Annotated in this window: 98 protein-coding genes (1 of these 98 running past the window's edge); 61 read left to right on the top strand and 37 right to left on the bottom strand. The window is 69.4% G+C overall.

The window, feature by feature from the left end; translation table 11 throughout:
- Positions 1-128 precede the first annotated feature (128 nt).
- Positions 129-1,178 (bottom strand): NAD(P)H-dependent amine dehydrogenase family protein, encoded by a 1,050-nt coding sequence (locus tag GT755_RS23165; protein WP_161481765.1) that lies wholly within the window; start codon positions 1,176-1,178, stop codon positions 129-131.
- A gap of 141 nt (positions 1,179-1,319) precedes the next feature.
- On the opposite strand from GT755_RS23165, the gene GT755_RS23170 reads away from it, so the two are divergent.
- Positions 1,320-2,231 (top strand): SDR family oxidoreductase, encoded by a 912-nt coding sequence (locus GT755_RS23170; protein ID WP_161481766.1) that lies wholly within the window; start codon positions 1,320-1,322, stop codon positions 2,229-2,231.
- 65 nt (positions 2,232-2,296) lie between these two features.
- Here GT755_RS23170 and GT755_RS23175 read toward each other — a convergent pair whose 3' ends face one another.
- Both GT755_RS23175 and GT755_RS23180 read right to left on the bottom strand, forming a co-directional pair.
- Complete coding sequence (locus GT755_RS23175) at positions 2,297-6,196, bottom strand: ThuA domain-containing protein (protein ID WP_202610438.1); 3,900 nt, start codon at positions 6,194-6,196, stop codon at positions 2,297-2,299.
- Between the two features lie 160 nt (positions 6,197-6,356).
- A complete protein-coding gene (locus GT755_RS23180; protein ID WP_161481767.1) occupies positions 6,357-7,541 on the bottom strand; it encodes an ROK family protein in 1,185 nt (394 codons plus the stop codon).
- A 102-nt stretch (positions 7,542-7,643) separates the two neighbouring features.
- Between GT755_RS23180 and GT755_RS23185 the strand changes: the two genes are divergently transcribed.
- The 6 genes from GT755_RS23185 to GT755_RS23210 all read left to right on the top strand — a co-directional run bounded on the left by GT755_RS23185 (position 7,644) and on the right by GT755_RS23210 (position 15,471).
- Positions 7,644-9,194, top strand: a complete 1,551-nt coding sequence (locus GT755_RS23185; RefSeq protein WP_161481768.1) for a sugar ABC transporter ATP-binding protein — start codon at positions 7,644-7,646, stop codon at positions 9,192-9,194.
- An 18-nt stretch (positions 9,195-9,212) separates the two neighbouring features.
- A complete protein-coding gene (locus GT755_RS23190) occupies positions 9,213-10,268 on the top strand; it encodes an ABC transporter permease (protein ID WP_161481769.1) in 1,056 nt (351 codons plus the stop codon).
- Between the two features lie 91 nt (positions 10,269-10,359).
- Complete coding sequence (locus tag GT755_RS23195) at positions 10,360-11,427, top strand: substrate-binding domain-containing protein (RefSeq protein ID WP_161481770.1); 1,068 nt, start codon at positions 10,360-10,362, stop codon at positions 11,425-11,427.
- A gap of 20 nt (positions 11,428-11,447) precedes the next feature.
- Entirely contained in the window at positions 11,448-12,587 is a 1,140-nt protein-coding gene (locus tag GT755_RS23200) for a Gfo/Idh/MocA family protein (protein WP_030456484.1), read from the top strand.
- A gap of 177 nt (positions 12,588-12,764) precedes the next feature.
- Positions 12,765-13,769, top strand: a complete 1,005-nt coding sequence (locus GT755_RS23205; RefSeq protein WP_030456485.1) for a sugar phosphate isomerase/epimerase family protein — start codon at positions 12,765-12,767, stop codon at positions 13,767-13,769.
- A 178-nt stretch (positions 13,770-13,947) separates the two neighbouring features.
- Complete coding sequence (locus GT755_RS23210; protein ID WP_161481771.1) at positions 13,948-15,471, top strand: recombinase family protein; 1,524 nt, start codon at positions 13,948-13,950, stop codon at positions 15,469-15,471.
- Between the two features lie 484 nt (positions 15,472-15,955).
- Here the strand turns inward: GT755_RS23210 and GT755_RS23215 are convergent, their stop codons facing one another.
- Positions 15,956-17,869 carry a helitron helicase-like domain-containing protein gene (locus GT755_RS23215; protein ID WP_235967216.1) on the bottom strand — a complete coding sequence of 638 codons (1,914 nt, stop codon included), beginning with the start codon at positions 17,867-17,869 and terminating at the stop codon, positions 15,956-15,958.
- A gap of 1,242 nt (positions 17,870-19,111) precedes the next feature.
- Here GT755_RS23215 and GT755_RS23220 point away from each other — a divergent pair.
- From GT755_RS23220 to GT755_RS23235, 4 genes are read left to right on the top strand one after another with little or no spacing between them, the layout of a single operon-like run.
- On the top strand, positions 19,112-19,708 hold the full coding sequence (locus GT755_RS23220; protein WP_161481772.1) for a hypothetical protein: 597 nt from the start codon (positions 19,112-19,114) through the stop codon (positions 19,706-19,708).
- Positions 19,709-19,727: 19 nt separating this feature from the next.
- A complete protein-coding gene (locus GT755_RS23225) occupies positions 19,728-20,567 on the top strand; it encodes an inositol monophosphatase family protein (protein WP_161481773.1) in 840 nt (279 codons plus the stop codon).
- Positions 20,564-21,547 (top strand): glycosyltransferase family 2 protein, encoded by a 984-nt coding sequence (locus GT755_RS23230; protein WP_161481774.1) that lies wholly within the window; start codon positions 20,564-20,566, stop codon positions 21,545-21,547. The genes GT755_RS23225 and GT755_RS23230 overlap by 4 nt, the downstream gene beginning before the upstream one ends.
- 36 nt (positions 21,548-21,583) lie before the next feature.
- On the top strand, positions 21,584-22,129 hold the full coding sequence (locus GT755_RS23235) for a hypothetical protein (RefSeq protein ID WP_161481775.1): 546 nt from the start codon (positions 21,584-21,586) through the stop codon (positions 22,127-22,129).
- Between the two features lie 505 nt (positions 22,130-22,634).
- Here the strand turns inward: GT755_RS23235 and GT755_RS23240 are convergent.
- The 4 genes from GT755_RS23240 to GT755_RS23255 all read right to left on the bottom strand — a co-directional run bounded on the left by GT755_RS23240 (position 22,635) and on the right by GT755_RS23255 (position 24,652).
- A complete protein-coding gene (locus tag GT755_RS23240; RefSeq protein ID WP_161481776.1) occupies positions 22,635-22,805 on the bottom strand; it encodes a hypothetical protein in 171 nt (56 codons plus the stop codon).
- Between the two features lie 71 nt (positions 22,806-22,876).
- Complete coding sequence (locus GT755_RS23245; protein WP_161481777.1) at positions 22,877-23,188, bottom strand: hypothetical protein; 312 nt, start codon at positions 23,186-23,188, stop codon at positions 22,877-22,879.
- Between the two features lie 116 nt (positions 23,189-23,304).
- Positions 23,305-23,649, bottom strand: a complete 345-nt coding sequence (locus tag GT755_RS23250; RefSeq protein WP_161481778.1) for a hypothetical protein — start codon at positions 23,647-23,649, stop codon at positions 23,305-23,307.
- A 46-nt stretch (positions 23,650-23,695) separates the two neighbouring features.
- A complete protein-coding gene (locus GT755_RS23255; protein ID WP_161481779.1) occupies positions 23,696-24,652 on the bottom strand; it encodes an SAM-dependent methyltransferase in 957 nt (318 codons plus the stop codon).
- Between the two features lie 231 nt (positions 24,653-24,883).
- On the opposite strand from GT755_RS23255, the gene GT755_RS23260 reads away from it, so the two are divergent.
- The gene (locus tag GT755_RS23260) at positions 24,884-26,155 is read left to right on the top strand and encodes a helix-turn-helix domain-containing protein (protein ID WP_161481780.1); all 1,272 of its coding nucleotides are present in this window, start codon (positions 24,884-24,886) and stop codon (positions 26,153-26,155) included.
- A complete protein-coding gene (locus tag GT755_RS23265; RefSeq protein WP_161481781.1) occupies positions 26,152-26,709 on the top strand; it encodes a flavoprotein in 558 nt (185 codons plus the stop codon). Before GT755_RS23260 ends, GT755_RS23265 begins: the two co-directional genes overlap by 4 nt.
- A 398-nt stretch (positions 26,710-27,107) precedes the next feature.
- Here GT755_RS23265 and GT755_RS23270 read toward each other — a convergent pair whose 3' ends face one another.
- Positions 27,108-27,446 (bottom strand): nucleoside/nucleotide kinase family protein, encoded by a 339-nt coding sequence (locus tag GT755_RS23270; RefSeq protein ID WP_161481782.1) that lies wholly within the window; start codon positions 27,444-27,446, stop codon positions 27,108-27,110.
- Between the two features lie 83 nt (positions 27,447-27,529).
- Between GT755_RS23270 and GT755_RS23275 the strand changes: the two genes are divergently transcribed.
- On the top strand, positions 27,530-28,345 hold the full coding sequence (locus GT755_RS23275; RefSeq protein ID WP_328794471.1) for an aldo/keto reductase: 816 nt from the start codon (positions 27,530-27,532) through the stop codon (positions 28,343-28,345).
- Here the strand turns inward: GT755_RS23275 and GT755_RS23280 are convergent.
- Together GT755_RS23280 and GT755_RS23285 are read right to left on the bottom strand one after the other, a co-directional pair.
- Entirely contained in the window at positions 28,342-28,728 is a 387-nt protein-coding gene (locus GT755_RS23280; protein WP_161481784.1) for a nuclear transport factor 2 family protein, read from the bottom strand. The two genes, GT755_RS23275 and GT755_RS23280, sit on opposite strands and share 4 nt — an antisense overlap.
- Before the next feature lie 85 nt (positions 28,729-28,813).
- Positions 28,814-29,224, bottom strand: coding sequence for a hypothetical protein (locus tag GT755_RS23285; RefSeq protein ID WP_161481785.1), 411 nt, complete (start codon positions 29,222-29,224; stop codon positions 28,814-28,816).
- Between the two features lie 108 nt (positions 29,225-29,332).
- On the opposite strand from GT755_RS23285, the gene GT755_RS23290 reads away from it, so the two are divergent.
- Positions 29,333-29,857, top strand: a complete 525-nt coding sequence (locus tag GT755_RS23290; protein ID WP_328794472.1) for a GNAT family N-acetyltransferase — start codon at positions 29,333-29,335, stop codon at positions 29,855-29,857.
- Positions 29,858-29,864: 7 nt separating this feature from the next.
- Here GT755_RS23290 and GT755_RS23295 read toward each other — a convergent pair whose 3' ends face one another.
- Genes GT755_RS23295 through GT755_RS23305 form a run of 3 tightly spaced genes read right to left on the bottom strand, consistent with a single transcriptional unit; the run spans position 29,865 to position 31,615 of the window.
- Positions 29,865-30,947: a Zn-dependent alcohol dehydrogenase gene (locus tag GT755_RS23295; RefSeq protein WP_161481787.1), complete on the bottom strand. Its 1,083-nt coding sequence runs from the start codon at positions 30,945-30,947 to the stop codon at positions 29,865-29,867.
- An 18-nt stretch (positions 30,948-30,965) separates the two neighbouring features.
- Positions 30,966-31,163, bottom strand: a complete 198-nt coding sequence (locus tag GT755_RS23300; protein WP_161481788.1) for a ferredoxin — start codon at positions 31,161-31,163, stop codon at positions 30,966-30,968.
- A complete protein-coding gene (locus GT755_RS23305) occupies positions 31,163-31,615 on the bottom strand; it encodes a pyridoxamine 5'-phosphate oxidase family protein (protein ID WP_161481789.1) in 453 nt (150 codons plus the stop codon). The genes GT755_RS23300 and GT755_RS23305 overlap by 1 nt, the downstream gene beginning before the upstream one ends.
- A 67-nt stretch (positions 31,616-31,682) precedes the next feature.
- On the opposite strand from GT755_RS23305, the gene GT755_RS23310 reads away from it, so the two are divergent.
- Complete coding sequence (locus GT755_RS23310) at positions 31,683-32,297, top strand: class I SAM-dependent methyltransferase (protein WP_161481790.1); 615 nt, start codon at positions 31,683-31,685, stop codon at positions 32,295-32,297.
- Here GT755_RS23310 and GT755_RS23315 read toward each other — a convergent pair.
- The 3 genes from GT755_RS23315 to GT755_RS23325 are packed head-to-tail and all read right to left on the bottom strand — an operon-like array spanning position 32,294 to position 35,291.
- Positions 32,294-33,343, bottom strand: a complete 1,050-nt coding sequence (locus GT755_RS23315) for a prenyltransferase/squalene oxidase repeat-containing protein (protein ID WP_161481791.1) — start codon at positions 33,341-33,343, stop codon at positions 32,294-32,296. The genes GT755_RS23310 and GT755_RS23315 overlap by 4 nt on opposite strands.
- Positions 33,340-34,053, bottom strand: a complete 714-nt coding sequence (locus GT755_RS23320; RefSeq protein ID WP_161481792.1) for a class I SAM-dependent methyltransferase — start codon at positions 34,051-34,053, stop codon at positions 33,340-33,342. The genes GT755_RS23315 and GT755_RS23320 overlap by 4 nt, the downstream gene beginning before the upstream one ends.
- Positions 34,054-34,073: 20 nt before the next feature.
- A complete protein-coding gene (locus tag GT755_RS23325; protein WP_202610478.1) occupies positions 34,074-35,291 on the bottom strand; it encodes a glycosyltransferase family 4 protein in 1,218 nt (405 codons plus the stop codon).
- Between the two features lie 224 nt (positions 35,292-35,515).
- Here GT755_RS23325 and GT755_RS23330 point away from each other — a divergent pair, with 224 nt between their 5' ends.
- The 3 genes from GT755_RS23330 (at position 35,516) to GT755_RS23340 (ending at position 37,480) form a co-directional block, all read left to right on the top strand.
- Complete coding sequence (locus GT755_RS23330; RefSeq protein WP_161482192.1) at positions 35,516-36,508, top strand: GDP-mannose 4,6-dehydratase; 993 nt, start codon at positions 35,516-35,518, stop codon at positions 36,506-36,508.
- 66 nt (positions 36,509-36,574) lie between these two features.
- The gene (locus GT755_RS23335) at positions 36,575-36,994 is read left to right on the top strand and encodes an ester cyclase (protein WP_161481794.1); all 420 of its coding nucleotides are present in this window, start codon (positions 36,575-36,577) and stop codon (positions 36,992-36,994) included.
- 42 nt (positions 36,995-37,036) lie between these two features.
- The gene (locus GT755_RS23340; RefSeq protein WP_161481795.1) at positions 37,037-37,480 is read left to right on the top strand and encodes a hypothetical protein; all 444 of its coding nucleotides are present in this window, start codon (positions 37,037-37,039) and stop codon (positions 37,478-37,480) included.
- Between the two features lie 51 nt (positions 37,481-37,531).
- Here GT755_RS23340 and GT755_RS23345 read toward each other — a convergent pair whose 3' ends face one another.
- Positions 37,532-38,734, bottom strand: a complete 1,203-nt coding sequence (locus tag GT755_RS23345) for a cytochrome P450 (RefSeq protein ID WP_161481796.1) — start codon at positions 38,732-38,734, stop codon at positions 37,532-37,534.
- Positions 38,735-38,950: 216 nt separating this feature from the next.
- On the opposite strand from GT755_RS23345, the gene GT755_RS23350 reads away from it, so the two are divergent.
- The 6 genes from GT755_RS23350 to GT755_RS38670 all read left to right on the top strand — a co-directional run bounded on the left by GT755_RS23350 (position 38,951) and on the right by GT755_RS38670 (position 45,101).
- Entirely contained in the window at positions 38,951-39,760 is an 810-nt protein-coding gene (locus tag GT755_RS23350) for a fumarylacetoacetate hydrolase family protein (protein WP_456319072.1), read from the top strand.
- Complete coding sequence (locus tag GT755_RS23355) at positions 39,757-41,058, top strand: L-fuconate dehydratase (RefSeq protein WP_328794473.1); 1,302 nt, start codon at positions 39,757-39,759, stop codon at positions 41,056-41,058. Before GT755_RS23350 ends, GT755_RS23355 begins: the two co-directional genes overlap by 4 nt.
- Positions 41,055-41,801: an SDR family NAD(P)-dependent oxidoreductase gene (locus GT755_RS23360; RefSeq protein WP_137247324.1), complete on the top strand. Its 747-nt coding sequence runs from the start codon at positions 41,055-41,057 to the stop codon at positions 41,799-41,801. Before GT755_RS23355 ends, GT755_RS23360 begins: the two co-directional genes overlap by 4 nt.
- A gap of 3 nt (positions 41,802-41,804) precedes the next feature.
- On the top strand, positions 41,805-43,061 hold the full coding sequence (locus tag GT755_RS23365; RefSeq protein WP_161481798.1) for an aldo/keto reductase: 1,257 nt from the start codon (positions 41,805-41,807) through the stop codon (positions 43,059-43,061).
- A 2-nt stretch (positions 43,062-43,063) separates the two neighbouring features.
- The gene (locus tag GT755_RS23370) at positions 43,064-43,897 is read left to right on the top strand and encodes an amidohydrolase family protein (protein WP_161481799.1); all 834 of its coding nucleotides are present in this window, start codon (positions 43,064-43,066) and stop codon (positions 43,895-43,897) included.
- A gap of 94 nt (positions 43,898-43,991) precedes the next feature.
- On the top strand, positions 43,992-45,101 hold the full coding sequence (locus tag GT755_RS38670; protein WP_202610439.1) for a C40 family peptidase: 1,110 nt from the start codon (positions 43,992-43,994) through the stop codon (positions 45,099-45,101).
- Positions 45,102-45,322: 221 nt separating this feature from the next.
- On the opposite strand, the gene GT755_RS41255 is transcribed toward GT755_RS38670, so the two are convergent.
- From GT755_RS41255 to GT755_RS23395, 4 genes are all read right to left on the bottom strand, one after another.
- Entirely contained in the window at positions 45,323-45,994 is a 672-nt protein-coding gene (locus tag GT755_RS41255; RefSeq protein WP_030456514.1) for a FadR/GntR family transcriptional regulator, read from the bottom strand.
- Positions 45,995-46,024: 30 nt separating this feature from the next.
- Positions 46,025-47,056: an MBL fold metallo-hydrolase gene (locus tag GT755_RS23385; RefSeq protein WP_161481800.1), complete on the bottom strand. Its 1,032-nt coding sequence runs from the start codon at positions 47,054-47,056 to the stop codon at positions 46,025-46,027.
- Between the two features lie 282 nt (positions 47,057-47,338).
- Positions 47,339-48,454, bottom strand: a complete 1,116-nt coding sequence (locus GT755_RS23390; RefSeq protein ID WP_161481801.1) for a steroid 3-ketoacyl-CoA thiolase — start codon at positions 48,452-48,454, stop codon at positions 47,339-47,341.
- 19 nt (positions 48,455-48,473) lie between these two features.
- Positions 48,474-49,091 carry a TetR family transcriptional regulator gene (locus GT755_RS23395; RefSeq protein ID WP_161481802.1) on the bottom strand — a complete coding sequence of 206 codons (618 nt, stop codon included), beginning with the start codon at positions 49,089-49,091 and terminating at the stop codon, positions 48,474-48,476.
- Positions 49,092-49,187: 96 nt separating this feature from the next.
- On the opposite strand from GT755_RS23395, the gene GT755_RS23400 reads away from it, so the two are divergent.
- From GT755_RS23400 to GT755_RS23410, 3 genes are all read left to right on the top strand, one after another.
- A complete protein-coding gene (locus GT755_RS23400) occupies positions 49,188-50,180 on the top strand; it encodes an acyl-CoA dehydrogenase family protein (RefSeq protein WP_161481803.1) in 993 nt (330 codons plus the stop codon).
- Entirely contained in the window at positions 50,165-51,319 is a 1,155-nt protein-coding gene (locus tag GT755_RS23405) for an acyl-CoA dehydrogenase family protein (RefSeq protein ID WP_161481804.1), read from the top strand. Before GT755_RS23400 ends, GT755_RS23405 begins: the two co-directional genes overlap by 16 nt.
- Before the next feature lie 402 nt (positions 51,320-51,721).
- A complete protein-coding gene (locus tag GT755_RS23410; protein WP_161481805.1) occupies positions 51,722-52,024 on the top strand; it encodes a hotdog domain-containing protein in 303 nt (100 codons plus the stop codon).
- A 56-nt stretch (positions 52,025-52,080) separates the two neighbouring features.
- Here the strand turns inward: GT755_RS23410 and GT755_RS23415 are convergent, their stop codons facing one another.
- On the bottom strand, positions 52,081-53,559 hold the full coding sequence (locus GT755_RS23415; RefSeq protein ID WP_161481806.1) for an RNA polymerase sigma factor: 1,479 nt from the start codon (positions 53,557-53,559) through the stop codon (positions 52,081-52,083).
- A gap of 189 nt (positions 53,560-53,748) precedes the next feature.
- Here GT755_RS23415 and GT755_RS23420 point away from each other — a divergent pair, with 189 nt between their 5' ends.
- Genes GT755_RS23420 through GT755_RS23440 form a run of 5 tightly spaced genes read left to right on the top strand, consistent with a single transcriptional unit; the run spans position 53,749 to position 57,470 of the window.
- Positions 53,749-54,702 (top strand): ABC transporter ATP-binding protein, encoded by a 954-nt coding sequence (locus tag GT755_RS23420; protein WP_161481807.1) that lies wholly within the window; start codon positions 53,749-53,751, stop codon positions 54,700-54,702.
- Complete coding sequence (locus GT755_RS23425) at positions 54,695-55,360, top strand: ABC transporter permease (protein ID WP_161481808.1); 666 nt, start codon at positions 54,695-54,697, stop codon at positions 55,358-55,360. The genes GT755_RS23420 and GT755_RS23425 overlap by 8 nt, the downstream gene beginning before the upstream one ends.
- Positions 55,357-56,019 (top strand): ABC transporter permease, encoded by a 663-nt coding sequence (locus GT755_RS23430; RefSeq protein WP_161481809.1) that lies wholly within the window; start codon positions 55,357-55,359, stop codon positions 56,017-56,019. Before GT755_RS23425 ends, GT755_RS23430 begins: the two co-directional genes overlap by 4 nt.
- 36 nt (positions 56,020-56,055) lie before the next feature.
- Positions 56,056-56,970, top strand: a complete 915-nt coding sequence (locus GT755_RS23435; protein ID WP_285587977.1) for an ABC transporter substrate-binding protein — start codon at positions 56,056-56,058, stop codon at positions 56,968-56,970.
- A complete protein-coding gene (locus GT755_RS23440; RefSeq protein WP_161481811.1) occupies positions 56,970-57,470 on the top strand; it encodes a flavin reductase family protein in 501 nt (166 codons plus the stop codon). Before GT755_RS23435 ends, GT755_RS23440 begins: the two co-directional genes overlap by 1 nt.
- On the opposite strand, the gene sppA is transcribed toward GT755_RS23440, so the two are convergent.
- The 6 genes from sppA to GT755_RS23470 form a co-directional block, all read right to left on the bottom strand.
- Entirely contained in the window at positions 57,467-59,155 is a 1,689-nt protein-coding gene (sppA, locus tag GT755_RS23445) for a signal peptide peptidase SppA (RefSeq protein ID WP_161481812.1), read from the bottom strand. The two genes, GT755_RS23440 and sppA, sit on opposite strands and share 4 nt — an antisense overlap.
- Positions 59,156-59,221: 66 nt before the next feature.
- Positions 59,222-60,820 (bottom strand): glycosyl hydrolase family 18 protein, encoded by a 1,599-nt coding sequence (locus tag GT755_RS23450; protein ID WP_202610441.1) that lies wholly within the window; start codon positions 60,818-60,820, stop codon positions 59,222-59,224.
- A 147-nt stretch (positions 60,821-60,967) separates the two neighbouring features.
- Complete coding sequence (gene glgB / locus GT755_RS23455; RefSeq protein WP_161481813.1) at positions 60,968-63,112, bottom strand: 1,4-alpha-glucan branching protein GlgB; 2,145 nt, start codon at positions 63,110-63,112, stop codon at positions 60,968-60,970.
- 12 nt (positions 63,113-63,124) lie between these two features.
- Positions 63,125-64,474: a maltokinase N-terminal cap-like domain-containing protein gene (locus GT755_RS23460; RefSeq protein ID WP_161481814.1), complete on the bottom strand. Its 1,350-nt coding sequence runs from the start codon at positions 64,472-64,474 to the stop codon at positions 63,125-63,127.
- Between the two features lie 3 nt (positions 64,475-64,477).
- Complete coding sequence (gene treS / locus GT755_RS23465) at positions 64,478-66,211, bottom strand: maltose alpha-D-glucosyltransferase (RefSeq protein ID WP_161481815.1); 1,734 nt, start codon at positions 66,209-66,211, stop codon at positions 64,478-64,480.
- A gap of 33 nt (positions 66,212-66,244) precedes the next feature.
- Positions 66,245-68,326: an alpha-1,4-glucan--maltose-1-phosphate maltosyltransferase gene (locus GT755_RS23470; protein ID WP_161481816.1), complete on the bottom strand. Its 2,082-nt coding sequence runs from the start codon at positions 68,324-68,326 to the stop codon at positions 66,245-66,247.
- 349 nt (positions 68,327-68,675) lie between these two features.
- On the opposite strand from GT755_RS23470, the gene glgP reads away from it, so the two are divergent.
- From glgP to GT755_RS23525, 11 genes are all read left to right on the top strand, one after another.
- Complete coding sequence (glgP, locus tag GT755_RS23475; protein WP_161481817.1) at positions 68,676-71,273, top strand: alpha-glucan family phosphorylase; 2,598 nt, start codon at positions 68,676-68,678, stop codon at positions 71,271-71,273.
- Between the two features lie 107 nt (positions 71,274-71,380).
- A complete protein-coding gene (locus GT755_RS23480; protein WP_161481818.1) occupies positions 71,381-71,581 on the top strand; it encodes a hypothetical protein in 201 nt (66 codons plus the stop codon).
- Positions 71,581-72,423 carry a M55 family metallopeptidase gene (locus tag GT755_RS23485; protein ID WP_161481819.1) on the top strand — a complete coding sequence of 281 codons (843 nt, stop codon included), beginning with the start codon at positions 71,581-71,583 and terminating at the stop codon, positions 72,421-72,423. The genes GT755_RS23480 and GT755_RS23485 overlap by 1 nt, the downstream gene beginning before the upstream one ends.
- Positions 72,420-73,916, top strand: a complete 1,497-nt coding sequence (locus tag GT755_RS23490) for a flavin monoamine oxidase family protein (protein WP_328794474.1) — start codon at positions 72,420-72,422, stop codon at positions 73,914-73,916. Before GT755_RS23485 ends, GT755_RS23490 begins: the two co-directional genes overlap by 4 nt.
- Positions 73,916-74,428, top strand: coding sequence for a YbaK/EbsC family protein (locus GT755_RS23495; protein WP_161481820.1), 513 nt, complete (start codon positions 73,916-73,918; stop codon positions 74,426-74,428). The genes GT755_RS23490 and GT755_RS23495 overlap by 1 nt, the downstream gene beginning before the upstream one ends.
- 106 nt (positions 74,429-74,534) lie before the next feature.
- A complete protein-coding gene (locus tag GT755_RS38675; RefSeq protein ID WP_202610442.1) occupies positions 74,535-76,820 on the top strand; it encodes a serine/threonine-protein kinase in 2,286 nt (761 codons plus the stop codon).
- Complete coding sequence (locus tag GT755_RS23505; RefSeq protein WP_161481821.1) at positions 76,821-78,785, top strand: protein kinase domain-containing protein; 1,965 nt, start codon at positions 76,821-76,823, stop codon at positions 78,783-78,785. It begins immediately after the preceding gene.
- A gap of 53 nt (positions 78,786-78,838) precedes the next feature.
- Positions 78,839-80,065 carry a serine/threonine-protein kinase gene (locus GT755_RS23510; RefSeq protein WP_161481822.1) on the top strand — a complete coding sequence of 409 codons (1,227 nt, stop codon included), beginning with the start codon at positions 78,839-78,841 and terminating at the stop codon, positions 80,063-80,065.
- A 152-nt stretch (positions 80,066-80,217) separates the two neighbouring features.
- Positions 80,218-81,000 (top strand): electron transfer flavoprotein subunit beta/FixA family protein, encoded by a 783-nt coding sequence (locus tag GT755_RS23515; RefSeq protein ID WP_161481823.1) that lies wholly within the window; start codon positions 80,218-80,220, stop codon positions 80,998-81,000.
- Positions 81,001-81,013: 13 nt separating this feature from the next.
- Positions 81,014-81,961 carry an electron transfer flavoprotein subunit alpha/FixB family protein gene (locus tag GT755_RS23520; protein WP_161481824.1) on the top strand — a complete coding sequence of 316 codons (948 nt, stop codon included), beginning with the start codon at positions 81,014-81,016 and terminating at the stop codon, positions 81,959-81,961.
- Positions 81,962-82,277: 316 nt separating this feature from the next.
- Positions 82,278-83,423 (top strand): cysteine desulfurase family protein, encoded by a 1,146-nt coding sequence (locus tag GT755_RS23525; protein ID WP_161481825.1) that lies wholly within the window; start codon positions 82,278-82,280, stop codon positions 83,421-83,423.
- Between the two features lie 134 nt (positions 83,424-83,557).
- On the opposite strand, the gene GT755_RS23530 is transcribed toward GT755_RS23525, so the two are convergent.
- On the bottom strand, positions 83,558-84,565 hold the full coding sequence (locus tag GT755_RS23530) for a DUF695 domain-containing protein (RefSeq protein WP_161481826.1): 1,008 nt from the start codon (positions 84,563-84,565) through the stop codon (positions 83,558-83,560).
- Positions 84,566-84,624: 59 nt separating this feature from the next.
- Between GT755_RS23530 and mnmA the strand changes: the two genes are divergently transcribed.
- Complete coding sequence (gene mnmA / locus GT755_RS23535) at positions 84,625-85,707, top strand: tRNA 2-thiouridine(34) synthase MnmA (protein WP_268903482.1); 1,083 nt, start codon at positions 84,625-84,627, stop codon at positions 85,705-85,707.
- Between the two features lie 212 nt (positions 85,708-85,919).
- On the opposite strand, the gene GT755_RS23540 is transcribed toward mnmA, so the two are convergent.
- Complete coding sequence (locus tag GT755_RS23540) at positions 85,920-86,552, bottom strand: MBL fold metallo-hydrolase (protein ID WP_161481827.1); 633 nt, start codon at positions 86,550-86,552, stop codon at positions 85,920-85,922.
- Between the two features lie 19 nt (positions 86,553-86,571).
- On the opposite strand from GT755_RS23540, the gene GT755_RS23545 reads away from it, so the two are divergent.
- From GT755_RS23545 to ligA, 3 genes are all read left to right on the top strand, one after another.
- On the top strand, positions 86,572-87,573 hold the full coding sequence (locus GT755_RS23545) for a methionine synthase (RefSeq protein WP_161481828.1): 1,002 nt from the start codon (positions 86,572-86,574) through the stop codon (positions 87,571-87,573).
- A gap of 142 nt (positions 87,574-87,715) precedes the next feature.
- Complete coding sequence (locus tag GT755_RS23550) at positions 87,716-88,117, top strand: hypothetical protein (protein WP_161481829.1); 402 nt, start codon at positions 87,716-87,718, stop codon at positions 88,115-88,117.
- Between the two features lie 62 nt (positions 88,118-88,179).
- Complete coding sequence (ligA, locus tag GT755_RS23555; RefSeq protein WP_161481830.1) at positions 88,180-90,372, top strand: NAD-dependent DNA ligase LigA; 2,193 nt, start codon at positions 88,180-88,182, stop codon at positions 90,370-90,372.
- 309 nt (positions 90,373-90,681) lie between these two features.
- Here ligA and GT755_RS23560 read toward each other — a convergent pair whose 3' ends face one another.
- Positions 90,682-92,061 (bottom strand): glycoside hydrolase family 6 protein, encoded by a 1,380-nt coding sequence (locus tag GT755_RS23560; RefSeq protein ID WP_161481831.1) that lies wholly within the window; start codon positions 92,059-92,061, stop codon positions 90,682-90,684.
- A gap of 311 nt (positions 92,062-92,372) precedes the next feature.
- On the opposite strand from GT755_RS23560, the gene GT755_RS23565 reads away from it, so the two are divergent.
- From GT755_RS23565 to GT755_RS41260, 7 genes are all read left to right on the top strand, one after another.
- A complete protein-coding gene (locus GT755_RS23565) occupies positions 92,373-94,466 on the top strand; it encodes a putative bifunctional diguanylate cyclase/phosphodiesterase (protein WP_161481832.1) in 2,094 nt (697 codons plus the stop codon).
- A 76-nt stretch (positions 94,467-94,542) separates the two neighbouring features.
- Positions 94,543-94,842, top strand: coding sequence for an Asp-tRNA(Asn)/Glu-tRNA(Gln) amidotransferase subunit GatC (gene gatC / locus GT755_RS23570; RefSeq protein WP_030456557.1), 300 nt, complete (start codon positions 94,543-94,545; stop codon positions 94,840-94,842).
- Positions 94,839-96,332 carry an Asp-tRNA(Asn)/Glu-tRNA(Gln) amidotransferase subunit GatA gene (gene gatA, locus GT755_RS23575; protein WP_161481833.1) on the top strand — a complete coding sequence of 498 codons (1,494 nt, stop codon included), beginning with the start codon at positions 94,839-94,841 and terminating at the stop codon, positions 96,330-96,332. The genes gatC and gatA overlap by 4 nt, the downstream gene beginning before the upstream one ends.
- A 20-nt stretch (positions 96,333-96,352) precedes the next feature.
- Positions 96,353-97,489 carry an AAA family ATPase gene (locus tag GT755_RS23580; RefSeq protein WP_161481834.1) on the top strand — a complete coding sequence of 379 codons (1,137 nt, stop codon included), beginning with the start codon at positions 96,353-96,355 and terminating at the stop codon, positions 97,487-97,489.
- The gene (locus GT755_RS23585; protein ID WP_161481835.1) at positions 97,489-98,076 is read left to right on the top strand and encodes a DUF4276 family protein; all 588 of its coding nucleotides are present in this window, start codon (positions 97,489-97,491) and stop codon (positions 98,074-98,076) included. The genes GT755_RS23580 and GT755_RS23585 overlap by 1 nt, the downstream gene beginning before the upstream one ends.
- Positions 98,073-99,578 (top strand): Asp-tRNA(Asn)/Glu-tRNA(Gln) amidotransferase subunit GatB, encoded by a 1,506-nt coding sequence (gatB, locus tag GT755_RS23590; protein WP_161481836.1) that lies wholly within the window; start codon positions 98,073-98,075, stop codon positions 99,576-99,578. The genes GT755_RS23585 and gatB overlap by 4 nt, the downstream gene beginning before the upstream one ends.
- Before the next feature lie 623 nt (positions 99,579-100,201).
- Entirely contained in the window at positions 100,202-102,046 is a 1,845-nt protein-coding gene (locus tag GT755_RS41260) for a VanW family protein (RefSeq protein WP_161481837.1), read from the top strand.
- A 47-nt stretch (positions 102,047-102,093) separates the two neighbouring features.
- Here the strand turns inward: GT755_RS41260 and GT755_RS23600 are convergent, their stop codons facing one another.
- Positions 102,094-103,197 carry a PQQ-dependent sugar dehydrogenase gene (locus GT755_RS23600; protein WP_161481838.1) on the bottom strand — a complete coding sequence of 368 codons (1,104 nt, stop codon included), beginning with the start codon at positions 103,195-103,197 and terminating at the stop codon, positions 102,094-102,096.
- A 40-nt stretch (positions 103,198-103,237) separates the two neighbouring features.
- Here GT755_RS23600 and GT755_RS23605 point away from each other — a divergent pair, with 40 nt between their 5' ends.
- From GT755_RS23605 to ilvC, 5 genes are all read left to right on the top strand, one after another.
- Positions 103,238-104,149, top strand: coding sequence for a 2-hydroxyacid dehydrogenase (locus GT755_RS23605; protein ID WP_328794475.1), 912 nt, complete (start codon positions 103,238-103,240; stop codon positions 104,147-104,149).
- Positions 104,150-104,299: 150 nt separating this feature from the next.
- Positions 104,300-106,957: a putative bifunctional diguanylate cyclase/phosphodiesterase gene (locus GT755_RS23610; RefSeq protein ID WP_328794476.1), complete on the top strand. Its 2,658-nt coding sequence runs from the start codon at positions 104,300-104,302 to the stop codon at positions 106,955-106,957.
- Between the two features lie 173 nt (positions 106,958-107,130).
- Positions 107,131-108,921, top strand: coding sequence for an acetolactate synthase large subunit (locus tag GT755_RS23615; RefSeq protein WP_161481839.1), 1,791 nt, complete (start codon positions 107,131-107,133; stop codon positions 108,919-108,921).
- A complete protein-coding gene (gene ilvN / locus GT755_RS23620) occupies positions 108,921-109,445 on the top strand; it encodes an acetolactate synthase small subunit (RefSeq protein WP_030456565.1) in 525 nt (174 codons plus the stop codon). Before GT755_RS23615 ends, ilvN begins: the two co-directional genes overlap by 1 nt.
- Before the next feature lie 32 nt (positions 109,446-109,477).
- Positions 109,478-110,467, top strand: a complete 990-nt coding sequence (gene ilvC / locus GT755_RS23625; protein ID WP_161482200.1) for a ketol-acid reductoisomerase — start codon at positions 109,478-109,480, stop codon at positions 110,465-110,467.
- Positions 110,468-110,737: 270 nt separating this feature from the next.
- Here ilvC and GT755_RS23630 read toward each other — a convergent pair whose 3' ends face one another.
- The 4 genes from GT755_RS23630 to GT755_RS23645 all read right to left on the bottom strand — a co-directional run bounded on the left by GT755_RS23630 (position 110,738) and on the right by GT755_RS23645 (position 114,612).
- Positions 110,738-111,274, bottom strand: coding sequence for a DUF1707 and FHA domain-containing protein (locus tag GT755_RS23630; RefSeq protein ID WP_161481840.1), 537 nt, complete (start codon positions 111,272-111,274; stop codon positions 110,738-110,740).
- Positions 111,275-111,324: 50 nt separating this feature from the next.
- Positions 111,325-112,194, bottom strand: a complete 870-nt coding sequence (locus GT755_RS23635) for a CAP domain-containing protein (RefSeq protein ID WP_161481841.1) — start codon at positions 112,192-112,194, stop codon at positions 111,325-111,327.
- A gap of 162 nt (positions 112,195-112,356) precedes the next feature.
- The gene (locus GT755_RS23640) at positions 112,357-113,682 is read right to left on the bottom strand and encodes an MFS transporter (protein WP_161481842.1); all 1,326 of its coding nucleotides are present in this window, start codon (positions 113,680-113,682) and stop codon (positions 112,357-112,359) included.
- A gap of 45 nt (positions 113,683-113,727) precedes the next feature.
- Positions 113,728-114,612 carry a hypothetical protein gene (locus GT755_RS23645; protein ID WP_161481843.1) on the bottom strand — a complete coding sequence of 295 codons (885 nt, stop codon included), beginning with the start codon at positions 114,610-114,612 and terminating at the stop codon, positions 113,728-113,730.
- A gap of 318 nt (positions 114,613-114,930) precedes the next feature.
- On the opposite strand from GT755_RS23645, the gene serA reads away from it, so the two are divergent.
- Positions 114,931-115,343: the 5' end (the start) of a phosphoglycerate dehydrogenase gene (serA, locus tag GT755_RS23650; protein WP_161481844.1), read on the top strand. It continues 1,177 nt past the right edge of the window; the window shows 413 of its 1,590 coding nt (coding positions 1-413); its start codon is at positions 114,931-114,933; its stop codon lies off the right edge, out of view.

Genomic DNA, 115,343 nt, shown 5'->3' on the forward strand with positions numbered 1-115,343 from the left:
CCGGGCGTTAGCGTGACCCATCAAGACCTCCGTGCGTGGGTGAAGCGGCAAACTCCACTACGCCCGGAGGTCTTCTTCATGATCAATCACCGATCGCCATGTGTCACCAAGATCTCGGCCAAGTACATCTAGGCCAGCCGGGCCGTGCCCCGGCCCGTCACCATCGGAAGGTCGAGGACGGTGCGGATGCCAGGGTCGGCCAGCACCACCGCGCGGATCGTGTTGACCGCGTGGGCGGCGGCCCCCGCCAGCCCGTGGTTGACCTCGTTGAGGTTGACCACGATCGTCGGCCGCCCCTCGATGTGGATCGAGAAGCCCGGCTCGGCCCAGCGCAGCACCTTGTCGGCGTCGGCCTTGTAGACGCACTCGACGGTCATGAAGGGCCGCCCGCGCACGAGGCCCGAGAAGACCCAGCGCGAGGCCGCCACCGTGCCCTGGCGCACCGTGCCCGAGGCGATCTCGAAGTCTTCGGTGGCGAGCTCGAACTCGTCCATCTCCTCGATCTCGTCGAGCTCGACCCCGAGCGCCGCCGAGACGAGCTGCACGCTCTCGGTGAACAGGGCCCGCTGGAAGGCGCGGAACGGGCGCACCGCCGTCACATAGTCTTTGGCCGTGCGGGCGAAGCCGATCAGGTCGGTCACGATGTGGTGGGACGGGTGACCGCGGTAGTCGGAGGTCTCGCGCACGTAGATGTGGTCGAGCCGCGACGACAGGCCCGTGAGCGTGAGGGGCAGCACGTCGCTCACGAAACCGGGGTTGATGCCGGTGCCGTGGAGTGTGGTGCCGCCTTCGCGGCAGGCCTTCTCGATGCGGTCGACGACCCCCGCGCCGTAGGCCATGGGGTAGACGAACCCGGTCGTCGTGATGACGTTCTTGCCCGACGCGAGCAGCTTGCAGATCATGTCGACGTCGTGGTCGTGGTCGCCGCCGAAGAAGGTCGCCGGCAGCGGCATGTGCAGCACGCAGTCGGCGTCGAGCGCCAGGATGGCGTCGACGTCGTCGGTGCAGACGACTCCCGTTTCGGGGAGACCGACGAGCGGACCGGCGTCCATGCCGATCTTGTCGGGGTCGTAGACCAGAACTCCGGCGAGCTCGAACTCGGGACGCTCGACAACACCGCGAAGCGCGTATCCCCCCACGGCGCCGGTGGCCCACTGAACCACGCGGAGAGTGCGCATTGAGCGGCCTCCAGCCCAGGGGTGTGCGACGGCGGCGAAACCATATCAGAAACTCACTCGACCGATCACTGTCCGCTACGTCCCGTTTGGTATCGTGCGCTAGACCAGAATTTTGTTCTCCTTGGAAGGGTGTGGGCGAGAATGCCGGATGATCTCCTCAGGTTCGACGGGCGGGTCGCCGTCGTCACCGGCGCCGGGCACGGCCTCGGCCGGTCGCACGCGCTGCTGCTCGCCGAGCGCGGGGCCAAGGTCGTCGTCAACGACCTCGGCGGCGCGCTCGACGGCACCGGGGCCTCCGCCGGGCCGGCCGCCGAGGTGGCGGAGCTGATCGTCAAGAACGGCGGCGAGGCCGTCGCCAACGGCGACGACGTGGCCACGCCCGAAGGGGCCGAGGCGATCGTCCGGCAGGCGGTCGAGACCTTCGGGCAGCTCGACATCGTGGTCAACAACGCCGGGATCCTGCGCGACCGGTCGCTCGGGAAGATCACCGTCGAGGACTTCGACGCGGTGCTCGCGGTGCACGTGCGCGGGTCGTTCCTGGTCACCAGGGCCGCCTACCCGCACATGAAGGAACGCGGGTACGGCCGAATCGTCAACACCTCCTCGCCCGCCGGGCTGTTCGGCAACTTCGGGCAGGCCAACTACTCCACGGCCAAGATGGGGCTCGTCGGGCTGACCAAGTCGACCGCGATCGAGGGTGCCCGGTCGGGCATCACCGCCAACGCCATCGCCCCCATCGCCTGGACGCGGATGACCGAGTCGCTGCTGCCCGCCGAGTTCGAGGCCAAGTTCGGGCCCGAGACCATCAGCCCGCTGGTGGCCTACCTGGTCCACGAGAGCTGCGCCACGACCGGCGAGGTGTTCTCCGTGGGCGCCGGACGGGTGGCCCGGGTGTTCGTGGCCGAGGGGCCCGGCTGGCACGCCGACGGCGACCTCACCGTCGAGGGCATCGCGGCGAACTGGGAGGCCGTCCTGACCGAGCAGCCCTACCTCCAGCCGACCGAGCTCGGCAAGCAGGCGACCGCCTCGCTGCAGGCGATGCTCAAGCCGTAGAAACCCGGAAGGGCCCGGCGTGGGGGGGAACACGCCGGGCCCTGCGGTGTTTCTGAGGGGTGGTTCTAGCTGCCGTACACCTCGAACTCCCAGAGCGAGTAGCCCCAGGCCGTGCCGCGTGCCGTGCCGTTGATACGGACGTACCGGGCGCTGGAGTTCAGCCCCGTGTGGTCGTCGACGCCGCCGTTCTCACCGGTCACCGTCTTGATCGTCGTCCACGTCGTGCCGTTGGGCGAGGTCTGGATCTGGTAGCCGCTGCCGTAGGCGGCCTCCCAGCTCAGTCTCACCCGGCTGATGGCGTAGGTCTGGCCGAGGTCGACCTGGATCCACTGCGGGTCGGAGAACGCGCTCGACCAGCGGGTGGTGCCGGAGCCGTCGACGGCCATCGCCGGGGTGTAGGCGGCCTCCTGGCTGGAGGCGGTGGCCGTCTTGTTCAGGGCGACGTTGGTGGCGGGCGGCGGGTCGGTGGGGCCGCTGCCGCCGTACACCTCGAACTCCCAGAGCGAGTAGCCCCACGCCGTGGCGCGGGTCGTCCCGGTGATGCGGACGTAACGACCCGTGGCACTCAGGCCCGTGTGGTCGTCGACGCCGCCGTTCTCACCGGTCACGGTCTTGACCGTCGTCCACGTGGAGTTGTTGGTCGAGGTCGCGATCGTGTACGCCGACCCGTAGGCCGCCTCCCAGCTCAGCCGGACCCGGTTGATGGTGTAGGGGGCCCCGAGGTCGACCGTGATCGACTGCGGGTCGGAGAAGGCGCTGGCCCACCGGGTGGTGGCGCTGCCGTCGACCGCGGCCGAACCCGGGTAGGTCGCCGCCTCGGTGCTGGTCACCACGACCGGTTTGTTCAGCGCCAGGTTGTTGCTCGGCGGCGTCACGGTGCCGGTGCCGAAGGTGAAGTCGTCCAGGTCGAACAGGCCGCCGCCGGTCGTGCCCTTGAACACCAGGAAGAGCTGGCCGGTGCTCGTCGGCGGGTTGGTGATCGGGACGGTGACGTCCTGGAAGGTGGCGTAGCCGCCGGTGGCCGGGACCGTGACCGTGGCCACGAGCGGGCCCGTCTGCGAGCCGGTCCGCACCTCCAGCGTGTTGCCGCCCGCCACCGCGCCGACCCGGGCGGTGAACGAGGTCACCCCGCTCAGGTTGTAGGGGGTGAACGCGATCCAGTCGTTGTTGTCGATGTAGCCGACCGCCGCGCCGCCGTGCGGAGCCGCGCCGGTCACCGCCTGCACGCCGCTCTGCGACGAGAAGTGCTCGGCCTGGCGCAGCCTCGGCTGGAGCTGGGCCTGGGTGTGCGTGGTCAGGCCGCCGTTGTCGGTGTACTCGGCGTCGATGACGCCGTAGATGTTCGCGGCGGAGTCGTGCTCACCGTCGGTGGTCGTCTGCAGGACGCCCGAGCAGCCGTTCGCGCTGGTCATCGGGTGGCCGTGCGAGTCGTGGCCGAGGATGAAGCTGACCTTGACCCGCGAGCAGGCGATCGTGCCGTCCTCCGGGTCGGTGACGGTCACCGTGAACGGGATCGCGTCGCCGAAGGAGAACAGGCCGCCGTTGACCGGTGTGTTCACCACGACCGTCGGCGCGGTGTTGCCCACGGTGATCACCGTGCTCGCGGAGGAGGCCTTGTTGGTGCTGTCGCGCACGGTCAATGTGGGGTTGTAGGTGCCGTTTGCTATGTACGTGTACGAAGGGTTCGCCGCCGTCGAGTCGGTCGTGCCGTTGCCGTCGAAGTCCCAGGCCAGCGTGATCGGGTCGCCGTCGGGGTCGACGGTGCCGGCCGAGGAGAAGGCGACCGTCAGCGGCGCGGGGCCGCTCGTCCGGCTGGGGGTGATCACGGCCTTGGGCGCGTGGCCGTCGGCGGCGTACTCGATCCGGTAGAGGGCCGAGTTGCCGTCGCCGTTGAACCAGCCGGTGCCGTAGTCGAGGACGTAGAGCGCGCCGTTCTTGCCGAACTCCATGTCCATGACCTGGGTGCCCGACCACGGGAACGGGTTGATCGTCAGCCACTGCCCGGCCGAGTCGGGCACGATGTTCTTGATCCAGCGGCGGCCGAACTCACCGGCGAAGAAGGTCCCGTCGTAGTAGCGGGGGAACTTCACCGTCGAGGTCGAGGTCGCGTCGTAGCGGTAGACCGGGCCGCCCATCGGCGACAGGCCGCCGCCGGTGAACTCCGGCGGGGTCGAGCCGGTGTAGGGGATCCAGCCGCGCTGCGACGGCGGGAGCGTCGTGATGCCGGTGTTGTTCGGCGAGTTGTTGGTCGGGCCGCCGGCGCAGTTGTACTTCGCGCCCGAGGGGCCCGACGGGAAGGTGTACTCGTTGTACGCGTCGTTGAACGCCGAGCAGTAGGGCCAGCCGTAGAAGCCGGGGCCGGTGATCCGGTCGAAGGAGACCTGGCCGGCCGGGCCGCGGTTCGGGTCGGCGGTGCCGGCGTCGGGACCGTAGTCGCCCAGGTAGACGATGCCGGTCGCCTTGTCGACGCTCATCCGGAACGGGTTGCGGAAGCCCATGGCGTAGATCTCGGGCCTGGTGTTCGCGGTGCCGGGGGCGAACATGTTGCCCGCCGGGATCGTGTACGCCGGGCTGCCGGTGGCCGTCGGCTTGATGCGCAGCACCTTGCCGCGCAGGTCGTTGCTGTTGGCGCTGGTGCGCTGGGCGTCGAACGCCGGGTTGCGGCCGGCCCGCTCGTCGATCGGGGAGAACCCGGCCGAGTCGAACGGGTTGGTGTCGTCACCCGTGGACAGGTAGAGGTTGCCCTGCGCGTCGAAGTCCATGTCGCCGCCCACGTGGCAGCACATGCCACGGCTGGTCGGCACGTCGAGCACGGTGCGCTCGGAGGCGAGGTTGAGCGTGTTGTCGGCGTTCACTGTGAACCGGGACAGGCGGTTCACCCCGTTGAACGGGGCGAGCTGGGCGGCGGTGCCGCTGGCCGGGGCGTCGCCCGCGGGGGTCGACAGCGGCGGCGCGTAGAACAGGTAGATCCACCGGTTGGTGGCGTAGCCGGGGTCGACCGCGACGCCCTGCAGGCCCTCCTCGTCGTGGGTGTAGACGGGGATGGTGGCGGCGATCTTGGTGTTGCCGGCCGCGTCGGTGTAGCGGACCGCGCCGGTGCGGGCGGTGTGGAAGACGCCGCCGTCGGGGGTGACCGACAGGCTCATCGGCTCGCCGACCTCGGCGACGCCCTTGGCCAGCTCGATCTGCTGGAAGTTGCTCGTCACCGTGGCGCCGCAGTCGGCCGCCGCGAAGCCGGCTGCGGTGCGGATGCCGCCGAGCAGGTGGTTGCGGAAGTTGGCGTCGCTGTAGGAGGCGTCGGTGTGCCCCATGCCGGTGTACCAGGAGCGGCCGCCCGCGTAGTCCTGGCACCACGAGATCGGGTGGTCGATGCCCATGCCGCCACCGGAGTAGGTGGTCTCGTCGAGGGTGGCCAGCACGTGGACCTTGCCGCGCGGGTTGGCGCGGTAGCTGTACCACTCGTCGAACCGGCTCCAGCGGTGCGGCAGGTGCGCGGTGGAGGGGTGGACCCGGTCGGAGACCCGCACGGTCGCGGTCTGCTCGGCGGGGTGCTGCTGGAAGTAGGCGCCGACGAGGTTGCCGTACCAGGCCCAGTCGTATTCGGTGTCGGCGGCGGCGTGGACGCCGGCGTAGCCGCCGCCCGCGGCGATGTAGCGCTCGAAGGCGGCCTGCTGGGCGGCGTTGAGGACGTCGCCGGTGGTGGAGAGCCAGATGACCGCCTGGAAGCGGGCCAGGTTGGCGTCGGTGAACTGGGCCGCGTCCTCGGTCGTCTCGACCGTGAAGTTGTTGGCGGCGCCGAGTTGCTGGATGGCGGTGATGCCGGGGCCGATGGAGCCGTGCCGGAAGCCGGCGGTCTTGGAGAAGACCAGGACGCTGAAGTCGGCCGCGTGGGCCGGAGGTGTGGTGACGACCACGCCCGCCAGCACCAATAAGGCGCTTAAGACGACACGGATGAAGGGGCGCACAGGGGCGTTCCTTTCGCAAGGGGGGTGCCGGAACGCGTGCGCCGAACGCGTCAGAGGGGAAGCGCTCTCACCGGTGGGTCAGCGTGCCACCGCTGACCGGATCGAGTGGGACCCGCCCGTAATGTTGCTGCCTTGTCACGAGTCAGTCAAGAGAGCGCTCTCAGGATGAGACGACCAGATCCACCGCTTCCGGGGACAGGACGTGCTCTATGACCATGACGGCCGCGCCGATGATGCCCGCCCGATCACCGAGCTCGGTGGCCCGTATGCTCAGGTGTTGCGTCGCCAGCGGGAGCGATCGGCTGTATATCACCTCTCGCACCCCGGCCAGGATGTGCTCCCCGGCCTCGGCCATGTCTCCACCGATCACTATCACCGACGGATTGAAGAAGTTCACGATCGACGCCAGCACGTCGCCGATCTCGCGTCCGGCCTGCCGCGCGAACTGCACGGCCATCGTGTTGCCCTGCCGCACCAGGTTGACCACGTCGCGGCTGCCGTGGGCCTCGACCCCGGCCGCGTCGAGCTGGTTCGCGATGGCCGCGCCGCTCGCCACCGCTTCGAGACATCCGCTGTTGCCACACCGGCACACAACCTCGTCGCTGGTGGTCACCCTGATGTGCCCGATGTCCCCGGCCGCTCCCTGAGCGCCGCGGTGGAGCCGCCGCTCGGAGATGATGCCGCATCCGATGCCGGTGCCGATCTTGACGAACACCAGATGCTCGACGTCACGCCTGGCCGCCCAGTGTTCGCCCAGCGCCATGATGTTGACGTCGTTGTCGACCAGTACCGGTGCCCCGAGGCGAGATCCCAGCCAGTCAGGCACTGGGAACCCATCCCATCCGGGCATTATCGGCGGGTTGACCGGACGGCCGCTGGAATGGGAGACCGGCCCGGGAAGGCCGACACCCACGCCGCAGAGTGAGCCGCCGGTCTCGACCAGCAGCTCTTTCAGCGTTACCACCAGCCAGCCGAGGACCTCTTCCGGCCCTCGGTCGATCGGCAGGTCGACCCTGCGCTCGGCCAGGACGGTCGAGGCGAGGTCGGTCACCGCCACTCGTGCGTGGGTCGCCCCGAGATCGGCCGCCGCGACGACCCGGGCGCCCCGGTTGAAGGTGAAGGCGGTCGCGGGCCGCCCTCCGGAAGAGATCGCGTCGTCGGCGGGCACGATCCATTGATGCGAGAGCAGCGCGTCGAGCCGCTGCGAAACCGTGGACCTGGCGAGACCCGTGAGCTGCACGAGCTCGGCCCGAGTGCGGGCCTGGCCGTCACGAAGGATCGAGAGCAGTGCTCCCGCTCCGGTGACCGAGCCGCTGGACTCGCTCAGCATCCCCTGAGTCAACATCGCCTCCCTTCACCGCATCCGATGATTCCAGATCTCATTATGACATCAGGACATCCACTTTTGCTTGACCGTCAGCATAAGTCGTCCTTAGCATCCGGAAACATGGAGGACATAAGCCGGGAGCAGTCGGAAACCCCGTCGTTGCTCGCAATGCGGGACATCGTCAAGCAGTTCCCCGGCGTGCGTGCGCTCGACGGCGTGGACCTCGACGTCCGTGCCGGAGAGGTCCACTGTCTATTGGGACAGAACGGGGCCGGGAAGTCGACCCTCATCAAGGTGCTCGCGGGCGCCCACCAGCCGGACTCCGGCGAGGTGCTGATGAACGGCGAACCGGTGAAACTGACGACCCCGACGGCCGCTATGAAGCTGGGCGTCGCGACGATCTATCAGGAGCTCGACCTCGTCGACGGCCTCAGCGTCGCCGAGAACGTGTTCCTCGGGCACGAGCACGCCACGATGGGATTCACCCGCCGGGGCGCCACCAACGCCGCCACCAGGAAGATCCTGGAACGACTCGGGCACGGCGAGATCCGCCCGACGACCGAAGTGGGCCGCCTCTCCCCGGCCGGCAAGCAGGTCGTCTCCATGGCGCGGGCGCTGTCGCACGACGCGCGGATCATCGTCATGGACGAGCCCTCGGCCGCGCTGGCGCACGACGAGGTGAGCAACCTCTTCCGGATCATCCGGGAGGTCACCGCCCAGGGCGTCGCCGTCATCTACATCTCCCACCGCCTGGAGGAGATCCGCGAGATCGGCGACCGGGTCACCGTGCTGAAGGACGGCCGCACCGTCGCGGTCGGTCTGCCCGCGAAGGACACCCCCACGAACAAGGTCGTGTCGCTGATGACCGGCCGCAACGTCGAATACGTGTTCCCGCCGCGCCCTGACGGCGGCTTCGGGGACGAGATCCTCAAGATCGAGAACTGCTCCGTGGCCGGCATGGTCCGCGACGTGACGTTCTCGGTCCGGGCCGGCGAGATCGTCGGCCTGGCGGGCCTGGTCGGCTCCGGCCGCTCGGAGATCATCGAGGCCGTGTACGGCGCCCGGAGGTTCGCCGGCAAGATCACGCTGAACGGCCAGGTCGTCAAGGCCGGGAACACCACCCGGAGCGTCGGGCTCGGCATGGGCCTGGCCCCCGAAGAGCGCAAGGCCCAGGGTCTCCTCCTCGGCCAGAGCGTCGCCCGCAACATCACCATGGCGAGCATGGAGCGTTACTCCACCTTCGGGTGGATCAACCGCAAGAAGGAGGCGGAGGAGGCCGCGCACCTGGTGAAGGCGCTCGACATCCGCCCGCCCGACCCCAACCGGGTCATCAAGACCCTCTCCGGCGGCAACCAGCAGAAGGCGGTCATCGGCCGCTGGCTGGTCGGAGAGGGCCGCAAGCTGCTGCTGCTCGATGAGCCGACCCGCGGTGTCGACGTCGGCGCCCGCGCCGAGATCTACGCCCTCATCCGCAAGCTGGCCGACGAAGGCGTCGGTGTGTTGCTGGTCTCCAGCGAGGTCCCCGAGGTCCTCGGCCTCGCCGACCGCGTGCTGGTGATCCGCGAAGGCCGCATCGTCCGAGAGGCCGGCGCCGGGGAGCTCGATGAGCACACCGTGCTGGACCTCGTCATGGACGCCCATCCCGTGACGTCCGCCCCCTCCCACGACTGATCTGCAGGAGTCCGTTCCATGACAGAGGTGAATCCGCAACAGGTGTCCGCACCCAAGGCGGACGAAACCGGCAAGGCGAAGGCCCACGCGGCCGTCGCCACACCTTCCGGCGGCGGACCGCGACTCGGCCTCGGCGCCATCGGCGAGATCCCCCACATCGGCCTCGTGCTGGCCCTGGTGATCCTGGCCGCCGTCGGTCTCATCACGGTGCCCGACACCTTCGCCACCGGGTCGAACATGGTGTCGATCCTGGCCCTGGCCGCGACCATCGGCGTCATCACCGTCGGCGCGACGTTCGTCATCATCGGCGGCGGCATCGACCTGTCGGTCGGCGCGGTGATGGCCCTGGCCTCGGTCTGGGCCACCACGCTGGCGACCCAGGCCTACGGGCCGTGGGTGATGATGATCTGCGCCATCCTGGTAGGAACCGGCGCCGGACTGCTCAACGGCTTCCTGATCTCGTACGGGCGGATGGTGCCCTTCATCGCCACGCTGGCGATGCTGGTGGCCGCCCGTGGCCTGGCCCAGCGCATGTCCGAGCGGCGCACCCAGCTGGTGCAGCCGGACAACTCGCTGATCGTCGACCTGTCGACCACGCGCATCCTCGGCCTGCCGCTGCTGGTCTACGTCTTCGCCGTGGTCGTCATCATCGGCTGGCTGATCCTCAACCGCACCACCTTCGGCCGCCGCACCTACGCCGTCGGCGGCAACCCCGAGGCCGCCCGGCTGGCCGGCATCAACGTGCGACGCCACACGATGATGCTCTACGCCCTGTCCGGGTTCTGCTGCGGCATCGCCGCGATCATCATCATGGCGCGCACCACGACCGGGTCGTCCACCCACGGCGACCTGTACGAGCTGGACGCGATCGCCGCGGTCATCATCGGCGGCACGCTTCTGACCGGTGGGCGGGGCACGATCGTGGGCGCCATCCTCGGTCTGCTCATCTTCACCGTGATCACCAACCTCTTCATCCTGAATGGGCTGAACACCAGTGACCAGCTCATCGCCAAGGGTCTGATCATCGTGGCCGCCGTTCTCCTTCAGCGGCGCAGCCTCAAAGCAAGTACATAGCTCGTTCTCACCCCCCGCTGGGCCGTGGCACCCCAATCCGCCGCGGCCTGGGTCCCTCACTGCCGGAAATAACTCTCCAAGGGAGAACAACATGACCCAGACCCCGGGTCGCCGCGGATTCCTCCTCGGCGGTGCCGTCATCGGCGCCGGTGCGCTCGTTTCGGCCTGCACCAGCAACGAGCCGGCCGCGGCTCCGGCCGCCACCACGGGCGCAGCCGCCCCCGCCCCGGCCCCGGCCGGCGGGAACGACGCCCCTGGCGACAAGGTCGTCATCGGCTTCTCGGCCCCCGCCGCCGACCACGGCTGGATCGCGGCCATCGCCAAGAACGCCGCCGACGCCGCCAAGCAGTACTCCGATGTCGAGTTCAAGGCCGTCGAGCCGACCAACGACATCAACCAGCAGATCTCCGCCGTCGAGACGCTGATCGCCGCCAAGGTCAACGTCATCGTCATGCTGCCGAACGACGGCGCCCAGCTGAACCAGATCGCCCGCACGGCCACCGACGCCGGCATCCCGGTCGTCAACCTCGACCGCGTGTTCCCGGACAAGCTGTCGTACCGGACCTGGATCGGCGGCGACAACTACGGCATGGGCGTGGCCGCCGGCCACTTCATCGGCAAGCGCCTCAAGGACGCCGGCACCTCCAACCCGGTCATCCTCGAGATCCAGGGCATCGCCACGCTGCCGCTGACCCAGGACCGCAGCAAGGGCTTCGAGGACGCCCTCAAGAGCTACGGCTTCTCGGTGACCGCCAAGCAGGACGCGCAGTTCACCGTCGAGTCGGGCACCGAGGTCGCCGCCAACCTGCTCCAGGCGCACCCGAAGATCGACGCCATCTGGAACCACGACGACGACCAGGGCATCGGCGTGCTGGCCGCCATCAAGGAGGCCAACCGCTCCGAGTTCTTCATGGTCGGCGGCGCCGGTTCGGCCAACGCCATGCGTGACATCCAGGCCGACTCGGGCGTCCTCAAGGCGACGGTCACCTACTCGCCCACCATGGCCGCCTCCGCGATCAAGCTCGCCCGCCTGATCGCGCAGGGCAAGGGCATGAGCGACCTTCTGGAGCACCAGGTCCCGCAGTCCATCACCCTGGCCTCCGAGACCATCACGAAGGAGAACGCCGCCGAGTACCTGCCGCTGGGCTTCGAGTCGTGAAGCCGGTCATCGGGGTTGGCATGGTTGGGTACGCGTTCATGGGACGCGTGCACTCCCAGGCCTGGCGCAGCGTCGGTGCGTTCTTCGACCTGCCGGTCAAGCCGTCCATGGCGGTTCTGTCCGGCCGGTCGCGGGCGAACACCGAGGCGGCCGCCGAGTCCATGGGCTGGGCGTCCGTCGAGACGGACTGGAAGGAACTCGTCAAGCGCGACGACGTGCATTTGGTCGACATCTGCACGCCCGGCGACTCGCACGCCGAGATCGCCATCGCCGCACTTGAGGCGGGCAAGCACGTGCTGTGCGAGAAGCCCCTGGCCAACACCGTCGAGGAGGCGGAGGCCATGGCCGCCGCCGCCCGCGCGGCCGCGGCCCGGGGTGTGCGCAGCATGGTGGCCTTCAACTACCGGCGTGTCCCCGCCGTCGCGCTGGCCCGCCAGCTCGTCGCCGAGGGCCGTCTCGGGACCATCCGTCACGTCCGCGCCCAGTACCTCCAGGACTGGATCGTCGACCCCGAGTTCCCGCTCGTCTGGCGTCTGCAGAAGGACAAGGCCGGATCGGGTGCGCTCGGTGACATCGGCGCGCACATCATCGACACCGCGCAGTTCATCCTCGGAGAGCACCTGACCGGCGTCTCGGCCATCACCGAGACGTTCATCAAGGAGCGGCCCCTCGCCGACGCCTCCGCCGGGCTCTCCGCCCAGGGCGGCGCGGAGATGGGCCAGGTCACCGTGGACGACGCCGCGATCTTCACCGGCCGCTTCGGCGGCGGGGCCATCGCCTCCTTCGAGGCCACGCGCTTCGCCACCGGCCGCAAGAACGCGCTGCGCATCGAGGTCAACGGGTCGCTCGGCAGCATCTCGTTCGACTTCGAGTCGCTCAACGAGTTGTGGTTCCACGACCACACGCTGGCCGCGGAGGAAGGTGGATTCCGGCGGGTGCTCGTCACCGAGGCCGGTCACCCCTACGCGGGCGCGTGGTGGCCCCCGGGCCACGGACTCGGCTACGAGAACACGTTCACCCACGAGGTGAAGGACTTCCTGGAGGCCATCTCGGCCGGGGCGGACCCCACGCCCTCGTTCGACGACGGACTCCAAGTGCAGAAGGTGCTCGACGCGGTCGAGCGCAGCGCCGGCGACGACAGCCGCTGGACGACTGTCTAAGACCACGCACACCTTTTCGGGGGGACCGGGGTTCCCGGCCGCCCGGAACGCGACCGGCACGGTCGCGTGTACGCCGTCGCGCCGAGGCGACGTACACGTGAGTGCCACCCGAGCCGTTTCGCGTTCCGGGCGGAAGGGGCAGACCCCATCCCAGGAGACTGACGGAGACTGACGACGATGACGCGACCGATCACCCTCTTCACCGGCCAGTGGGCCGACCTGCCCTTCGAGGAGGTCTGCCGCCTCGCCTCCGAATGGGGCTACGAAGGCCTCGAGATCGCCACGTGGGGCGACCACCTGGAGATCGACAAGGCCCTGAGCGACCCCGGGTACGTCAAGCGCAAGCTCGAGACCCTGGAGAAGTACAACCTCAAGGTCTGGACGATCTCCAACCACCTGATCAGCCAGGCCATCTGCGACCACCCGATCGACGAGCGGCACAAGGGCATCCTGCCCTCGCGCCTGTGGTCGGACGACGCCGAGCAGGTCCGGCAGAACGCCGCCGAGGAGACCAAGAACACCGCCCGCGTCGCCGCCCTCCTGGGCGCCAACACCGTGGTCGGCTTCACCGGCTCCTCCATCTGGCACACCGTGGCCATGTTCCCGCCGGCCAGCCAGGCCATGATCGACCGCGGGTACGAGGACTTCGCCGAGCGCTTCAACCCCATCCTCGACGTGTTCGAGCAGGAGGGTGTGCGCTTCGCCCACGAGGTCCACCCGAGCGAGATCGCCTACGACTACCACACGACGGTCAAGACCCTGGAGGCGATCAACCACCGGGCGTCCTTCGGCCTCAACTGGGACCCGTCGCACATGGTGTGGCAGCAGCTCGACCCGGCCGGCTTCATCCTCGACTTCGCCGACCGGATCTACCACGTCGACTGCAAGGACGCCAAGGTCCGCATCGGCGACGGCCGCCGCGGCATCCTGTCGTCGCACCTGGCCTGGGCCGACCCCAAGCGCGGCTGGGACTTCGTCTCCACCGGCCGCGGCGACGTGCCGTGGGAGGACTGCTTCCGCGCCCTCAACCACATCGGCTACGACGGCCCCATCTCCATCGAGTGGGAGGACGCCGGCATGGACCGCCTCATGGGCGCGCCCGAGGCCCTGGCGTACATCTCCAAGCTCAACGCGATCACCCCGCCGGCGGCGGCGTTCGACGCCGCTTTCAGCTCCGAGTGATCATCTGAACGAGGCAGGTCTGCGTTTCCGAGGTCAGGAGCGCAGACCTGTCTTTTTGCCGCGCCTCCGGCGCGGCGGCTCGGCCGCCTTCATGTCCGGGCCTTCCCTCGTCGCTCCGGCTCGCTTCGCTCACCTGCGCTCCTCAGTGCTCGGGCCTTCTTAGAGTTACCTTCGATGTATGACCAAGTCATTGCATCCCAGGTCGAAAGGGTTATTAGCCTCTCAGCTTCCCGGTGATGATCTGCCGGGAAGCAGGGAGCTGACCGGCCGGGAGTACCTGCGTGTCAGTGAAGACCGGTCTAAGCGTATGAAGTCGCCGGCGCAGCAGCACGAGGACAACGAACGGGCATGCGCGGCGCATCGGATCACTCTCGGAGAGCCCTACCGCGAAGGCCGCGCGGTATCGGCTTCCCGGTACAGCACCGACGTCCGCGACGACTTCGACCGCCTGATGACCGACCTGCGCAACAGGGAGTTCGGCGCGGACGTCCTGGTGCTGTGGGAGAGCTCCCGTGGATCACGGCGAGTGCTGGAGTGGGTGACCATGCTTGACCTGCTGGAGCGGCAGGGGATCTTCGTGTTCGTCACCACGCACGGCCGTCTCTATGACCCGGCCAATCCGCGTGATCGTCGCGGGCTGATCGATGACGCCAACGACAGCGAGTATGAGTCGGCGAAGATCGCGCAGCGGATCAGGCGGGACATGGCCGCCAACGCCGCAGAAGGCCGCCCGCATGGGCTGTGCCCGGTGGGGTTGCGTCCGGTGTACCACGAGCGGACGGGGAAGCTGATCACGTGGGAGGCCGATCCCGAGACCGCGCCCATGATCGTTGATCTGTTCACGCTGTACCGGCGAGGCCGCAGTGGGCGCAGCATCGCCAAGGAGTTCAAGGAGCGCGGGTACCGTAACAAGCTGGGCAACCCCTACAGCCCTGCGCATCTGCGGGACATGGCGACCAGGGCCGCCTATACGGGTCTGCGCGTTCACCACGGGGAGCTGATCGAGGGCACGTGGGACGCGATCGTTGAGCGTGATCTGTGGTGGGACGTCCAGCGGATCTTGGCCGAGCCAGCGCATCAGTCGACCAAGCCCCGGTTCGGGAGCGTCAAGCACGAATACACGCGCACGATGCGGTGCGCCAAGTGTCTGGGGCCGATCACCACGCTCGACAGCAAGCGCGGTGACTACATGTGCCAGACCGGCGGATGCGCCCGTATCACCAAGGCCCCCGTCGATGCGATCCTTAACGCCGTCATCGAGGACTTCCTAGCGCAAGCGGACTTCACCGCGCGGGTAGCCCGCCGTGTGGACACGCCGCAGGTCCGCGCGCTGGAGATCGCGATAGCGCAGCTGCGGGCCGAACTGGAGGAGGCGGAGAACGCGGTGCCGGCCAACGTGTCCGAGGCCCGGATGTTCGCCCGGATCATCGAGGACATCAAGCCGAAGCTCGCCGACAAGCAGGCCCAGTTGCGCGGGCTGACCACCCCGTCCGAGCTTGCCTCATTGCTGGCATCCGACGACGGCAGCCCTGTCGCCGATGCGGTGACCCGGTGGCGGGATGCTCCGGTGGAGATCCGCCGGAAGATCGCCAAGATCTTGCTCAGCCCGCAGTACCTGGGACAGGTCCGGATCAACCCCCGGACACCCGGCAAGCGCCTGCCCCCTCATGAGCGCCTCACGTGGGTACGCGATGCCGCATAGCTCCGCCTGACGGGCAAGCCCCACGCCAGCAGCGACCGGCCAGGGCTTGCCCGCACAGGGGACGAGCCGTACAGGGGACGAGGAGGTGAGCGCCGCTACCGGTAGCCGAGCAAGGCCGCCAGCCGGTCCACGGCATCATCGCTGAGAGGCCCCGCCGCCGCCACGATCGACCGGGCGTAGGCAGCGATCACAGGATCGTCTGAGGTCATCTCGCCGACGCCCGCGCCGTGCCGCGTCCCCGCCGACGCGGCCTCATGCCCCCGAGCAAGATCACCAGTCGGCGGCGCACCCTGAGGCCGGACGCCGGCACCCGCCCACCCACCCTCCGGCCCGCTGTGGCTGGCCACCGACTCCACCCATTCGACCATCCCCGGCAACGGCTCAAGCACAGACCCAAGCCCTGTCGCCCCTTCGGGACGCTTTGCCGAACGACGGCGACGCCTACCCGCGCCACGAGCCACCGACCCGCCAGCAACCGCCGCACTCATCGGCCACCATCCCCGGCCCCGCCGAGCACATCACCTATGGCCTCGGGCGGCCCATCACCTGACACGTTCTCTAGTGCCGCTTGCTGCCGCGCGATCTCTTGTCGGCCCCGCACCCGCTCAGCCACCAGTCGCAGCAACCGCAAAGCCGGAGACGGCAAATGCGGATCGCTCGACTTCACCCGTTCCCACACCAGGCCGCCCGCGTCGGCGTCGACTTCCGGAAGTCCAAGAGCGGCCACCACCCACGCCCGACGCTCCGCCCGGTACGCCTCCAACGCCTTGCCCGACCACAGCCGGGAGACCAGCACCCGCCGACCGCCATAGCCCGCGTTCTCGCTTCGATGGGCCTTGCCCTTGCACCGGCCCGGCACCAGATGCGCGTGAGCGCCCTTCGGCTGGATCCCATACCGCAGCCAGTTCGCGCACCGCTCAGAGCAGGGTTCCCAGCGCAGCACCTCCATTAGGCGGCCCAGGTGCGCCCGCCGCGCCCGCCGGACCTTCCCCCGCCCTTCCAGCGCCGCACCGCTCAGGCTCTTGGTCAGATACTTGGCCAGGTACCGCGCCCGCGCATCCGCGTCCGGACTGTCCCCGGTCAGCCCTTGAATGTCGAGCTGATCACCGAACCGGACCACATGCGCCGGACTCGCCTCCTGGTCCAGGCCGAGGGCGTCTAACGCCTCTTCCCAGGTGGGAAGGATCTCGCCCGTGTCGGGGTCGACCCAGTTGCCGACCGCCGCAGCATCCGCGCCGCCCGGCTCATCGGCCACCCACACCGGCAGATGATCCCCGTCGTACTTCACCTCATCAAGCGACGGCCACCACACCTGGTGGTAGGTCGCCGCCGCGACCTCTTTGATCGTCGCCCGGGGGATCGCGCCCCGGATCGCCATGTGCACGTGCGGGGCTAACCGCTTCTGCGACTCCACCGCCGCGAAGTACTGGACCTTGAACCCCGCCACCCGGCGAAGGTTCTGCACGAACCGATCCACCAACTTGGCGAAATGCAACGCATCCCGCGCCGCCCGCACATAGTCATAGGTGTCGGCATCGACCGGCACCCCGCCACCCTCACCACTGGTCACCCGCCCGTACGACGGCAGCGTGAGCGTGACGAACATCGACGGCCGGTGAACTTTTCCATCCCGGCCCGCGAACGTCGGCCCGAGCGTCGTATCCGCCATCGGCCGCGCGGGCAGATCAGGCGCATCCTGACGACGACGTGTGGACCGCACCCGCCGCGCGCGTTCGGCCTCCTCCCGCTCCACGCTTGCCGCACCACGAGCCTGACCGATCTCCGTATCCAGGTCGGCCAGCACCGCGCGTAGATCAGCAACGCTCACCCCGTCCGGGGTCTGATCCACGCCCGCCGCCACCGCCGCGTCTAACTGGGTCTGCCACTCCGCCCGCAGCCCGTCCAGGTGCGAGACGAACCCGTCCGCCGACATCTCCGGAAGCCCGCCCGACACCTCCGGACCGGTCTCGTCCGGCGTCGGCACCGCACGCCCAGACCCAGAGCCGGGCGTGCCTTCGGGGTCGGCCTCCAAGTGCCAGCCCTCCCGGCACTGAGCCAGCCGCAACAGACGGTTCGTCCGGGCACACGGCGCGCACCGCGACTCCTGACGCGCCCCGCACGCCACCTCCACCAGCCGGGACACCCCGGTAGCCGGATCGGTCACCCGGAACGGCAACGGACGCAGGCACACCCCCACACCGGCAGCCGCCTGTTCGGCAACCTCCAGAGACAGCAGACCCGCCGCATGCAGGTCCAGCAGCCGCAGGCCCGCACCATGAGGAACGGGATCGATGCCGGATTCCCTAGTCTCGTATTCGCCAGAGCCGTAATCGTCGTGGCTGTATTCGTCGTGTTCGTATTCGTCGTATCCGAAATTTCCGCTGATGATTTCAGGCATACACACTCCAAGGGGTTTCGCCGGTAAACGGCGGCAACATTGACTGACGGTCGCTTGCATTGATTTCACGCATGACAAACCCTCCTCTTCGCATCGATTGAAAAACCGCCGCGCACGCGCAGCCCATGGACACAGCACAAAGACGCAGCCCCATGGACACAGCGCATGCCAGATGCGGCAGGCCGCCAGCAGAGCGGACACCGCATACACACGTGTTCAGCAACGGAATGCAGAGGACATCTGGGTTCGCTAGCGCGCTGCAATCAGTCGCGCGACGGCCGGCAACCTGTGCCTGAAGGCGTCCACTCCCGCCCGGTCAGCCCCGGAACTCTTGGGAGGACGCACCGTCCCCTTCTCGTGATGCCCAAATCGCCTACATCCTGTAGGCGTATCACCTCTCCGCCAGAGCGCAGGCACCATGCCATACACGCCCTGACCGGAACCCACGCCCGCCCGGCACCTTGCCAGGTTCCGGACGCAAATCCCATGGAGCTGACATGATAGACGGACAGCGCCCCGGCATAGTTCCCCACGAAGCGCCATTGATAACCCAGCGGCATAACGCCAGTTGAATGCCATTCAGGGCATCGGTGAACCGTCTCGGGTTGCGCCTGGCAGGCCGTCCCTAAAGGCATCCGCCAGCCGAGACCACATCACCAATCTCTGGTTTGCCGAATTAATCTTATGAGTGTCAAGCGGCGGCGCGCCGCGCCGCCGTACCCGGCCCTCTACCGCCCGCCGCCCGGGCGTGCGGCGTGGGCGCCGGTCCCGCACGGCGGCGGCCCGGGCCCTCCACCGATCAGTGCGATCAACGTACCTACGCGTCCCACCGCCATCAGCGACGCCCCGCCGCCCTTCCCCATCTTCCCGACAAGAGCATCGGCGGGACTGCTTCGACATCGGAATGACAGTCTGAAGCCTCGGCTGGACTGGTTGATGAGCGAACCTCATCGTGACGCTGCCATTACCAGGGGAGATATAGAAGCGGCAACCATAGCGAAGGATCTTGTTCTCCAGTCGATCCAACTATGGGTGCAAAGGACCCGCTCCAGGCGCGCCGCACCCTGATCTTTCGGATAGCAAAGTGATACATGATAACCATGGTTCTATTGACCATATTACGGTGATATGCCCGCTAAGTGCCGATTGATGGTATTGCAATCTTTTATGTTCTAGAAGTGAACTTTGAAACCCATCTTGAACCTATTCATTCTTTCCCGTTATCCATGTAGAGTTTCGGAGATGAACGAGGCTTTAGGCATCTTCGGTGTCGTTACAGGCATTGCGGGTATCGCCCTCACCATCTACTATGCGCGCAAAGCCGAGCGCCTCAATAAGATGAGAAAACGGCTTGAATGGGCAGATATTCAAACCGCAGCAAGTGATCTTGGACAACAAATCAAGAGAGACATAAGTCCGGTTGCAGTGGTCACACCAGGCCTTCCCGGGGCAACTTTCGCTAACCTTATTTCATCCGATTTCGCTATGCAGCCCCCAGTATATGTCGGAAATCGTACATGGAAGGACGATCCTCACAATTTTGTTCCAACAGCCGACTCGTTCGTATTTGATACGAAGAAATGGATTGTCACTATCCCTAAAGCTGTGACAAGGCATGAAAACGGGGTAATCCTGATAATCGACGACTTTGTTATGTCCGGAGATTTCCTAGACTCACTCTGCAGTACTCTCGTTCAGGCTGGAGTTCCCCGCGAGCGCATTCGATCTGCAGCCATCACGGTAACTAAAGTCGCTATCAAGAATCACAAAGCGCCCGATTATTATTGGTGGATAGCCGACAACGATGAATTCTTTTTCCCTTGGGGAAAAGCCAGATAAGTCGGGGTGCCGTATAAAGATGAATCTGGACATGATTGCAAATCGTGTGCGCTCTTTGGCGTTGCATCAAGGAGAGCGCATAGCCGCCAGCGTGACTGCGCCTCATGAATCAGGCGACGTATCGACAAAATCTTCTTTGGGGGACTTGGTCTCCCAACTCGATCGCGATATAGAATCATCGCTGATCAGCCAGCTTCTGGAAATAGCTCCTGAAGCAGCAATTATCGGCGAAGAAGGCGGCGCCAGGGGAGGAAGTTCTCTCAGCTGGGTGATCGATCCAATCGATGGTTCTACGAACGTTGTGCACGGACTCCCACATGCAGCAATATCTATTGCCCTCTGCGACAACCTTGTGCCAACAATGGGTATTGTGCACAATCCGTTTACCCGTCAAACCTTTCAAGGTATCCGAGGAGTAGGCGCTTTTCGATACGATCATGGAACAGTAATGAGCCGCGAGAAATTGCGAGTCTCAGCTAGGACGAATCTTTCGCTGTCCCTTGTCGGCTTCGGGCTTCCCTATGACCGAAATAGAGCTGATCTAATATTTAGTACAGCGCTCCGGACATTCGTACACTGCCAGGACCTCCGGCGTAGAGGGTCGGCATCTCTTGATCTCATATCTGTCGCCGCCGGAGATCTCGACGCTCACTTCGAGTTGGACTTGAGGGTATGGGACATAGCGGCAGCGACTGTGATACTTGAGGAAGCTGGCGGACGACTAACCCAATGGAACGGTCAGCCGATAACCTGGAGATCTTCTGCGGACAAGTTGAGTGTCGTAGCATCAAACTCCATAATTCACGAAGAGCTTCGAGAGATTATCTCTCAACATAATCAGGTAGGAGAGATCCCATGACTTCGCCTACCTATCGATTTGATCCTATTATCTCAGTGATTATTCCCACCTATCGGCAAACCACTCTGCTGCGCAAATGTGTAAGCTCTGTTCTTGAGCAAGAGATCGCGGACATAGAAGTAATCGTGGTGGACAACGGTTCTTCTCTGGACATACCCACAGTGCTTAAATCGTATCGTGGACCACGATTGAGGATCGTACGGCTAAAGAAAAATAGGTTCTTCTGCGCTGCAATCAATGTGGGCATCGCCGAAGCAAGGGGAATGTATGTCGCCACCCTCAATGACGATTGCGCATTATCGGCCGATTGGGCCGGTCACATAATAGACTCTTTTGAAACAGGCCGCGATATAGCTTCGGTTGCGTCTTTGGTGCTCCGCGCCGAGCATCCATCGCTCATCGACTCCGCTGGCAGCCACGTGAATACAGAAGGGCTGGCTACAAATATACTATGGAACGAACCGATACATAAGGCACCTCAAGTCACTGTTGAAGTATTTGCGCCATCAAGTTCGTGCGCAGCATACCGACTTGACGACTTACAACATGCAGGCGGCTTTGACAATCGCTTTATAGCTTACATGGAAGATATCGACGTAGGCTTCCGTCTGCAGTTGCAGGGAAAAAAAATCTTATTCAACCCCCGCTGCCGCGCGTTCCATGTGGGAGCCGCCACTAACAAGAGCCGGCATCGGTCCACATTTCTCATGGAGAGAAATCGCATATTGAACATAACGAAAAACTTCCCCGGAAGCTTAATTTCCAAGAACTGGAACAAGATAGTTCGGGCGAGCCTTCGGCCAGTACCCTTGCATATTACTGGCCCTAAGGAGGCAATCCTGGCAGGCAAATTAGCAGGGACAGCTCGAATTCCAGAACTACTCTTTGAACGGCGAACGATTCAAAAAGGCCGACGAGTTTCAACGGCGCACATAGAGAGACTTATGGCATCCAAAGAGGTCGGTGCTTGCAAATTGTGAACGGATGCCCACCTTGGTCTTATTTAGGAGCCATCAATGCCTTACGGGATCGTCCTCTTGCCGCCGCCGGGTACCGCACAGCGGATTATAGAATTCGCAACCCGTTTACGCGCGTCATCTCCAAGCCTGATGGTGATTAGCGATGAACGCCTCCCTCACCTCTCACTCGCTCATGCCGACTGCTCAAAAAATTCTGCCGAGGCTTGGTGGACGAGAGCCATCGCAATAGTGCCGGAGTATATGCCCATAAAGTTGGCTGGACTAATGTTCGCTCCAGTAGGTGCAGGAGACTTCTATATACCAGAAGGCGGTATCTACTTCGGCTTAGAAGCAATTGCCACTGATGTCCTAAGAGGTGCCCATGAGCAGATTTTGAGTGCTGCTGAGGCTGTCAACGCGAAGCCAATTGGAAATGTCCGCGACAAGTTTCGTCCCCATATTACACTGGGAGTAATGAGCACCTCGGCCGTGACCCTCGTCGATTTTCCGGAATGGATGACCGGCGAAGCCTTAGTTGGGCGGTTAGCCTGGGGGCAGCTCGGCTCTTATGGTACTTTTCCAGATTTACACACGAGAGCTTGAGACTCAGGCGAGCTCAATTCGTCGCTCCGCTGGTTGAGCAGATAGGCGAACGGTTCAAGTCAACCCACCGACACGTAAGGCTGACAGCCTCCTTCCGGCGCACTCCATGCATGCCGTCGCTGAGATCGAGAGCGAGGTGGGGAGCGCACGCCCGGACTGTGGCGCTTCAACCCACCCCGCTCTCTTCACCGCCCAACCGATACGCCAGCAGGAGCGGGGGATCCATGCCGACTTCCCCCAAGGAGTGTGCGGGGTTGATCAGTCAGACGGCGGTCTTACACCCAGCCTCCCCCGTCGCCTCAGGGACCACAGGCAGTACCGCAGTCGGAGCGCCGCACTCAGCGCCCAGACCCTCATAAGCATGTGAGCCAGCCAGTACCGCAGCCGGTGCCAGCAGCCACACCCGCCGCCCTGAGCTGCCGCGCACCAGCCGCCCGGCAAGCGACACCACCGTGAAGCCTTCGGTCCGGACGCCGTCTCTTCCTCGCTGGTGAACACCATCGGCTCAGCCACCCGACAGCTCCAGCCACTCCGGATCGCTCATCTCCGCCACTCCTTCGTCGGCGGCCCGCGCATCCACCCAGGCGCGATCCAACCGGCCAAGGCTGTCGCGACATTGCCGAGCAAGACGCTCACGCACCAGCCAGGCCACCACCGCTCCGGTAACAGCCAGCACCCGCCTGACCGTCTCCGGATCGACAGGGTCACCAGCCACCGGGGCACTTCCACGAGCGAACCCCGGCCCGGTCACCGGTCATCCCCGCGTGCCTTTTCGTTGAGTCCGGTCACCATCGGCAAGCCCCGTTCAAGGAAGGCAGCCACCACAAGCGGAGCCGCCACAGCCGCCTCCTGAACCCGGCGCACCTCATACCCAGATCGGCCCGCCGCCTCAGCCTCAGCGAAAGCCGCAGGACACAGACGCCAGTACAAGCGGGTATCGGTGGCCAGGGCAGCGATCTCGTCCCCGGCCCACACCATCGACGACGTCCAGTGCACCTTGATCGTGCCCCGCACCCCCGCACGCGCCAGCTCCCGCGTGACGATCTGGGCCGCCAGCACCGCCCGGCGAACCGGACGCCATCCCCGTACCCGGCCTCGCACCCCAGCTCTGCGCTCGGCTCTCGGCCGCTTCCGACGAAACAAGGCCGGCGGACGCTCGACACGCCCCCGCCGCCTCACCGACGACCCCTCGCCAGCGCATCCCGGTACCCCGGCACCTCAGCCGCAGCAAGCGCCGCCGAAGGAGCAAGCACCAGCCGATCCGGCTCCCCACCCCGGCCATGGACCTTCACCATGTACTGACCGCCTGACTCACCCAGACTCACCGTCGCCGACAGCGCACCCGTGGAGTCCAGCGCGACCACCTCGGGTGCATCCCAGACCGCCGGAGCGGTGATCGCCGAAGCGCCCGGCCCCCGCAGCAACACCCGCGCCGTAGTCGAACCAACGCACGGGATCCCGACCGCCTCCAGCAGTACGCGCACCCGATGAACCGCCGTGTTCTGCTCGTCCAAGGTCATGCGCGGCTCACGAGCCGGCAGCGGGTCAGGCCACGCGCCCCCATGCTTACCCACGGCCGTTCACCCGCGCCTGCGCCGGTCCGTTCGTCACGGGCTTGATCGCCACTCCGCCCAGAAAGGCCGCGCCCGAGCGGTCAGAACTCCTCTGCTGGTACAGGTCGGGCCGCCAGTCGGGAACCTCGCACAGCCCCGGCTCGATCAGCTGCCATCCCGCCCCCGTGATCAGGGCTTCGATCTCCTCTGCTGTACGAAGGACCATGGGGGCTGACGCCGATGCGTACACCCCTGCCGCCTTTGTGGCGATCCCGGCGTCGAGGTCACCCGCATAGGCGTGGGAGAGCACGAGGTAGCTACCCTCCGGAACCACCTCCCAGAGCTCGCGAAGGATCTCGCCGGGACCTTCGTCGTCCTGGACGAAATGCATGATCGCCGCGAGCAGCACCCCGACCGGCTGGTCGAAGTCCAGCACGGCCCGGACCTCCGGGTCGTAGACGATCTCCGTTGGCAGGCGCAGGTCATGTTCGATCACCGCGACCCCGTCGCCGGTGGCTTTGGCCAGGAGTCGGCCGTGCAGCACCGCCACCCGATCGTTGTCGACGTACACGCACCGGCCGCTCTCCGCAGGAACCGACATCTCCACGAGCTTGGCCCGCAAGATCTCGTGCGTGTTGTCGCGCGTCGGCAGCCCACTGCCGATGTCGAGGAACTGCCGAACGCCCCGCTCCGCCAGCTCACGGACCGCACGGCCCAGGAAGTACCGGTTCTCCCAGACGAGCGTTCGCAGATCCGGAACCAGTTTCAGCAGCCGATCAGCCGCCGCCCGGTCCGCCGTGTAGTGGTCTTTGCCGCCGAGCAAGTAGTCGTACATCCGTGCCACGTTCGGCACCGACGGCTCGAAAGCCCTCTCCGGAGCCGTAGCTCGCCGCGACAACAGCTCAAGCCCTTCCCACTCGGCAAGGACGCCCGTCGCGTAGCTGTTGCTCTCGACCGTAGGCTCACCCATGGATCGCACCTCCATTGCGATCAAGGAGCCTGCCAAGCGTGCTAGCGCTGGGCAGGCTCCGACATTTCCGGCGATGATTCACATTCCGCCGGGAACTTCAGGTCTGCCCATAAGCCTCTCTACACTCAAATTCAGGTACCAGAGGACGCCCGCCCGCTGGAGTGCCCAATGCGCCCGATGAGCTCAGTGGACAGCGGCCAGGTATCACCCCGAACGAGGGAGAGCCCGCGCATGGAAACGTTCGGCGAAGCGCTACGGCGCTTACGTAGCGATATGTCCACACGCGAACTCGCGCGCCGTGCGAACTGCTCCAAGAGCTACGTCTCCGGACTGGAGAACAACCCCGAGATCAGGCCAAGCGCGCAGGTCGTCGCAGCACTCGACGAAGCATTGAACGCCCAGGGCGCACTCATCGCATTGCACAAATCTCTCGACCTCGCCCAATACGGGGACGTCGAGACCGACGTCCGACGCCGTGAATTCGTCGGCCTGACAGGGGCCGCTCTGTTCACCGCCGTTGTCGGCACAGCCCCCAAACCGGATGGCACCACCGCAAGCATTGAGCAATTGGCGGCGGCGCTCACCGAATACACCGTCGACCAGGCCGCTCCCACACCTTCCGCTCTGGCGTCAGCCGTCACCGAAGCCAAAAGCAGGTACCAGGCATGCCAGTACGCCGAAGTCCTCGCCATGCTCCCCGCACTGCTACGCATGGCCAAGGTCGCCTGCGCCACCATGACCGGCGACGACCGTCTACGCGCGCACGCGCTGTCTGCTGAAGCCCATCACGTAGCCGCCTCCGCTCTCCTCAAGCACGACGTCAAGGGCCTCACCTGGCTGGCAGCAGACCGCAGCGTCCAAGCCGCTCGCGCCAGCGAAAGCCCTCTCATGGTCGGCTCAAGCACCCGGATCATCACGCACGCCCTAATGGACGGAGGCCACCACAAGGCAGCAGCCGACACCGCCAGCACCGCCGCAGCACGCATGCAGACCACCGTGTCCACCCCGACACCCGACGACCTCTCGGTCTATGGCTCGCTCTTACTGCGCGGGGCCACAGCAGCCGCCCGCCACGGCAGCCGCCACACCACTGCCGAACTCCTCGACGAGGCCGAACAGGCCGGTCGCCGTCTCGGTCACGAGGGCAACCACATGTGGACCGCGTTCGGACCCAACAACGTGCTGTGCCACCGCGTCCACACCTCACTCGCCTTCGGCGATGCCGGGACCGCCATCGAGTACGCCCGCCAGGTGAACATCGACGCGTTGCCGATCAACGAGCGCAAGGCCACGCTCCTGCTCGACACCTCCCGCGCGTTCCTCATGTGGGGCAAGCACGACAAGGCGCTGGACGTGCTACGCGCCGCCGGAGAGATCGCACCTGAGGAGATCACCGGCCGACAGGCCACGCTGTCCCTGGTCCGCGATATCGTCGCCACCGCTCCGGTAGGCATCCGGCGCGAGGCCCGCGAGTATGCGCACTCCCTGGGAGTCACCGCGTGAACCAGCCCGGCAAAGTCCTGTATGTGATCGTCTGCGCGGCCGGCCCCGCCGCTGAGGTCGTCCGCCTCGTCGATCTCGCCCACAAGCACGAGTGGACGGTTCGCGTCATCGCCACTCCGGCCGCAATGGACTTCATCGACGCCGCGATGCTTGCCGAACGGACCGGCGCACCGGTTCGCAGTCAGTACCGCAGCCCCGGGGAACCGCGCTCTCCCAAGGCCAATGCGATCATCGTCGCCCCGGCCACCTACAACACGATCAACAAATGGGCTCAGGGCACCAGCGACACCTACGCACTCGGCATCCTCGCCGAAGCTCCCGGGCTTCAGATCCCCGTCGTCGTACTGCCCTTCGTCAATTCGGCAATGGCCGCACGAACCCCCTTCCAGCGCAGTGTCACCGATCTACGCGCCGAAGGAGTCCGCATCCTGCTCGGTCCAGGGGAGTTCGAACCCCATCCCCCCGGCAGCGGGAGCGGCCAGTTCGACACCTACCCCTGGCATCTCGCTCTCACCGAAGTCGAGAAGCTCGTTGGAGCCAAGCGGCAGATCTGAGGGGAACACTGCACCCGCCGCCCGATTGTCCGGGTCAGCCGGAACCCGTCAAGGACGGCCGTGCACGTAGGACAACCAGCGCGCGAGGAAGGTCACCGGGCAATGGAGCACGCGAGGCCGCCCTTGACTGAACGCCGTCCGATAGACCCGGAGGGGTCAGCTAGCGGGAGCAGCACAGGTGTGGCGCGCGGCCCGAAGACTCGCGGTGCGTTCGGGCCAACCAGTCGTAACCCGCCTGCCCGTACCCGCGCACTAGGCAGCACGCGAGATCACGGTTTGGCCTCACTTGTAGGCCGGACATACGCCCAGGTCAGAGGCTATGCAATTAGGTCACTCTACGAAGGTGCGTTTGTCCAGGCCCGGACGCGGCCTCGCAATTCCCCCATACGACTGTGTCTTCAACATTCACGTGGGGGTCGTGTCTCCCAGACCGGCTTTCGGAGCTCGTCGTTGTGGATGATGATGTCGACGTGGTCGGTCGGGCGGACCGTGGTGAAGTAGAGCCGCTGGGCGGGGATGTAACGCTCGCGCCAGCGCCGTTCGACCTCGGCACGGGATGACACCCGGCTCTCCCGGATCACGGCACGCTCCACGGTCTTCTCCAGCTCGGCCGACACGAGGACGCGCAGGTCCCACCGGTCGATCAGCTCCGGGCGCATGAGGAAGACGCCGTCGAAGACCAGCACGGCGTCGGGGGCGGCCGTGGCGGACTGCGGTCCACGGTGATGTTCAGCCACCCGATCAATGTGGCGACCACGACGGTCCGCCCGCGTGACTGCTCGCGATTCGCCCGTACGACCATGGAGTCATGGATACTCACGTGACTCTCAATACCGGCCACTCCATGCCCCTCGTCGGGCTCGGCACATATCCCCTCCAGGGGCGGCGGGCCACCGAGGCCGTGCTCACCGCCGTCGACGCCGGATATCGGCTGCTGGACACCGCCGCCAGTTATGGGAATGAGGCGGCCGTCGGGGCCGGGGTGCGCGAGTCGGGGCTGCCGCGGAAGGACTTCTTCGTCACCACCAAGCTTCGTGGTGAGGACCATGGGGCCGCCAAGGCGCGGGCTGCGCTTGAGGGCTCGCTGGAGCGCCTCGGGCTCGACTATGTCGACCTCTACCTGATCCACTGGCCGTTGCCACGGCTGGGGCTCTACGTCGAGACCTATGCCGCGTTGCTCGAACTGGCGCGTGAAGGGTTGATCCGGTCGGTCGGGGTGTCGAACTTCACGCCTGAGCACCTGCACGCCGTGGTGAAGGAGACCGGGGTGCCGCCGGCGGTGAACCAGCGGCAGGTGTCGCCCACCCACGCCCAGGTGGCCCATGTCGAGGCCACACGGGGTGAGGAGACCGTGCTGCAGGCCTGGAGTCCGCTGGAGCGCAACACCGGCATCCTGGAGCATCCCGTGATCGTCGACATCGCCGGGCGGGTGGGGAAGGCGCCCTCGCAGGTGGTGTTGCGGTGGCTGCTCGACCGGGGGATCGCCGTGGTGCCCAAGTCGGGCGACCCTCAGCGGCAGCGGGAGAACATCGACGTGTTCGACTTCCACCTCGACGCCGCCGACCTCGCGGCGATCACCGCGCTCGACACCGGGAAGCCGGTCAGGCTCGACCCGGAGACCTGGGAGGAGTTCTAGATCGTCGTCACCACTGAGCCCTGGACCGAGTAGAGGGGCGCCAGGTCGACGAAGATGCGGTAGTCGGTGATCAGGCCGTCGTCGCCGCGGGTCCAGATGGAGACGGCCACCACGCTGACCTCGCTGTCGTCGAGCCGGGTGTAAGTCACCTCGGTCTCGGCGACGGTGTCGGCCCCGACCGTCCAGGCGCGGACGATCCGGTGCCGCAGGCCGCCGATGGTGGAGAAGAAGCCGCGTAAGCCGGTGGCGATCGCCTCGCGGCCCTTGTTGGCGTCGGCGTTGCCGAACTTCAGCGTGCCGTCCTCGGCGAACAGCTGCACGAACTCGTCGGGGTCGAACGCGTCGACAACGTCGAAGACGCGCCGCGCCTCATCGTCGGACATACCGATCCTCCCTCACGTGATCACGGGCACTGAGGGGGACGATACGGGGCTGTACGCCCGGTGAACCCTGTCGCCGAGGTGGGTTTCACGATCCCCCGGACGCCCACCGCTCCCAGTCGCCCGCCGGTCGCTCCCTCATCTCGGCCCAGAGGGCCCTGGCCTCGGCGGGGTCCGTTCGCAGCACCCCCGCCAGCCGTTCCGCGTTGCCGTCCGAGGCCATGAAGGCGCGGATGGCGGCGGTGCGGATGGCGTCCAGGCGCGACCGGAGACGGTCGACGTCCCGCAGGGCGGTCGCCCAGTCTCCCTGGACGGGCGCGGGAGAGCCCGGATCGCGGGAGTTGATCCTGGTCCGGAGCATTCCCAGGGCCCAGAGATGACTGTCGAAGGCCTCGGCCATCAGTTGCGGCACGTTCTGCATGGCCTCGGCCTCGGCGGCGGTGAGCCGGATGGTGATCTCCAGGCCGCCGTCGTCGGCGGGCCGGGTGGACATGGTCATCGCTGCTCCAGGGGACATGTGCGGGTATGTGCTGGGGCGATATACTTCGACCATTGTCTGCCTCTCCGGTGCGCCGGGGAGGCTTTTTTCATGCCCTCAGGAGCCCCCGTGCACGTCCGCCCCGCCACCGCCGCCGACCGGCCCACGGTCGAGCGCCTCTGGCTGATGTTCCGCCATGACATGTCCGAGTTCGTCGGCGTCCTCCCCAACCCCGACGGCACCTTCCGCAGCGAACGCGTCGACGCCGCCTTCACCGACCCCGACTGGGCGCCCTACCTGATCGAACGAGACCACGCCCCCCTCGGCTTCGCCTTCGTCCGGGCGCTGAACGCCCCGACGAGGGTCCTGAACAGCTTCTTCGTCGTACGCGCTGCCCGCCGTTCGGGCATCGGCCTGCGCGCTGTGAGCGACGTCGTCGCGCGGCATCCGGGGGCCTGGGACGTCGCCTTCCAGGACGTCAACCGCCCCGCCGTCGCCTTCTGGCGCCGCGCCGCCACGACGCTCGCCGGCCAGTCCTGGACGGAGGAACGCCGGCCGGTGCCGGGCCGGCCCGACCTGCCGCCGGACGTCTGGATCTCCTTCACGTGCACGGACCGACGAACGAGCGACGAGGACGTGCGGCGCGGTCTCTGACCGCCGGTCAGAGCAGGACGATCTGGCGGAGGACCTCGCCGCTCCTCAGTGCCGTCACCGCGTCGTTCAGGTCCGTGAGCTGGATGCGGGAGCTGATCATGTTCTCCAGGTCGAGCTTGCCCGCCTTGTACAGCCCCGCGAAGAACGGGAAGTCGCGCCGGACGTCGCTGCCCCCGTACAGGGAGCTGAGGAGGTTCTTGCCGTCGAACAGGAGGCTGAAGGCGTTCAGGGGGACCATGTCGTCCATCGCCCCGGCGCCGACCACGATCACGTCGCCGCCGCGGCGGGTGGCCTGCCAGGCGGTCATGATGGCCTGGGACTTGCCGACGACCTCGAAGCCGTAGTCGAAGCCCTGGCCGCCGGTCAGCGTGGTGATGGCGTCCATGAGCTGGTCGGGGGTGCAGGCGTGGGTGGCGCCGACCTTCTTGGCCAGGTCGTGCTTCGACTCCAGGGGGTCGATCGCCAGGATCGTGGTCGCGCCGGAGATGCGGGCGCCCTGGATCACCGACAGGCCCACGCCGCCGCAGCCGACCACGGCCACCGACGTGCCGGGGCGGACCTTGGCGGTGTTCAGGGCGGCGCCGACGCCCGTGGTGATGCCGCAGCCGATCAGGGCCGCCATCTCGAACGGGACGTCCGCGTCGACCTTGATCGCGCCGCCCGCGGGGACCACGATCTCCTCGGCCCACGTGCCGCAACCGGCCATGCCGAAGGCGGGCTTGTCGCCGTCGAACTTGAAGCCGGGCTCGGTGAAGCCGCGGACGACCGAGGTCATGCACAGGTGCGGCTGGCCGTGGGAGCAGCTCGGGCACGACCCGCAGGCGGGGGTCCAATTGATGATCACGTGGTCCCCGGGCGCGACGCTCGTCACGTGGTCGCCGACCTCGACGACCTCACCGGCCCCCTCGTGGCCCGGCACCAGCGGCGCGGGCTGGGGGAGCACCCCTGAGATGGCCGACAGGTCCGAGTGGCAGACGCCGGTCGCCCTGATCCGGACCCGGACGTCCGAGGGGCCGACCGGGACGAGGGTCAGGTCGTCGCGGATGTCGAGCTTGTCCGCGCCGATGGTGTGCAGCAGAGCGCCGCGCATGGGAACCTCCGGTGGTTTTTACTCTTCTTCGAGCGAAAGTGCCGCCTTCGGGCATGACCGGACGGCGTGCCGGACCCGGTCGAGCAAGTCGGCGGGGGGTTCTTCCAGCAGAACGTGCAGGTTGTCGTCGTCGTCGAGGTCGAAGACCTCGGGGGCCAGGCCCACGCAGACCCCGTTGGCCTCACAGACGAGGTAGTCGACAATGACCTTCGGCATCAGGAGCTCCCGTGCAGTTTGCGGTGATCCCAGGAGACTACGCGCCCCGGCTCGACGATGTAGGCGACGCGCTTGCGCCCGGTCAGCTCCACGTAGGGGCGCATCGGTTCCGGGTCCTGGCCGGTCATCCTGGCCGTGATGCGCATGCCGGCGTCCATCACGTCGTCGTAGGGGAGCGCGGTGCCGTAGATCGTCGCGCCGCGCAGGTCGCCGTAGTCGTCGCCCACCTCGACCAGGCAGGTCACCCGGGGGTCGCGGTCGATGTTGCGGGATTTCTGCGCCTTGGCGTAGGTCCAGAAGATCAGCCGGCCGTCGTCGGACAACCCGTAGAACATGGTGACCAGATGGGGCGTGCCGTCGGGGTTGATCGTGGCGAGCTGGAGTTTGCGGCCCTCTTTCAGCAGGGTGGCCACCTCTTCGCCGGTCATCACGATCCGCGCGCGCTGGTTCACGACCAGAAGTAGAACATGTTGCACCTATCGGGACAAGGGTAGTCTCGGGCGGGTGACACACCCTCCGATGCCCGCACTTCTGCGGCACACCGCCGAGCGGGCCAAGGGATTCATGCCCCCAGACGAGGGCCTGGCTCTCTACGAGCTCGGTTGTCTGTACGGCTCCCGCGGCCCCATGGCCGAGATCGGCTCCTACTGCGGCAAGTCGGCCGTCTACCTGGGCGCCGCCGCCCGCGAGGCCGGCACGGTGCTGTTCACGGTCGACCACCACCGGGGCTCCGAGGAGATCCAGCCCGGCTGGGCTCACCACGACCCCACGCTGGTCGACCCGCGCTTCGGCCGCATGGACTCGCTGCCCTTCTTCCGCACCACCATCGCCACGGCCGGCCTCGAAGACGTCGTCATCGCGGTCGTCGGCGCGTCGGCGACCGTGGCGGCCCACTGGCACACCCCGCTCGGCCTGCTGTTCGTCGACGGCGGCCACTCCGAAGACCTGGTCACCCGCGACTACGAGGGCTGGGCGCCCCACGTGGTGCCGGGAGGCGTGCTGATCTTCCATGACATCTACCCCGACCCGGCCGACGGCGGGCAGGCGCCGTACCGGATCTACAGGAGAGCCCTCGACGAGGGCTTCAAGGAGGTCCGGGCGACCGGCTCGCTCCGGGCCCTGGAGAAGGTCTAGAACGCGCCGGCCCGCTGGCAGCCGCAGTCGGCCGAGACCCGGTCCTCGGCCGAGGCGTCCGCGTCGCGGAAGACGCCGTTGGCCGGGGTGGTGCGCGACAACGCGTCGGCGGCGAGGATCACCGCGGCCGCCGTGTACGCCGACCGCTCGTTCGGGAAGTGGCGCTCGTTCACGAACTGCCAGCCCGTCCAGTAGCCGCCGTCGGGGTGGCGCAGGTGCTGCATCTCGGTGAAGACCTTGAGCGCGCGGTCGTCGTCGCCCACCGCGTCGAGGGTCAGCACCAGCTCGCACGACTCCGCGCCCGTCACCCACGGCTGGTCGGAGACGCAGCGGATGCCGAGACCGGCCACCGCGAAGCGGTCCCAGTCGTCGTCGAGGCGGCGCAGCGCCCGCTCGCCGCGCAGCGCGCCGCCGAGCACGGGGTAGTACCAGTCCATCGAGAAGCGGCTCTTGTCGGCGAACGCCTCGGGGTGCTCGCGCAGCACGTGGCCCAGCCGGTCGGCCGCCAGCTCCCAGCCGGGCTGCGGGTCGCCGAGGCGCTCGGCCAGCCGCACCCCGCAGCGCAGGCCCTGGTAGACCGACGAGCAGCCGGTCAGCAGCGCGTAGGAGCCCGGGGCCGCCTCCCAGACGATCTCGCCGCGCCGGGTCTGCAGGGCGGTCACGAAGTCGAGGGCGCGGCTCACCGTGGGCCACATCTCCCGGGCGAACGCCTCGTCGCCGGTGATCAGCAGGTCGTGCCAGACGCCCACGGCCACGTAGGCGGCGTGGTTGGACTCGCCCCGGTCTTCGAGCGGCTCGCCGTTCAGCACCTTCATCGGCCACGACCCGTCGGGCCGCTGGTGCCGCCTGATCCACTCCCAGCCGCGCGCCGACGCCTCGCGCAGGCCGGCCGCCGTCATGGCCATCAGGCACTCGACGTGGTTCCACGCGTCGACGTGCCCCTCGGGCCACGGCACGCCCCCGTCGGGGAGCTGCACGTCGGCGATGCTGGCTGCGGTGGCGGCGATGTCGTCGCCGGTCACGACTCCCGGCACCGCCGGGATCATGCGGGCTTCCGGGCGTAGAGGACCACGCTCTTGCCGATCAGCGGGTTGAGGATCTGCTCGGCGATCCGGGTGACGGCGGGGCGCTTCATGATGTCCCACACCAGCAGCTCGTGGTAGGCCTTGGCGATCGGGTGGTCGTTGTTGTCGACCCCGACCGCGCACTTGATCCACCAGTAGGGCGTGTGCAGCCCGTGGGCGTGGTGGTGGTCGCCGACCTCCAGGCCCGACGACTTCAGCTTGGCCGACAACTCGGCGAGGGTGTAGATCCGGATGTGCCCGCCGGGAGCCGTGTGGTAGGCCTCCGACAGCGCCCAGCAGACCCGCTCGGGCAGGAAGGCCGGCACCGTCACGGCCAGCAGCCCGCCGGGCTTCAGCACCCGGACGATCTCCTTCATCGCCGCCATGTCCTCGGGGATGTGCTCCAGGACCTCAGACGCGATCACCCGGTCGAACGACCCGTCGGGGAACGGCATGTCGAGCGCGGTCCCGACGACGGTCTCGCCCGTGGCGCCGTAGGGGACCTCGCCCTCCTTGTCCATGGCCGCGAACATCGCCGCCACCGACTCCATCTCGGCCGGGTCGAGGTCGAAGGCGACCACGTCGGCGCCCCGGCGCAGCACCTCGAAGGCGTGCCGGCCGCCACCGGCGCCCAGGTCGAGCACACGGTCTCCGGGCCCGACGGGCAGCCGGGCGAAATCGACGGTCAGCATCTCCTGGGGAACCCTCCGGGTCAGCGCGCGGCGATGGCCTCGCGGTAGGCCTCAACGGTCTTGCGGGCGACGACGGGCCAGGCGTAACGCTCCATGACACGGTCGTAGCCGCGTTTGCCGTACTCCTCCCGCAGTTCGGGGGAGTCGATCAGGCGGCGCAGCGTGGCCGCGAGCTCCTCGGGGTCGCCCGGGGCGACCTGGACCGCGGCGTCGCCCACCACTTCGGGCAGGGCGCCGGTCCGGGACGCCACCAGCGGGGTCCCGCAGGCCATGTGCTCCACGGCGGGGAGCGAGAAGCCCTCGTACAGCGACGGGACGACGGAGACCTCCGAGGTGGCGATCAGCTCGCCGAGCTCGTCGTCGGAGATGCCGTGGACGAACCGCACCCGGTCGTGCAGCGACAACTCGGCCACGAGCTGCTCGGTCGGGCCGCCCGGGGTGGGCCTGCTGACGACGGTCAGGTTCACGTCGCGTTCGGTGGAGAGCTTGGCGACCGCGCGCAGGAGCGTCGCGACCCCCTTCATCGGGGAGTCGGCGCTGGCCACCGCCACGATCGAGCCCTTGCGCCTGGGCAGCTCGGGCCGGGGGTGGAAGAACCGGGTGTCCACGCCGAGCGGGATCAGGCGCAGGTTCGACTGCGGGACGCGGAAGTCGCGGTGGATGTCGGCCACCGACGACTCGCTGACGGTCAGGATCGGCTTGAGCCGCGCGGCGACGTAGGCCTGCATGCGGACGAAGCCGTACCAGCGTCGTTTGGAGAGCTTCGCCCAGCCCTCGGCGGCCTCCAGCTCGATCCGCCGGTCGACGCTGATGGGGTGGTGGATCGTGCCGACCACCGGGAAGTGCTTCTGGATGCCCAGCACGCCGTATCCGAGCGTCTGGTTGTCCTGGACGACGTCGAAGTCGCCGATCCGCTTCTTGAGCTCCCGGTAGGCCCGGAGGCTGAAGGTGAGCGGCTCGGGGAAGCCGGCCGTCCACATCGTGCCGACCTCGAGGAGGTCGATCCAGTCGCGGTACTCGCCCGGCTTGGGGGTTCGGAAGGGGTCTTCGTCCCGGTAGAGGTCGAGACTCGGCACCTTGTTGAGGATCACGCCCTCGTCGAGCTCCGGATAGGGCTGACCCGAGAACACCTCGACGTGGTGACCCATCGCCACGAGCTCGCGGGTGATGTGGCGGAGATACACCCCCTGACCGCCGCAGGTGGGTTTGCTGCGATAGGACAGCAGTGCGACGCGCAGCCTCTCCACCCCGAAGCACCCCTTTCCGCCCCTGTAGGGGCACCTGAGATGACCTTAGCCTAGGCGGGTGGAATGCCGTTCGGTGGAACGTGTTCTACGAATGCGGCCCGGTCAGGGCCTTCGGGGTACATTCGCCTACAAAGCGAGACACGGGCGGCCGAAGGACGACCGTGTCTCGCGTTGTGAATCTGCCTCAAAGAACTTGCGGTACGAAGGAGGACGTGTTGGCCAGACGCGCGTTGATCACGGGCATCACCGGTCAGGACGGCTCCTATCTCGCCGAACACCTGGTATCCGAGGGCTACGAGGTGTGGGGTCTGGTCCGTGGCCAGTCCAACCCGCGCGTCGCCCGGCTGCCGAAGGACATCCACCTCGTCCGCGGCGACCTGCTCGACCAGGGGTCGCTCATCTCGGCCGTCGAGAAGGTCCGGCCCGACGAGGTCTACAACCTGGGCGCCATCTCGTTCGTGCCCATGTCGTGGGAGCAGGCCGAACTGACCGCCGAGGTGACCGGCATGGGCGTGTTGCGCATGCTGGAGGCGATCCGCGTCTGCTCCTCGCGCGGCGGCGAGATCCGCTTCTACCAGGCGTCGTCGTCGGAGATGTTCGGCCAGGTCCGCGAGACCCCGCAGACCGAGGTCACGCCCTTCCACCCCCGCTCGCCCTACGGCGTGGCCAAGGCCTACGGGCACTTCCTCACCCAGAACTACCGCGAGTCCTACGGCATGTACGCCGTCTCCGGCATCCTGTTCAACCACGAGTCCCCCCGCCGGGGGGCCGAGTTCGTGACCCGCAAGGTGTCGCTCGGCGTGGCCCGCATCAAACTGGGCCTGGCCACCGAACTGCGGCTCGGGAACCTGGAGGCCCGGCGCGACTGGGGATTCGCGGGCGACTACGTGCGCGCCATGCACCTGATGCTCCAGGCCGCCAAACCGGAGGACTACGTCATCGGCACGGGCCGCACCCAGTCGGTGCGCGAACTCGTCGAGGCGGCCTTCTCCGCCGCCGGCCTCGACTGGGAGCGCTATGTCATCGCCGACCAGGCCCTGCACCGGCCGGCCGAGGTCGACCTGCTGTGCGCCGACCCCAAGAAGGCCCGCACCCAGCTCGGCTGGGAACCGACCGTCCCGTTCGAGGAACTGATCGCGATGATGGTCGAGTCGGACCTGCGCCTGCTGAGCGAGGGCGGCGACCCCCAGGACTCCTCCTGGCCCTGAGGTTGTGACGGCGGACGTCCCGTTGGGTAGGTGAGTCGTGCACCGGCCGAACGGGGGGACGTTCACATGGCGGATGTCGTGCAGGTGGTGCATGACTTCTTCGACGCGTACAACAACCACGATCTCGACGCGCTCGCACGCTTCTACGCTTCCGACGCGGTCTCGACGGCCCCCGGCGGGGTGGGCGAAGGGCGGGACCAGATCATCTCCTACCACGCGCACATCTGGGAGGCCTTTCCCGACGCGCGCAACACGACCTACCAGACGATCGAGGACGGCGACGTGGTCGCCGCCCTGGCCGCCGTCAGCGGCACCCACCGGGGCCCTTTTCTGCTGGCCGGAGGCGAGGTGGTCCCGGCCACGGGGCGCCGGGTGCACGTGCAGTGCTGCTGGATCTTCACCGTGGAGTCGGGACTCATCGTCACCCACCGCCTGTACTGGGACCAGCTGGAGGCATATGCCCAACTCGGCATTCTGCCCACCTGACGGTTCCCCGGATCACCCGTCCGGCGTCGCTACTGTGTGCGCATGATCAAACACATGGTGTCGCTGGCCGTGCTCGGTTCGGCCCTTCTCGTCTCGCCCGCGCACGCCCAGACCGGTGGCTGCGGGGCGGCAATCGACACCCGGAAGTCCGGGTCGAGCGTGCTCTGGCGGCTCTGTCTGGAGGACGGCGACCTGCCGCACGGCAGCCTCACGTCCCACTGCCGGACCGCCCTGCCCATCTGGACGTTGACCCCCTGCTCGGTCAGGGGACGGTTCGAGATCCGCAAGGACGACGCCCTCGTGGCGTCGGGGCCCTTCCACACCACCAGCGACCTGGACGGCCACGCCGCCCTGGACCAGGTCTTCAGCTTCCGCTGCGACGGGGCCGGCGCCTACACCTTCGCCGTCACCGAGGCCACGTACACCTTCCCGACCCTTGCCTCCGTGGCCCTCCCGGGCGTCCTCGTGGCCCGGACCGCCTGCTGACGAACCGACGGGTGCGGGGCCGCCGCAGCGGCCCCGCACCCGTTCTCGGGCTCAGAGGGAGACGGGCAGGTCCTTGATGCCGTTGATGAAGTAGGAGCGCAGGCGGCGGGCCTCGCCGGCCTGCTGGATCTTGGGGACGCGCTCCGACAGGACCTCGAACAGGACCCGGAGTTCCATCTTGGCCAGGTGGTTGCCGAGGCAGAAGTGGGCGCCGCCGCCGCCGAAGCCGATCTGCGGGTTGGGGTCCCGGGTCACGTCGAAGACCTCGGGGTCGGCGAAGACCTCCTCGTCGCGGTTGGCGCCCGAGTAGAAGATGACGACCTTGTCGCCCTCCTTGATCTGCTGGCCGCGCACCTCCATGTCCTGGGTCGCCGTCCGCCGGAACAGGTTGACCGGGGAGACCCAGCGCACGATCTCGTCGGCGGCGGTCTTGGCCACCGACCGGTCGGCGACGAGCTTGGCCCACTCGTCGGGGTGCTCGAAGAGGGCCAGCATGCCGCCCGACGCCGCGTTGCGGGTGGTCTCGTTGCCCGCCACCACCAGGAGCAGGACGAACAGGTCGAACTCCTCCACGCTCAGCTCCTCCCCGTCGTCGCCCGGCTGGAGCAACTTGGTCACCAGGTCGTCGCGGGGGTCCTCACGGCGGGCCTCGGCGAGCTGGTTGGCGTACGCGTAGACCTCCATCGGCGCCATCTGGCCCTCTTCCGGGCTGGCCGAGTAGTCGGGGTCGTCCATGCCGATCATCCGGTTGGACCACTCGAAGAGCTTGCCCCGGTCTTCGGCGGGGGCGCCGAGGAGCTCGCAGATGACGTACAGCGGCAGGGGCGCGGCGATGTCGCGGACGAAGTCGACGCTCGGCTTCGCCTGAGCCTCGTCGATGAGCTCGTGGCAGATGTCGCGGATGTGGTCTTCCAGCTTGGAGATGGCGCGCGGGGTGAAGCCCCGGTTGACGAGCGAGCGGCGGCGGGTGTGCTCCGGCGGGTCCTGGTTCAGCATCATCAGCCGCTGGAGTTCCAGCTCCGCCTCGCCCGGCTCGGGGAAGAGCGACAACCGCCGGTGGGACGAGAACAGGTCACTGCGCCGTGACACGTGCACCACGTCGGCGTGCTTGGTCAGCGCCCAGAAGGGCGGCCAGCCCTCCATCTGCCCGCCCTCGTGCCGGAACACCGGGGCGTTGGCCCGCAACCAGGCGAACTGGTCGTGGGGGGCGCCGGAGGCCGCGTACCGATCCATGTCGACGAGGTCGATGTGCATCTGATCACCCGATCATCGTTGCGCTGGGAATCCGCCTCAAGACGAGGCCTGGAACGCGTTCTAGCCAAGCACGTTTCGGGGCCGAACAGGTCATCCGATGTCTGAGCTTGACAGGGAGGCAGGCATGCCATCAGGCTTCCTCATGCAAACATCGGATGTATAGGGGGAGTCGTGAGGCTGCTTCGAGTAGGTGGAAAAGGCGCGGAACGCCCGGCCGTGCTCACAGACGACGAGCGGCTGCTCGACCTGGGCGAATTCCTCAACGGAGCCGATTTCACCCCTGACTTCTTCGCCTCGGGCGGCCTCGACCGGGTCCGTGCGGCACTCGCCGACGACCCCCTTCCGGAGCTCGACCAGGACGGTCTGCGCATCGGCCCGCCCGTCGCGCGGCCCGGAAAGATCGTATGCATTGGACTGAACTACCGCGACCACGCGGAGGAGTCCGGTGCCGCGGTTCCGACCGAACCGGTGGTGTTCATGAAGGCCCCCAACACAGTCGTCGGACCTTTCGACGAGGTGCTTGTGCCGCGCGCCAGCGTGAAAACCGACTGGGAAGTCGAACTGGCCATCGTGATCGGTTCGACCTGCCGCTACCTCGGCTCGCACGAGGAGGCGCTCGCGGCCGTCGCCGGCTACACCGTCTCCAACGACGTGTCGGAGCGGGAATTCCAGCTTGAGCGCGGCGGTCAGTGGGACAAGGGCAAGTCCTGCGAGACCTTCCAGCCGCTCGGCCCGTGGCTCGTCACCGCCGACGAGGTCGCCGACCCCCAGGCGCTCGGGCTGCGCCTCTGGGTCAACGGCGACCTGAAGCAGAACGGCGACACCAAGAACATGATCTTCGGCGTGGCCGAGATCGTGCGTTACCTCAGCCAGTTCATGGTCCTCGAACCCGGGGACGTGATCAACACCGGCACACCCGCCGGGGTCGCCCTCAGCGGCCTGCACCCCTACCTGAAGGAAGGCGACGTCATGGAGCTCGAGATCGACGGTCTCGGCCGGCAGCGGCAGACGGTGGGTCAGGCGTGACCTCCGCGGCGTCGATCCACCTGCCCATCCAGTCGTTCCAGACCTTCGACATCCGGTTCCCGACGTCCCTGGAGCTCGACGGCTCCGACGCGATGAACCCCGACCCCGACTACTCGGCCGCCTACGTCGTGTTGTCCGACGGAGAGTGCGAGGGCCACGGCTTCGCGTTCACGATCGGCCGCGGCAACGACATCCAGACCGCCGCCATCCGCGCGCTGGAGCCCTACGTGCTCGGTCAGGACGTCAGCGACCTCGGCGCGGTCTACAAGCAGATGGTGTACGACAGCCAGCTCCGCTGGCTGGGCCCCGAGAAGGGCGTCATGCACATGGCGATCAGCGCGGTCGTCAACGCCCTGTGGGACCTGAAGGCCAAGCGCGAGGGCAAGCCGCTGTGGCGGCTGCTCGCCGAGATGTCGCCCGAGGAGCTCGTCGACCTGGTCGACTTCCGCTACATCGGCGACGAGCTCACCCCCGAGGAGGCGCTGGAGATCCTGCGCCGCGCCGAGCCCGGCCGCGCCGAGCGGATCGAGAAGCTCCTGGAGACCGGCTACCCGGCGTACACGACCTCGCCCGGCTGGCTCGGCTACGACGACGAGAAGCTGCGCCGCCTCTGCAAGGAGGCGCTCGACGACGGCTTCGGGCAGATCAAGCTGAAGGTCGGCGCCGACCTCGACGACGACATCCGCCGCATGCGCATCGCCCGCGAGGTCTGCGGCGAGGGCTTCCCGATCGCCATCGACGCCAACCAGCGCTGGGACGTCGGCGCGGCGATCCACTGGATCAAGGCGCTCAGCCCCTACTCGCCCCACTGGGTCGAGGAGCCGACCAGCCCCGACGACGTGCTCGGCCACGCCACCATCGCGCGCGCCATCGCGCCGATCCCGGTGGCCACCGGTGAGCACGTCCAGAACCGGGTCATCTTCAAGCAGCTCCTCCAGACGCGCGCCATCTCCTACCTCCAGCTCGACGCCGCGCGCGTCGCGGGGGTGAACGAGAACATCGCGATCCTGCTGCTGGCCGCCAAGTTCGGCGTGCCGGTCTGCCCGCACGCCGGCGGCGTCGGCCTGTGCGAGCTGGTGCAGCACCTGTCGATGTTCGACTATGTGTCGGTGACCGGAACCATGGAGAACCGCGTCATCGAGTACGTCGACCACCTGCACGAGCACTTCACCGACCCGGTCGTCGTCGAGAATGGCGTCTACCGGGCGCCGGTCGCACCCGGGTTCAGCGCCGAGATGCGACCCGAGTCGATCGCGGCCCACGTGTTCCCCGACGGGCCGGTCTGGAGAGAGTCATGACCGAGTTCGAGGGCCTCAAGGCCCTGGTCACCGGCGGCGGCCAGGGCATCGGCCTGGCCATCGCCACGTTGCTGACCGAGCGCGGCGCCCGCGTCGCCTGCCTCGACCTCAACCCGCCCGGTGACCCCTTCGTCGGCGTCAAGGCCGACGTGTCCGACGACGCGTCGGTCCGCGCGGCCGTCGCGTCCGCCGCCGAGCAGCTCGGCGGCCTCGACATCGTCGTCAACAACGCCGGGATCGGCGCGGCCGGCACGGTCGCCGACAACGACGACGCCGAATGGCTGCGGGTGTACGACGTCAACGTCGTCGGCATGGTCCGGGTCACCCGGGCCGCCCTGCCCCACCTGCGCGAGTCGAGCCACGCCGCGATCGTCAACACGTGCTCGATCGCGGCCACGGCCGGGTTGCCCCAGCGGGCGCTCTACAGCGCGACGAAGGGCGCCGTCTACTCGCTGACGCTGGCGATGGCGGCCGACCACGTACAGGACGGGATCCGGGTCAACTGCGTCAACCCGGGCACTGCCGACACCCCGTGGGTCGGCCGGCTGCTCGACGCCGCCGCCGACCCGGCCGCCGAGCGGGCCGCGCTGAACGCCCGCCAGCCGATGGGCCGGCTGGTCTCCGCCGAGGAGGTCGCCCACGCGGTGGCCTACCTGGCCAGCCCGTTCGCCTCGGCCACCACCGGCACCTCGCTGGCGGTCGACGGCGGCATGCAGGGCCTGCGCCTGCGGCCGAGGAGCTGAGGCGTGCAGCGCATCGCCCTGCGCACCCGGCTCAAGCCCGGCAGCGAGGCCGCCTACGACGCCGAGCACGCGCGGCTGCTGCCCGGCCTCGATCGGGCGATGCGCGAGGCCGGCGCCCGGGTGTGGCGGATCTGGCGCGACGGCCTCGACCTGTTCCACTACGTCGAGGTGGTCGACTACGCCGCCTTCCAGGCGCGGCTGGCCGGCGACCCGATCAACCAAGCTTGGCAGAAACAGATGAACCGCCACCTCGACGGCGACTTCGACCCCTCCGCCGGGCCGCTGCACAAAGTGTGGGAGATGTCGGGGGCTGTACGTCCGAGGGCTCCGTTCTCTACGGTTTTCGGCGTGACGACGACCTACGGCTTCGGTGCCGCCCCGATAGGCAACCTGTTCACCGCCCTCACCGACGACGAGGCGTCGGCGGCGGTCGAGGCGGCGTGGGACGCGGGCATCCGCTACTTCGACACCGCGCCCCACTACGGGCTCGGCCTGTCGGAGCGCCGGCTCGGCCAGGTGCTGGCCGGCAAGCCCCGCGGCGAGTTCGTGCTCTCCACCAAGGTGGGCCGCCTGCTCGTCCCGGCCGACGGCGTCGGCAAGGACGACGACGGCTTCGACGTGCCGAAGACCCACACGCGGGCCTGGGACTTCTCCCGCGACGGCGTGCTGCGCTCGCTGGAGGAGTCGCTCGAACGGCTCGGCCTCGACTCCATCGACGTCGCCCTCATCCACGACCCCGACCACCACTGGGCGCAGGCCGTCGGCGAGGCGTTCCCCGCCCTGGCCGAACTCCGCGACCAGGGCGTCGTGAAGGCAGTCGGCGTCGGCATGAACCAGTGGCCGATGCTGGCCGACTTCGTCCGCGAGACCGACGTCGACACCATCCTGCTGGCCGGCCGCTACACGCTGCTCGACCAGTCGGCCGCGGCCGAACTGCTGCCGCTGTGCGTCCGTCGCGGCGTGTCGGTGATCGCCGGAGGCGTCTTCAACAGCGGCCTGCTGGCCCGCCACGACCTCGCCGGGGGCACGTTCAACTACGCGCCCGCCCCCGACGACGTCCTCGCCCGGGCCCGGGAGATCGCCACCCTGTGCGAGAAGCACGGCGTGACCCTGCCGCAGGCCGCCATGGCGTTCCCGCTGCGTCACCCGGCGGTGACGACGGTCGTCATGGGCATGCGATCCGCGCAGGAGGTTCGGGGGAACATGGAACTGGCCGCCCGGCCCGTTCCCGAGGCTCTGTGGGAGGAGCTGGGGTTCTGATCATGATCGACGCCCATCACCACCTCTGGGACCCGTCCCGCCGCGACTACCCGTGGATGTCCGGCGCGGCGCTCGCGCCGATCAGGCGCCCCTTCGGCCTGCCGGAACTGCGGGCCACCGGCGCCACCGGCACGGTGCTCGTGCAGACCGTCTCCTCGGTCGAGGAGACCCGCGAGTTCCTGCGGACCGCGCTGGAGTCCGACGGCCTCATCAAGGGCGTCGTCGGCTGGGTCGACCTGACCGCCCCCGACGTCGCCGACGTCCTGGCCGAACTGCGGGAGGGCCCGGGAGGCCACCTGCTGGTCGGCATCCGCCACCAGGTCCAGGACGAATCCGACGACGAGTGGCTCACCCGCCCCGACGTCGTGCGCGGCCTGCGCGCCGTCGCGTCGGCGGGGCTGGCGTACGACCTGCTGGTGCTCGTCCACCAGCTGAAGGCGGCCCGCCAGGTCGTCGCCGACCTGCCCGACGCCCGGTTCGTGCTCGACCACGCCGCCAAGCCGCCCGTCGCCAGCGGGCTGATGGAGCCGTGGGCGACCGAGATCGAGGGCCTGGCCGAACTCGACAACGTGACATGCAAGATCTCCGGGCTGGTGACGGAGGCCGGCTGGACCGACTGGACCCCCGGTCAGCTCCAGCCCTACGTGGAGCACGTCCTTGAATATTTCGGCGCGGAAAGGGTCATGTTCGGCTCAGACTGGCCCGTCTGCCTCCTTGCCGCGACGTATGGCGAGGTAGTGGAGACAACTAAGGACTTCACCAGTGGGCTGAGCGGAGACGAACAGTCGTACATCTACGAATCGACGGCACAGAAGGTTTATCGCCTGAAGCCATAAGCGGTTTTCCACAGAACGGCGTTCAAGGACGCGCGCTCAGCGTAACCCCCCGGACTCTTGGGTCGCCCCGTCTTTCCCGACCCAGGAGTTCCGTATGCTCACAACGCTCCTCACGGCCATCCTCTGCACCCCCCACCCGGGTGCGGAGCCTCAGCCGTGCCCGTCACCGGCCTCTTTCCGGTACGTCCACCCCACGCCGGCCGGGCTCTCCGACGACCCCGACGAGCTGGACGACCTGATCGACCTGGCCGAACTCGCCGAACGCTGGGGCCACACGTGGCCGCCCCCGGAATGGGGCGGCCTCGACCCGTGGGCGGAGGACGGACCGTGGGCCGAGGCCTGGGACGACTTCGACGAGCCCGAAGAGACCCTGGGCGGCATCTTCGGCCCCTCGGACCGGGACCTGAGACCGGGCTTCGGACGGTGGCCCGGCACAGCGGGCGGCCCACGCCCGCTTGCCGACGACGGCGTCCCGGCGGGTTGGGGCGCGCGTCCGCTCCAGGACGGGTGGCCCATTCTCGACGGCGGCGCGGGTCCAGGTCAGGACGGTGTGGTCACGCTCGACGGGCGGGCTGGTTCTCCACAGGAGGGCGCGGCTTCCGAAAGCGAGTCGCGGCCTGAGGGCGTCGACGGCGACCGGAAACCGAAGTCCGACGACCGTGTGCCCCGGGGCGAGTCGGAGGAGCCGCCCGGTGTCGAGGCCGAGCCCCGCAAGAAGCGGGATGGGCGCGAGCCGCGCAAAGACGAAGACCCGAACACCACAACTCGCGACGCCACCCCGGGGGCCATCGCGTTGCGGGCCGCGACCAAGTGGCTCGGCATTCCCTACGTGTGGGGCGGCGGCAACGCCAACGGGCCCAGCCGGGGCATCGGCAAGGGCGCGAACCGCGTCGGCTTCGACTGCTCGGGGCTGACCCTCGCGGCCTGGGCCAAGGCCGGGGTGACTCTCGGGCACTACACCGGCACCCAGATCAAACAGGGCAAACCCGTGCAGACCAAGGACCTGCTCCCCGGCGACCTGCTGTTCTTCGGCGCGACGAGAACCGACCCGTCCCACGTCGGTCTCTACGCGGGCGACGGCGACATGATCCACGCCCCCAAGACGGGAGACGTCGTCAAACGCGTCGAGGTCCTGGCGGCGCCGGTCTGGATGAAACGTTTCCAGGGCGCGGTCCGCCCGCAACTACCGTCGTCGAAGACCTGAGTTCAGGGCGTTGCGGACGACCTGGGTCAGGCGCGTCTTCGGCTCGCGCGGGTGGTTTCCCCACTCGGTTCGTAGATGCCGCTTCATGCCCGGTCGGCCGGAGTCCTTGCAAGGACAAGCCGGCCGTTCAAGGCTGACAGGCGCGAGCCGGGAGGGTGTGTACACGACGGAAGCACGCCCTCCGAGTCGGACGGGCGCGCTTCGGGGAACGGGCCGTAGGGCTAGAGGGCCTGCCTCAGCCATGACTCCACGTCGGCGATGTGGACCGTCGCCCACGAGTGGGCCACCTCCGGCTGGCGGGCCGCTATCGCGCCGTAGATGGCGTAGTGCTGGTCGAGGGTCTTGCTCGGGGCGTTCGACTGGGTCAGGCCGCGCCAGATGCGGGCGCGGGTCGTCGGGCCCGACAGGCTCTCGATCAGGGAGCAGAGGACGGCGTTGCCGGAGCCTTCGGCGATGCGCTGGTGGAACTCCAGGTCGTTGGCGACGAGCTGTTCGACCGTGGGGTTCTCGGGGAGGGAGTCGAGGATCTTGCGGAGCTCCTCGATGCCGGCGTCGGTCATGTTGACGGCGGCCTTGGAGGTGGCGGCGGGTTCGAGGATGCGGCGGACCTCGAAGAACTGCAGGACGGTGTCGTCGCGGTGGAAGTCGACCACGAACGAGAGGGCGTCGAGGAGGAGGCGGGGTTCGAGGCTGGTGACGTAGGTGCCGTCGCCCTGGCGCACGTCGAGGACGTTGATCAGCGCGAGCGCGCGCACCGCCTCACGCAGGGAGTTCCGGGAGAGCCCGAGCCGTTCGGCGAGGTCGGCCTCTTTGGGGAGCCGGGCTCCCGGCGCCAGCTCTCCGTTGAGGATCATGTCCTTGATCCGGTCTATCGCCGTATCGGTTACCGCCACGCCTCGCACCCACCCTCAGACATCCGATGTCTAGGAGTGTACGACGAACGTGACCGGATCACCTCCCGTGCGCCTGACCAATCCGCGCACCTCCAGTGTCCGCAGGTGCGCCGCGGCCTCTCCGGCGGCCATGCCGCGCAGCATGGGGGCCAGGTCCTCCCAGCGCCGGTTCCAGGTCATCAGCGACGCGGCGGTCCAGATCGTCAGCGGCCGGTCGGCCTCGATCATCGAGGCCAGCAGCTTGGTCAGCTTCTCCTCGTGGTGTTCGGCGATCTCCGCGGCGCGGGCGGCGACGTCGGCGAACGTCCACTCGTGGGCGGGAAGGGCCTCCAGCGGACCGAACGCGGCGATCTTGCCGAGGGAGGCCAGGAACTCACCGAGTGGGTCGATATCGGTGCGATCGTAGGGATACATCCCGATATGGGGAGTGATGCCGGGAAGCACGTGGTCACCGGTGAACACCCGATCACCGTCTTCGAGATGGAGACAGATGTGGCCGGGGGAGTGGCCGGGGGTCCAGACCGTCCGCAACCGCCGCCCCGGCACGTCGACGAGCGCGCCGTCGGCCAGATGGACGTCCGGGATCGCGGGCGGCGTGGGGGCGTCCATGACGGCGGCGGGGAGCTCCTCGGGCGAGGCGCCCGCCCGGCGCAGCATGTCGAGCTGCATCCGGGGCCGGTCGTCGGCGGCGGCCATGTCGTGGAACATGCGCACCATCTCTGCGTCGGCCTCGTGCATCGCGATCCACCCGCCGGAGGCCTCCCTGACCTGCCCGGCGAGGCCCGCGTGGTCGGGGTGGTAGTGCGTGACGACGACACCACGCACGTCGGCGAGCGCGATGCCCGCCTGACCGAGCCCGCTTTCGAGCGCCTGGAACGCCTCGGGGTGGTTCCACCCGGCGTCGATCAGGACCGGCCCGGTGGGCGACTCGACGGCGTAGACGAGGGTGTAGCCGAGCGGATTGCCCGGTATCGGCACCGGCACACTCCACACCCCGTCACCGAGATCGGTGACCTTCTGGGCCGAGTAGGCACGCCGCGTCCGCACATCCCGCTCACTCATCCGGCCCCCATCAAGCGCTTGTTACCGTGACCATGGTCCCAAACCAACATGACCACCACATTTCGCCCTCCCCTTGCATCCCATCGCCCCACGTCACAGCGGGAGCCGACGGCATGCGGCGCCGACGGGGAGAGTCCGCACCAGGCTCCGCCACCGCCAGAGTCGGCCCCCGCTACGGAGCGGCGCTGCACGGTGAATGCCGCAAGCGGGGGCGTGGACGCGGTCACCGGCCTGCCCTCCAGGCGCGTGAGTCCAGGCCACGGTTCACGATTTCGGGACAGGTCACGCGCGTTCGAGGATGGTCGCCGTCGCGAGGGCGCCGCCCGCGCACATCGTCACCAGCGCCGTCGACCGGTCGGCCCGTTCGAGCTCGTGCAGCGCCGTCGTGATGAGCCGGCTCCCCGTCGCCCCGACCGGATGCCCCAGGGCGATGGCCCCGCCGTTGACGTTGAGGCGGGAGAAGTCGGGTTTGTGGACCGACGCCCACGACAGGACGATGGCCGCGAAAGCCTCGTTGACCTCGTAAAGGTCGACATCCGACATCACCATCCCGGCCCGGTCGAGCACCCGCGTGGTCGCGTCCACGGGGCCGTCCAGATGGAAATAGGGCTCCGCCCCCACCAGAGCCTGCGCGAGGATGCGTGCGCGCGGGCGCAGACCGTGCCGTGCGGTCGCCGTCTCGCTCATCAGCAGCACCGCGGCCGCCCCGTCGGAGATCTGCGACGACGTCCCGGCGGTGTGCAGTCCCCGCTCGCCCATGACGGGTCTGAGCCGGGACAGGCCCTCGGCCGTCGTCTCCCGCAGGCCCTGGTCCCGGGTCACCCCGGTCACCGGGACGATCTCGCGGTCGAAGCGTCCCTCGGCCCACGCTTCGGCCGCACGCTGCTGGGATCGGGCGCCGAAGGCGTCGAGGTCGGCGCGGGTCAGGCCGCGCCGGGCGGCGATGCGTTCGGCGGCGGTGAACTGGTCGGGCAGGTCGATCGACCAGTCGTCGGGGCGGGGGTCGGCGGGCAGCACGTTCGAGCCGAGCGGCTGGCGGCTCATCGACTCGACGCCGCACGCGATGCCGACGTCGATCACGCCGGCCTGGATCAGCGCCGCCACCACGTGCACGGCCTGCTGTGACGAGCCGCACTGCGCGTCGAGCGTCGTCACGCCGGTCTGGTAGGGCAGGCCGGCGTAGAGCCACGCGTGGCGTCCGACGTGTCCGCCCTGTTCGCCGGCCTGGGTGACGCAGCCGGCGAAGACCTGTTCGACGGCGTGGGGGTCGAGGCCCGCCTTCTCGACCAGGCCGGTCAGGGTCGCGGCGAGCAGCGCCTGTGGCTTGACTCCGGCCAGCCAGCCGCGGCGTCTCCCGATCGGCGACCGGACGGCCTCGACGATCACCGGCGTCCCCATGCCGAAACTGTAACGCGTTCTATTCCACCCGTGAAGCCGGGAACTCGGCCAGGAGGCGGGAGGCGGCGATCTCGATCCTGCGCTGGATGTCCTCGTACGTCCGCCGGCCCCGCAGCATCTCCAGGAGCTCCTGCACCCACACCGCGCCGAGCGAGGCCGCCAGGACTCCCTGCTCCTCGGTGGCGTGGCCGTCGGACAGGCCCGCCACCCGGACCAGCAGCCCGGCCATCCGGTCGCCGAAGGGAAGTTCGACGTCGGCCAGGATCAGCGCCCTGATCAGCGCGTCGGCGAGCTCGGGCTCGCGCATCAGGCCGCGCGTCGCCCGCATCAGCACGTCGACGGCCCGCCCGTCGGGGGTGGCGGCAGCCGGTGGACGGCGGGCGATGCTCGACTCCAGCATGTCGAGTTCCTCGCCGACCACGGCGACCACGAGGTCCATCTTCGAGGGGAAATAGCGGTAGAGGGTGCCCAGGGCCACGCCGGCGCGTTCGGCGACCGTGCGCATCTGCATCGCCTCGACCCCGCCGCGGGACGCCAGGGCCGCGGCGGCTTGGAGGATGCGCCTGCGCCGCTGGAGCTGGCTCTTGGTGCGCAGGCCCGGAGCCGTGCCGGGCGGGAGGTCCTGGACCGCTTCCATAGCAGAACACGTTATCTGACCAGGTCCCGTGCCGGATGGTTACTCACCAGTCACGGGGTTGTGGACACTTACTAGAATCCGTTCTAACTTCGGTTGGTGGATTTCGATCTCGACGAGCCGCAACGGGAGTTGCGCACCCTCGCGGCCGGGCTCCTCGACAAGGAGGCCGACCCGGAGGCCCACGAGAAGACCGGCGAACCCTACGACGCCCGCCTGTGGGCCACGATGGCCCGCGCGGGGCTGACCGGGGCCTGCCTGCCCGAGGAGTCGGGCGGCGCGGGGCTCGGGCCGGTCGAGATGGCGGTGCTGCTGCGGGAGGTCGGGGCGCACGTCGCGCCCGTGCCGCTGCTGCCCGCGCTGGTCACGGGGCTGACCGTCGGCCGCCACGGGTCGGCGGCGCAGAAGGGCCGGCTCGCCTCCGTCGTGGAGGGCGGCGCGCCCTACACCTACGGCGTCGGCGGGCGGGTCGCCGTCGCGAACGGACGGCTCACCGGGCGGGTGGCCGGCGTGCCCTACGCCGCGCAGGCCGCGGGTCTCCTGGTGGCGGCGGGCGACGACGTGTACGTGGTCCGTCCGGAGGCCCTGACCGTACAGACGACCGTGGTGACCCTCGACGACGCCCCGGGAGAGCTGATCGCCGGGGCGGCCCATGAGCTGGGCCTGCTGGTCCGCGCCGCGCTCACCGCCACCGCCTCCGGAGTGCTGGCCCAGGCGCTCAAGATCACCACCGACCACGTCAGGACGCGCCGCCAGTTCGGCCGCGCGCTGGCCGAGTTCCAGGCCGTCACCATGCAGATCGCCGACGTCTACATCGCCGCCAGGGCCCTCGACGTCGCCGTCTGGTCGGGCGTGTTCCGGCTCGCGGCCGGGCTCGACGCCGACCGCGACCTGGCCGTCGCGGCCCTGCACACCGCCGACTCCGCGCTGCGGGCCCTCTACACCTGCCAGCACCTGCACGGCGGCCTCGGCCTGGACGTCACCTATCCGCTGCACCGCTACTTCGCCTGGGGCAAGCACGCCGCGCACGCCCTCGGCGGCGCCGAGGCGCAACTCGACCTGATCGGGGACCTCGAATGTTCGTCGAACTGACCGACGCGCAACGCGCGCTGCGCGACGAACTGCGCGGCTACTTCGCCACCTGCCTGACCGCCGAGCAGCGCGCCGACATCGCGGCCGACCCGTTCGGCGCCGCCTACATGGAGCACTGCCGCCGGCTGGGCCGCGACGGCATGCTCGGGATGGGCTGGCCGACGGAGTTCGGCGGCCGGGGCTACGGCCCCCTGGAGCAGCAGATCTTCGCCAACGAGATCGCCCGCGCCGAGGTGCCCTACCCGATCATCACCCTGCAGACGGTCGGCCCGACCCTGATGCAGTACGGCACCCCCGAGCAGAAGGCGTTCTTCCTCCCGCGCATCCTGGCGGGCGAATGCCACTTCGCCATCGGCTACAGCGAACCGGGCGCGGGCACCGACCTGGCCTCGCTGACCACCACGGCCGTCCGCGACGGCGACCACTACGTCGTCAACGGCCAGAAGATCTTCACCTCGGGCGCCCACTTCGCCGACTACATCTGGCTCGCCGCCCGCACCGACCAGAGCACCAGGAAGCACCGCGGCATCACCATGATGATCGTCTCGACGGAGGACCCGGGCTACTCCTGGACCCCGATCATCACCATGGACGGCCGCCACCACACCAACAGCACCTACTACAGCGACGTCCGCGTCCCGGCCGACATGGTCGTCGGCGAGGTCGGCAAGGGCTGGGACCTGATCGTCAACCAGCTCAACCACGAACGCGTGACCCTCGGACCGGCCGGCAACATCGCCCACACCTACGACCGCTTCAAGGCCTGGGCCCGGCGCTCGGGCGCCATCGAGGAGCCGGCGGTCAGAAGGGCCCTGGGTTCCGTGTACGCCGCCTTCCGGACCAACGAACTGCTCAACTGGCAGGTGGCCGCCAACATGGACCTCGGCTGGCTCGGCGCCCCCGACGCCTCGGCCACCAAGATCTACGGCTCCGAGCGCATGCAGGACGTCGGCCGCATCGTCGGCGAGACCCTGGCCCGCTTCGGCGACCCCGCCGACGAGGAGACCCGCGACCTGATGGAACGCGTCGACCGGGGGGTGAAGGGCGGCCTGGTGCTGACCTTCGGCGGCGGCGTCAACGAGGTGCAGCGCGAGCTCATCGCCATGCTGGGTCTCCAGCTCCCCCGGCCGCCCCGCTGATGCCCGGATGGAGCTTCTCCAGGCGCAAAAAAGACATACCCCACCTCGCTCAGCCTGGGGGGATGCCGAAGTTGCGCCCGCGAGGGGAAAAACCCCAACCCGGTGAATCCCGACCCCAACCGGTGGATCAACCCGCTAACACGGACACCCGGCCCGTCTGGAAGGGTTCACCTGCGGAGAGTTTCCGGGCCCAGCGGTGCGGCGGGCCCGGAAACCTGCGACATTCCGCCCAGACCCGGTCCGCCCGGCGTGCCGTCCTCCTCCGGCGGAACCGCGCCGCGGCGACCGGCGTAGGGCGATCGCCGACGAGATCCCGGGAGCCGTGAGATGCGAACCCTGAACACGTCCAGGCGCGGCACACCGTCAGCGGCCTTCTGCCGACCCGCCCCGTGGAGCGGCCCCATGCGAATTCCGCAGATCCAGACCGGCACCCGGCTTCCCCGCCTGATCCTGCGGGCCGCCGACGTCCGGCTCAGCCTGATCGCGACGATGGACCTGGTGGAGAACTACGTGACCGGGTGGGCCGGCTCCGACGCCTTCGTCCACGCCATGAACGTGAAGCTCGGCCGTCCCGCCGACGCGGGCGACACCCTCACCCTCACCGGCGTCGTGGTGAACGCCACCACCGAGACCGTGACGGTCGAGGTCTGCGCCCGGTCGGCCGACGGCGTGCACGCGACCGGCACGGTCCGCCTGTCGTGGTGAAAACCTGACGCGTCCCCATGCGGGGAACGCGCACCTGAAGTCGGCTCGCGAGGGCGTCAGACCAGCAGTGGCATCGAGAAGAAGACCGCCAGCGCGATGGCCAGGCAGATCAGGAAGCCGATCAGCTCCCACGCCCAGTCGTGGTGACGTTCCGGCTTGGCCTTCGGCGCCCGCCGCCCCGCGTGACTGCGGGCCGGGGGCAGCAGCGGGGGCGGGTCGAGCGGGGCCTCGGGCAGTGAGCCTGTCTGAACGGCCCTGACCAGGGCGCTTTCGGGCCTGTCGATCGTGGTCGAACCCTGCGGCAGGTCGTCGTCTTCGGCGATCGGCCGGGAGAACACCAGCCGGTCGGACGGCAGCAGGTCGGGCATCGTGGTCTCGCCCGGCGACTCGGGCTCGGTCACCGGCGCGACGTCCACCGCGGTGTTCGCCGCGGTGTCGGCCGCGGTGTCCGCCATAGTGTCCGCCGCGGTGCCGGCGGCCGGCAGGTCAGGGGCGCCGGAATCGGGAAGTTCCGTCTTCGCGGGCTCGGCCACGGGAGTGTGGTCGGTCTCGGTGGTGAAGGCGTCGAACGACGCCATCTTCGAGAAGGCTTCGAGCTGGTCTTCGACGACGGCCTCGACCGCCTCCACCGTCTCTGGCGGTGCGGGGGCGGGCTGCGGCGCGGGCATGCTCATGCGGCGCTTCGGCGGGCCGTTGCCGATGTTCTTCAGGATCGAGCCACGCAGGCGGGGCATCGGCTCGGTCAGCGCCTCGTGACGGCGGCGGCGTTCGGCCCTCTTCGTCGGGTTGGTCAGGTCGTCGAGCGGGACGACCGTCGTGTTCGTCGCCGGGTCGGTGTCGGTCGCCAGCGGCAGCGGCCACGAGGGCGCGGTGGGCCAGAGCTTACGGACCGGCAGGGAGGACTTCCGGCGGATCGGCGGGGCCTGGTCGAAAGGGAGGGCCGACTGGTGGAGGCGGCGCAGCACGTCGTGAGGCGGCTCGCGCCAGGGGAGCCGGGCCAGCACGTCTTCGAGGGGGGCGACCCCGATGGCGTCGTACACCTCTTCGACGTCGCGCGCGATGAACGGCGCGGTGCGGGCGGCGGCGACGGCGGTGGCGAGGGTCTGGGCGAACCGGTGGCGGGCGCTGGTGGCCAGCTCTTCCGCGGTGTCGGCGGCGACGTCGAGGACTAAGGCGAGCTCGGCGGAGCTGAGCCCGCAGTGGGCCGACAGCAGCAGGACCTCGCGCTGGTGGGGCCGGATGTCGCGGAAGACGCGCTCGATGAGCGCGGTCGCCGGGTCGGCGATGGAGTCGACGGCGGGCATCGCGTAGCTGACGTCGCGGCGGTAGATCTCGCGCCGGGCGAGGGAGAAGAGCGCCGCGCGAGGCGGATCCGTCGGCGGGACGCCCGTGAGCACGGCGACCAGGGCGTCGGCGGCCGAGGCCGTCTCACCCAGCTGGTCGTGGCAGTAGGCGAACAGCCCGGCGGCGTGACGCTCGTAGAGCTCGGCGATCAGGTCGCTCCTGGAACGCTGACCCGTGAGCGGTGTTGTCACGGCCGGTACCCCTGGTGTTGAAGTGGAGGGATCGTACGTCAATCATGCCGCCACCGAGGCTGGAGCGCACTAATTAGTGGGCTTTTGATTCATATTCTTCTGGGCAGTGACCATTGATCATTTCGGAATGTAACAAAGCCCTCGTAGGCTGGCCCGCGGAGATCGACACCCTGTGGACAGAGGTCACCAGTGATCACTTTTGACGGCGTCACGAAACGCTACGCCGACGGGACGGTCGCGGTGGACGACCTCTCCCTGGAGGTGCCGACCGGCGCCATCACGGTCTTCGTCGGCCCCTCGGGCTGCGGGAAGACCACCTCCCTGCGGATGATCAACCGGATGATCGACCCGTCGCAGGGCCGCGTCCTCCTCGACGGCAAGGACGTCACCACCGTCGACCCGGCCACCCTGCGCCGCGGCATCGGCTACGTCATCCAGCAGGCCGGCCTGTTCCCCCACCGCCGCATCGTCGACAACGTCGCCACGGTGCCGCTGCTGCTCGGCTGGGACAAGAAGAAGGCCCGCGACCGCGCGATGGAACTGCTCGAACGTGTCGGCCTCGACCCCAAGATGGCCCGCCGCTACCCCTTCCAGCTCTCCGGCGGCCAGCAGCAGCGGGTCGGGGTGGCCCGCGCGCTGGCCGCCGACCCGCCGGTGCTGCTGATGGACGAGCCCTTCAGCGCCGTCGACCCGATCGTGCGCGCCTCGCTCCAGGAGGAGCTGCTCCGGCTGCAGTCCGAGCTGCACAAGACGATCGTGTTCGTCACCCACGACATCGACGAGGCGGTCAAGCTCGGCGACACCGTCGCGGTGCTGCGGGTGGGCGGGAAGCTGGCCCAGATCGCCGCGCCCGCCGACCTGCTGAGCGGCCCGGCCGACGACTTCGTGCGCGAATTCCTCGGCCGCGACCGGGGCATCCGGCGGCTCGGCTTCGTCCCGGCGAAGGACCTGGCGCTCGACCCGGCGCCCGAGGGCGTGACGCCCGAGGGTCACGGGACCTTCAACCCGGCGAGAGACTCCCTGCGAGCCGCGCTCGACGCGGCCCTGCTGTCGCCCGACGGGCTGGCGGTGGCGGTCGACGACGACGGGCGGGTGCTCGGGGTGGTCGGCCAGGCCGCGCTCGTGGGGGCGGCCCGTGGATGAGCCACTCGTCCGCTGGGACTGGATCGCCCGCAACTGGGACAACGGCGGGCCCACCTCGGTGAAGGTCCTGCTGGAGAACCACATCGTGATGGCGTTCGTGCCGGTCGTCGCCGGGTTGCTGATCGCGATCCCGCTCGGCCTGGCCTGCGCCCGCTACCGGTGGCTCTACCAGCCGACCGTCGGGATCATGAACGTCGTCTACTCGCTGCCCTCGCTGGCGCTGTTCTCGATCCTGCTGTCGGTCACCGGGCTGACGCAGACGACCGTCATCATCCCGCTGACCCTGTTCTCCCTGGCCGTGCTCATCCCGGCCGTGGTCGACGGCATGCGGTCGGTGCCCGACCACGTGCGCCAGTCGGCCGTCGCCATGGGCTTCCAGCCCTACCGGCGGCTGGTCTCCGTGGAGCTGCCCATCGCGGTGCCGGTCGTCCTGGCCGGGCTGCGGGTCGCGGCCGTGTCGAGCATCTCGCTGGTCAGCGTGGGCGCGCTCATCGGGCAGGGCGGGCTCGGTTACCTGTTCATCGACGGCTGGCAGCGGCAGTTCTACACCCCGATCGTGGTCGGGATCGTGCTCGTGGTCGCGCTGGCCCTGGTCGCCGACCTGGTCATCATCGCGGCCCAGCGCCTGCTGACGCCGTGGGCGAGGAGGCGGGCGTGAACTGGCTCATCGAGTTCTTCGGCAGCGCCGAATACTGGTCGGGCGACGACGCCATCCCGCTGCGGCTGCTCCAGCACCTCGAATACTCCTTCCTGGCCTTCGCCATCGCCGCGCTGATCGCGATCCCGCTCGGACTGTTCATCGGGCACACCGGCCGGGGCGCGGTCATCGTCGTGGTGTCGGCCAACGCGGCCCGCGCGCTGCCCACGCTGGGCCTGCTGGTGCTGGTGGTGCTGCTCATCGGCGTCGGCACGCTCTGGCCGGTGCTGATCCCGCTGATCGCCCTCGCGATCCCGCCGATCCTGGTCAACACCTACGAGGGCATCCGGGGCGCCGACCCCGATCTGCGCGACGCCGCATACGGGATGGGCCTGCGGGGAAGTCAGGTGCTGTTCCGGGCGTTGCTGCCTGTTGCGCTGCCGTTGATCCTGCTGGGTCTGCGGCTGTCGGCCATCACCGTGGTGGCGACGGCGACCGTGGCGGCCTACGTCGGGCTCGGCGGGCTGGGGAGGTACATCATCGACGGGCTGGCGACGAAGAACTACGCCGAAGTGTTCGGGGGAGCGGTGCTGGTCGTCCTGCTCGCGCTGGCGGTGCAGACCGGGTTCACGCTGCTCAACCGGGTAATCGTCTCGCCGGGGGTGCGGCAGGTCCGCTAATCTCGACCTATCCCCCCGATTTTGAAGGGAATGTACGTGAAACGAGCACTCGTCACCGCGCTCGCCGCGGTGTTCGCCCTATCCGCCTGCGGAGGAGGTGGCGGCGACCCGTTGGCGCAGGCCACCCCGTCCGCCCCCGCCGCCTCGGGGGGCTCCGCCGCGGCCTCGACGGTCGTCGTCGGCTCCTTCAACTTCCCCGAGAGCGTGCTGCTGGGCTCGATCTACGCGCAGGCCCTGCAGGCCAAGGGCGTCACCGTCGAGGAGAAGCCCAACATCGGCTCCCGCGAGGTCGTCTTCGACCAGATCAAGAGCGGCGGCCTGACGGTGCTGCCCGAGTACGTCGGCTCGCTGCTGGCCTTCGTCGACCCCGCCGCCACCGCCAAGTCGACCGACGACGTGGTGGCCGGGCTGAAGGCCAAGCTGCCGCCGGAGGTCGAGATCCTCACCCCGGCCGCCGCGCAGGACGGCAACTCCCTCACGGTCACCAAGGCGTTCGCGGCCGAGAAGAGCCTGACGACGATCGAAGATCTGGCGAAGATCTCCAAGGACCTCGTGGTCGGCGGCCCGCCGGAGTTCAAGGAGCGCCAGGAGGAGAACTTCAAGAACACCTACGGCCTGGAGTTCAAGTCGTGGGAGCCCACGGCCGAGACCACGGCCGACGCCATCAAGAGCGGCACCATCCAGGTCGGCAACGTGTTCACCACCGACCCGAAGATCCTGCTCAACGACCTGGTCTCGCTCCAGGACAACAAGAACGCCTTCGCCGCCGACAACATCGCGCCGCTGGTGTTCAAGGCCGGGGCCGACGACACGGTCAAGACCACGCTCGACGCCGTCTCGGCCAAGCTCACCACCGAAGGCCTGCTCGAACTGATGAAGCAGGTCGCGGTCGACAAGGCCGACCCGCCGGTGGTCGCCAAAGACTGGCTGACCAAGAACGGTTTGCTCTGATGACGACCCCGGCGGCGGGCGCGCTGTTCGTCGAGGCGATGGCCCAGCTCGCCGCCGGGGTCGCGGTCGTCACGGTGAAAGACGACCGCGACGACGTCGGCAACACCGTCACCAGCCTGCTGTCGGTCTCGGCCACGCCGCCGACCGTGCTGATCAGCCTCGCCAACGGCGCCTACCTGACCGAGCTGCTGCTGCGGCGCGACCGGTGGGCCGCGACGCTGCTCGCCGACGGCCAGCAGGCCATCGCCTCGCGCTTCGCCACCCCGGGCCGCCCCGGCGCCCGCCTGCTGCTCGCCTCGGTGGCCCACCACCGCGGCGCCCAGTCGGAGGCGCTCATCGTCGAGGGCGGGGTGGCCGCCCTGGAGGCCGAGACCATGACGGTCGTCCCGGCCGGCGACCACATGTTGTTCGTCGCCCAGGTGACGGCGGTCGACTACGTCGACGCGGCCAGGCCGCCGCTCACCCGGCTGCGTGGCCGTTACCGGCCGGTCGGGGGCTAGCGGATCACCCACTGGCCGGGCAGCACCAGCGGCCCGGCGGCGGGCAGGCCCAGCTCGGCGGCGAACGCCGCCAGCGGCCCCCACGCCTCAAGACGGACCCGCGCCGTCGCGGCCGTCTTGTCCTCGCTCGACTCGGCCGGCATCAGCCGCTCCAGCGGGTTGATCTTCGGGTAGGACCGCACCGGCGCGTCGGCCGCCAGCCCGGCCCGCTTGCGCGCCTCGGCCAGCGCGTCCTCGATTCCGCCGAGCTCGTCGACCAGCCCGTTGTCGCGGGCGTCGGCGCCGGTCCAGACGCGGCCCCGGGCCAGCGACTCGGCCTTCTCACGCTCCATGCCGCGGCCCTGCGCGACCTTGTCGACGAAGTCGTCGTAGACGCGGTCGAGCCAGGTGTTGACGCGGGCCCACTGGGAGTCGGAGAACGGCCGGGTGGAGGAGAACATGCCCGCGTTGGCGCCCTCGGCGACGATCTCGGTGGAGATGCCGAGCCGGCCGAGCAGCCCGCCGAGCACCGCCTTGCCGCCGAACACGCCGATCGAACCGGTGAGGGTGCCGGGCTGGGCGTAGATGACGTCGGCGGCCATCGAGACGAAGTAGCCGCCCGAGGCGGCGACGTCGCCCATCGACACGATGACCGGCTTGCCCGCCCGCTTGGCCAGGATGACCTCGCGCCAGATCGAGTCGGAGGCGGTGTAGGAGCCGCCGGGGCTGTCGACCCGGAACACGATCGCGCGCACCTTGTCGTCGCGGCGGGCCGCGCGGATCGCCGCGCTGATGGTGTCGGAGCCCATCGCGCTGCCGCCGCCCAGGGGCGAGCGGCCGCTGCGGCCCAGCCGGATCGCGCCGTGGCCGTGGACCAGCGCGACGACCTGCTCACCCGGGTGGGGCATCTTGGGCAGGGCGGTCTTCGCGTAGCGGGCGACGTACAGGAGCAGGGAGTCTTCCGGTACGTGGTCGGCGTAGACCTCGTCGCGGTACTTCAGCCCGTCGACCAGACCGGCCGCGACGGCCTCCTGGCCGTAGAACGGGCCTTGGTCGATGAGTTCGCGCACCCGCTTGGGTTCGAGGCCGCGGCCCTCGGCGATGCCGGCCACGAGCTGCTCGGTCAGCGACTCGGCCAGCCGCCCGGTCATCTCCTTGTGGGCGTCGGTCATGTGGTCTTGGGTGAACATGTTGGCGGCGGTCTTGTACTGGTGGCGCTGGCCCACCTGGTAGTCGACGTCGAGCTTGCCGAGCGCGCCCTTGAGGAAACGCTGCTCGATCGCGACGCCGGTCAGCCCGACGTCGCCCGACGGCTGGAGGTAGACCTTCTCGAAGGCGCTGGCCAGGTAGTAGGGCACGGTGCCGTTGGCGACCTCGCCGTAGGTGTCGGCCCAGGCCACGGTGAGCTTCCCGGCGGCGCGGAAGTGCACGACCGCGTTGCGGATCTCCTGGACCATGGCGAGCCCGAGGGGATGGCCGCCGATCTTGACGATCAGGCCCTTCACCCGGGGGTCGCGGCGGGCCCGCCGCAGGCCGCCGATGACGTCGCTCAGCCGGGCCCGGCGCATCGACAACAAGGCCGACACGGGGTCGGCGGGCGGAGCGTCGGTCAGACCTTCGGTCAGGTCGAGCTCCAGCATCAGCGGGGAGGTCCGGCGCTGCCGCATCTTGCCGACGGCCTCGATGATCGTCTTGGTCGCGTCCATGAGCCCCACACTAAGCGAAACGGCCCCGCGCACAGGGCGCGGAGCCGTTCAGCCGTCAGAGGACGGCTACTTGAGACCGTTGCTCATCGCGGTGATCAGCTCGCCGTTGGCGGTGTCGCCGCTGGTCTCCCAGAAGAAGGCGCCGGCCAGGCCCTGGTTCTTGGCGTAGGTCATCTTCCCGGCGATGGTGGCGGGGGTGTCGTAGCTCCACCACTGGTTGCCGCAGTGGGCGTAGGCGGTGCCGCCGACCGTGCCGGTGGCCGGGCAGCGGGTCTTGAGGACCTTGTAGTCCTCGATGCCGGCCTCGTAGGTGCCCGGCGCCGCGCCGGTGGCCGAGCCGCCGGGGGCCGACTGGGTGACGCCGGTCCAGCCGCGGCCGTAGAAGCCGATGCCGAGCAGCAGCTTGGAGGCCGGGATGCCCTTCGACTTGAGCTTCTGGATCGCCAGGTCGCTGTAGAAACCGGCGGTCGGGATGCCGGTGTAGCTCGTCAGCGGCGAGTGCGGGGCGGTCGGGCCCTGCGCGGCGAACGCGCCGAAGTAGTCGTAGGTCATCGGCATGTAGAAGTCGACGTACTGGGCCGCGCCTCCGTAGTCGGCGGCGTCGATCTTGCCGCCGTTGGTGCCGTCGGCGGTGATGGCGGCGGTGACCAGGGCGTTGGGGCCGAACTTGGCGCGCAGGGCCTGCATGACGTTCTTGAAGGAGGAGAAGCCGGAGGCGTCACAGGACAGGCCGCAGGCGTTGGGGTACTCCCAGTCGATGTCGATGCCGTCGAAGACGTCGGCCCAGCGCGGGTCCTCGACCATGTTGTAGCAGGAGTTGGCGAACGCGGTCGGGTTCGCGGCGGCCTGGGTGAAGCCGCCCGAGTAGGTCCAGCCGCCGATGCTGAAGATCACCTTCAGGCCCGGGTACATCGCCTTGAGCTTGCGGAGCTGGTTGAAGTTGCCGCGCAGCGGCTGGTCCCAGGTGTCGGCGACGCCGTCGACGGAGTTGGCCGCGGTGTAGGCCATGTCGTAGTCGGCGTAGCTGTCGGAGATCGTGCACTGGCCGTTCTGGACGTTGCCGAAGGCGTACAGGATGTGGGTCAGCTTCGCGGCGGAGCCGCTGGTGTGCAGGTTCTTCACGTAGAACTGGCGGCCGTAGACGCCCCAGTTGGTGAAGTAGCCGATGACCTTCTTGCCGCCCGGCGGGGGAGTGACCGTCGGGGTGACCGTGGGCGTCGGCGAGGGGGAGGCGGTGGGGGAGGCCGACGGCGACGGCGACGGGTTCACCGGGCCGCCCGTGCAGGGGGCGCCGTTGAGCTTGCAGTTCTGGACCGCCGACAGGCCGCCCGGGGCGCCGATGAAGCCGAAGCTGACCGAGGTCCCGGCGGCGAGCGGGCCGGCCCAGCCCTTCTTGGTGAAGGTGTAGTGGTTGCCCGACTTCACCATGTCGGCGTCCCAGGCCGAGCTGATGGTGGTGGTGCCCGGCACGTCGAACTCGACCGTCCATGTGGGCAGGGCCGTGTCGCCCGCCTTCACGGTGACCTTGCCCTGGAAGCCGGTGCCCCAGTCCTGGTCGACGGCGTACGTGGCGGTGGCAGGAGTGGCGGCGGCGGCCTGGCCGAAGCCGAACGGCACGAGCAGCGCCGCCGCGGCGATCAGCGAGCCGATGGTGATACGTCGCAAGGAACGCTCCCGGGGGGTAATTCTTAGGAAAGTTTCCTATTAGTAGCCCGAGATTAGGACCATGGTCTGACGGGGGTCAACTCCTCCGTAAGGGGGTTAATCTGCGCTTAAGGTTCCCATAAGAAAGGGCCCCCGGAGGGGCCCCTGTCAAGCTTCCTTACGCAACCAGACGGTGCCCAGCGGAGGCACCCGCAGCCGGACCGAATAGGGCAGCCCGTGGTGCTCCGCCTCGGTCGCCACCACGCCGCCCAGGTTGCCGACGCCGCTGCCGGCGTACTCGTAGGCGTCGGTGTTGAGCACCTCGGTCCAGGTGCCGCCCTCGGGCAGGCCCAGGCGGTAGTCCTCGTGAGGACCGCCGGAGAAGTTGGTCACGCAGGCCAGCGCCGAGCCGTCGGTGCCGTAGCGGACGAACGAGAACACGTTCCCCGAGAAGTCGTCGGCGTCGATCCAGCGGAACCCGTCGGGGGTGTCATCTTGGGTGTAGAGCGCCGGGGTGTCCTTGTAGACGCCGTTCAGGTCGCGTACGAGCCGCTGCACGCCCTGGTGGAAGTCGAAGTCGAGCACCCACCAGTCGAGCCCCTTCGACTCCGACCACTCGCCGCCCTGGCCGAACTCCCCGCCCATGAACAGCAGCTGCTTGCCCGGGTGGGCCCACATGAAGGCGTAGAGGGCACGCAGGTTGGCGAAGCGCTGCCACTCGTCGCCGGGCATCTTGCCCAGCAGCGAGCCCTTCAGGTGGACGACCTCGTCGTGCGACAGCGGCAGCACGAAGTTCTCGGAGTAGGCGTACATCAGCGAGAACGTGAGCTGGTGATGGTGGTACTGGCGGAAGACCGGCTCGTGGGCGAGGTAGGCCAGGGTGTCGTGCATCCAGCCCATGTTCCACTTGAAGCCGAAGCCCAGGCCGCCCAGGTGGACCGGCCGCGAGACGCCGGGCCAGGCCGTCGACTCCTCGGCGATCGTGACGATGCCGGGGGCCTCGCGGTAGGCGACGGCGTTCATCTCCTTGAGGAACTCGATCGCGTCGAGGTTCTCGCGGCCGCCGAACTGGTTGGGGGTCCACTCGCCGTCGCGGCGGGAGTAGTCGAGGTAGAGCATCGAGGCCACGGCGTCGACGCGCAGGCCGTCGATGTGGAACTCGCGCAACCAGTAGACCGCGTTGGCGACCAGGAAGTTCTTCACCTCGCGGCGGCCGAAGTCGAACACGTAGGTGCCCCAGTCGGGGTGCTCGCCGCGGTGGGGGTCGGCGTGCTCGTACAGGGGAGTGCCGTCGAAGCGCGCCAGGGCCCACTCGTCCATCGGGAAGTGGGCCGGCACCCAGTCGACGATGACCCCGACGCCCGCCTGGTGCAGCGCGTCGACCAGGGCGCGGAACTCGTCGGGGGAGCCGAACCGGGAGGTCGGCGCGTAGTAGGAGGTGACCTGGTAACCCCACGACCCGCCGAACGGGTGCTCGGCGACCGGCATGAACTCGACGTGGGTGAACCCCATCTCGGTCACGTACGCGGTCAGCTGGTCGGCCAGTTCGAGGTAGGACAACCCCGGGCGCCAGGAGCCCAGGTGCACCTCGTAGGTCGACATCGGCTCCTTGAGCGCGTCGCGGCCCGCGCGGGCGGCCATCCACTCCTCGTCGTTCCAGGTGTAGGACGACTCGTCGACGACCGAGGCGGTCAGCGGCGGCACCTCGGTGCGCCGCGCCATCGGGTCGGCCTTGCCCCGCCACACCCCGTCGACGCCCAGGATCTCGAACTTGTAGCGGGTGCCGGCCCCCACGCCGGGGATGAACAGCTCCCACACCCCGGCCGAGCCCAGCGACCGCATCGGGTGGCCGCCGCCGTTCCAGTGGTTGAAGTCGCCGATCACCCGTACGCCCAGCGCGTTGGGCGCCCACACCGCGAAGGCGGTGCCGGGTTCGTCCTCGTGGGTCAGCACCCGCGCGCCGAGCACCTCCCACAGGCGCTCGTGGCGGCCCTCGCCGATCAGGTGCAGGTCGACCTCGCCGAGCGTCGGCCAGTGGCGGTAGGGGTCGCCGGCCTCGATCGGCTCGCCGCCCTCGTACTTCACCCGCAGCCGGTAGGCAGGGATCTTGTCCAGGCCCGGCAGGAGGACTTCGAAGACGCCGAACTCGACGTGCGCCAGGGCGTGGGCCTCCCCGTCGACCAGCGCCTCGACCGTCTCCGCGAACGGCCGCAGCACCCGGATGACCACGCCCTCGCCCGTCAGATGGGCGCCCAGGATCGAGTGGGGGTCGTGGTGGGCGCCGCCGGCGAGACGGTCCAAGTCGTTCCTCATCTATGCCAACTCTCAGTGTTTCGTGGTGAACGCCGCCAGGGGGATCGGCAGCCAGGACGGCCGGTTGCGCGCTTCGTAGACCACCTCGTAGACGGCCTTGGCGAGTTCCAGCGCGCGCATCATCACGACGTCGGCGGGGCGCAGCTCGCCGCCCGACCTCGTGTACCCGGACAGGAAGGCGGCCCGGTTGCGCACCGCCCACTCCTCAGCCCGGTCTTCCAGCGTCTCCGCGTCGGGGTGGTCGGCCAGCAGGTGGCGGGCGGCGTACTCGAAGGAGCGCAGCATGCCCGCGACGTCCCGCAGCGGCGAGTGGAGCGCGCGGCGCTCGGCCAGCGGCTGCCCCGGTTCACCCTCGAAGTCCAGCACGATCCAGTCGTCGTAGGTCCGCATGACCTGGCCGAGGTGGTAGTCGCCGTGCACCCGCTGCACCAGGACCGGCTCGTCGATCGAGGCCAGCAGGTCGTAGGCCTCCCGGGCCACGTCGGCGTGGTCGGCCAGCGCCGGGACCTCCGCGACCGCCCGCTCCAGCTGGGCGAGGTACAACTCGGCCATCGAGTGGATCTCGTCGGGGTCGAGGGCGTCGTACCCGAAGGCCTCCCGCATCTCGCGGTGGACCTCGGCGGTGGCGACGCCGAGCCGTTCGGCCTCGGCGGCGAAGTCGCCCCCGGCGTCGCCCGCCGACACCTCGCGCGGGGTGGCGTAGAGATCGCGGACGCTGGTCAGCGCCATCGCCCAGCCCTCGCTGGCGCCCCCGAGGAACGCCTGCATGATCGCCAGGGTGGTGGTCTCGCCGTCGATCGTGCCCTCGACCCAGCCGAAGGGCCGGGCCACGTGGTGGGAGCCCTCGTCGGCCAGCGCCCGGACGATCTCCAGCTCGGGGTTCATCCCCGGGATGACCACGCGGAACATCTTGAGGATGTACTGGTCGCCGAAGACGATCGAGGTGTTCGACTGTTCGGCGGTCATCACCAGGCTGCGCTGGGAGGTGTCGATCTCCGCCTCGGGCGCCCGGTGGAAGCTCAGCGGGCCGACGGTCGCGTCGCGGGCGATGCCGTGGAGCAGCCGGCCCATGAGTTCGGCGTCGTGGGCGGCGTCGTACACGTCGCGTTCACGGCCGTCCCACTCGCAGCGGCCGATGAAGACGTGCCGGAGCCTGCTGCTCAGCCCGTCGCGCAGCCCCAGCAGGAGCTGGTATCGGGTCGTGCGGTCGCCCTGGACCACCTTGACGATCAGATGGGCCAGGGCGGGGTCGCCGTCCATGAGCGGGACGGTGGACTCGATCGACAGATCGTCGATCGGCCGCCCCTTACCGGCGAACCATCGTTGATCGGCGATCCATCCGGTAAGGAGCTCGGCAAGCACTTTCTATTCCTCCCGGGACGACGGCGGGATGGTGAACCAATAGAACCCATGCCCCGGGAGCGTCAAAAGATACGGAAGTTCGCCAATCGGGGGGAACGGGACGTTACCCGTCGCCTCGATGGGTGAAACCCCCTCGAACCGCCGCAGATCCAGCTCCACCGGCTGGGGGAACCGCGACAGGTTGTTGACGCAGAGCACCCGGTCGTCGCCCAGTTCCCGGACGAACGCCAGCACACTCGGGTTCGAGGAGTTGAGCTCGGTGAAGTCGCCCAGCCCGAAGACGGGGTGGCGCTTGCGGATCTCGATCATCCGCTTGGTGAAGTGGAGCAGCGAACCGGAGTGCTTCTGCTGCGCCTCGACGTTGATCGCCTGGTAGCCGTAGATCGGGTCCATGATCACCGGCAGGTAGAGGCGGCCCGGGTCGCAGTCGGAGAACCCGGCGTTCCGGTCGGGCGTCCACTGCATGGGGGTGCGCACGCCGTCGCGGTCGCCCAGCCAGATGTTGTCGCCCATGCCGATCTCGTCGCCGTAGTAGAGCACCGGGGAGCCCGGCAGCGACATGAGCAGCGCGGTGAACAGCTCGATCTGGTTGCGGTCGTTGTCGAGCAGCGGCGCCAGGCGGCGGCGGATGCCGACGTTGGCGCGCATGCGCGGGTCCTTGGCGTACTCGGAGTACATGTAGTCGCGCTCTTCGTCGGTGACCATCTCGAGCGTCAGCTCGTCGTGGTTGCGCAGGAAGATGCCCCACTGGCAGTTCTCCGGGATCTTCGGCGTCTGGGCCAGGATCTCGGAGATCGGGTAGCGGGACTCGCGGCGGACCGCCATGAAGATGCGCGGCATCAGCGGGAAGTGGAACGCCATGTGGCACTCGTCGCCGCCGGTGACCGGGTCGCCGAAGTACTCCACCACGTCGCTCGGCCACTGGTTGGCCTCGGCCAGCAGCACCCGGTCGGGGTAGAGCCGGTCGATCTCGGCCCGGACCCGCTTCAGGTAGGCGTGGGTCTGCGGCAGGTTCTCGCAGTTGGTGCCGTCGGTCTCGAACAGGTAGGGGATGGCGTCCATGCGGAAGCCGTCGATGCCCAGGTCGAGCCAGAAGCGCAGGACCTCCAGCATCGCCTCCTGCACGGCCGGGTTCTCGTAGTTCAGGTCGGGCTGGTGGTGGAAGAACCGGTGCCAGTAGTACTGCTGGCGGACCGGGTCGTAGGTCCAGTTGGACGACTCGGTGTCGATGAAGATGATCCGGGCGTCCTTGTAGAGCTCGTCGTCGTCGTTCCAGACGTAGAAGTCGCCGAACGGGCCCGTCGGGTCGTGCCGGCTGGCCTGGAACCACGGGTGCTGGTCGCTGGTGTGGTTCATGACCAGGTCGGCGATGACCCGGATGCCGCGCTTGTGCGCCTCGTCGACCAGCTTGATGAAGTCGCCGAGGTCGCCGAAGTCGGGCAGGATCTTCATGAAGTCGGCGATGTCGTAGCCGCCGTCACGCAGCGGCGACTCGTACAGCGGCAGCAGCCAGAGGCAGTCGACGCCGAGCCACTCGAGGTAGTCGAGCTTGTCGATGAGCCCCCGGATGTCGCCCGTGCCGTCACCGTTGGAGTCGGCGAACCCGCGGATGAGCACCTCGTAGAAGACGGCGCGCTTGTACCAGAAGGCGTCGCGCGGCTTCTCGTGCGTGAAGGTGTTCGGAACCGGCTGGTTGTGCTGGCTCTGCGGATTCGGCTGAGGTGTCGTAACGCTCACCTGTGGACTCCCCGGTTGTGCAGGCTGCGGTTTCTAAGGGCGGTGCGCTGACCCGTGACGCAGCGTGAAGATGTGTGCAGGATTGACATGCGGATCGAGACGCACGTAGTTGGCCTGCCGCCAGCGGTACGACTCGCCCGACAGCTCGTCGTCGACGACGAACTCGGCATGCCAGTCGAGACCCAGGGCCGGCATGTCCAAGAAGACGGTGCCCTCGTGGGTGTTGTGCGGATCAAGATTGACGACCGTCAGCACGACGTCGCCTATGGCGTGCCTTCGTGTGGCCGTGTCGTAGGCGCCCGGCAGCCGCTTTGAGAAGCAGATCACGGCCGGCTGGTCGACGCTGTGAAACCGTAGATTACGCAATTCCTGCAGGGCCGGGTGGGCTCTTCTGAACAAATTCAGCTGCGTGATGAACGGCGCCAGGCTACAGCCCTCACGTTCGGCCGCCTGCCAGTCACGGGGCCGGTACTGGTACTTCTCGCTGTCGAGGTACTCCTCGCTGCCGGGGCGTACCGGGACGTTCTCCCCCAGTTCGTAACCTGCGTACACGCCCCAGGTCGGCGACATCATCGCCGCCAGGACCGCCCGGATCTTGAACGCGGGCAGCCCGCCGTGCTGCAGGTACTCGTGGAGGATGTCGGGCGTGTTGACGAACAGGTTCGGCCGCATGAAGTGGGCCGTCTCGCGCGAGAGCTCGGTCAGGTACTCCTCGAGCTCCGGCTTGCTGTTGCGCCACGTGTAGTAGGTGTACGACTGGTGGAACCCGACCCGCCCCAGGGTCTGCATCATGGCCGGCCGGGTGAAGGCCTCGGCCAGGAACAGCACGTCGGGGTCGGTGTTGCGGATGTCACGCAGCAGCCGCTCCCAGAACGCCACCGGCTTGGTGTGGGGGTTGTCGACCCGGAAGATCCGCACCCCGTGGTCCATCCAGTGGCGCACCACCCGCAGGACCTCGCGGTAGATGCCCTCGGGGTCCTTGTCGAAGTTCAGGGGATAGATGTCCTGGTACTTCTTCGGCGGGTTCTCCGCGTACGCGATGCTCCCGTCGGCCCGGATGTTGAACCACTCGGGGTGCTCCTTGACCCACGGGTGGTCGGGCGAGCACTGCAGCGCCAGGTCGAGCGCGATCTCCATGCCGAGCTCGCGGGTGCGCGCCACGAAGGAGTCGAAGTCGTCGATCGTGCCCAGGTCGGGGTGGACGGCGTCGTGCCCGCCCTCGTCGGAGCCGATCGCCCACGGGCTGCCGGGGTCGTAGGGCTCGGGCGTGAGAGTGTTGTTCGGGCCCTTCCGGTACGCCGTCCCGATCGGATGGATCGGCGGCAGGTAGACCACGTCGAAGCCCATCTGGGCGACCGCCGGGAGACGCTTCTCGGCCGTCTTGAACGTGCCCGACTTGGGGGCGACGCCCTCTTCGACGATCGCGCCCTCGGAGCGCGGGAAGAACTCGTACCAGGACCCGAACAGCGCCCGCCTGCGGTCGACCATGACCTTGTGGCGGACGGTCCGGGTGACCAGCTCACGCAGCGGGTGGGCGGCGATCAGGGCCTGCGTCTCGGGCAGCTGCGCGGCGGCGAACCGAGCCCGCGGGTCGACGTCGTCGTCGCGCAGCCGGGCGGCCATCGCCTGCAGCGCGGCCCGGTGGCCGCAGACGGGGTCCTTGGGCTTCGCCTTCGTGGTCGTCTTGCGCGCTCTGAGCGGGGCGTCCGGGCAGTCGGCGGCGCGCACCGCCTTGGCGGCGCGGTCGAACAGCCGCGCGCCCTCCTCGCACATCAGATCGGAGTCGAGCCCACGCGGGATCTTGATCCCGGCGTCGTGCAGCCAGGTCGCGATCGGGTCGCTCCAGGCCTCGACACGGTAGGACCACAATCCCTCCGCGGGCAGCGTGACGTCGACGCCCCACCGGTCGGTGCCGGGCGCGAGCTCCCGCATGGGTCTCAGGCGGCCGGGCACGCCGTCGGGATCGAAGAGCACGACCCCGGCGGCCACCGCGTCGTGTCCCTCGCGGAACACGGTCGCGGTGATCTCGAAGGATTCCCCGGCGGCGGCCTTCGCGGGTCGCTTCCCGCAGTCGACGACGGGATGGATGTCCTGGATTGGGATTCTTCCGATCATCGTTTCTCAACGTAGCGACGGCACGCCCGGTACCGCCGGAGTCCACGGGGCAATTGTCGATCTTTGCTCTGTCTTGAGGCAGCACGAATCACAGCCCGCTGACCGGACCACTCGCTCGTACTGGAGTTGCCCTAATGCTCCCCCTTTACCCGCCAGAATGAAAGTCAGTCCGGCCGGTCAAACCCGCGTGTCATCCACGGGTCTCCGGAGGTTCGTGCGACGTACACGTACTCACCGTCACCAGGGTCGTTCGGTGAGGTTTGAGCAGGTATGCCAATGGTGAGTTCGCACTGTGTGGCGCGAAGTTCCGGCCACATCCACCCCCTCCGATCGCCTAGGGTCTGGCCACGTGAGAGCTATACGCAGGTTCACCGTCCGTACCGTCCTTCCGGCCGAGCTCGCGCCGCTTGGCGAGCTGGTCCAGAATCTCCGCTGGTCATGGCACCCGGAGACGATGGACCTGTTCGCCGAGGTCGACCCCGAGGTCTGGGAGCGGGTCGAGCACGACCCCGTGGCCCTCCTCGGCGCCGTCTCGGCCGAGAGGCTCCGCGCCCTGGCCCAGGACCGGCGCTTCCTGCGCCGCCTGGCCGACGCCGCCGACGACCTCCGCGAGTACATGACGGCGCCGCGCTGGTACCAGACGCTGGAGGACGCGCCCGCCGCCGTCGGCTACTTCTCTCCCGAATACGGCATCGCCGCCGCCCTTCCCCAGTATTCGGGCGGCCTGGGCATCCTGGCCGGCGACCACCTGAAGGCCGCCTCCGACCTCGGCGTGCCGATCCTGGGCGTCGGCCTGCTCTACCGGCACGGCTACTTCACCCAGTCGCTGTCACCCGAGGGCTGGCAGCAGGAGCACTACCCCTCCCTCGACCCGGGCGGCCTCCCCCTGACCCTCCTCAAGGAGGAGGACGGCAGCCCGGCCCGCATCCGCATCAGCCTCCCGGGCGGCACCGGCCTGCACGCCCAGATCTGGGTCGCCCAGGTCGGCCGCATCCCGCTGCTGCTGCTCGACTCCGACGTGGCCGACAACGACACCACCGCCCGCGACGTCACCGACCGCCTCTACGGCGGCGGCGGCGACCACCGCCTGCTCCAGGAGCTCCTCCTGGGCATCGGCGGCGTGCGGGCCATCCGCGCCTACTGCCGGATCACCGGCCACCCCGAGCCCCAGGTCTTCCACACCAACGAGGGCCACGCCGGGTTCCTCGGCCTGGAGCGCATCCGCGAGCTCACCGAGGCCCGCCTGTCGTTCGACGAGGCCCTGGAGGCGGTCCGCGCCGGCACCGTGTTCACCACCCACACCCCGGTCCCGGCCGGCATCGACCGGTTCCCGGCAGACATGATCGCCCGCCAGTTCGGCGGCGACAACGCCTGGCCGACCGTGCCGGTCGACCGCGTCCTCGCCCTCGGCGCCGAGCCCGACTCCGGCGACGGGGAGAAGGCGGTCTTCAACATGGCCGTCATGGGCATGCGCCTGGCCCAGCGGGTCAACGGCGTGTCGGTCCTGCACGGCGAGGTCAGCCGGGGCATGTTCCAGGGCCTGTGGCCGGGCTTCGACCTGTCGGAGATCCCGATCGGCTCGATCACCAACGGCGTGCACGCCCCCACGTGGGTCGGCCGCGAGGTCATGGAGCTGGCCGGCAGGGAGCTGCCGACGATCGTCGAGCGGGCCCAGGGCTGGGAGGGCGTCCAGAAGCTCTCCGACGGCGACCTGTGGACCATCCGCGGGCAGCTGCGCGCCAACCTGGTCACCGAGGCCCGCAAGCGCCTGCGCCGGTCGTGGCGGCAGCGCGGGGCCTCCGACGCCGAGCTGACCTGGACCGACGAGGCCCTGTCGCCCGACGTGCTGACCATCGGCTTCGCCCGCCGGGTGCCCTCCTACAAGCGGCTCACGCTGATGCTGCGCGACCCCGAGCGGCTGCGCGGGCTGCTGCTCGACCCGGTCAAGCCGGTCCAGATCGTGATCGCCGGCAAGGCCCACCCGGCCGACGAGGGCGGCAAGAAGCTCATCCAGCAGATCATCAAGTTCGCCGACATGGAGGACGTGCGCCACCGCATCGTCTTCCTGCCCGACTACGACATGACCGTCGGCCAGCTGCTCGTCCAGGGTTGCGACGTCTGGATGAACAACCCGCTGCGCCCGCTGGAGGCGTGCGGCACCTCCGGCATGAAGGCCGCCCTCAACGGCGGCCTGAACCTGTCGATCCGCGACGGCTGGTGGGACGAGTGGTTCGACGGCAACAACGGCTGGGCCATCCCGACCGCCGACGGCGTCTCCGACCCCGAGCGGCGTGATGAGCTGGAGGCCTCGGCCCTCTACGACCTGATCGAGCGCGAGGTCGCCGACCGGTTCTACGACCGGGCCGCCGACGGCCTGCCGCGCCGCTGGCTGGAGATGGTCAAGCACACCCTCAGCTCGCTCGGGCCGAAGGTGCTGGCCGGCCGGATGCTGCGCGACTACGTCGTCGAGCTCTACAGCCCGGCGGCCGGCGCCGCCAAGGCGCTGTCGGGCGACGGCTACGCCCAGGCCAAGGCGTTCGCGGCCTGGAAGCTGCGGGTCTCGCAGGCCTGGCCCGCCGTCCGGGTCGAGCACGTCGAGACGGCCGGCATCGGCGACACCCCGGAACTGGGGGCCGCCATGGAGGTCAACGCCACGATCGCGCTGGGCGAGTTGTCGCCCGACGACGTCGAGGTGCAGGCCGCCTACGGCCGGGTCGGCCAGCACGACGAGCTGATCGAGCCCAACCACGTGAAGCTGACCGTCGGCTCGCTCGACGACGACGGCCACGCCACCTTCACCGGGGTGATCCCGCTCGACCGGACCGGCGCGTTCGGCTACTCGGTGCGGGTGGTGCCCTTCCACCCGCTGATGGCCTCGCCCGCCGAGCTCGGCCTGATCGCGGTGCCCGAGGAGCCGGCCGGCATGACCAACGGCACTCTTCGCTGAGGATCTACCTTCGGGCCCGGTTCCCCTGGCGGGGGAACCGGGCCCGTGCGGTTATTGTGACCATTGGGTGCGGAACGTTCCTCGCATCCCGGCTAGGGTTGCCGCTCATGCGGTCCGTCCTCCGCCTCATCCTTCGTGTGCTCGCCCCGCCCCGGCTGCGCCGGGCCGTCCGCGTCCGGGTCGACGCCCGGTACGTCACCCGGGCCGACCACGCACAGGACATGAAGGAGGCGCTGTGGGAGATCCAGATGCTCCGCCGGGAAGTGGTGGCGCTGCGCCGTGAGGTCGAACGATTGCGGAGCTACTGATGCGGGTTTACCTGTCCGTCGACATGGAGGGCGTCACCGGGCTCACCGACCCCGAGGAGATGCACCACGGCGGCCGGGGCTACGAGCGCGGTTGTGAGTTCATGACCGGCGACGCCAACGCCGTCATCCGGGGCGCGTTCGCCGCCGGGGCGACGCAGGTGCTTGTCAACGACGCCCACGGTTCGACCAGGAACCTGCGCATCGACCGGCTCGACCCGCGCGCCACCCTCATCCGGGGCCCCGGCAAACCCCACCGCATGGGCCAGGGCCTCACCGAGGGCTTCGACGCCGCGATCTTCGCGGGCTACCACGCGCGGGCCGGGGTCTCCCACGGCGTGCTCAACCACACGTGGATGGGCAAGGAGATCCAGAACGTCTGGCTGAACGGCGAGATCTGCGGCGAGACCCGGCTGGTGTCGGCGTTCGCCGGGTCCGTCGGGGTGCCGGTCGTGCTGGTCACCGGCGACGTCGCGGTCTGCGAGGAGGCGCGCGAGGTGCTCGGCGACGTCGAGACGGTCGCCGTCAAACAGGGCATCGACATGTTCGCCGCCGAGCTGCTGCCGATCGCCGTGGCCCAGCGGAAGATCGAGGAGTCGACCGTCACCGCCCTCAACCGGCTGACCGACTTCCGGCCCTATGCGATCGAGCCGCCGTACACGCTCGAAGTGGAGTGGAACAGCACCGCCATCGCCTCGGCCTGCGCGATCATCCCGGGAACCCGGCGCAAATCGGCAAGGAACACCGAGTTCACAACGCCCGACTACCGGGAGATCATGGCACTCTTCGGGCTGTACGCCATGATCGCCGGCCAGGTCGCGTGCGGAAGCGGTGTATATGGGTGACGGGTGAATTAAGCCGCAGGGCTCTCCTCCACGGTCTCGGCGTCGCCGGGGGAGCCGGGGCCATGCTGGCCGCGATGGGCGCGCTCGGCCTCGTGCCGGCGAGCCAGGCGAACGTCTACACCGCCCCCCAGCCGGGCGACTTCACGCTGACCGGCCGCTCGCCCAAGCGGGTCGTGATCCTCGGCGCCGGCATCGCCGGCCTGGCCGTCGCCTACGAACTGCTCAAGGCCGGGTACGACGTCACGATCCTGGAGGCCGCCAAGAAGGTGGGCGGCCGGAACCTGACAATCCGGGGCGGCGACGAGCTCACCGAGATCGGCGGCGCCACCCAGCGGGCCGCCTTCCGCGACGGCACCTACTTCAACGCCGGCCCGGCCCGCATCGCGCAGTGGATGATCACCATGGACTACTGCCGCGAGCTCGGCGTGCCCCTGGAGATCTTCGTCAACTCCAACGCCGACGCCTACGTCCACACCTCGGGGAAGTCGATCCGGCTGCGCACCGCCCGCGCCGACACCCAGGGTCACCTCTCCGAACTGCTGGCCAAGGCGGCGAACCAGGGCGCCCTCGACGCCGACCTGACCGCCGCCGACAAGACCAACCTGCTCGACCTGTTACGCGAGTTCGGCCAGCTCGGCGAGCGGCTCACCTACGACGGCGGCGAACGCCGCGCCGACACCGGCCCGGTCCCGTCGGTCGGCGAGGTGCTCGGCTACCGGATCCCCTACGCGCTCACCTGGGACCTCGCCCACGACCAGGCCATGCCCATGTTCCAGCCGGTCGGCGGCATGGACCGCATCGTCGACGCCCTGGTCGCCAACGTCGGCCGCCACCGCATCAGGACCGGCACTCCCGCCACGAGGATCACCGACACCGGCCGCGAGGTCGTCGTCGAGCACCGGAACGGCGCGGTCACCGCCGACTACTGCGTCGCCACCCTGCCGCCGCACATCCTGGCCCGCATCCCGAGTTCGCTCCCGCAGCAGCTCGTCTTCCAGCTCGGCGGGGGCTTCCTCCTGGCCGGCGGCAAACTCGGCCTGGAGTACGGCCGCCGCTGGTGGGAGCTGGACGAGAACATCTACGGCGGCATCAGCGAGACCGACCTCGACATCGGCCGCATCTGGTACCCCTCTCACGGCTTCCACGAACGCCGGGGCCTGCTCGTCGGCTACTACACCGTGGGCGACCAGGCCGCCGCCTACGACCCCCTCTCACCGGCCGCCCGGCTGGAGCGCGCGCTGCGCGCCGGCGAACAGGTCCACGGGCCCCGTTACCGCAAGGACCTGCTGTCGGGCGTCTCGGTCTCCTGGGCGAACCGGCCGCACGTCGAGGGCATGATGGTCGCCGGCCTCCAAGGGGTGCAGCAGGCCCACGGGCGCGTCTACCTGGCGGGCGACTGGCTGACCGGCCTCGTCGCCTGGCAGGCTGGGGCCTTCGAGTCCGCACGCAAGGCAGTGCTCTCGATCCACGAGAGGGCGCTGAAGGAGAACTGATGCTCGACTGGGTCCCCGCCGCCGACCGCCTCGATCTGCTGGCCGAACCGGTGGCGAAGGCCGTGCCCGACCTGAAGGTCGACCTGCGGGCCACCGCCATCGACCCCGAGCTGGCCGACACCGCCGCCTTCTGCGAGAAGTACGGCGTCGCCCCGGAGGACTCGGCCAACTGCGTCGTCGTGGCGGCCAAGCGCGGCGGCGAGACCCGCTACGCGGCCGTCATGGTGCTCGCCACCCACCGGGCCGACATCAACGGGATCGTCCGGCGCCACCTCGACGCCCGCAAAATCTCCTTCGCGCCGATGGACGACGCCGTCTCGCTGACCGGGATGGAATACGGCGGAATCACGCCGATCGGGCTGCCGGAGGGCTGGCCGGTGCTCGTTGACGAAAACGTGACCCGCCGCGACTTCGTCGTCATCGGCAGCGGGCTTCGCCGGTCCAAGCTGGCGCTTTCCGGTAGTGATCTCGTCACCGCCACCCGGGGTGAGGTGCTGTTGCTCACTTTGTGACCGTAGGGTGGGAAACCGTTGGACCAATCCTGCCGTTGTACCGGGCAGGAATGTGGCCTGATGGTTCACTCATGGGCGGTGTTTTAGTCGGTATGGTGCTTAAGGCATGAATCAGGACGACCGACTTGGCCCCTACCGGCTGCTCCGGCGGCTCGGTGAAGGCGGCATGGGCGTGGTCCACCTGGCCCTCGATCCTCACGGCAGGCAGGTGGCCGTCAAGGTGCTGCGCCCGGAGGTCGCGGGCGACGACACCGCGCGCCGGCGGCTCTCCCGCGAGGTCGAGACGATGCGGCGGGTCCGCAACCCCTACATCGCCGAGGTCGTCGACGCCGACGTGACGGGCCAGCGGCCCTACATCGTCACGCGTTACGTCCCCGGCAAACCCCTCGACGACCTGATCAAGACCGACGGCCCGATGTCGGTCGAAGGGCTGCTCAAGGTCGCCTACGGCGTGGCCGACGCGTTGTCGGCCGTCCACGCGGCCGGGGTCATCCACCGCGACCTGAAGCCCGGCAACGTGCTCATGCTCGACGGCGACCCGGTGCTGATCGACTTCGGCATCGCGCAGGCGGTCGACGCGACCCGGCTGACCCAGACCGGCATGTTCATCGGCACCCCCGGCTACCTCGCCCCCGAGATCATCGAGGGTCACGAGGCCGGTCCCGAGGTCGACGTGCACGCCTGGGCCGGCACCCTGCTCTACGCCGCGACCGGCCTGCCGCCGTTCGGCAAGGGCACGCTGGAGATGATCTTCTTCAACATCACGTCGGGCAAGGCCAACGTCGACGCCGCCCCGCCGGTGATCCAGTCGGTGCTGCGCGCGGCGTTCCAGCGCGACCCCTCGCGCCGCCCCCGTGCGGTCGAGCTGCGCGAGCAGGTGGCCCGGCTGATGCCGCAGGCGCGGCGTCCACGGGTGCCCGACGAGATCACGACGGTCCCCAACATCGACGACCAGACCGGCCAGCCGATCGCCGTCTTCGGCGTCGACGGCCCGCCGCCCACGCCGCGGCCTCCGTCGACCGACCAGGTCAACCAGCCGGTGGCCGGCCCGAAGGCCAACCCGCTGATCACCCCGGTCGTGCGCCGCCAGCCGACCCAGGAGGAGTACGTCTCCCTCCTGAACGACACCCCTTACGCGGGCCACCCGCCGAGCGACGTCCGCCCGAACCCGGGTTATCCGGGACAGACGGGTCCCGGCACCGGCCCGCGCCCGGGACCGGCTCATCCGGGCACCGGCTCATCCGGCTATCCGGGGCAGACCGGGCAGAGCGCGGCCCAGCAGCACGGAAGCGGCCCTTCCGGCCTCGCGGGCCGGCCGAACCCCGGGCCGAGCACCGGCCCTGCCGAGCCGACCGCGCCGCGCCCGGCCGTCAACCCGTCCGGTCCCGGGCATGTTCCCGGCCAGGGCGGCGGCGACCCGTTCCCCACGGTCCGGGTCACCGGCGACGACCTGCGCCGGGCCGGGCTCTCCGGCGAGGGCGACATCCCCACGCGCATGCCAGGCCGGCAGACCGGCTGGAACGAGGGCGACATGCCGACCCGCCGGGCCGGTCAGGGCGGCTGGGAGCAGCCGCGCGACGGCGACCTGCCCACACGCCGGGTCCGGCCCGAGGAGCTGCGCCAGTCGCAGAACCCGCAGCAGGCGTTCTTCGAGCAGCCCGCCGAGCTCTACGAGCGGACCCCGCAGGTCCACCAGCCGAAGCCGGCGCCGTTCCTGGAGACGCTGCGCGTCCCGCCGCCCCCGCCGCTGCACAACCCGGGCGCGCGTCCGGGCGCCATGTTGCAGCGGTCCCGGGCCTACGGCGTGGCGAGCGTGCTCATGCAGGTGGCGCTGCTCGGCGGCGCGGCGATCGCGCCGACGCTGGCCGCGCTGCTGATCATCCCGAGCGTCATCCTGTTCCGCGCCGCCGACATCGCCCAGCCGCAGCTCAACGGCCAGCGGCAGGTCAGCGCGGCGGCGGGCGACGTGTTCCGGGTCCTCAACGAGCCCGCCGCGCTGGCCCGATCGGCCGGGGCGACGCTGGGCCTCATCTTCTACGGCCTCATCCTCGGCATCCCCGTCACGCTGCTGCTGACGGTGCTCACGAAAATGGACATCCCCGCCACTCTCGGCTGGGGCGTCGCGGTCGCCCTCTGGACGATCTGCGCCGGCCCCGCCGTCGAGGCCCCCACCCGCCAGGTACGCCGTACGCTGGCATCGCTGTTCCCCACCAGGGGCATGGCGATCGGGGTCGCGGCCATCGTGGGGGTGGTGGCGGTGGTCCTCGCAGGAGTCGCGCTGTTGTCGCTCAGTTCCGACATCCACACGGCAGGTTTGATCTGGGGTTTCGACCTGCCGGAGCTGACACAACGGCTGGAACAACTGCGGGAATCAGGACTAGGGGGGTCATAGGTGGCCGCAACGGAAGCACCGGAGCGGATCGGTCCATACCGATTGCTCCGGCGACTTGGTGAAGGCGGGATGGGCGTCGTCCATCTGGGGCTCGACTCCGACGACCGCCAAGTCGCCGTCAAGGTCCTCCACCCACACGTCGCATCCGATCTGAAGGCACGCGACCGTCTCACCCGTGAGGTCGAGACGATGCGCCGGGTGCGCAGCGGCCGCGTCGCCGCCGTGCTCGACGCCGACCTGACCGGCGCCACGCCCTACATCGTCACCCGCTTCGCGCCGGGGCGCACGCTGGAGCAGCGGGTGCTCGAAGACGGCCCGCTCAAGGGCGACGAACTGACCAAGCTGGCCCGGGGGTTGTGCGAGGCGCTGGTGGCCATCCACCAGGCCGACGTCATCCACCGCGACCTGAAGCCGGCCAACGTCATGCTCGTCGACGACGGGTCCGGGACGTTCGAGCCGCTGGTCATCGACTTCGGCATCGCCCACCTGGTCAACGCCACCCGGCTGACCCAGACGGGCATGTTCGTCGGCACCCCCGGCTACCTCGCCCCGGAGATCATCCGCGACAGCGAGATCACCCAGGCGGCCGACGTCCACGCGCTGGCCGCGACCGTGTTCTTCGCCGCGACCGGCAAGCCGCCGTTCGGCCAGGGCACCTTCGAGGCGGTCTGTTACAACATCCTGGAGGGCAAGGCCCAGGTCGACGCCGCGCCCGCGTTCCTGCGCGGCTGGTTGCGGCTGGCCCTGGCGACCGACGCCGGCGCCCGTCCCACGGCCGGGTCGCTGCTGAAGCTCTCGCGCGCCCTCGACCCGACGGTGACGGTGTTCAAGGAGGGCGGCACCGCCGTCCAGAGGAACCAGCGGCCCGACGGCACCCGCGTGCTCTCCGACGGGACCCGCGTGCTGGCCGACGGCACCAGGGTCCTCAACGACGGGACCCGCGTGCTCACCGACGGCACCCGCGTCCTCAACGACGGCACCCGCGTGCTCGACGACGCCGTGCCCTCGGCCCGGCGCGACGAGACATTCTCCGACCTGCTGCCGCCGGTCAACTACGTCGCGCCCGAGCGGGAGCCCCGGCCGCAGAAGGACTCGCGGCAGCGGCGACCGGGCAACGGCCAGCCGCCGCCCTACGTCCCGGCCAGCGTGCCGCCCTACCAGCCGCCGCCGCAGTTCGCGCCGCCGCCCTACCCCGACCAGCGGGTGGCCGGCTTCCCGGCGCCGCAGCAGCAGCGCCCGGCGCCCGCGCCGCCGCCGCCCTATAGCCCGCCGCAGGCGCAGCCGCAGCAGGACCGGCCGCGATACAAGACCAGCCACCCGGTGATGGCGGCGCTGATGCTGGCGACGCTGGTCGGCGCGGCCTGCCTGCTGCCGGTGATGGTGAGCCTGTTCGCGATCGTGCTGGTGTTGTGCCTGCGGGTCGGCAACTCGCTGATCGGCGACCTGAGCGAGCGCCGCTCGATCCGGGGTACCAGCAACTCCGACCCGATGCGGGCCGTGCTCGGCACCCCCTGGGCGCTGGTCAAGGCGGTGCTGGCGACCGCGATCCACGTCCCGCTGGGCATCCTGTTCGGCATCTGCGTGTGGGGCGCCTGCCGCTACCTGGGCGGGCTGACGACCGACGGCGCGGCGGCCTACGCGGCGGCGGCGTTCGTCGGCGGGTTGTTCCTGCTGCCGGGCGGGCGCAAGCCGCGCCAGGCGGTGCAGCGGGCGCTGGCGGGCGTCATCCGCAGCCCCGGCGCCGGCATGGTGGTCACCCTGGTCTTCGGCACGCTGGCGTTCTTCATCGTGATGACCGCGTTGTCGGCCGAAGCCGTCTGGACGCCCTGGCGGCCCCCGTCGGCCGTGATCGACGACCTCGTGGCCAGTCTCGGCAAGGGACAGGACACCGCGGTCAACCTGATCACCGGCCTGTTCGAAGACCTGATGAGCCAGATCGGACTGGGTTTCCTCGTCGGGAAGTGAGCCAGAGCCCGCGACGGGGCACGATGACTCGTGAATCCTGAAGGGAGCAGCCGGTGGAGTCGAGCGTCTCTAACGCCGGTCCCTATCGGCTGCTCTCCCCTCTAGGCAAGGGCGGGTTCGGCGAGGTCCATCTGGCGCTCGACGCCGAAGGGCGCACCGTCGCGGTGAAGGTGCTCCACCCCCACATAGCGGCCGACGGCTCGGCCCTCACCCGCCTGTCGCGTGAGGTCGAGACGATGCTCCGGGTCCGCGGGCCGCACATCGCCGAGGTGCTCGACGTGTCGCTCGACGGCGACCGGCCCTACATCGTCACCCGCTACGTGCCCGGCCGGGCCCTGTCGACGATCGTCGCCGAGGGCCCCGTCACCGACGACGCCGATCTGCTGCGGCTGGCGCGGGGCCTGGCCGAGGCGCTGGCGGCCATCCACGACGCGGGGGTCGTCCACCGCGACCTGAAGCCGGCCAACGTGATGCTGGCCGACGGCGAGCCCTACCTCATCGACTTCGGCATCGCCTCCGCGCTCGACCTGGTCTCGGTGACCGACACCGGCGCGGTCGTCGGCACCCCCGGCTACCTGGCCCCCGAGGTGCTCGAAGGCCGCGAGGCCGGGCCGCCCGCCGACGTGTTCGCGTTCGCCACGACGCTCGCCTACGCCGCCACCGGCCGCCCGATCTACGGCCAGGGGCCCGCCCCGGCGGTCGCCTACCGGATCGTCCACCACGAGCCCGACCTGACCGGGGTGCCGTCATGGCTGGTCCCGATCCTGCGCGACGCCCTCGCCACCGACCCGGCGGCCCGTCCGACCGCCGCCCAGCTGCTGGCCCGCCTGGGCGCCCAGCGTCCGGTCACCGCTCCGGTCACCCCGGCGACGGCGAGCGCCCACCGCGAGGAGGAGACCGTCGAGCTGAAGGCGGCGGCCGCGCCGCCGCCCGACACGCGCTCGCCGGCCGAGATCGCCTTCGCCCGCCGCCGCGACGTGGTGCGGCGCCGCTGGGTGGTCGGCACCTGCGCGGTCGTCGGCCTGCTCGCCGCGACCGGCCGCGAGCACCTGCCCGAGGCCTCCCTCCTCCTTCTCGTCGTGTACGGTCTGGCGCTGCTCATCGACGCCATGTTCGGCCTGGCCGCCAAGGAGAAGGGGCGTGTCGTCCTCGACCTGTCGGCCATCGCGGGGTCTGTCGTGCTGTGGTGGGCGCTGAGCACCTTCTTCAGCACGTTCATCCTGCTGCTGGCCGTCGGTGCGGTGCTCTTCGCGCTGGGCGTGCTCGTCCTCGCGAGCTGACCACCCCCGCCGCGCCTTCCAGAACATAGTTCGGTAGGGTGGAGGCAAGTGCACCATACGCGGGGTTTGTGAGTAAGCTACCCGTGGGTAACAAATAGCCAGTCGTCCGCTGCGGCGTCAGCCGTCTGAGTACGGGAGGTCGGCCACCGGCCATGAACATCGTCGTCTGCGTGAAGCAGGTTCCCGACACCGCGACCGAGCGCAAGCTGCGGTCCGATGACAACACGATCGACCGCAGCGCCAACGGGGTCATCAACGAGCTCTGCGAATACGCGGTCGAAGACGCTCTCAAGCTGAAAGAGGCCCACGGCGGCGAGGTGACGGTCCTCACCATGGGGCCCGACCAGGCCACCGACGCCATCCGCAAGGCCCTCGCGATGGGCGCCGACAAGGCCGTCCACCTGTCCGACGAGGCGCTGCACGGCTCCGACGCCCTCTCGACCTCCTACGCGCTGTCCCAGGCGCTCAAGAAGATCGGATTCGACGTCGTCATCCTCGGCTCCGAGTCGACCGACGCCCGCACCGGCATGCTCGCCGCGATGCTCGCCGAGCGCCTGGGCGTGCCGCAGCTGACGCTCGCCAGCAAGATCGAGGTCTCCGGCTCGGAGATCAGCATCCACCGGCAGACCGACTACGGCTACGACAAGGTCGAGGCCACGCTGCCCGCCGTCGTGTCGGTCGTCGAGAAGCCCGACCCCTTCAAGCCGCGCTACCCCTCCTTCAAGGGCATCATGGCGGCCAAGAAGAAGCCCATCGAGAAGATCGGCATCTCCGACGCCGAGATCGACCCCGCCCAGATCGGCCTGTCCGCAGCTTGGAGCGTGGTCGCCGACTTCACCCCCGCGCCCCCGCGCGGCAAGGGCGTCGTGGTCAACGACGAGGGCGACGGCGGCACCAAGGCGGCCGAGTTCCTCGTCTCGAAGAAGTTCATCTAAGGGAGGGTTGGCAATGGCAGAGATCCTGGTGCTCGTCGAACAGGTCGACGGCGAGATCAAGAAGGTCACCCTCGAACTGCTCACCCTGGCCCGCTCGCTCGGCGAGCCGTCGGCCGTGTGGGCCGGTCCCGGCTACACCGACACCGCCAAGGCCCGGCTGTCGGAGTACGGCGCGGAGAAGATCTACGTCGCCGACTCGGCCGACATCGCCGACTACCTGGTGGCCCCCAAGGCCGAGCTGCTCGCCTCGCTGGTCGGCAGCCGGTCGCCCGCGGCGGTCCTGATCGCCTCGACCACCGAGGGCAAGGAGGTGGCGGGCCGCCTGGCCATCAAGACCGACAGCGGCGTCATCACCGACGCGGTCGGCGTGGCCGAGGGCTTCGTCGCCGAGCAGCCCGTCTTCGGCGGCGGCGTGATCGTGCACAGCAAGGTGTCCCGGGGCACTCCGATCATCGCCCTGCGGCCCAACTCGACCCAGCCGGTGGCCGCCGCCGGCGCGGGCGCCGAGGAGAAGGTCGACGTGGCGCTCTCCGACGCCGCCCGCGGAGCGCGGGTGGTCGAGCGGGTGAAGGAGAAGACGAGCTCCCGTCCGGAACTGACCGAGGCCGCGATCGTGGTCTCCGGCGGTCGTGGCGTCGGCGCCGACTTCTCGATCATCGAGCAGCTGGCCGACTCGCTCGGCGCGGCCGTCGGCGCCTCCCGGGCCGTGACCGACTCCGGGTGGTACCCGCACGAGTTCCAGGTCGGGCAGACCGGCAAGACCGTGGCGCCGCAGCTCTACATCGCGGCGGGCATCTCCGGCGCGATCCAGCACCGGGCGGGCATGCAGACGGCCAAGACGATCGTCGTGATCAACAAGGACGCTCAGGCTCCCATCTGGGAGATCGCCGACTTCGGCGTGGTGGGCGACCTGCACAAGGTGCTGCCGCAGCTGATCGACGAGATCACCAAGCGGAAGTAGCCCGGGCACGACGGTTCGGGGAAGGGCGCTGGGGCTTCGGCCTCGGCGCCCTTCTGGTGTCCATGGGTCGTCACGGTGGGGAGTGGCGCGGCCGGGTGGCGTGGGGTGCGGTGGGAGGGGCTGCGGCGGGGAGTGCCGGGGTGGGCGGAGCCGTAACGGAGCGGAGTCTTTCCTGCTTTCCACCACGTGAACACGGGGTTTCCGGCGGCTGTCCGGCGGGCAGACCGATTCAGGTCGCCCTTACGGCCCGGGCCGTAGTGGGCGACCACCAATTCCCCGCGATGGAGTCGGACTTCACTGCGGATACGCTTGTTCGGTGCGAACTGCCTACCTGGATCACGCCGCGACCACGCCGATGGTGCCCGAGGCGGTCGCCGCGATGGTGGCGGAGCTCTCCCAGGTCGGCAACGCCTCGTCGCTGCACGCCGCGGGGCGCCGGACCCGGCGCGTCGTGGAGGAGTCGCGCGAGACCATCGCCGGCGCGCTCGGCGCCCGGCCCAGCGAGGTCGTGTTCACCGCCGGCGGCACCGAGGCCGACAATCTGGCGATCAAGGGGCTGTTCTGGGCGCGGCGGCGTCCTCGGGTGCTGCTCAGCTCGATCGAACACCACGCCGCACTCGATCCGGCCCACTGGCTGGCCGACCACCAGGCCGCGCAGGTCGAACTGCTGCCCGTCGACGCCCAGGGACGGCTCCGGCCCGAGACGCTGCGGGCGGCGATCGGCGACGACGTCGCGCTGGTCAGCGTGATGTGGGCCAACAACGAGATCGGGACGGTCCAGCCGATCCACGAGCTGGCCGCCATCGCCCACGAGGCCGGCGTGCCCTTCCACACCGACGCCGTGCAGGCGGTCGCGCAGCTCGACGTCGACTTCGCCGCCTCCGGGGTCGACGCGATGACGATCTCCGGCCACAAGGTCGGCGGCCCCATGGGGGTCGGGGCGCTGCTGCTGGCCCGCGGGGTCGATCCGGTGCCGGTGCTGCACGGCGGCGGCCAGGAGCGTGACGTGCGGTCCGGGACCCTCGACGCGCCCGCCATCGCCGGGTTCGCCACGGCGGTGAAGCTCGCCGTCGAACGCCGGGCCGCGCTGGCTGCCCGGCTGACCGAGCTGCGTGACCTGCTGATCGCCAAGGTGCGGGCCGCGGTGCCCGACGTGGTGGTCAACGGCGACCTCGACGACCGGCTGCCGGGCAACGCCCACTTCACCTTCCCCGGCTGCGAGGGCGACGCCCTGCTGATGCTGCTCGACGCCAAGGGGGTCGAGTGCTCGACCGGCTCGGCCTGCTCGGCGGGGGTGGCGCAGCCCTCCCACGTGCTGCTGGCCATGGGGCAGGACGGCGCGCGGGCGCGCGGCTCGTTGCGGTTCTCCCTGGGCCACACGTCGACGCGGGAAGACGTCGAGTGGGTCGGCGAAGTGATCGGCGGGGTCGTGGAACGCGCCCGCCGGGCAGGTTTGTCCTGAGGTCTGGTCATGCTTTGCCTGAGCGCGCCGGTGTCTGGACTGAGGAGCGCAGGAGAGCGAAGCGAACCGGAGCGACGAGGGAAGACACCGGATCTGAGCGCTCAGGCCGCGCGTGCGGAGCACGCGCCGTCAAATTAGGTCAGGAAATGGGCCACCGCTGACCACTCCGGGTCCATCGTCGTGACGATCGCCGGGCGGCCCTCGCGCCAGACCAGATCCCTGACCGCGCGTTCGGTGGTGCCGGTCGGGTCGGCGTAGACGTGGAAGGTGCGGACGCCCTCCGAGCTCACGTGGGCCGCCACGACCGCCGGGCCCAGGGCCGCGGTGAGGGTCTGGTGGAAGGTGTTGAGGGCGTCGAGCGAGTCGCCCGCCGGGAGGCCGTCGCCGTCGGACTTGCGGTAGGGCAGGGTGACGGCGATGTGCTGGTCGTAGAGGGGGTAGTCGACCGGGCGGAGCGGGAACCTGGCGGTCGCGGTGAGCTTCTTGCCGCGGGCCGTGGTGCCCTCCAGGAGGGCCCACTGTTCGTCCTGGAAGCCCTCGGCGACGTCGGCCACGACGGCCGGGAGGTGGATCGCGGGGAGCGCGTCGATCGGCTCGATCTGGGCGGCGGTCACGTCGCCGACCCAGCGGGCGACCTCGTCTTCGCCGAGGAGGCGGTCGAGGGCCAGCATGGTGGTCTCCATGCGGGTGTCGTCGTCGACGTCCTCGAAGATCGGGTGGTAGGCGGAGATGTCGACCCTCGGGCTGCCCGGCGGGACCCGCAGGGCCACCACGAAACGGGCCATGTCGAACTCGTGGGGGCCCGCCGGGAACCGCACGTCGGCCGGGATCGACGCCGCCTGCCGGGACGGGTGGAACTCCCACATCGCGTCGGGCTCGGGGGCCGCCTTCGCCCAGCGGTGCGCCAGGGAACGCAGTTCGGGGTTGGCGGCCGAGCTGACGACCAGGGCGAACAGGCTGCCTCGGCCGTTGCCGATCTCCCAGACCAGGCCGGGGTCGATCGCCGCCACGGCGGGGGCCATCAGTTCCGCCTTGTCGTCGGCGGCCTCCACCTGGGGACGGGCCTCGGCCCACCACGCCCAGAACTCGGAGATCGCCACCGCCGGGTCAACCGGCTCGCTCTTGCGCCCGAACAACCGCATGGCGTGCAATCCAACCAGCAGGACGGGCAGGACGCCAACGCGGGTACGCTCGAAGGGTTATGGGATTCAAGCCTCTGCGCGTGCTCGCCGCCATGTCCGGCGGCGTCGACTCGGCCGTGGCCGCCGCCCGCATCGCGGAGGCCGGCCACGATGTGACGGGTGTGCACCTCGCGTTGTCGTCCAACCCGCAGTCCTACCGCACCGGCGCCCGGGGCTGCTGCACCGTCGAAGACTCGCGCGACGCCCGCCGCGCCGCCGACGTCATCGGCATCCCCTTCTACATCTGGGACATGGCCGAACGTTTCCACCGCGACGTGGTCGAAGACTTCGTGGCCGAATACGCCGCCGGCCGGACCCCCAACCCCTGCCTGCGCTGCAACGAGAAGATCAAGTTCGAGGCGGTGCTCGACCGCGCCCTCGCGCTCGGCTTCGACGCCGTCGCGACCGGCCACCACGCGCGTCTTGAGGACGGGGTGCTGCGGCGCTCGCCCGACGAGGGCAAAGACCAGTCCTACGTGCTCGGCGTGCTGACCCGCGAGCAGCTCTCCCACGCGATCTTCCCGCTCGGCGACTCGACCAAGGCGCAGGTGCGCGAAGAGGCCGCCCGCCGGGGCCTGACGGTCGCCGACAAGCCCGACTCCCACGACATCTGCTTCATCGCCGACGGCGACACCCGGGCGTTCCTCGCCGACCGCCTCGGCGAGGCCGAGGGCCCCATCGTCGACGCGCTGTCGGGCAAGGTCGTCGGCACCCACGGCGGCGCGTTCGGCTACACGGTCGGGCAGCGCAAGGGCCTCAACATCGACCGTCCCGCCGCCGACGGGCGGCCGCGCTACGTGTTGTCGATCGAGCCGGTGTCCAACACGGTGACGGTGGGGCCCCGGGCGGCGCTCGAGGTGACGTCCATCGTCGGGACCAGGCCGGTGTGGAACGGGCCGGTCGACACCTCCGCCGGTGAGATCGGGTGCCTGGTGCAGCTGCGGGCACACGGAGAGGTCTACCCGGCACGGGTGCGGGTCGGCGAGGGCGACGTCCACATCACGCTGGAGACGCCCGCCACCGGGGTCGCACCCGGCCAGGGGGCGGTGCTCTACGACGGCGACACGGTCATCGGCTCCGCGACGATCGCCTCCGCCGCCTGATCAGAGACTCTTCCTCCGTTACGGCTCCGCCTGGCCGGCCCCGCCCGCCGTCTCCGGCGGGCACCGCATCCGGCGCCGACCGGCCGCTCCCGCTCCACGCCGCGACGTCGGCTCTGTCGCCGGGCGACCCGTGTCCGAAGCCGGTCGTGCCTGCGGTTGCCGTGTCTGGGTGCGGAACCATCGCGTTTCCGGCATGTCCGGCTGTCCGCAGGTCAGGCGAATTCGGCTGATTCGCCCGGCTTGAGGCGGCGCATGTCGGACTTCTGTTTCTTGCCCTCCATCGTCATGAAGTTGTCGATCATGCCCTGGCCGATCTCGTTCACCAGCCCGTCGTGGGTCGAGAAGGCGTGGTCCGGGCGGACCATCCTGAGGTATTCGATGAAGTCCCACACCCGCAGCCACGGCGCGTTCGACGGGGCCAGCAGGACCTCGACGGGCACGCCCGGGTCGGTCAGGGCGTCGCCGGGGTAGAAGACGCGGTCGTCGATCAGGAAGCCGATGTTCTGGATGATCGGGGCGTCCGGAATGGTGGGCGCGTGCCATTCGCCGATGACGCGGACGGAGAAGCCGGCCACGTCGAAGACGTCGCCCTCGCGGACGGTCTGGATCTTCACGGGGACCTCGCCGAGGCTGTTCGTGACGGCGTTGCAGGTCCAGACCTCCAGGTCGGGGGCGGCCGACTTGATCAGGTTCTGGTCGAGGTGGTCGACGTGCTCGTGGGTGATCAGAACGGCTTCCGCGCCGTCGAGCAGGCCGGTCCCGCTGAAGCTGCCCGGGTCGAGGACGAGCGTGCGGCCGTCCTTCTCGAAGCGCCAGCAGGCATGACCGAGTTTGGTGAGCTTCATAATTCCTAAGCTAGTCCTCGTGCATTCGTACCCATGGGACCAGGCCACCGCCACCGGGGTCGGCTCTCACCCCGGCGAAGACCATTTCGAGGCGCTCCGCACCGTTTTCGGGGAGCTGCCGATGCCCTATCTGCCCGAGTTGCCGGCGCGGGGGGTGGGGGCGGACATGATCGGGCGTACCGCCTCGTTGCTCGTCGAACTGCCCGTCGAGGTGCAGCCCTCGGGCTGGCGGATCGCCGACCGGCCGGGGCGTGACCACAAGCGGGCGCGTGACCACCTGCGCCGCGATCTCGACGCGCTGGAGGAGGTCGCGCAGGGGTTCACCGGGCCGCTGAAGATCCAGATCTGCGGGCCGTGGACGCTCGTCGGGGCCATCGAGCTGCGCCACGGCGACAAGATCCTCGCCGACGCGGGAGCGGTCCGCGACGTGACCGACTCGCTGACCGAGGGGCTCGCCGCGCACATCGCCGACGTGCGGAAACGTGTTCCGGGGGCCTCGCTCGTCGTGCAGGTCGACGAGCCGGGGCTGCCGGGGGTGCTGGCCGGGACGGTGCCGACGGCGTCCGGGTTCTCGCGCCTGGCGGCGATCGAGGGGCCGCTCGCCGCCGCGCGGCTGGGGCAGGTGCTGTCGGCGGCCGAGTTCCCGATCGTGCACTGCTGCGCGCCTTCGGTGCCGTTCGAGGTGCTCCGCACGGCGGGGGCCAAGGGCATCTCGCTCGACGCCGCGCTCATGCGGCGGCGCGACGAGGACGCCCTCGGCGCGGCCATCGAGGCGGGCACCGCGTTCTTCCTCGGCGTGGTGCCGGGCACCGACAGCCGGCTGCCCGACGTCGGCGTGGTGGCCAAGCCCGCGCTGGAGTTGTGGCGGCGGCTGGGCTTCCCGCCCGAGGGGCTGGCGCACCAGGTCGTGCTCACTCCCGCCTGCGGGCTCGCGGGGGCCTCGCCCGCCTACGCGAAGGCCGCCCTGGCGAAGTGCCGCGAGTCGGCCCGGGTGCTGAGGGAGGACCCGGAAGAGCAGTAAAGGCTTCTTCCGTTACGGCTCCGCCCGGCCGGCCCCGCCCGCCCCGCGGCACGCCACCGCATCCGGCGCCGACCGGCCGCTTCTCCTCCCGCCGCGACGGGAGTACATCCGATTGCAAGCGTGGCCAGGTATCCCTGCTCTCATGCGGATATTTCTGGTCACGGGCGCGGTGCTGGCCGCGCTGCTCGTCGCGGCGTCACCGGCCGCCGCCGACACCTGGCACTGGGGGCCGGTGAAGTCGGCCGACGGCAAGGGCAGGGTCACGAACGGGAAGATCGTCAGCACCGCCACGGGACTCAAGATCGCCGGGCGGCTCCATGACGCCACGGCGGGCGGTTCGTGTTCATGGGTGCGGTTCCGGTACCTGACTGAAAGCGGCAAGACGGTGTACAAGTCGTACAAGACCTGTAAGGCCGGATGGAGCACGGTGACCCTCAGAACGGGACATGTCCTGAGCGTCGAGGCGCGGGTCTGCCGGGGCACGGCCACGGCGGTTACCGGGCGTTGCTCCGCTTATGAGGGGGTCTGGGCGCAGGGCGGCTGAGCACGGGAAAAGTCGGTCGGCGGCGATAGGTTTTCCCTGAGTCGCGATGAGGGGAGCGGGGCATGACCGAGGAGACCGCGCCGGAGCCGAGTCCGGAAGAGGCCGAGCTCAGCAGGCGGCACTCGGAGCTCACGGAGCTGATCGAGCAGGCGAGCTGGCGCTACTACGTGCTCGACTCGCCGACGGTCAGCGATGCCGAATACGACTCCTGGATGCGGGAGATCACGGCCATCGAAGAGCGGCGGCCGGAGCTGCGCACGCCCGACTCGCCGACGCAGAAGGTCGGCGCGCCGATCTCCACCGAGTTCACCGCCGTCGAACACCTCCAGCGGATGGAGAGCCTCGACAACGCCTTCAACGCGGCCGATCTGGCGGGCTGGCAGGGGCGGGCCGAGCGGCTCGCCGAGCGTGATCCGGCGCCCTACCTGTGCGAACTGAAGATCGACGGGCTGGCGGTCGCGCTGGTCTACGAGAAGGGGCGCCTGGTCAGGGCCGCCACGCGCGGCGACGGGCGGGTCGGCGAAGACGTGACGCCCAACGTCCGCACCATCGCCGACGTGCCCGAACGGCTGACCGGCGACGACGTGCCCGACCTCATGGAGGTCCGGGGCGAGGTGTTCCTGCCGGTCTGGGGCTTCGAGAAGCTCAACCAGGAGCTCATGGACGCCGGCAAGCCGCCCTTCGCCAACCCGCGCAACTCCGCCGCAGGGTCGTTGCGGCAGAAGGACCCGCGCATCACCGCCCATCGGGCGCTGCGCATGATCGTCCACGGCGTCGGGAAGTGGGAGGGCGCGACGGCGCCGAAGGCCCAGTCGGAGATGTACGACCGGCTGAAGTCGTTCGGCCTGCCGGTCAGCGACCGATACAGGGTCGTCGCGACGATGGCCGAGGTCCAGGAGTTCGTCGACCACTACGCCGAACACCGCCACGACACCGAATACGAGATCGACGGCGTGGTGGTCAAGGTCGACCGCGTCGACGTGCAGCGGCAACTGGGCTCGACCAGCAAGGCGCCCCGGTGGGCGATCGCCTACAAATACCCGCCCGAAGAGGTCACCACCAAGCTCCTCGACATCCGCGTCGGCATCGGGCGGACCGGCCGGGTGACGCCGTTCGGCATGATGACCCCGGTGGTCGTGGCCGGTTCGACGGTCGAGCGGGCGACGCTGCACAACGCGTCCGAGGTGGTGCGCAAGGGCGTGCTGATCGGCGACACGGTCGTGCTGCGCAAGGCCGGCGACGTGATCCCCGAGATCGTCGCGCCGGTGGCCGACCTCCGCGACGGCACCGAGCGGGCGTTCGTGATGCCCACCCACTGCCCCGAGTGCGGCACCGAGCTCGCCTACGAACGCGAGGGCGACGCCGACCTGCGCTGCCCCAACACCCGGGCCTGCCCCGCCCAGCTCCGGGAGCGGATCTTCTTCGCCGCCGGCCGAAACGCCTTCGACATCGAAGGCCTCGGCTACGTCGCCGCGACCGCCCTCACCCAGCCGCTGCCGCCGCAGGAGCCGGTCGTCCGCACGGAGGCCGACCTGTTCGACCTGACGATCGACCGGCTGCTGCCGATCCGGTCGTCGGTCCGCGACCAGGACTCCGGCCTGGCCAAACTCGACCCCGAGACGGGCGAGGAGAAGGTCGTCTCGTTCTTCGCCAACAAGTCGGGCGCGCCCAGCAAGAACGCCCTGACCATGCTGGAGAACCTGGAGAAGGCCAAGTCGGCCCCGGTCGCGCGGGTGCTCGTGGCCCTGTCGATCCGGCACGTCGGCCTGCCTACCGCGACCGAACTGGCCGCGCGGTTCCGCTCCATCCAGGCCATCGCCGACGCCTCGGTCGAAGAACTGGCCGAGGTCGAGGGCATCGGCACACGCGTGGCTGAGACGATCAAGGAGTGGTTCGAGGTCGACTGGCACCTGGAGATCATCGACCGGTGGCGGGCGGCGGGGGTCGTGATGGAGGACCCGGAGCCCGTCGACCGGTTGCCGCAGACCCTCGACGGGCTGACGTTCGTCGTCACGGGGACCCTGGCGGGGTTCAGCCGCGACGAGGCGTCGCAGGCGATCACCTCGCGGGGCGGGAAGGTGACGTCCTCGGTGTCGAAGAAGACCAACTTCGTCGTGGTGGGGGAGAACGCGGGCTCGAAGTACGACAAGGCGGTGACGCTGAAGGTGCCGATCCTCGACGAGGAGGGGTTCCGGGTGCTGCTCACCCAGGGGGTGGAGGCGGCGCGGGAAGTGGCGGTCGTGGGGGAGGAGTAGGCACGGCATCCCCCAGCCCACGGAGGCGACGCAAGTCGGAGCGTGGGGTCGCGGGTGGAACCAGTGGGTGGATCCGGGGCGTGAACCGGCCGCTCACACACCGGCGTCTCCTATTGGCGGTGGGACCGCACGTGGTACCGGAATCTGGTACCGGGGCGTGGAGTCGCGCATCGAGCCGGTGTCTGGAGTTGAACCTGGAACCGGAGCATGGAAGAGGCCACCCGTTCCGGGCTTCTGGGCCGGGACGGGTGGCCTCGGTCTGCGGGGGTGCTCGGGTGTGGTTCGGTGCAGCCCGCAGAGTTCGGGGAGTTACAGGGCCGTGCAGGTCACCGACGGGACGTTGTTGGTGCTGCCGGAGTTGGCCGTGAAGCCGAAATTCGTGCTGGCGTTCGGGGCGAGGTTGCCGTTCCAGTTGAGGTTGGTCACCTGGACGTTGCCGCCCGACTGGGTGTGGCTGCCGCTCCACAGCTGGGTGATGGTCTGGCCGTTGGCGAACGTCCAGTTGACGCGCCAGCCGGTGAGGCCGACGCTGCCGCTGTTGCGGACCGCGACCTCAGCCTGGAAGCCGCCGCCCCACGGGTTGATGATCCGGTAGGTCGCCGCGCACGACTTCCCGCCCGGCGTGGGCGTCGGGGTGGGGGTCGGCGTGGGCGTGGGGGTCGGGGTGGGCGTGGGAGTCGGCGTGGGGGTGGGCGTGGGCGTGGGGGTCGGGGTCGGCTGCGGGGTGTACGGAGCCGCCATCGCCAGGTCGTAGGCGCGCTGGGCCACGAACTGGCCGGCGGCCGCGATGCAGCCGTCGGCCTCGCCGGGCAGCTTGACCCACAGGAAGGCGTCGATCGCCGAGTCGCCGGTGTTGGTGGTGCTCCACGTTCCGGTCGCGCGGCCGCCCGGGTCGCACCACTCGCTGCCGAGCGGGCCGTTGCCGTTGCGGCTGGTGTCGATCACGGCCTTGAGGCGGGAGATGCCGGTCGCGGCGATGATGTTCTTCGCGTAGGCGATCTCGGTCGAGGAGTAGCGGTAGTTCGAGACGTTGAGCGAGATGCCGTCGGCCGAGTTGGCGATGTCCGACTGGAGGAGCCGGTTGGCCGCCTCCTGGGCGCCGAGCCAGCCCGAGTGGCCGATGTCGAAGTAGACCTTGACCTGCGACGAGGCCGCCTTGAGCTTCTTGCCGGCGTACGCCATCGACGCCTTCACGTCGTTCTGGAGCGACGTGCTCATGCAGTTCGTCATGATCGGCAGCACGTCGGGCTCGAGGACGATGTAGGCCGCGCGGCCCTGGAGACCCGCCGCGACCTCGTCGATCCAGGCCCGGTAGGCCGAGTGGCTGGGCGCGCCGCCGGTCGAGGCGCCGGAGCAGTCCCGGTTGGGGATGTTGTACACCACCATGATCGGGATCTTGCCCTGGGACGCCGCCGCGCCCACGTACGAGCTGACCTGCGAACGGACCGTCGAGGTGTTGGTCGTGGTGAACCAGCGGCCCTGCGGCACGGCCGCGATGCGGTCGCGGATCACGGCGGTCTTCGAGTCGTTCGGGTTGGCGGCCACCCAGCGGGCGGCGCTGGTGTCCGGGTCGACCCAGAACACCGAGTCCGCGGCGTTGGCGGCCGACGTGCTGAGAACGGCGGTGCCCACCCCCAGGGCGGTGACGGCGGCGGCGAATGCAGCCGTCAGAGTCCTTCTTCGAAACATGAGATACTCCGTCCCAGAATGTGGGAGCGCTCCCACCAGGTTGCGGCGATCTAATCACCAGATGGCGGGCTCCTGAAGGCCCAGGCCGAATAAGGCGGGGTTGCCAACATGAAACACCCAGGCAACGCCGTGGAAACGGCTATCTGGGCATCTGAAACTTTCAGTGCGAACGTGCTAGATCAATCCATCGCACGAAATATCCCGTAACGCAACGTGCCCAAGCGGTTTCGCGAAGTGGCCCGTAGGCCGTACCCTCCCATAGTGACCTCTTGGGGGGTTTCTCAACGATGACTGCAATTGCGCGCCATCTCATGCCATGTCCTGAGATCGGCGACTCGACCGGACCTATTGATCGCGCCCCCGCGCCGCCCGACACTCGGGACGCCGGGCCGCGGCTCGGCTCGCCCCTGTGGACCTACTTCGCGGCGATCACCACGATCGGGTTCACCGCCCTCGTCGTCGCGACCGTCCGGCTCGGCGGGCCGGAACTGGCGCTGCTCGGCGCCGCCCCGCTCTTCTGGGTGCTGGTCGTGCTCGTCTTCCTGGGCGAGCTGCGGCCGGTGATGGTGAGCTCGTCCGCCCTCGTCGGGGGCACCCCCACCTCGACGATGTTCACGTTCGCCGTGCTGATGCACTACGGGTTGTCCGCCGCCGCGATCATGCAGGCGGTCGCGATGCTGGTCAGCGGGCTGGTGCACAAACGGGCCTGGCATCGCATCGCCTTCAACATCGCCCAGGTCACCCTTGCGTGCCTGGCCGCCGCCGTGACGTTCGGCATGTTCGGCGTGCACTCCCGGCCCACCCACACCTGGACGCCGACGGGGGCCGACATCCCGGCCATTCTGCTCGCCGGGTTGGCGTACTTCCTGGTCAGGGGCCTGCTGGTGTGCGGCGCGGTGGCGCTGCACGAGCGCAAGAGCGTGCTGCGCGTGCTGAAGACCTCGCTCGTGCCGCAGGGCCTCGTCTACGGGGCGCTGCTCGGCCTCGCGCCGCTGGTCGTCGTGGTGATGGACCACTCCGCCGGGCTGGTGCCGCTGTTCGTGGCGCCGCTGGCGGCCGTCTACTTCACCGCGACGTTGTCGATGCGCCGCGACCACCAGGCGATGCACGACGGCCTGACGGGGCTCCCGAACCGGAAACTGCTCATTCTCCGTACGGAGGAAGCGCTCGCCGAGGCCCGCCACGACGAACGGGTGGGCCTGCTGCTGCTCGACCTCGACCGGTTCAAAGAGGTCAACGACACCCTGGGGCACCCGGTCGGCGACCTGCTGCTCAAGATCGTGGCCCACCGGCTGACCCACTCGGTCCGGCCCGGCGACGTCGTCGCGCGGCTCGGGGGCGACGAGTTCGCCGTCCTGCTGCCGCAGATCCGCGACGCCCAGGCGGCCAAGGAGGTGGCCTCCCGCCTGCGGGTCGCGCTGACCGAACCGGTGCGGCTCGAAGGCATGACCTTCGACCTCGACGCGTCCATCGGCATCGCCCTCTACCCCGACCACGCCCCCGACTTCGAGCTGCTGCTCCAGCGCTCCGACGTGGCGATGTACATGGCCAAGGAGGCCCGCTCGGGCGTCGAGTTCTACGTCGCCGAACGCGACCGCAACTCCCCGGAGCGCCTCAGCCTGCTCGGCGACCTGCGCAGGGCCATCGACGGGGCCGAGCTCGACCTCCACTACCAGCCCAAGGTGGCGCTCCAGGACGGCCGCGTGGAGGGCGTCGAGGCGCTGCTGCGCTGGTGGCACCCGGTCCGCGGCCCGGTCTCGCCCGGCGAGTTCATCCCGCTGGCCGAGCAGTCCTACCTGATGCGCGAACTGACCCAGTACGTCATCGCCAAGGCCCTCGACCAGGCCGCCCGCTGGTGGCACTCCGGCCTGGAGGTGCCGATCTCGGTCAACGTGTCGGCCCGCGACCTGCTCGACTCGGGCCTGCCCGACCAGCTCTCGGCCGGTCTGGCCCAATACTCGCTGCCCGCCAACGCCATCCACCTGGAGGTCACCGAGCGCATCCTGATGACCGACCAGGCCTACTCGGCCGACACGATCCGCACGCTGGCGACCCTGGGCGTCCCCCTCGCGCTCGACGACTTCGGCACGGGCTATTCGACCCTCGTACGGCTGCAGCGGCTGGAGGTCGACGAGGTCAAGATCGACGCCTCGTTCGTCCGGAAGCTGGGGGAGTCGGCCGACGACGAGCGGATCGTGCGCTCAATCATCGACCTGGTGCGCTCGCTCGGATTGCGTGCCGTGGCCGAAGGCGTGGAATCGGCCGACATCGCCGCGCAATTGCGGGGCATGGGGTGCCACGCCGGGCAAGGCTGGTGGCTCGCCGAGCCCATGCCGGCCGAGGAGGCCGTCGTGTGGTTGCGGTCGCGGCTGCGGCTGCCGATGGCCACGTCCAGGGTCGATTGACCGCGTCGAGGAGGGGCTGCGGCTCGCCCTAGGATGAGGTGTCCACACTCCATCCAGGAATCGGGTTAAACGACTTATGTCTGCCATAACCCGCGAAGAGGTCGCTCACCTCGCCCGGCTGTCCCGGCTGGCGCTGGCCGACGAGGAACTCGACCACTTCGCCGCCCAGCTCGACCAGATCGTCGGCGCGGTCGCCCGTGTCGCCGAGGTCGCGACCGCCGACATCCCGCCGTCGTCACACGCGCTGCCGCTGACGAACGTGTTCCGGCCCGATGTCGTCGCGCCCAGCCTCACCCCCGAGCAGGCCCTTTCCGGCGCGCCCGCCGTCGAGGACGACCGCTTCCGCGTGCCCCGCATCCTCGGGGAGGAGGCGTGAGCGAGCTGATCAAGAAGACGGCCTCCGAGCTGGGGTCGCTGATCGCCTCCGGCGAGGTCTCCGCCGTCGAGGTGACCCAGGCCCACCTGGACCGGATCGCCGAAGTTGAAGACCGCGTCCACGCGTTCCTGCACGTCGGCGCCGAGTCGGCGCTCGCGCAGGCCGCCGCCGTCGACGCCCGGCGGGCGGCCGGCGAGGAGCTGGGCCCGCTGGCCGGCGTGCCGATCGCCCACAAGGACGTCTTCACGACGACCGACATGCCCACCACCGCCGGCTCGAAGATCCTCGAAGGCTGGCGCCCGCCCTACGACGCGACGGTCACCCGCCGCCTGCGCGAGGCCGGCCTGGTCATCCTGGGCAAGACCAACCTCGACGAGTTCGCGATGGGCTCCTCGACCGAGAACTCGGCCTACGGCCCGACCCACAACCCGTGGGACCTGACCCGCATCCCGGGCGGCTCGTCGGGCGGCGCCTCGGCCTCGGTGGCCGCCTACGAGGCCCCCCTCTCGACCGGCACCGACACGGGCGGCTCGATCCGCCAGCCCGCCGCCGTGACGGGCATCGTCGGCATGAAGCCGACCTATGGCGGGTCGTCCCGCTACGGCCTCATCGCGTTCGCGTCGTCGCTCGACACTCCCGGGCCGTTCGCCCGCAACGTCCTCGACGCCGCGCTTCTCCACGAGGCGTTCTCCGGCCACGACCCGATGGACTCGACCTCGATCGACCAGCCGGTGCCCTCGGTGGTCGAGGCCGCCCGCCAGGGTGACGTCGCCGGTCTCACGGTCGGCGTGGTCAAGGAGTTCGGCGGCGACGGCTACCAGCCGGGCGTGCTCGCGCGCTTCCAGGAGGCCGTCGAGTTGCTGGAATCCCTCGGTGCGAAGGTCGTCGAGGTGTCGTGCCCCTCGTTCACCTACGCGCTGCCGGCCTACTACCTGATCGCGCCGTCCGAGTGCTCCTCGAACCTGGCCCGGTTCGACGCCATGCGCTACGGCCTGCGCGTCGGCGACGACGGCACCCGCTCGGCCGAAGAGGTCATGGCCCTCACCCGGGCGGCCGGCTTCGGGCCCGAGGTCAAGCGGCGCATCATGCTCGGCACCTACGCGCTCTCGTCCGGCTACTACGACGCCTACTACGGGTCGGCCCAGAAGGTCCGCACCCTCATCTCGCGTGACTTCGACGCCGCCTTCCAGCACGTCGACGTGCTGATCTCGCCGACGACCCCGACGACGGCGTTCCCGATCGGCGAGCGGGCCGACGACCCGATGGCCATGTACCTGGCCGACCTGTGCACGATCCCGTCGAACCTGGCGGGGAACGCGGCGCTTTCGGTGCCCTGTGGTCTCGCCGACGAAGACGGGCTTCCCGTCGGTCTGCAGATCATGGCGCCGGTGCTCGGCGACGACCGGTGTTACCGGGTGGGCGCGGCCGTCGAGCGGGCTTTCGAGTCCCGCTGGGGCGGGCCGCTGCTGTCCAAGGCTCCGGCTCTGTAGAAACAGGGAAGGAGGGCGGCATGATCACTCATATTCGGATCGACGGCTTCAAGTCGTTCCTGGATTTCGAGCTGGACGTGCCGCCCCTTCTCGCTCTGGTCGGGCCGAACTCCAGCGGGAAGTCGAACCTCTTCGACGCGCTGACGTTCCTGCGGGAAGCGCCGTTTCCGAGGGCGTTGATCGATTCTCCTCGCGGACGGTCGCATGAGCTGTTTCACCAGGTCAACAAAGGTGACCCAGTGGTGTTCTTCCACGTGGTGGCGGAGACCCTGACACGCTTCGAGGCCGATCTGCTGGCCATGGTGAACCACAGCGAGGCGGGTCAGAGCAGCGGCCCGAGGTTCGCCTTCCTCTTGGGGCATACGCGTCTCGACCAGTTGCCTGAGAGCATCCGTGCCGGTGTCGCCGAGACCTCCGAGCGCGTCCGGCAGAGCGAGTTCGACCCCGCCCAGTCGATGGCCCTGCTGCACGGCGAGCGGGAGACCTGGCGGCTCTATCAGCCCGACCCGGTCCGGATGAGGAACGCGGCCGACGAGGCCGATCGCGGTGCGTTGCGGTCCGACGGCGGGAATCTGGCAGCCGTTCTGGGCAGGCTCCACGGCACCTCGGTGTTCGACGACCTGGTCAACGACTTCCTCGCGCTGACCCCCGATGTGGTGGGCATCGAGCCCTATCTCGACGAGCGGCGCGGGGAATGGCTCTTCGACGTCCTGGTCGACGGCGAGGGGAAGGTCGCGAGCAGGCTACTGTCCGACGGGACGCTCCGCATCCTCGGATTCCTCGCCGCGCTCCATGATCCGGATCACCCGGGCGTGATCCTGGTCGAGGAGATCGAGAACGGCCTGCACCCCAGCCGCCTGGCCGAGTTGCTCCAGCGGATCGAGCGCAGGGTCACCGACTTCAACGATCCGGCCTCGCTCAACGAGCCGCTTCGCCAGGTCATCATGACCACGCACTCCCCGGTGGTCGTCTCGGAGCTCTACCGGCTGCGCCGCGAGTCGCTGATCTTTCTCAACACGGCGGTCAGGGTCGACCCGGAGAACGACCGCGTCTCCCGCGTCACGGTCGCCAAGCCCGTCCGTGACGGGGGCGAGCCGGGCACGTTCGTCTCGCCCCGCCAGGTTCGGGCCTTCCTGAGCACCGTCGGACCGGTCTGATGGCACGACCGTTGGTTCCCGGGCTCGTCGCGGAGGGCCGAGAGGACGAAGACTTTCTCGGCGCAGTCATCTACCGCCAACTTCGCGAACTCACGTTGGAGTCGGCCACCAGCGCCGTCGACGTCGAACCGACCCAGATCGGCTCCTGCCGGTCAATCCGCGATCACACCCGCGTCGCCGAGGCCCTAGCCGAACTATCCGGCGATTGTCACGTGTTGTTCGTACACAACGACTCGAAGGAACGGCACAAGGCCGAGCAGGTCATCGGCGCCTGCCGGTTACGGGCACCGGTGGTCGGGCTCGTCCCCGTCAAGGAGACGGAAGCCTGGTTGTTGGCCGACCGCCGGGCGTGGGCCGACATCAGAGGAGCCAATCTCGACGCGCTCCCAGCATGGCCGAGAGACGTCGAGGGCATCCACGACCCGAAGCAGGCACTCAAGAACGTCATCCCTCGCAAGGGCGACGCGGCCGACTACGCAAAACGAATCGGACAGACAATCGATCTCGACACGCTGGCCCAGGTTCCCGCCTACAAGGAGTGGGTCACGCGGACGAATGATGTGTTGAAGGGACTCGGTTACCTATGAGCACTCCTACGCTCATGCCGTACGACGAGGCGTTGGAGAGGTTCGAGCCGGTGCTCGGCCTGGAGACCCACGTCGAACTCGGCACCCACTCGAAGATGTTCTGCGGCTGCCCGACCACCTTCGGCGCCCCGCCGAACACGCACGTCTGCCCGACCTGCCTGGCCTTCCCCGGCGCGCTCCCGGTCGCCAACGCCGCGGCGATCGAGTCGACGATCCGGATCGGTCTCGCGCTCAACTGCTCGATCGCCGAGTGGTGCAGGTTCGCCCGGAAGAACTACTTCTATCCGGACATGCCGAAGAACTACCAGATCAGCCAGTACGACGAGCCGCTCTGCTTCGACGGATACCTCGACATCACCGTCGAGGGGAAGACGGTCCGGATCGAGATCGAGCGGGTCCACCTCGAAGAGGACACCGGCAAGTCCACCCACGTCGGTGGCGCGACCGGCCGCATCCAGGGCGCCGACCACTCGATCGTCGACTACAACCGGGCCGGCATCCCGCTGGTCGAGATCGTCACCAAGCCGATCGTGGGCACCGACCGGCTCGCCCCCGAGGTCGCCCGCGCCTACGCCACCGAGCTGCGCGAGGTCATGCGCGCCCTGGGCGTCTCCGACGTCCGCATGGACCAGGGCTCGATGCGCTGCGACGTCAACGTCTCGCTGATGCCACGCGGGTCCTCCGAGTGGGGCACGCGTACCGAGACCAAGAACGTCAACTCCTTCCGCAGCGTCGAGCGGTCGGTCCGCGGTGAGATCGAGCGGCAGGCCGCGATCCTGGCCGAGGGCGGCCGGATCGTCCAGGAGACCCGCCACTTCCACGAGGACACCGGCCTGACCACGTCGGGCCGTTCGAAGGAAGAGGCGCAGGACTACCGCTACTTCCCCGAGCCCGACCTGGTCCCGATCGCGCCCGACCCGGCGTGGGTGGCCCAGCTCAAGGCGGAGCTGCCCGAACTGCCGTCGGTGCGCCGCGCGCGCCTCCAGGCGGAGTGGGGCGTCAGCGACCTCGACATGGCCGCCATGCACAACGCCGACGCGTTCGGCCTGGTCGAGGCGACCGTCGAGGCGGGCGCCCCGGCGGCCGACGCGCGCAAGTGGTGGATGGGCGAGCTGGCCCGCCGCGCCAACGAGAACGGCGTCGCGCTGGCCGAGCTGCCGATCACCCCGGCGCAGATCGCGCGGGTGACCGAACTGGTGAAGTCGGGCGCCCTGAACGACAAGCTGGCCCGCCAGGTCCTCGAAGGCGTGCTCGCCGGCGAGGGCTCGCCCGACGAGGTCGTCGAGTCCCGCGGCCTGAAGATCGTCAACGACGAGGGCGAACTGTCGGCCATCATCGACCAGGTCATCGCCGACAACGCCGACGCCGCCGACAAGATCCGCAACGGCAAGATCGCCGCCGTCGGCGCCCTCGTGGGCGGCGTCATGAAGGCCAGCCGAGGCAAGGCCGACGCCGGGCGCGCCCGCGCCCTCATCCTCGAAAAGCTGGGCGTCACCGAATAAGGCGCTACCGAACAAGGCGTTCTCCGCCCGGGCCTTCCCAGGCCCGGGCATTCCTTTTCTCCGTTACGGCTCCGCCCACCCCGGCCCCGCCCGCCGCCTCCGCCCCCCACCGCATCCGGCGCCCACCACCCGCTCCCGGTCCGCGCCGTGACGAACCACGTCTGCACCCCGTCGTCCTCAGGCCGCGGGGCGGCGTTCCACCCGGTGCTTGACACGCCCTCCAATGCCGCCATGTGACATAGCGCCGAAAAACACCACCACAAATCCCTGATCTGTTTCATCCGCACTCGCGCCTGCGCCGAATGTGTCATGACAGATCCCTGACAGCCGCGTCCCTATGGCACCTGGCTCTGTTATAAGAAGTCCGACGTCTCGCGCCAGAATCTCCTTCCACAGTCGCTTGACATGACCCCTGACAGGGTGAACCTCATGTTTTCGCGACATATCCAGAAGAGGGTGCTTTAGGGTTAACTGAAGGGAGTTTCCCCTGAGCCGGAGGAGAGCAAGGCGTGCGGAACGCCGAAGCGTCCATCGACCCGCCGACGGATCCGTTCGGGACGGACTCTGAGGCGGTCTCCGCACGTAAACACCCGGTTCGCGCGGGCGGTTCGTTGCCCCCGGGCGTGACGTCCGACATCTTCGGCAGTGCCCCGCTCGTCAAGTCGCCGCCCTCGGACGCCTCGTTACCGCCCCCGGCCAAGGTCGAGGTCTGGCCGGTCGCCGCGCCGCGCAAGGTCACCATCGCGCCGCTGCCCGCCGAGGTCGACGACCTGCCCGACGACGAGCGGCTGGGGTTCCGCTGGGTGCGGTCGGCCCTGATCGTCGTGGGCGGACTCCTCGTTCTCCTGTACGCCCTCCCCGCCTTCCTCATGGCCGGGAACGTCTACCCGGGCACCACCGTGCTGGGCGTCGACGTGGGCGGGATGAACGCCCGCGAGGCCACCGACCGGCTCACCACGGGGCTGGTCAGCGCGGCCACCAACGCCATCGTCGTGCGCCACGGGACCAAGAGCGAGCGGATCAGCCCCGAGCGCAGCGGGTTGTCGATCGACATCCCGGCCACCGTGCAGGCGCTGCCCATGGGGTTCCCCAGCCCGGCCGACATCTGGCGGGCGATGACCGGCGGGCGTGAGGTCACCCCGGTCGTCCGGGCCGACAGCGGGCGGCTGGGCGAGGTGGTCTCGACCCAGGTGGCGCGGGCCATGGAGCGGCCGATGGTCGAGGGCGACGTCACCTTCGACGGTCTGCGGCCCGAGCCGGTCTACCCCAAGGAGGGGACCACGCTCGACGTGCCCCGGGTGGTCGAGGAGGTGCGCGCCGCCTACCTCAACCCCGACATCATCGTCGAGGTGAAGCCCGTCGAGGCCGCTCCCCGCGCCACCCGCGACGGCGTGAACCGCGCCGTGGCCTGGGCACGCAGGGCCGTCGCGGCGCCGGTCACGCTGACCCACGGCGGCGTCTCGCTGGAGCTGGCGCCGGGCGACATCGCGGCGGCGCTGAGCTTCGTACCGGGCGACACCGGCGGGCTGGAGGCCCGGTTCGACGCCGCGGTGGCGACGCGGGGGATGCGGTTCGTGCCCGAGGACGAGGCGCCCCGCGACGCGACCTTCGTCATCGCCGACGGGCGGCCCAAGCTGGTGCCCGGCCGGCCCGGCGTCGGGATCGACACCTCCAAGCTGGGCGCGCAGATCATCGCCGTCCTCGGCCGCCAGAGCGCCCGCACGGTGACCGTGCCGCTGACCGAGCTCAAGCCCGACCTCGACGACAAGGAGGCGGCGGCGAGCGGCATCGAGGCCGAGCTGGTCAGGGTCGACATGAGCTACAGCTGCTGCCAGCCGCGCGTGACCAACATCAAGGAGACCGCCCGGCGCGTCAACGGCATGATCGTCCGCCCCGGCGAGACGTTCTCCCTGAACCAGGCGACCGGCCGCCGCGAGGGCCGCCCCGGGTTCGCCGGGCCCGCCGAGCCGACCGCGATCAGGGGACAGGAGGGCCGGGACGTCCCGGGGGTCTCGGTCGCCGGGACCGTCCTCTACAACGCCGCCCTCCGCAGCGGCCTGGAGATCGTCGAGGCGGTGCCGCACGAGTCGTTCCTGCCGCCCTACCCGGCCGGGGTCGAGGTGGCCGTCTCCTACCCCGGGCCCGACCTGGTCTGGCGCAACAACACCGACTACGGGGTGCTCATCCAGGCCTCCGCGACCGACACGGTGATGACGGTGTCGTTGTGGGGGACCAAGACCTACGACGTCACGATCTCCCAGAGCAACCGCACCCGGTTCACGTCCACCCCGGCGCTCGAAGGCCCCGAGGCAGGCTGCGTGGCCTCGGTGGGCAGCGCCGGGTTCACGATCGTGACGACCCGCGAGCGGGTGCGTCTCGACGGCACCGCCGAGACGCCCGAGAGCTGGAAGACCACCTACCGGCCGCGCGCCGAGATCGTCTGCCCGGAGGCGGGTACTTCGGGGTAGATCCACACGCGCGAGCCACGGTCGGCCTTCGGCCGCCCGCGTCTCGCTCAGCGCCCCGGGATGACCAGGATGCGGTCGTCGCCGTTCTTGGGGTCGCCGCGGCCGTCGCGGTTGCTCGTGCCGACCCACAACGAGCCGTCGGGCGCCGTCGCGACCGACCGCAGGCGGCCGAACTCGCCCTCGTAGAGGGACTCCGGGCGGCCCGCCGCGCCGTCCTGGGTCACCGGGACCTTCCACAGGCGCTCGCCGCGCAGCGCCGCCGCCCACACCGCGTGGTCGGCGTAGGCCAGGCCCGAGGGGGACGCCTCGTCGGTCGACCACGTCACCAGCGGGTTGACGAACCGGTCGTCGGCGGCGACGCCCTCGACCTCGGGCCAGCCGTAGTTGCCGCCCGCCCGGATCAGGTTGAGCTCGTCGTAGGTGTTCTGGCCGAACTCGGTGGCGTACATGTTGCCGCTCTCGTCCCAGGCCAGGCCCTGGACGTTGCGGTGGCCCATGCTCCAGACGAGGGTGCCGAACGGGTTCTCGGGGGCCGGCTTGCCGTCGGGCGTCATGCGGAGGATCTTGCCCGCGAGGGAGTCGCGGTCCTGGGACAACCCGCGATCGCCGATCTCGCCGGTGGCGGCGTACAGGAAGCCGTCGGGGCCGAAGGCCAGGCGGCCGCCGTTGTGGATGCCGCCCTTGGGGATGCCGGTCACGATCGGCTCGGGGTCGGACAGGGCGCCGTTGTAGCGGTAGCGGACGATGCGGTTGTCCTGGGCCGAGGTGAAGTAGACGAAGATCTGCCGGTCCCGCTCGTACTCGGGGGAGACCGCGATGCCCAGGAGGCCGCCCTCTCCCGACGCGGCCACCCCGGCGACGGTGCCGACCTCGGTCTTGCGGCCCGACGGGGCCACCTGGACGATCTGGCCCGAGTCGCGTTCGGTCACCAGCGCGTCGCCGGTGGGCAGGAACGCGATGGCCCACGGCACCTCCAGGCCCTCGACCAGCGTGCGCGGCCCGTCGGCGGGAGCGGAGGTCTCCGTGGCCGTCGCGGCCAGCGGGGTCGGGGTCACGCCCGTGCCCCCTCCGGTCTCCGCCGTGCAGGCGGCGGTGCAGCTCACCGTCAGTGCCGCCGCCAGCGTTAGCAGCCCGGTCCGGCCTACGCCCATCAGTCACACCCTTCTGTACCGGTCATTAGGGTTATCCCCTGTGAAGATCTGGGTGGCCCCGCAGGCCGAGTCCGCTGTCCCGACTGACCTGGCCGACGTCGAATACACGCTCTTCGACGGACGCGACCATCCCGAGCCGCCCGGGGCCGAGGACGTCGAGGTGTGGGTTCCCCCGCTCATCCCGGTGCCGGACATCCCCGGGTTGCTGTCGCGGATGACACGTTTGCGCCTCATCCAGACGGTTACCGCCGGGGTCGAACCCTACCTGCCCCACGTCCCCGATGGCGTGTCGCTGTGCAACGCCAGGGGCGTCCACGACGCCGGAACCGCCGAGTGGGCGGTCGGCGCGATGATCGCGATGCAGCGCGAGTTCCCCCTCTTCGTGCGCGCCCAGGAGCAGGGCCGCTGGGCCTACCGGCACACCGGCGTCCTGGCCGACTCCACGGTCCTCATTCTCGGGTACGGCTCCATCGGCGCCGCCCTCGAACGACGGCTCGCCGGGTTCGAGGTCGAGGTGATCAGGGTGGCCAGGAGCGCCCGCGACGGCGTCCACGCCGAGTCGGAGCTGCCCGATCTGCTGCCCCGGGCCGACGTCGTGGTGCTGCTGGTCCCGGCCACGGCCGCCACCAAGGGCCTGGTCGACGCCGCGTTCCTGGCCCGGATGAAAGACGGCGCCCTGCTCGTCAACGCCGCCCGCGGGCCCGTCGTCGACACCGGAGCGCTGCTGGCCGAGCTCGAATCGGGCCGGCTGCGGGCGGCGCTCGACGTCACCGACCCCGAGCCGCTGCCCGAAGACCATCCGCTCTGGAAGGCGCCCCACCTGCTCATCACCCCTCACGTCGCGGGCAGCACGCCCGCCTCGACCAGGCGCGCTCTCGTCTATGTCGAGGCGCAGCTGCGAAGGCTGCACGACGGCCGTCCGCTGACCAATATCATCAGCGGGGGCTACTGAATCTGGTTCCGGACCGTAGCGAGGCCGTGACCTCGGGTCCGTACCGTGAATTCCTGTTTATCAGATCGGTGACGACTGGGCCGATGTCCCCATCAGGGGCGGCACCGGCGCGCAAACTGACGATGTGACCGGAAGTAAAGGGCGACGAGCGTGAACGGCACGCGTGACCCCAGGGTCTCGCTCATCGCCGCTGCCGGGCTCGGCGCGGCGGTCATCGCCGCTGCCCTGATAGCGGGGGGATCGGCCTCCGCGGTGACGGCGGTGGCGGGCCTGGTGACGGGCCTGCTCGCGGCGGTCTCGCTGGTGGTGGCCTCAGGCCGGATCATCTTGGGCGAGCGTGACACGAGCGACCGCCGCGAGGCCGTGGGCTGGCGCTGGCTGGCCGGCGGCGCGCTGACCTGGCTGGCCGGGATCGGGGTGCGGCCGGTGGCCGAGGGCACCGCCTTCGTGCTCACCTTCGCCGACCTGATGCTGCTGGTCGGGGCGCTGCTGCTGATGATCGGCTGCTGGCTGACCTCGCTGCCGCCGCCGCAGAGCCGTGGCCTGTTCCGCCAGATCAGCGACGGTTACCTGTCGGCCGCCTCCCTGTTCGCCATCACCTGGGCGCTGCTGCTCGCGCCGATGTTCGCCAAGGCCGAGGAGCCGGGCGCCTTCTACACGACCCTCGCGCTGCCCCTGCTGTGCCTGCTGGCGACCTGCGCGGCGGCCCCGTTCGTCGCGGTCTCCCGGGCCGCCAACCGGGCGGTCGGGCTGGCCGGGCTCGGCGTGCTGTTCGCGGTCACCGTGGCCGAACTGGCCACCGCCGTCTCCCGCCTCAACGGCGTCGACCCGGTGATACCCGCCGGGCTCGTCGCCCCCCTGGGATTCCTCGCCCTGGCCGTCGCTCCGTGGATCGAGGAGGCCGGACGCCGCCGGGTGCCCTCGGATCAGCGCAACGCCGCGACGCCTCCCGTCGTGGTCACCGTCACCCCCTACGCGCTCGTGCTCGCGGCCGTGGTCGTGGTGGCCGTGAAGGCCGTCGGCGCCACCGGCGACGTGCTCATGCCGGTCGTCACGGTGTCGGCCGTGGCCGTGCTGCTGGCCCGGTTGCTGATCGTCATGCTCTCGGCCGACGGCATGCGGCGGCAGATGGTCGTGAGCGAGCGGCAACTCCGGCAGCTCGCCGAGAACACCGGTGACGTCGTGCTGATGGTCGACCTCGAAGGGGTCGTACAGGAGATCAGCGACGGCGTCGAGACCACCTACGGCTACGCGCCCGCGAGCCTGCTCGGCCAGCCGATCGTCGACTACGTCCACCCTGAGGACGTGCCCGTCATCCAGGCGCTGCTGCGCCAGCTCGCCGAAGACGACGGCAACATCGAGCGCTACGGCACCTGCCGGCTGGCCTGCCGGGTCCGCGCCGCCGACGGCACCTGGCGGCCCACCGAGTCGGTGGCGACCCGCGACGTCCGCCGCGAAGACCTGATCCTGGTGACCACCCGCGACGTGTCCGACCAGGTGGCGCTGCGCAACCAGGTCACCCACCTGACCTTCCACGACGGCGTGACCGGGCTGCCCAACCGGGCCTACTTCGAGGAGCGCACCCGCGAGGTGCTCGCCCGCTCGGCCGGCACCGCCGTGATCTTCCTCGACCTCGACGGCTTCACCGGCGTCAACGACTCCGTCGGCCACGCCAGCGGCGACTACCTGCTCGGCCAGGCCGCCCGGCGGCTGCGCCAGGCCCTGCGGGCCGACGACACGCTCGCCCGGTGGGGCGGCGACGAGTTCGCCGTGCTGCTGGAGGCCGGAGTCGACGCCCAGATGGTCGTCGACCTGGCCGAACGGCTGGTCCGGGCGGTCTCCCAGGAGCCGTTCCGAGTCGCCGACCGCGACATCGCGTTGACCGCGTCGGTCGGGGTGGCCTTCACCGAAGACGACACCTCGGCCGCCGACCTGCTCCGCAACGCCGACGTGGCCATGGCCCGCGCCAAGGGCCTGGGCGGACGCCGGGTCGAGGTCTTCGCGGCCCACATGCACGCCGAGGCCGTACGCCGCCTCGAAACCGCCGCCGACCTCCAGCGCGCCCTGCTCGACCAGCAGTTCGCGATCGAATACCAGCCCGTGGTCGACCTGGCCACCTCGCGCGTCACCGCCGTCGAGGCGCTGGTGCGCTGGTGCCGGGGGAGCGGCGTGTTCACCCCGCCCGAGCAGTTCCTCGGCACCGCCGAGGACACCGGCCTGATCGTGCCGCTGAGCGAGTGGATCCTGCGCGAGGCCTGCCGCGAGGTCGCCGAATGGCGCGCGGCCAACTGGGACATCGGCCTGTCGGTCAACCTGTCGAAGCGCCAGATCATGGCGGCCGGCTTCGTCGAGACGGTGTCGGAGGCCCTGTCCGACAGCGGCCTGCCCCCGAGCGCCCTCACCCTCGAGGTGATCGAGGAGATGCTGGTCGAAGACGCCGAAGACACCATCGGCAAACTGTCGGACCTCCGCGCGCTCGGCGTCCGTCTGGCGATCGACGACTTCGGCACGGGCTACGCCTCCCTGGCCCTGCTCCGGCAGCTCCCGGTCGACATCATCAAGATCGACCCCTCCTTCGTCAGCGGCCTGGGCCGCGATGAGACCCTCAGCCTCCTGACCCGCACGATCGTGCGCCTGGGCCACGACCTCGGCCTGATCGTGGTGGCCGAGGGCATCGAGCGCCCCGAGCAGCTCGACCTGCTGCGCGAGATGGGCTGCAGCCGGGGCCAGGGCTACCTGGTGGGCCGCCCGATGGCCGCCCAGGGCGTGAGCTCTTTGATCCGCACCAGCCTGACGGCCTCGGCCTGACACGGCCGACGTCTCATTTCGTGAGACGTGCGTCCCACAGGATTTGACGACTGCCCGTTTCATCGGACAAGGTGGGTCCATGCATCGCGGTGGGATCCTCCTCGTAGTACTTCGCAGGCGCGCCTGACGAAGTCCGAAGTCCTGCGCGCGCCGCCCCAGTCCCGCTTCAGCGGATGGGGCATTTTTTATGCCGGAACACGCCCAGCTCAGCCTCAAGGAACGAGCCGATGACCGAACAGATGACAGGTGCTCAGGCCCTCGTGCGGGCCCTGGAGCAGGTCGGGGTCGACACCGTGTTCGGGATCCCCGGCGGTGCGATCCTCCCCGCCTACGATCCCCTCTACGACTCCAAGAAGGTCCGGCACGTGCTCGTGCGTCACGAGCAGGGCGCCGGGCACGCCGCCGAGGGCTATGCCCAGGCCACCGGGCGGGTCGGTGTCTGCATGGCGACCTCGGGTCCCGGCGCCACCAACCTGGTGACCCCGATCGCCGACGCCTACATGGACTCGGTGCCGATCGTGGCGATCACGGGCCAGGTCGCGTCGGCCGCCATCGGCACCGACGCCTTCCAGGAGGCCGACATCTCCGGCATCACGATGCCGATCACCAAGCACAACTTCCTCGTCACCGACGCCGCCGACATCCCCCGCACGATCGTCGAGGCCTTCCACATCGCGGCGAGCGGGCGTCCCGGCCCGGTCCTCGTCGACATCTCCAAGGACGCGCTCCAGGCGACCACCACGTTCACCTGGCCCGTCCAGATGCAGCTTCCGGGCTACCGCCCGGTCACCCGCCCGCATTCCAAGCAGATCAGGGAGGCGGCCCGGCTCATCGCCGAGGCCAAGCGCCCGGTCCTGTACGTCGGCGGAGGCGTCCACAAGGCGCAGGCGTCGGCGGAGCTGTTCGAACTGGCCGAGCTGACCGGCATCCCGGTCATCACGACCCTGATGGCCCGGGGCACCTTCCCCGACAGCCACCGGCAGCACCTCGGAATGCCCGGCATGCACGGCACGGTCGCGGCGGTCGGCGCGCTCCAGCGCAGTGATCTCATCATCGCGCTGGGCGCCCGCTTCGACGACCGGGTCACCGGCCGGCTCGACACCTTCGCCCCGTACGCGAAGGTCGTCCACGCCGACATCGACCCGGCCGAGATCTCCAAGAACCGCCACGCCGACGTGCCGATCGTCGGTGACTGCAAGGAGGTCATCGCCGACCTGGTCGCGGCGATCAAGGCCGGTTCCGTGCGCGGCGACTACACCGAATGGTGGCGCCACCTCGACGCCTACCGCGAGACCTACGCCCTCGGCTACGAGACCTACGAGGACGGCTCGCTCGCGCCGCAGTACATCATGGAGCGCATCGGCGCCCTGGTCGGGCCCGACGCGATCTACACGGCGGGCGTCGGCCAGCACCAGATGTGGGCCTCGCAGTTCATCGGCTACGAGAAGCCGGGCTCGTTCATCAACTCCGGCGGCGCGGGCACGATGGGCTTCGCCGTCCCGGCCGCGATGGGCGCCAAGATGGGCCGTCCCGACAAGGACGTGTGGGCCATCGACGGCGACGGCTGCTTCCAGATGACCAACCAGGAGCTCGCGACCTGCGCGCTCGAAGGCGTCCCGATCAAGGTCGCGGTCATCAACAACGGCAACCTCGGCATGGTGCGCCAGTGGCAGACGCTCTTCTACGAGGAGCGCTACAGCAACACCGACCTCCAGTCGGCCCGCCGCATCCCTGACTTCGTCAAGCTGGCCGAGGCCTACGGCTGCGTCGGCCTGCGCTGCGAGCGGCCGGAGGACGTCGACGACACCATCCGCAAGGCGATGGAGATCACCGACATGCCCGTCGTGATCGACTTCGTGGTGCACCAGGACGCCATGGTCTGGCCGATGGTCGCCGCCGGCACCAGCAACGACGACATCAAGTACGCCCGTGACATGGCGCCGAAGTGGGAGCACGAAGACTGATGAGCAGGCACACCCTGTCCGTTCTGGTCGAGAACAAGCCTGGCGTGCTCGCCCGGGTCTCGGCCCTGTTCAGCCGCCGCGGATTCAACATCGACTCGCTCGCGGTCGGTCCGACGGAACACGCCGACGTCTCCCGCATGACGATCGTCGTGAACGTCGAGGACCTGCCGCTGGAGCAGGTCACCAAGCAGCTCAACAAGCTGGTGAACGTCCTCAAGATCGTCGAGCTCGACACCGCCCAGTCGGTGCAGCGCGAACTCATGCTGATCAAGGTGCGGGCCGACGCCGACTCGCGCAGCCACGTCCTGGAACTGGTCAACCTGTTCCGGGCCCGCTGCGTCGACGTCGCCCCCGACGCGGTCACCATCGAGGTCACCGGTACGGTCGACAAGCTGGAGGCGTTCGTGCGCGTCCTTGAGCCGTTCGGCATCAAGGAACTCGTGCAGTCGGGCATGGTGGCCATCGGCCGCGGTGCCCGGTCGATCACCGACCGCTCGCTCCGGGCCCTGGACCGGACCGCTTAAGAAACCCTGAAAGGTTTATCGAAGTGACTGAGATCTACTACGACAACGACGCCGACCTGTCGATCATCCAGGGCCGCCACGTCGCCGTCCTGGGCTACGGCAGCCAGGGCCACGCGCACGCCCTGAGCCTGCGCGACTCCGGCGTCGACGTCCGCGTCGGACTCCCCGAGGGCTCCAAGAGCCGGGAGAAGGTCGAGGCCGACGGCCTGCGGGTGCTCAGCCCGTCCGAAGCGGTCGAAGAGGCCGACCTGACCATGATCCTCGCGCCCGACCACATCCAGCGCCACCTCTACGCCGAGCACGTCGCGCCGAACCTGGTCGAGGGCGACGCCCTGTTCTTCGGCCACGGCCTCAACATCCGTTACGGCCTCATCGAGGCCCCCGCGGGCGTGGACGTCGCCATGGTCGCCCCGAAGGGCCCGGGCCACCTGGTCCGCCGCCAGTACGCGGCCGGCCGCGGCGTGCCCTGCCTGGTAGCCGTCGAGAAGGACGCCACCGGCAACGCCTGGCCGCTCGCGCTGTCGTACGCGAAGGGCATCGGCGGCACCCGCGCCGGCGCGCTCAAGACCACCTTCACCGAGGAGACCGAGACCGACCTGTTCGGCGAGCAGGCCGTGCTCTGCGGCGGCGTGTCCGAGCTCATCAAGGCGGGCTTCGAGACCCTGATCGAGGCCGGCTACCAGCCGGAGGTCGCCTACTTCGAGTGCCTCCACGAGATGAAGCTGATCGTCGACCTCATGTACGAGGGCGGCATCCACAAGATGTACTGGTCGGTCTCCGACACCGCCGAGTACGGCGGCTACAGCCGCGGCCCGCGCCTCATCAACGACGAGACCAAGAAGGAGATGCGCCGCATCCTCGACGAGGTCCAGTCGGGCGAGTTCGCCCGCGAGCTCGTGGCCGAGTTCGACGGCGGCCAGAAGCGCTTCCAGCAGTACCGCGACGAACTGGCCGAGCACCCGATCGAGAAGACCGGCGCCAAGCTCCGCCCGATGATGAGCTGGCTCCAGAACCAGGCGTAGTTTGACTGCGCGTGCTCCGCACGCGCGGTTCGGCCGCTTTCAGCCGGTGTCTTCCTTCGTCACTACGGTTCGCTTCGCTCTCCTGCGTTCCTCAGTCCAGACACCGGCGCGGCCGAACGGGCCTGACGACTGAACCCGGTCCCTTTCACCAAGGGGCCGGGTTTTGTCGTTGGCCATGGTCGAAGGAGGTCGTGTGACCGGCCAGGCGAAGGCATGGCGAAAAGATGAGGCCCGGCTCCCTTGATCAGGGGGAGCCGGGCCTTGTCGCGATCAAAGGGGGACCGACACCAGGAAGGCGCAGTCGCCGAAGCTGATCTCGTCACCGTTGCGGACTCGGGCCGGGCCCACCAGGCGCCACCCGTTCAGGCGGGTGCCGTTCAGTGAGCCCAGGTCGACCAGCAGCCAGTGGTCTTCTTCTCGTCGCAGTTCCGCGTGGATCCGCGAGACGGTCAGGTCGGCCAGCACCAGGTCGCAGGCTGAGCCGCGCCCCACGACGTACCGGATCCGCGTGTCGGCCGGCAATGCGAGGCGGGGGAGCTTGGGGCGGCGCCAGGCCGCCCGGAGACGGGTGCTGAAGTCGGACACCGAGCCGACGAGGTCGGTGGCCCGCCGCCGGAACCTGCCCCGCTGGGGCAGGTCGGCGACGAGTTGTTCGAGCTCTGCGGCGCTGCGGGCGCGCAGGGCCTGGTCGACCCTGCCGACGAACGTCTCCATGGAAAGGTGGCCTTCGGCCGCCCGTTCACGTAGCTCGTTGAGCGCACGCTCGCGGTCCTCGTCAGAGGCGCGCACGTGTGGCTCGGAGCTCATGTCTGGAGTATCCGCTTTCCGTCAGGCCGGTGTCCAGATAGCCCCTAACGTCAGGGCTTCGCGAAGTCTTGGGTCCAGTATGGCCCACCCGCGGCCACGTGACCCACGCCGATGTGCGTGTAGGTGCAATTCATGATGTTCGCCTTGTGGCCGGGGCTGTTCATCCAGCCCTGAACGACCTGGGCGGCCGTCTGGTAGCCCTTGGCGATGTTCTCGCCGGCGGCGCGGAAGCTGAACCCGGCCTGCTTGAGGCGGTCGCCGAACGAGCGGCCGTCGGCCGAGTCGTGGCTGAAGTAGTTCTTCGCCGACATGTCCGCCGAGTGGTTGAACGCGGCGGTGCGGAGCTTGGCGTCGTGCGTCAGGGGACCGCAGCCGCCCTTGGCGCGCTCGGCGTTGGTGAGCCGCACGACCTCGTTCTCGACCGCCGTGCCGACGGTGGAACCACTGGGGGTGGCCGACGGGGTGGCGCTGGGCGAGGCGCTCGGCGACGCGCTGGGCGAGGCCGACGGCGAGGGGGACGGCGCGGGGGCCGGGGTGCACGAGGTGATGTTCACCCGGCGCGAGTTGACGACCTGGCCGAAGCGGCCGGTCACCTGGGTGTAGTAGACGCCGGGGACGCAGTTCGCGCGGACTCGCAGCTTCGCGGTGCGGACGACCTTGGAGCCGCTCTTGAGCGTGGTGTCCGGGCCGGCGACCGACTGCTTGATGCGCACCCGGACCCTGGTCTTGCCGAAGCAGCGGCCGGTGCGGGAGCCGACGGCGGTGAGCTGGCCGAGCTGGTTCACGGCTGGTTTCGAGGCGACGATGCGGCAGCGCGCGGCCTCCGCCTGCGCGCTCGCCGCCGAGGCAGAACCGACCGCCGGGAGAGTGGCGGCCAGCAGCACACCGGCGCAGAGGAGCGCGCGGAGTGAAGTCTTCATGAACTTCCTTCCAGGGGTGGGGTTCCGAAGCTCTGGAATGGAACCGAAGTATGGCCTGGTCGGAGCCGTCGTGCGAGGAAAACCGTCATATTCGGTGACCTGGCTGAGATCATCCTGTTACGGAATCCCTGATGGCCACGTTCCAATCGATGCCTCTGTGATTTAGGTCACATCCTGTGAAACCTGAGACATCTTGGCACTGGTGAGGTCGTATTTGAAGGTCATCAGGACCCCCAGGAGGATGATGACCGCGGGCACCACCGTGATGCCGATGAGCACCGCGAACTCGGCGCTCTCGGGCTGGACGACCGGGTTGGCCGGGTCCGACTCGCGGAAGCCGCCGATGGCCAGGGTCGCGCCGTAGATGGTCGCGCCGAAGGCGGCCACCGCGCTCTCCACCGCCGTCCACAGGCCGGTGAACACGCCGCCGCGCCGCTTCCCGCTCACCATGCCGTCGTACGCGATCACGTCCGCCAGCATCGAGAACTGCAGGAGCTGGAGGCCGGCGTACCCGACGCCGACCACGACGATCACCGCGTGGGCGTACACCGGCCCGAAGAGAGGGGTGGCCACGGCCGCGACCGCCCCGCTCATGAAGAGCACCCCGGACAGGATCATGGCGCCGCGCTTGTCGAGCTTCTTGGCCAGCCACACCCACAGCGGCATCGTCACGAGCATCGGCCCGACCAGCGCCGCGAACAGCGTCGTCGTCGCGCCGGTGCTGCCGACCGTGTACGCCGCGAAGTAGGGGGCGCCGGCCAGCATGACGTACGCGCCGAGGGTCTGCGCGCTGCTCAGGCCGAGCAGCCACATGAACGGCCTGGAGGTGCGGGCCGCTTTGAGCTGGGCCTTCAGGCTGGCCTCCGGCTCCGCCTGGCCGGTGTAGGGCGCGCCCGCGGTGCCGAAGAACGAGGCCAGCATCGCGAGCAGCAGGATCACGCCGAAGACCACGCCCATGAGCCGGTAGCCCTCGACGGTGTCGCCCGCCAGGATCGGCGCCAGGATGCCGCTCATGCCGATGCCGATGGCGATGAAGATCATGCGCCACTGCAGCAGCGACGTGCGCTCGTGGTAGTCGTGGGTCATCTCGGCGGGCATCGCCTTGTAGGGGACCTCGTAGAGGGCGTACCCGCTGGCCGCGATCAGGAAGGCGGCCCCGACGAAGAGCGCGGCCGGGACGCCGGTGAGCGGCGGGCCGATGAACATCACCACGAACGCGACCGGCAGGATCGCCGCCCCGCCGAGCAGCCACGGCCGCCGGGGGCCCCACCGCGACACGGTCCGGTCGGACCACTGGCCGACGAGCGTGTTGGCGATCAGGTCCCAGGCCTTCGGCAGGAACACCACGACACCGGCCAGCAGCGGATCGACGGCCAGCACGTTGGTCATGTAGATGAGCAGCAGCAGGCCGGGGATCGTGGTGAAGTTCGCCGTGCAGAAGGAGCCGACGGCATAGCCGAGGCGCACTCGGGTGGGGACCGTGACCATGGCCGCAATTCAAGCCCAATCACGGTAAATCGGATAGGGAATCGATCAGTCCGTTACGTCGGCACAGACGACGTGCGCACCCAGTTCGATCATGCGCCGTTCGGTGTGCGCGTCGGCCACCCGCGCCATCAGCACCGGAGCCTCGCTGGCGGCCAGTTGCGGCAGCCGGGCGCGCACCCCGCGATGGAGGTCGCGGACGATGTCCTCGGCGTTGGCGGTGTGCACCTTCACATGCAGCATGATCCCCTGCGAACCCGAGACGGTCCGCGCGGCCGAGATCCACACGTGGTGGACGACCGGGATGTCGCGCAGCAGCTCGGCGATGGCCACCCGCAGGGCGGGCAGTATCGGGTGGTTCGTGCGCTGGTATCCGGGGTCGACCACCTGCATCGCGCCCGACAGATGCTGGCGCGGCTGCGGGATCCAGGGCGCGGGCGCGGCGGGGGCGTGCTGCTGCACCGGCGGGACCGGCGCGCCCAGCGGCATCGGGGCCGCGGTGCGGACCGGCGGCTTGGGGATGCGGTCCATGCTGCCGGTCGCGTAGGCGTTCGGCGTGGCGCCCGACAACACGGGATGCGGTCCGCTGCGGGTCTGGCGGAGGTGCCGCTGGAGGTCGTCGATCGGCACGGCCGCGGCGGCGGGCCCGGCGGCGTCGATGACGATCTCGCGGACCCCGGTCACCCGCTGGATGTCCAGGATGGTGTCGGCGTCGCAGACCGACAACGAGTGGCTGCCCCGGTGGCGCGCGTAGGTCGCCGGACCGGTGTAGCCGAGCAGCACCCGTTCGCCACTCTGCGTGGTGCCGAGCACCACGGAACGATCGGGCCGGACGGCGACCAGGATGCCCCAATCCGCCAAAGCGGCGAGAAGTTGGTGCGGACTGCCGTGCTGGGCGAGCACTTCGCCGAGAGCGGGATTCCCGATGCTCATATGCTGAACCATAGGTACCGAACCACGATTTAGCAGGCTAATCGCCAAGATTAGGTGCGATCAATACCAACTTGGCGGCTGGGGGGATTGGCGCGGTCCAAGCGGGGTATGCCACCAAATCTGCCGTTTACGTGAGGGATTCTCACGACTCCCCTGGGTAACAGCCGTCTCGTATGCCGGATCCTCCGAAGGCTCTCCGAAAGGCGCGGATAGACTCGTCGGCGACCGATGAAGTGAGATGCGGGCGGCCGGAGGTCGACCGTGCCTCGCGCTCGTGAATCTGCCCTTAGAGTCGTCACGTTCGAAGGAAATCATCCAGTGAACAAGCCCGTCGTACTGGTCGCAGAGGAGCTCTCCCAGGCCGGTCTCGCCGTCCTCGGAGCGGACTTCGAGGTCCGTCAGGTCGACGGAGCCGACAGGTCCGCGTTCCTTCCGGCTCTCTCCGACGTCGACGCTCTGATCGTGCGCAGCGCCACCCAGGTCGACGCCGAGGCCGTGGCCCACGCGCCCAAGCTCCGTGTGGTGGCCCGCGCGGGCGTCGGCCTCGACAACGTCGACGTCGAGGCGGCCACCAAGGCCGGCATCATGGTCGTCAACGCGCCCACCTCGAACATCACCAGCGCCGCCGAGCACACCGTCGCGCTGATCCTCGCCTCGGCCCGCAACGTCGCCCAGGCCCACACCGCCCTCAAGGGCGGCGAGTGGAAGCGGTCCAAGTACACCGGCGTCGA

It is taken from the genome of Herbidospora solisilvae, from assembly GCF_009901565.1.
Lineage (GTDB): Bacteria > Actinomycetota > Actinomycetes > Streptosporangiales > Streptosporangiaceae > Herbidospora > Herbidospora solisilvae.

Bases quoted from the DNA above. Each gene is read 5' to 3' on its own strand.
- GT755_RS23165 (WP_161481765.1), bottom strand. From the start codon at position 1,178: ATGCGCACTCTCCGCGTGGTTCAGTGGGCCACCGGCGCCGTGGGGGGA.
- GT755_RS23170 (WP_161481766.1), top strand. From the start codon at position 1,320: ATGCCGGATGATCTCCTCAGGTTCGACGGGCGGGTCGCCGTCGTCACC.
- GT755_RS23180 (WP_161481767.1), bottom strand. From the start codon at position 7,541: ATGTTGACTCAGGGGATGCTGAGCGAGTCCAGCGGCTCGGTCACCGGA.
- GT755_RS23185 (WP_161481768.1), top strand. From the start codon at position 7,644: ATGGAGGACATAAGCCGGGAGCAGTCGGAAACCCCGTCGTTGCTCGCA.
- GT755_RS23190 (WP_161481769.1), top strand. From the start codon at position 9,213: ATGACAGAGGTGAATCCGCAACAGGTGTCCGCACCCAAGGCGGACGAA.
- GT755_RS23195 (WP_161481770.1), top strand. From the start codon at position 10,360: ATGACCCAGACCCCGGGTCGCCGCGGATTCCTCCTCGGCGGTGCCGTC.
- GT755_RS23200 (WP_030456484.1), top strand. From the start codon at position 11,448: ATGGTTGGGTACGCGTTCATGGGACGCGTGCACTCCCAGGCCTGGCGC.
- GT755_RS23205 (WP_030456485.1), top strand. From the start codon at position 12,765: ATGACGCGACCGATCACCCTCTTCACCGGCCAGTGGGCCGACCTGCCC.
- GT755_RS23210 (WP_161481771.1), top strand. From the start codon at position 13,948: ATGACCAAGTCATTGCATCCCAGGTCGAAAGGGTTATTAGCCTCTCAG.
- GT755_RS23215 (WP_235967216.1), bottom strand. From the start codon at position 17,869: ATGCCTGAAATCATCAGCGGAAATTTCGGATACGACGAATACGAACAC.
- GT755_RS23220 (WP_161481772.1), top strand. From the start codon at position 19,112: ATGAACGAGGCTTTAGGCATCTTCGGTGTCGTTACAGGCATTGCGGGT.
- GT755_RS23225 (WP_161481773.1), top strand. From the start codon at position 19,728: ATGAATCTGGACATGATTGCAAATCGTGTGCGCTCTTTGGCGTTGCAT.
- GT755_RS23230 (WP_161481774.1), top strand. From the start codon at position 20,564: ATGACTTCGCCTACCTATCGATTTGATCCTATTATCTCAGTGATTATT.
- GT755_RS23235 (WP_161481775.1), top strand. From the start codon at position 21,584: ATGCCTTACGGGATCGTCCTCTTGCCGCCGCCGGGTACCGCACAGCGG.
- GT755_RS23250 (WP_161481778.1), bottom strand. From the start codon at position 23,649: ATGACCTTGGACGAGCAGAACACGGCGGTTCATCGGGTGCGCGTACTG.
- GT755_RS23255 (WP_161481779.1), bottom strand. From the start codon at position 24,652: ATGGGTGAGCCTACGGTCGAGAGCAACAGCTACGCGACGGGCGTCCTT.
- GT755_RS23260 (WP_161481780.1), top strand. From the start codon at position 24,884: ATGGAAACGTTCGGCGAAGCGCTACGGCGCTTACGTAGCGATATGTCC.
- GT755_RS23280 (WP_161481784.1), bottom strand. From the start codon at position 28,728: ATGTCCGACGATGAGGCGCGGCGCGTCTTCGACGTTGTCGACGCGTTC.
- GT755_RS23285 (WP_161481785.1), bottom strand. From the start codon at position 29,224: ATGACCATGTCCACCCGGCCCGCCGACGACGGCGGCCTGGAGATCACC.
- GT755_RS23295 (WP_161481787.1), bottom strand. From the start codon at position 30,947: ATGCGCGGCGCTCTGCTGCACACCATCGGCGCGGACAAGCTCGACATC.
- GT755_RS23300 (WP_161481788.1), bottom strand. From the start codon at position 31,163: ATGCCGAAGGTCATTGTCGACTACCTCGTCTGTGAGGCCAACGGGGTC.
- GT755_RS23310 (WP_161481790.1), top strand. From the start codon at position 31,683: ATGCCCGCACTTCTGCGGCACACCGCCGAGCGGGCCAAGGGATTCATG.
- GT755_RS23315 (WP_161481791.1), bottom strand. From the start codon at position 33,343: ATGATCCCGGCGGTGCCGGGAGTCGTGACCGGCGACGACATCGCCGCC.
- GT755_RS23320 (WP_161481792.1), bottom strand. From the start codon at position 34,053: ATGCTGACCGTCGATTTCGCCCGGCTGCCCGTCGGGCCCGGAGACCGT.
- GT755_RS23335 (WP_161481794.1), top strand. From the start codon at position 36,575: ATGGCGGATGTCGTGCAGGTGGTGCATGACTTCTTCGACGCGTACAAC.
- GT755_RS23340 (WP_161481795.1), top strand. From the start codon at position 37,037: ATGATCAAACACATGGTGTCGCTGGCCGTGCTCGGTTCGGCCCTTCTC.
- GT755_RS23345 (WP_161481796.1), bottom strand. From the start codon at position 38,734: ATGCACATCGACCTCGTCGACATGGATCGGTACGCGGCCTCCGGCGCC.
- GT755_RS23360 (WP_137247324.1), top strand. From the start codon at position 41,055: ATGACCGAGTTCGAGGGCCTCAAGGCCCTGGTCACCGGCGGCGGCCAG.
- GT755_RS23370 (WP_161481799.1), top strand. From the start codon at position 43,064: ATGATCGACGCCCATCACCACCTCTGGGACCCGTCCCGCCGCGACTAC.
- GT755_RS38670 (WP_202610439.1), top strand. From the start codon at position 43,992: ATGCTCACAACGCTCCTCACGGCCATCCTCTGCACCCCCCACCCGGGT.
- GT755_RS23385 (WP_161481800.1), bottom strand. From the start codon at position 47,056: ATGAGTGAGCGGGATGTGCGGACGCGGCGTGCCTACTCGGCCCAGAAG.
- GT755_RS23390 (WP_161481801.1), bottom strand. From the start codon at position 48,454: ATGGGGACGCCGGTGATCGTCGAGGCCGTCCGGTCGCCGATCGGGAGA.
- GT755_RS23395 (WP_161481802.1), bottom strand. From the start codon at position 49,091: ATGGAAGCGGTCCAGGACCTCCCGCCCGGCACGGCTCCGGGCCTGCGC.
- GT755_RS23405 (WP_161481804.1), top strand. From the start codon at position 50,165: ATGTTCGTCGAACTGACCGACGCGCAACGCGCGCTGCGCGACGAACTG.
- GT755_RS23410 (WP_161481805.1), top strand. From the start codon at position 51,722: ATGCGAATTCCGCAGATCCAGACCGGCACCCGGCTTCCCCGCCTGATC.
- GT755_RS23440 (WP_161481811.1), top strand. From the start codon at position 56,970: ATGACGACCCCGGCGGCGGGCGCGCTGTTCGTCGAGGCGATGGCCCAG.
- sppA (WP_161481812.1), bottom strand. From the start codon at position 59,155: ATGGACGCGACCAAGACGATCATCGAGGCCGTCGGCAAGATGCGGCAG.
- glgB (WP_161481813.1), bottom strand. From the start codon at position 63,112: ATGAGGAACGACTTGGACCGTCTCGCCGGCGGCGCCCACCACGACCCC.
- GT755_RS23470 (WP_161481816.1), bottom strand. From the start codon at position 68,326: ATGATCGGAAGAATCCCAATCCAGGACATCCATCCCGTCGTCGACTGC.
- GT755_RS23480 (WP_161481818.1), top strand. From the start codon at position 71,381: ATGCGGTCCGTCCTCCGCCTCATCCTTCGTGTGCTCGCCCCGCCCCGG.
- GT755_RS23485 (WP_161481819.1), top strand. From the start codon at position 71,581: ATGCGGGTTTACCTGTCCGTCGACATGGAGGGCGTCACCGGGCTCACC.
- GT755_RS23495 (WP_161481820.1), top strand. From the start codon at position 73,916: ATGCTCGACTGGGTCCCCGCCGCCGACCGCCTCGATCTGCTGGCCGAA.
- GT755_RS38675 (WP_202610442.1), top strand. From the start codon at position 74,535: ATGAATCAGGACGACCGACTTGGCCCCTACCGGCTGCTCCGGCGGCTC.
- GT755_RS23515 (WP_161481823.1), top strand. From the start codon at position 80,218: ATGAACATCGTCGTCTGCGTGAAGCAGGTTCCCGACACCGCGACCGAG.
- GT755_RS23520 (WP_161481824.1), top strand. From the start codon at position 81,014: ATGGCAGAGATCCTGGTGCTCGTCGAACAGGTCGACGGCGAGATCAAG.
- GT755_RS23530 (WP_161481826.1), bottom strand. From the start codon at position 84,565: ATGCGGTTGTTCGGGCGCAAGAGCGAGCCGGTTGACCCGGCGGTGGCG.
- mnmA (WP_268903482.1), top strand. From the start codon at position 84,625: ATGGGATTCAAGCCTCTGCGCGTGCTCGCCGCCATGTCCGGCGGCGTC.
- GT755_RS23540 (WP_161481827.1), bottom strand. From the start codon at position 86,552: ATGAAGCTCACCAAACTCGGTCATGCCTGCTGGCGCTTCGAGAAGGAC.
- GT755_RS23550 (WP_161481829.1), top strand. From the start codon at position 87,716: ATGCGGATATTTCTGGTCACGGGCGCGGTGCTGGCCGCGCTGCTCGTC.
- ligA (WP_161481830.1), top strand. From the start codon at position 88,180: ATGACCGAGGAGACCGCGCCGGAGCCGAGTCCGGAAGAGGCCGAGCTC.
- GT755_RS23560 (WP_161481831.1), bottom strand. From the start codon at position 92,061: ATGTTTCGAAGAAGGACTCTGACGGCTGCATTCGCCGCCGCCGTCACC.
- GT755_RS23565 (WP_161481832.1), top strand. From the start codon at position 92,373: ATGCCATGTCCTGAGATCGGCGACTCGACCGGACCTATTGATCGCGCC.
- gatC (WP_030456557.1), top strand. From the start codon at position 94,543: ATGTCTGCCATAACCCGCGAAGAGGTCGCTCACCTCGCCCGGCTGTCC.
- GT755_RS23580 (WP_161481834.1), top strand. From the start codon at position 96,353: ATGATCACTCATATTCGGATCGACGGCTTCAAGTCGTTCCTGGATTTC.
- GT755_RS23585 (WP_161481835.1), top strand. From the start codon at position 97,489: ATGGCACGACCGTTGGTTCCCGGGCTCGTCGCGGAGGGCCGAGAGGAC.
- gatB (WP_161481836.1), top strand. From the start codon at position 98,073: ATGAGCACTCCTACGCTCATGCCGTACGACGAGGCGTTGGAGAGGTTC.
- GT755_RS23600 (WP_161481838.1), bottom strand. From the start codon at position 103,197: ATGGGCGTAGGCCGGACCGGGCTGCTAACGCTGGCGGCGGCACTGACG.
- GT755_RS23615 (WP_161481839.1), top strand. From the start codon at position 107,131: ATGGGGCATTTTTTATGCCGGAACACGCCCAGCTCAGCCTCAAGGAAC.
- ilvN (WP_030456565.1), top strand. From the start codon at position 108,921: ATGAGCAGGCACACCCTGTCCGTTCTGGTCGAGAACAAGCCTGGCGTG.
- GT755_RS23630 (WP_161481840.1), bottom strand. From the start codon at position 111,274: ATGAGCTCCGAGCCACACGTGCGCGCCTCTGACGAGGACCGCGAGCGT.
- GT755_RS23635 (WP_161481841.1), bottom strand. From the start codon at position 112,194: ATGAAGACTTCACTCCGCGCGCTCCTCTGCGCCGGTGTGCTGCTGGCC.
- GT755_RS23640 (WP_161481842.1), bottom strand. From the start codon at position 113,682: ATGGTCACGGTCCCCACCCGAGTGCGCCTCGGCTATGCCGTCGGCTCC.
- GT755_RS23645 (WP_161481843.1), bottom strand. From the start codon at position 114,612: ATGAGCATCGGGAATCCCGCTCTCGGCGAAGTGCTCGCCCAGCACGGC.